94 protein-coding genes, 1 tRNA gene and 26 pseudogenes (2 of these 121 cut by a window edge) are annotated in these 115,343 nt (G+C 72.0%); 47 read left to right on the top strand and 74 right to left on the bottom strand.

The features are described 5' to 3' along the window. The 3 genes from ACQ95T_RS00900 to ACQ95T_RS00890 form a co-directional block, all read left to right on the top strand. A protein-coding gene (locus ACQ95T_RS00900; RefSeq protein ID WP_425942934.1) for a glycosyltransferase family 4 protein crosses the window boundary here: on the top strand, positions 1-471 show its end. 759 nt of this gene lie to the left of the window's left edge; the window shows 471 of its 1,230 coding nt (coding positions 760-1,230); its start codon lies off the left edge, out of view; the stop codon is at positions 469-471. A gap of 530 nt (positions 472-1,001) precedes the next feature. After that, the gene (locus ACQ95T_RS00895) at positions 1,002-1,217 is read left to right on the top strand and encodes a hypothetical protein (protein ID WP_431473394.1); all 216 of its coding nucleotides are present in this window, start codon (positions 1,002-1,004) and stop codon (positions 1,215-1,217) included. Positions 1,218-1,424: 207 nt separating this feature from the next. Continuing rightward, positions 1,425-2,648 (top strand): glycosyltransferase family 4 protein, encoded by a 1,224-nt coding sequence (locus tag ACQ95T_RS00890; protein WP_425942932.1) that lies wholly within the window; start codon positions 1,425-1,427, stop codon positions 2,646-2,648. Here ACQ95T_RS00890 and ACQ95T_RS00885 read toward each other — a convergent pair. The 4 genes and pseudogenes from ACQ95T_RS00885 to ACQ95T_RS00870 form a co-directional block, all read right to left on the bottom strand. Beyond that, the gene (locus ACQ95T_RS00885) at positions 2,555-3,067 is read right to left on the bottom strand and encodes an acyltransferase family protein (protein ID WP_431473393.1); all 513 of its coding nucleotides are present in this window, start codon (positions 3,065-3,067) and stop codon (positions 2,555-2,557) included. The genes ACQ95T_RS00890 and ACQ95T_RS00885 overlap by 94 nt on opposite strands. Before the next feature lie 82 nt (positions 3,068-3,149). Next, positions 3,150-3,566: pseudogene (locus ACQ95T_RS00880) on the bottom strand (acyltransferase family protein); the annotation flags it as partial. A gap of 2,003 nt (positions 3,567-5,569) precedes the next feature. After that, positions 5,570-6,175 carry an oligosaccharide flippase family protein gene (locus ACQ95T_RS00875; protein ID WP_431473877.1) on the bottom strand — a complete coding sequence of 202 codons (606 nt, stop codon included), beginning with the start codon at positions 6,173-6,175 and terminating at the stop codon, positions 5,570-5,572. A gap of 414 nt (positions 6,176-6,589) precedes the next feature. Beyond that, the gene (locus ACQ95T_RS00870; RefSeq protein WP_431473392.1) at positions 6,590-6,940 is read right to left on the bottom strand and encodes a glycosyltransferase family 2 protein; all 351 of its coding nucleotides are present in this window, start codon (positions 6,938-6,940) and stop codon (positions 6,590-6,592) included. Positions 6,941-8,124: 1,184 nt separating this feature from the next. Here ACQ95T_RS00870 and ACQ95T_RS00865 point away from each other — a divergent pair. Further along, positions 8,125-8,565, top strand: coding sequence for a hypothetical protein (locus tag ACQ95T_RS00865; RefSeq protein WP_425942929.1), 441 nt, complete (start codon positions 8,125-8,127; stop codon positions 8,563-8,565). A 101-nt stretch (positions 8,566-8,666) separates the two neighbouring features. Here the strand turns inward: ACQ95T_RS00865 and ACQ95T_RS00860 are convergent, their stop codons facing one another. From ACQ95T_RS00860 to ACQ95T_RS00835, 6 genes and pseudogenes are all read right to left on the bottom strand, one after another. Beyond that, positions 8,667-9,704 carry a glycosyltransferase gene (locus tag ACQ95T_RS00860; protein ID WP_425942928.1) on the bottom strand — a complete coding sequence of 346 codons (1,038 nt, stop codon included), beginning with the start codon at positions 9,702-9,704 and terminating at the stop codon, positions 8,667-8,669. Next, positions 9,701-10,834, bottom strand: a complete 1,134-nt coding sequence (locus ACQ95T_RS00855; RefSeq protein WP_425942927.1) for a glycosyltransferase — start codon at positions 10,832-10,834, stop codon at positions 9,701-9,703. Before ACQ95T_RS00855 ends, ACQ95T_RS00860 begins: the two co-directional genes overlap by 4 nt. Continuing rightward, positions 10,831-11,754 carry a glycosyltransferase family 4 protein gene (locus ACQ95T_RS00850; protein WP_425943112.1) on the bottom strand — a complete coding sequence of 308 codons (924 nt, stop codon included), beginning with the start codon at positions 11,752-11,754 and terminating at the stop codon, positions 10,831-10,833. Before ACQ95T_RS00850 ends, ACQ95T_RS00855 begins: the two co-directional genes overlap by 4 nt. Positions 11,755-11,834: 80 nt before the next feature. Next, positions 11,835-13,052: an O-antigen ligase family protein gene (locus ACQ95T_RS00845; RefSeq protein WP_431473391.1), complete on the bottom strand. Its 1,218-nt coding sequence runs from the start codon at positions 13,050-13,052 to the stop codon at positions 11,835-11,837. Positions 13,053-13,155: 103 nt separating this feature from the next. After that, the gene (locus tag ACQ95T_RS00840) at positions 13,156-15,162 is read right to left on the bottom strand and encodes a glycosyltransferase (RefSeq protein ID WP_425942925.1); all 2,007 of its coding nucleotides are present in this window, start codon (positions 15,160-15,162) and stop codon (positions 13,156-13,158) included. Positions 15,163-15,298: 136 nt separating this feature from the next. Then, positions 15,299-16,933: pseudogene (locus ACQ95T_RS00835) on the bottom strand (IS1634 family transposase). A gap of 197 nt (positions 16,934-17,130) precedes the next feature. Here ACQ95T_RS00835 and ACQ95T_RS00830 point away from each other — a divergent pair. Further along, a complete protein-coding gene (locus tag ACQ95T_RS00830; protein WP_425942923.1) occupies positions 17,131-17,847 on the top strand; it encodes a hypothetical protein in 717 nt (238 codons plus the stop codon). Positions 17,848-17,879: 32 nt separating this feature from the next. Here ACQ95T_RS00830 and ACQ95T_RS00825 read toward each other — a convergent pair whose 3' ends face one another. Together ACQ95T_RS00825 and ACQ95T_RS00820 are read right to left on the bottom strand one after the other, a co-directional pair. After that, positions 17,880-18,026 carry a hypothetical protein gene (locus ACQ95T_RS00825; protein WP_431473390.1) on the bottom strand — a complete coding sequence of 49 codons (147 nt, stop codon included), beginning with the start codon at positions 18,024-18,026 and terminating at the stop codon, positions 17,880-17,882. A gap of 47 nt (positions 18,027-18,073) precedes the next feature. Then, entirely contained in the window at positions 18,074-18,343 is a 270-nt protein-coding gene (locus ACQ95T_RS00820) for a glycosyltransferase (protein WP_431473389.1), read from the bottom strand. Between the two features lie 271 nt (positions 18,344-18,614). Here ACQ95T_RS00820 and ACQ95T_RS00815 point away from each other — a divergent pair, with 271 nt between their 5' ends. Both ACQ95T_RS00815 and ACQ95T_RS00810 read left to right on the top strand, forming a co-directional pair. Further along, complete coding sequence (locus ACQ95T_RS00815; RefSeq protein WP_431473388.1) at positions 18,615-18,962, top strand: hypothetical protein; 348 nt, start codon at positions 18,615-18,617, stop codon at positions 18,960-18,962. Positions 18,963-19,216: 254 nt separating this feature from the next. Then, entirely contained in the window at positions 19,217-20,743 is a 1,527-nt protein-coding gene (locus tag ACQ95T_RS00810) for a polysaccharide biosynthesis tyrosine autokinase (protein WP_425942919.1), read from the top strand. Here the strand turns inward: ACQ95T_RS00810 and ACQ95T_RS00805 are convergent. Both ACQ95T_RS00805 and ACQ95T_RS00800 read right to left on the bottom strand, forming a co-directional pair. Further along, positions 20,740-20,997, bottom strand: a complete 258-nt coding sequence (locus tag ACQ95T_RS00805; RefSeq protein ID WP_425942918.1) for a hypothetical protein — start codon at positions 20,995-20,997, stop codon at positions 20,740-20,742. The genes ACQ95T_RS00810 and ACQ95T_RS00805 overlap by 4 nt on opposite strands. 41 nt (positions 20,998-21,038) lie before the next feature. Beyond that, positions 21,039-21,902, bottom strand: coding sequence for a nucleotidyltransferase family protein (locus ACQ95T_RS00800; protein WP_425942917.1), 864 nt, complete (start codon positions 21,900-21,902; stop codon positions 21,039-21,041). A gap of 75 nt (positions 21,903-21,977) precedes the next feature. Here ACQ95T_RS00800 and ACQ95T_RS00795 point away from each other — a divergent pair, with 75 nt between their 5' ends. Together ACQ95T_RS00795 and ACQ95T_RS00790 are read left to right on the top strand one after the other, a co-directional pair. Beyond that, positions 21,978-22,889 carry a flavin monoamine oxidase family protein gene (locus ACQ95T_RS00795; protein ID WP_431473387.1) on the top strand — a complete coding sequence of 304 codons (912 nt, stop codon included), beginning with the start codon at positions 21,978-21,980 and terminating at the stop codon, positions 22,887-22,889. 217 nt (positions 22,890-23,106) lie between these two features. Further along, entirely contained in the window at positions 23,107-23,241 is a 135-nt protein-coding gene (locus ACQ95T_RS00790) for a hypothetical protein (protein WP_431473386.1), read from the top strand. Positions 23,242-23,247: 6 nt separating this feature from the next. Here the strand turns inward: ACQ95T_RS00790 and ACQ95T_RS00785 are convergent. Continuing rightward, positions 23,248-24,454 (bottom strand): annotated as a pseudogene (locus ACQ95T_RS00785) (dicarboxylate/amino acid:cation symporter). 90 nt (positions 24,455-24,544) lie between these two features. Here ACQ95T_RS00785 and ACQ95T_RS00780 point away from each other — a divergent pair. The 7 genes and pseudogenes from ACQ95T_RS00780 (at position 24,545) to ACQ95T_RS00750 (ending at position 29,699) form a co-directional block, all read left to right on the top strand. Further along, complete coding sequence (locus tag ACQ95T_RS00780; RefSeq protein WP_425942914.1) at positions 24,545-24,922, top strand: phosphomannose isomerase type II C-terminal cupin domain; 378 nt, start codon at positions 24,545-24,547, stop codon at positions 24,920-24,922. Between the two features lie 187 nt (positions 24,923-25,109). Then, positions 25,110-25,958 (top strand): lactate/malate family dehydrogenase, encoded by an 849-nt coding sequence (locus tag ACQ95T_RS00775; RefSeq protein WP_431473385.1) that lies wholly within the window; start codon positions 25,110-25,112, stop codon positions 25,956-25,958. A 198-nt stretch (positions 25,959-26,156) separates the two neighbouring features. After that, a pseudogene (locus tag ACQ95T_RS00770) lies at positions 26,157-26,516 on the top strand (ABC transporter substrate-binding protein); the annotation flags it as partial. An 88-nt stretch (positions 26,517-26,604) separates the two neighbouring features. Next, positions 26,605-27,348 (top strand): extracellular solute-binding protein, encoded by a 744-nt coding sequence (locus tag ACQ95T_RS00765; protein ID WP_431473384.1) that lies wholly within the window; start codon positions 26,605-26,607, stop codon positions 27,346-27,348. Then, positions 27,345-28,280, top strand: a complete 936-nt coding sequence (locus ACQ95T_RS00760; RefSeq protein WP_425942911.1) for a carbohydrate ABC transporter permease — start codon at positions 27,345-27,347, stop codon at positions 28,278-28,280. Before ACQ95T_RS00765 ends, ACQ95T_RS00760 begins: the two co-directional genes overlap by 4 nt. Then, positions 28,280-29,179, top strand: coding sequence for a carbohydrate ABC transporter permease (locus ACQ95T_RS00755; protein ID WP_425942910.1), 900 nt, complete (start codon positions 28,280-28,282; stop codon positions 29,177-29,179). Before ACQ95T_RS00760 ends, ACQ95T_RS00755 begins: the two co-directional genes overlap by 1 nt. Positions 29,180-29,231: 52 nt before the next feature. Continuing rightward, positions 29,232-29,699 (top strand): hypothetical protein, encoded by a 468-nt coding sequence (locus ACQ95T_RS00750; RefSeq protein WP_431473383.1) that lies wholly within the window; start codon positions 29,232-29,234, stop codon positions 29,697-29,699. On the opposite strand, the gene ACQ95T_RS00745 is transcribed toward ACQ95T_RS00750, so the two are convergent. From ACQ95T_RS00745 to ACQ95T_RS00640, 22 genes and pseudogenes are all read right to left on the bottom strand, one after another. Next, positions 29,689-29,982 (bottom strand): hypothetical protein, encoded by a 294-nt coding sequence (locus tag ACQ95T_RS00745; protein WP_431473382.1) that lies wholly within the window; start codon positions 29,980-29,982, stop codon positions 29,689-29,691. The two genes, ACQ95T_RS00750 and ACQ95T_RS00745, sit on opposite strands and share 11 nt — an antisense overlap. Continuing rightward, on the bottom strand, positions 29,958-31,151 hold the full coding sequence (locus tag ACQ95T_RS00740) for a sodium/glutamate symporter (protein ID WP_431473381.1): 1,194 nt from the start codon (positions 31,149-31,151) through the stop codon (positions 29,958-29,960). The genes ACQ95T_RS00745 and ACQ95T_RS00740 overlap by 25 nt, the downstream gene beginning before the upstream one ends. A gap of 145 nt (positions 31,152-31,296) precedes the next feature. Continuing rightward, positions 31,297-31,794: a hypothetical protein gene (locus ACQ95T_RS00735; RefSeq protein WP_425942907.1), complete on the bottom strand. Its 498-nt coding sequence runs from the start codon at positions 31,792-31,794 to the stop codon at positions 31,297-31,299. Continuing rightward, positions 31,791-33,301 (bottom strand): annotated as a pseudogene (locus ACQ95T_RS00730) (long-chain-fatty-acid--CoA ligase). Before ACQ95T_RS00730 ends, ACQ95T_RS00735 begins: the two are co-directional and overlap by 4 nt. A 46-nt stretch (positions 33,302-33,347) precedes the next feature. Next, positions 33,348-33,707, bottom strand: a complete 360-nt coding sequence (locus tag ACQ95T_RS00725) for a hypothetical protein (protein ID WP_425942905.1) — start codon at positions 33,705-33,707, stop codon at positions 33,348-33,350. Positions 33,708-33,756: 49 nt separating this feature from the next. Continuing rightward, a complete protein-coding gene (locus ACQ95T_RS00720; protein ID WP_431473876.1) occupies positions 33,757-34,572 on the bottom strand; it encodes a maleylpyruvate isomerase N-terminal domain-containing protein in 816 nt (271 codons plus the stop codon). Between the two features lie 26 nt (positions 34,573-34,598). Beyond that, a complete protein-coding gene (locus ACQ95T_RS00715) occupies positions 34,599-35,537 on the bottom strand; it encodes a carbamate kinase (RefSeq protein WP_425942903.1) in 939 nt (312 codons plus the stop codon). A gap of 298 nt (positions 35,538-35,835) precedes the next feature. Further along, positions 35,836-36,414: pseudogene (locus ACQ95T_RS00710) on the bottom strand (SDR family oxidoreductase); the annotation flags it as partial. Next, the gene (locus ACQ95T_RS00705) at positions 36,338-40,645 is read right to left on the bottom strand and encodes a hydantoinase B/oxoprolinase family protein (protein WP_431473380.1); all 4,308 of its coding nucleotides are present in this window, start codon (positions 40,643-40,645) and stop codon (positions 36,338-36,340) included. The pseudogene ACQ95T_RS00710 and the gene ACQ95T_RS00705, both read right to left, overlap by 77 nt. A gap of 157 nt (positions 40,646-40,802) precedes the next feature. Next, complete coding sequence (locus ACQ95T_RS00700) at positions 40,803-41,852, bottom strand: proline racemase family protein (protein ID WP_425942899.1); 1,050 nt, start codon at positions 41,850-41,852, stop codon at positions 40,803-40,805. Then, positions 41,842-42,942, bottom strand: a complete 1,101-nt coding sequence (locus tag ACQ95T_RS00695) for an alcohol dehydrogenase family protein (RefSeq protein WP_425942898.1) — start codon at positions 42,940-42,942, stop codon at positions 41,842-41,844. Before ACQ95T_RS00695 ends, ACQ95T_RS00700 begins: the two co-directional genes overlap by 11 nt. 154 nt (positions 42,943-43,096) lie before the next feature. Beyond that, positions 43,097-43,822, bottom strand: a complete 726-nt coding sequence (locus ACQ95T_RS00690) for an SRPBCC family protein (RefSeq protein WP_431473379.1) — start codon at positions 43,820-43,822, stop codon at positions 43,097-43,099. An 18-nt stretch (positions 43,823-43,840) separates the two neighbouring features. Beyond that, entirely contained in the window at positions 43,841-43,966 is a 126-nt protein-coding gene (locus tag ACQ95T_RS00685; RefSeq protein ID WP_431473378.1) for a hypothetical protein, read from the bottom strand. 101 nt (positions 43,967-44,067) lie between these two features. Continuing rightward, positions 44,068-45,825 (bottom strand): annotated as a pseudogene (gene cutA / locus ACQ95T_RS00680) (aerobic carbon-monoxide dehydrogenase large subunit); the annotation flags it as partial. 321 nt (positions 45,826-46,146) lie between these two features. Further along, positions 46,147-46,293 (bottom strand): annotated as a pseudogene (locus ACQ95T_RS00675) (hypothetical protein); the annotation flags it as partial. Further along, entirely contained in the window at positions 46,290-46,541 is a 252-nt protein-coding gene (locus ACQ95T_RS00670; protein WP_431473875.1) for a 2Fe-2S iron-sulfur cluster-binding protein, read from the bottom strand. The pseudogene ACQ95T_RS00675 and the gene ACQ95T_RS00670, both read right to left, overlap by 4 nt. Next, positions 46,439-46,726: a hypothetical protein gene (locus ACQ95T_RS00665; RefSeq protein WP_431473377.1), complete on the bottom strand. Its 288-nt coding sequence runs from the start codon at positions 46,724-46,726 to the stop codon at positions 46,439-46,441. Before ACQ95T_RS00665 ends, ACQ95T_RS00670 begins: the two co-directional genes overlap by 103 nt. A gap of 294 nt (positions 46,727-47,020) precedes the next feature. Continuing rightward, positions 47,021-47,554: a hypothetical protein gene (locus ACQ95T_RS00660; protein WP_431473376.1), complete on the bottom strand. Its 534-nt coding sequence runs from the start codon at positions 47,552-47,554 to the stop codon at positions 47,021-47,023. Positions 47,555-47,627: 73 nt separating this feature from the next. Continuing rightward, positions 47,628-47,714 (bottom strand): annotated as a pseudogene (locus ACQ95T_RS00655) (FAD binding domain-containing protein); the annotation flags it as partial. Further along, positions 47,699-47,995 carry an FAD binding domain-containing protein gene (locus ACQ95T_RS00650; RefSeq protein ID WP_431473375.1) on the bottom strand — a complete coding sequence of 99 codons (297 nt, stop codon included), beginning with the start codon at positions 47,993-47,995 and terminating at the stop codon, positions 47,699-47,701. The gene ACQ95T_RS00650 and the pseudogene ACQ95T_RS00655, both read right to left, overlap by 16 nt. A gap of 204 nt (positions 47,996-48,199) precedes the next feature. Then, positions 48,200-49,750, bottom strand: coding sequence for a uracil-xanthine permease family protein (locus ACQ95T_RS00645; protein WP_425942893.1), 1,551 nt, complete (start codon positions 49,748-49,750; stop codon positions 48,200-48,202). 295 nt (positions 49,751-50,045) lie between these two features. Beyond that, positions 50,046-51,656: a PucR family transcriptional regulator gene (locus tag ACQ95T_RS00640; RefSeq protein WP_425942892.1), complete on the bottom strand. Its 1,611-nt coding sequence runs from the start codon at positions 51,654-51,656 to the stop codon at positions 50,046-50,048. Between the two features lie 110 nt (positions 51,657-51,766). Between ACQ95T_RS00640 and ACQ95T_RS00635 the strand changes: the two genes are divergently transcribed. The 8 genes and pseudogenes from ACQ95T_RS00635 (at position 51,767) to ACQ95T_RS00600 (ending at position 58,739) form a co-directional block, all read left to right on the top strand. Next, positions 51,767-52,261, top strand: a complete 495-nt coding sequence (locus tag ACQ95T_RS00635) for a hypothetical protein (protein WP_431473374.1) — start codon at positions 51,767-51,769, stop codon at positions 52,259-52,261. After that, positions 52,207-52,710 (top strand): DUF2877 domain-containing protein, encoded by a 504-nt coding sequence (locus ACQ95T_RS00630; RefSeq protein ID WP_431473874.1) that lies wholly within the window; start codon positions 52,207-52,209, stop codon positions 52,708-52,710. Before ACQ95T_RS00635 ends, ACQ95T_RS00630 begins: the two co-directional genes overlap by 55 nt. Continuing rightward, on the top strand, positions 52,707-54,263 hold the full coding sequence (locus tag ACQ95T_RS00625) for an FdrA family protein (protein ID WP_431473373.1): 1,557 nt from the start codon (positions 52,707-52,709) through the stop codon (positions 54,261-54,263). Before ACQ95T_RS00630 ends, ACQ95T_RS00625 begins: the two co-directional genes overlap by 4 nt. A gap of 337 nt (positions 54,264-54,600) precedes the next feature. Beyond that, positions 54,601-55,689, top strand: a complete 1,089-nt coding sequence (locus ACQ95T_RS00620) for a DUF1116 domain-containing protein (RefSeq protein ID WP_431473372.1) — start codon at positions 54,601-54,603, stop codon at positions 55,687-55,689. A 249-nt stretch (positions 55,690-55,938) separates the two neighbouring features. Next, a pseudogene (locus ACQ95T_RS00615) lies at positions 55,939-56,025 on the top strand (hypothetical protein); the annotation flags it as partial. A gap of 83 nt (positions 56,026-56,108) precedes the next feature. Continuing rightward, positions 56,109-56,588 carry a solute carrier family 23 protein gene (locus ACQ95T_RS00610; RefSeq protein WP_431473371.1) on the top strand — a complete coding sequence of 160 codons (480 nt, stop codon included), beginning with the start codon at positions 56,109-56,111 and terminating at the stop codon, positions 56,586-56,588. Between the two features lie 5 nt (positions 56,589-56,593). Next, positions 56,594-57,313, top strand: a complete 720-nt coding sequence (locus tag ACQ95T_RS00605) for a uracil-xanthine permease family protein (protein WP_431473370.1) — start codon at positions 56,594-56,596, stop codon at positions 57,311-57,313. Continuing rightward, positions 57,310-58,739: pseudogene (locus ACQ95T_RS00600) on the top strand (amidase). Before ACQ95T_RS00605 ends, ACQ95T_RS00600 begins: the two are co-directional and overlap by 4 nt. A gap of 420 nt (positions 58,740-59,159) precedes the next feature. On the opposite strand, the gene ACQ95T_RS00595 reads toward ACQ95T_RS00600, so the two are convergent. Then, positions 59,160-59,525, bottom strand: coding sequence for a ring-opening amidohydrolase (locus ACQ95T_RS00595; RefSeq protein ID WP_431473873.1), 366 nt, complete (start codon positions 59,523-59,525; stop codon positions 59,160-59,162). A gap of 121 nt (positions 59,526-59,646) precedes the next feature. Continuing rightward, positions 59,647-60,297, bottom strand: a pseudogene (locus ACQ95T_RS00590) (ring-opening amidohydrolase); the annotation flags it as partial. Positions 60,298-60,552: 255 nt separating this feature from the next. Here ACQ95T_RS00590 and ACQ95T_RS00585 point away from each other — a divergent pair. Genes ACQ95T_RS00585 through ACQ95T_RS00575 form a run of 3 tightly spaced genes read left to right on the top strand, consistent with a single transcriptional unit; the run spans position 60,553 to position 63,345 of the window. Then, entirely contained in the window at positions 60,553-61,860 is a 1,308-nt protein-coding gene (locus ACQ95T_RS00585) for a CaiB/BaiF CoA transferase family protein (protein WP_425942885.1), read from the top strand. A 1-nt stretch (position 61,861) separates the two neighbouring features. Further along, positions 61,862-62,716 (top strand): carboxyl transferase domain-containing protein, encoded by an 855-nt coding sequence (locus ACQ95T_RS00580; RefSeq protein ID WP_431473369.1) that lies wholly within the window; start codon positions 61,862-61,864, stop codon positions 62,714-62,716. After that, positions 62,608-63,345 (top strand): carboxyl transferase domain-containing protein, encoded by a 738-nt coding sequence (locus tag ACQ95T_RS00575; RefSeq protein ID WP_431473368.1) that lies wholly within the window; start codon positions 62,608-62,610, stop codon positions 63,343-63,345. Before ACQ95T_RS00580 ends, ACQ95T_RS00575 begins: the two co-directional genes overlap by 109 nt. A gap of 257 nt (positions 63,346-63,602) precedes the next feature. Here the strand turns inward: ACQ95T_RS00575 and ACQ95T_RS00570 are convergent, their stop codons facing one another. The 16 genes and pseudogenes from ACQ95T_RS00570 to ACQ95T_RS00495 form a co-directional block, all read right to left on the bottom strand. After that, entirely contained in the window at positions 63,603-65,402 is a 1,800-nt protein-coding gene (locus ACQ95T_RS00570) for a cell wall-binding repeat-containing protein (protein ID WP_431473367.1), read from the bottom strand. A 92-nt stretch (positions 65,403-65,494) separates the two neighbouring features. Further along, a pseudogene (locus ACQ95T_RS00565) lies at positions 65,495-67,055 on the bottom strand (ATP-dependent DNA ligase). 93 nt (positions 67,056-67,148) lie between these two features. Continuing rightward, positions 67,149-67,532: a hypothetical protein gene (locus ACQ95T_RS00560; RefSeq protein WP_431473931.1), complete on the bottom strand. Its 384-nt coding sequence runs from the start codon at positions 67,530-67,532 to the stop codon at positions 67,149-67,151. Positions 67,533-67,534: 2 nt separating this feature from the next. Continuing rightward, the gene (locus ACQ95T_RS00555; RefSeq protein WP_431473366.1) at positions 67,535-68,536 is read right to left on the bottom strand and encodes a polysaccharide deacetylase family protein; all 1,002 of its coding nucleotides are present in this window, start codon (positions 68,534-68,536) and stop codon (positions 67,535-67,537) included. Between the two features lie 151 nt (positions 68,537-68,687). Then, positions 68,688-68,945: pseudogene (locus ACQ95T_RS00550) on the bottom strand (cell wall-binding repeat-containing protein); the annotation flags it as partial. A gap of 448 nt (positions 68,946-69,393) precedes the next feature. Further along, entirely contained in the window at positions 69,394-69,615 is a 222-nt protein-coding gene (locus tag ACQ95T_RS00545; protein ID WP_431473930.1) for an alpha/beta fold hydrolase, read from the bottom strand. A gap of 221 nt (positions 69,616-69,836) precedes the next feature. Further along, positions 69,837-70,199 (bottom strand): annotated as a pseudogene (locus ACQ95T_RS00540) (alpha/beta fold hydrolase); the annotation flags it as partial. Between the two features lie 132 nt (positions 70,200-70,331). Next, positions 70,332-70,931: a hypothetical protein gene (locus tag ACQ95T_RS00535; protein ID WP_431473365.1), complete on the bottom strand. Its 600-nt coding sequence runs from the start codon at positions 70,929-70,931 to the stop codon at positions 70,332-70,334. A gap of 259 nt (positions 70,932-71,190) precedes the next feature. Further along, a pseudogene (locus tag ACQ95T_RS00530) lies at positions 71,191-71,271 on the bottom strand (type IV toxin-antitoxin system AbiEi family antitoxin domain-containing protein); the annotation flags it as partial. A gap of 5 nt (positions 71,272-71,276) precedes the next feature. Next, on the bottom strand, positions 71,277-72,017 hold the full coding sequence (locus tag ACQ95T_RS00525) for an ArsA family ATPase (protein ID WP_431473364.1): 741 nt from the start codon (positions 72,015-72,017) through the stop codon (positions 71,277-71,279). Continuing rightward, positions 72,014-72,514 carry an ArsA family ATPase gene (locus ACQ95T_RS00520; protein ID WP_431473872.1) on the bottom strand — a complete coding sequence of 167 codons (501 nt, stop codon included), beginning with the start codon at positions 72,512-72,514 and terminating at the stop codon, positions 72,014-72,016. Before ACQ95T_RS00520 ends, ACQ95T_RS00525 begins: the two co-directional genes overlap by 4 nt. A gap of 168 nt (positions 72,515-72,682) precedes the next feature. Further along, positions 72,683-72,961: a cory-CC-star protein gene (locus tag ACQ95T_RS00515; protein WP_425942878.1), complete on the bottom strand. Its 279-nt coding sequence runs from the start codon at positions 72,959-72,961 to the stop codon at positions 72,683-72,685. A gap of 23 nt (positions 72,962-72,984) precedes the next feature. Continuing rightward, a pseudogene (locus ACQ95T_RS00510) lies at positions 72,985-74,720 on the bottom strand (carbon starvation CstA family protein). A gap of 258 nt (positions 74,721-74,978) precedes the next feature. After that, complete coding sequence (locus ACQ95T_RS00505; RefSeq protein WP_431473871.1) at positions 74,979-77,036, bottom strand: cell wall-binding repeat-containing protein; 2,058 nt, start codon at positions 77,034-77,036, stop codon at positions 74,979-74,981. 229 nt (positions 77,037-77,265) lie between these two features. After that, a pseudogene (locus tag ACQ95T_RS00500) lies at positions 77,266-77,559 on the bottom strand (PA domain-containing protein); the annotation flags it as partial. Beyond that, positions 77,463-78,188: pseudogene (locus ACQ95T_RS00495) on the bottom strand (S8 family serine peptidase); the annotation flags it as partial. The pseudogenes ACQ95T_RS00500 and ACQ95T_RS00495, both read right to left, overlap by 97 nt. A gap of 702 nt (positions 78,189-78,890) precedes the next feature. Here ACQ95T_RS00495 and ACQ95T_RS00490 point away from each other — a divergent pair. Both ACQ95T_RS00490 and ACQ95T_RS00485 read left to right on the top strand, forming a co-directional pair. After that, positions 78,891-80,631: pseudogene (locus tag ACQ95T_RS00490) on the top strand (ABC transporter ATP-binding protein). 107 nt (positions 80,632-80,738) lie between these two features. Then, a pseudogene (locus tag ACQ95T_RS00485) lies at positions 80,739-82,663 on the top strand (ABC transporter ATP-binding protein). Positions 82,664-82,708: 45 nt separating this feature from the next. Here the strand turns inward: ACQ95T_RS00485 and ACQ95T_RS00480 are convergent. From ACQ95T_RS00480 to ACQ95T_RS00465, 4 genes are all read right to left on the bottom strand, one after another. Continuing rightward, complete coding sequence (locus ACQ95T_RS00480) at positions 82,709-83,461, bottom strand: class I SAM-dependent methyltransferase (protein ID WP_425942874.1); 753 nt, start codon at positions 83,459-83,461, stop codon at positions 82,709-82,711. A 219-nt stretch (positions 83,462-83,680) separates the two neighbouring features. After that, positions 83,681-84,892 carry an ABC transporter permease gene (locus tag ACQ95T_RS00475; RefSeq protein WP_431473363.1) on the bottom strand — a complete coding sequence of 404 codons (1,212 nt, stop codon included), beginning with the start codon at positions 84,890-84,892 and terminating at the stop codon, positions 83,681-83,683. Continuing rightward, entirely contained in the window at positions 84,889-86,010 is a 1,122-nt protein-coding gene (locus ACQ95T_RS00470; protein ID WP_431473870.1) for an ABC transporter permease, read from the bottom strand. Before ACQ95T_RS00470 ends, ACQ95T_RS00475 begins: the two co-directional genes overlap by 4 nt. Before the next feature lie 111 nt (positions 86,011-86,121). Continuing rightward, positions 86,122-87,201, bottom strand: a complete 1,080-nt coding sequence (locus ACQ95T_RS00465; protein ID WP_425942871.1) for an ABC transporter ATP-binding protein — start codon at positions 87,199-87,201, stop codon at positions 86,122-86,124. 397 nt (positions 87,202-87,598) lie between these two features. Between ACQ95T_RS00465 and ACQ95T_RS00460 the strand changes: the two genes are divergently transcribed. From ACQ95T_RS00460 to ACQ95T_RS00450, 3 genes are all read left to right on the top strand, one after another. Further along, entirely contained in the window at positions 87,599-88,348 is a 750-nt protein-coding gene (locus tag ACQ95T_RS00460) for a class I SAM-dependent methyltransferase (protein ID WP_431473869.1), read from the top strand. A 118-nt stretch (positions 88,349-88,466) separates the two neighbouring features. Further along, positions 88,467-90,221: an FAD-dependent oxidoreductase gene (locus tag ACQ95T_RS00455; protein WP_431473362.1), complete on the top strand. Its 1,755-nt coding sequence runs from the start codon at positions 88,467-88,469 to the stop codon at positions 90,219-90,221. Positions 90,222-90,326: 105 nt separating this feature from the next. Further along, a complete protein-coding gene (locus ACQ95T_RS00450; protein WP_431473361.1) occupies positions 90,327-91,565 on the top strand; it encodes a cytochrome P450 in 1,239 nt (412 codons plus the stop codon). Here ACQ95T_RS00450 and ACQ95T_RS00445 read toward each other — a convergent pair. The 9 genes and pseudogenes from ACQ95T_RS00445 to ACQ95T_RS00405 all read right to left on the bottom strand — a co-directional run bounded on the left by ACQ95T_RS00445 (position 91,501) and on the right by ACQ95T_RS00405 (position 98,128). Next, positions 91,501-92,655, bottom strand: coding sequence for a polyprenyl synthetase family protein (locus tag ACQ95T_RS00445; RefSeq protein WP_431473360.1), 1,155 nt, complete (start codon positions 92,653-92,655; stop codon positions 91,501-91,503). The genes ACQ95T_RS00450 and ACQ95T_RS00445 overlap by 65 nt on opposite strands. A gap of 32 nt (positions 92,656-92,687) precedes the next feature. Next, positions 92,688-93,152: pseudogene (gene idi / locus ACQ95T_RS00440) on the bottom strand (isopentenyl-diphosphate Delta-isomerase); the annotation flags it as partial. Between the two features lie 121 nt (positions 93,153-93,273). Continuing rightward, positions 93,274-94,707: a nucleotide disphospho-sugar-binding domain-containing protein gene (locus ACQ95T_RS00435; protein WP_425942866.1), complete on the bottom strand. Its 1,434-nt coding sequence runs from the start codon at positions 94,705-94,707 to the stop codon at positions 93,274-93,276. A 42-nt stretch (positions 94,708-94,749) separates the two neighbouring features. Further along, positions 94,750-95,547: a glycosyltransferase gene (locus ACQ95T_RS00430; RefSeq protein WP_431473359.1), complete on the bottom strand. Its 798-nt coding sequence runs from the start codon at positions 95,545-95,547 to the stop codon at positions 94,750-94,752. After that, entirely contained in the window at positions 95,544-96,017 is a 474-nt protein-coding gene (locus ACQ95T_RS00425) for a hypothetical protein (protein ID WP_431473358.1), read from the bottom strand. Before ACQ95T_RS00425 ends, ACQ95T_RS00430 begins: the two co-directional genes overlap by 4 nt. An 88-nt stretch (positions 96,018-96,105) precedes the next feature. After that, positions 96,106-96,480: a hypothetical protein gene (locus tag ACQ95T_RS00420; RefSeq protein WP_425942864.1), complete on the bottom strand. Its 375-nt coding sequence runs from the start codon at positions 96,478-96,480 to the stop codon at positions 96,106-96,108. A 47-nt stretch (positions 96,481-96,527) separates the two neighbouring features. Next, complete coding sequence (locus ACQ95T_RS00415; RefSeq protein WP_431473357.1) at positions 96,528-97,187, bottom strand: cobalamin B12-binding domain-containing protein; 660 nt, start codon at positions 97,185-97,187, stop codon at positions 96,528-96,530. A 503-nt stretch (positions 97,188-97,690) separates the two neighbouring features. Next, on the bottom strand, positions 97,691-97,984 hold the full coding sequence (locus ACQ95T_RS00410; protein ID WP_431473356.1) for a hypothetical protein: 294 nt from the start codon (positions 97,982-97,984) through the stop codon (positions 97,691-97,693). 3 nt (positions 97,985-97,987) lie between these two features. Next, on the bottom strand, positions 97,988-98,128 hold the full coding sequence (locus ACQ95T_RS00405; protein WP_431473355.1) for a hypothetical protein: 141 nt from the start codon (positions 98,126-98,128) through the stop codon (positions 97,988-97,990). Between the two features lie 449 nt (positions 98,129-98,577). Here ACQ95T_RS00405 and ACQ95T_RS00400 point away from each other — a divergent pair, with 449 nt between their 5' ends. Further along, positions 98,578-98,736, top strand: a complete 159-nt coding sequence (locus ACQ95T_RS00400) for a hypothetical protein (protein WP_431473354.1) — start codon at positions 98,578-98,580, stop codon at positions 98,734-98,736. 77 nt (positions 98,737-98,813) lie between these two features. On the opposite strand, the gene ACQ95T_RS00395 is transcribed toward ACQ95T_RS00400, so the two are convergent. The 3 genes from ACQ95T_RS00395 to mgrA form a co-directional block, all read right to left on the bottom strand. Next, positions 98,814-99,170, bottom strand: coding sequence for a DsrE family protein (locus tag ACQ95T_RS00395; protein ID WP_425942861.1), 357 nt, complete (start codon positions 99,168-99,170; stop codon positions 98,814-98,816). Positions 99,171-99,358: 188 nt separating this feature from the next. Then, complete coding sequence (locus ACQ95T_RS00390) at positions 99,359-100,708, bottom strand: alpha/beta fold hydrolase (protein WP_431473353.1); 1,350 nt, start codon at positions 100,706-100,708, stop codon at positions 99,359-99,361. Between the two features lie 39 nt (positions 100,709-100,747). Further along, a complete protein-coding gene (gene mgrA / locus ACQ95T_RS00385) occupies positions 100,748-101,779 on the bottom strand; it encodes an L-glyceraldehyde 3-phosphate reductase (RefSeq protein WP_425942859.1) in 1,032 nt (343 codons plus the stop codon). A gap of 115 nt (positions 101,780-101,894) precedes the next feature. On the opposite strand from mgrA, the pseudogene ACQ95T_RS00380 reads away from it, so the two are divergent. Together ACQ95T_RS00380 and ACQ95T_RS00375 are read left to right on the top strand one after the other, a co-directional pair. Further along, positions 101,895-102,383, top strand: a pseudogene (locus tag ACQ95T_RS00380) (NAD(P)/FAD-dependent oxidoreductase); the annotation flags it as partial. Positions 102,384-102,573: 190 nt separating this feature from the next. Further along, positions 102,574-102,798: an FAD-dependent oxidoreductase gene (locus ACQ95T_RS00375; protein WP_431473868.1), complete on the top strand. Its 225-nt coding sequence runs from the start codon at positions 102,574-102,576 to the stop codon at positions 102,796-102,798. Between the two features lie 274 nt (positions 102,799-103,072). Here ACQ95T_RS00375 and ACQ95T_RS00370 read toward each other — a convergent pair. Continuing rightward, positions 103,073-104,375, bottom strand: a pseudogene (locus tag ACQ95T_RS00370) (MFS transporter); the annotation flags it as partial. Between the two features lie 250 nt (positions 104,376-104,625). Here ACQ95T_RS00370 and ACQ95T_RS00365 point away from each other — a divergent pair. The 3 genes and pseudogenes from ACQ95T_RS00365 (at position 104,626) to ACQ95T_RS00355 (ending at position 105,338) form a co-directional block, all read left to right on the top strand. Further along, the gene (locus tag ACQ95T_RS00365) at positions 104,626-104,850 is read left to right on the top strand and encodes an ArsR/SmtB family transcription factor (RefSeq protein ID WP_431473352.1); all 225 of its coding nucleotides are present in this window, start codon (positions 104,626-104,628) and stop codon (positions 104,848-104,850) included. Between the two features lies 1 nt (position 104,851). After that, a pseudogene (locus ACQ95T_RS00360) lies at positions 104,852-105,016 on the top strand (SRPBCC family protein); the annotation flags it as partial. Positions 105,017-105,089: 73 nt separating this feature from the next. Continuing rightward, the gene (locus tag ACQ95T_RS00355) at positions 105,090-105,338 is read left to right on the top strand and encodes an SRPBCC family protein (RefSeq protein WP_431473867.1); all 249 of its coding nucleotides are present in this window, start codon (positions 105,090-105,092) and stop codon (positions 105,336-105,338) included. 125 nt (positions 105,339-105,463) lie between these two features. Here ACQ95T_RS00355 and ACQ95T_RS00350 read toward each other — a convergent pair. Then, positions 105,464-105,550, bottom strand: a tRNA-Leu gene (locus ACQ95T_RS00350). A gap of 173 nt (positions 105,551-105,723) precedes the next feature. On the opposite strand from ACQ95T_RS00350, the gene ACQ95T_RS00345 reads away from it, so the two are divergent. The 9 genes and pseudogenes from ACQ95T_RS00345 to ACQ95T_RS00305 all read left to right on the top strand — a co-directional run bounded on the left by ACQ95T_RS00345 (position 105,724) and on the right by ACQ95T_RS00305 (position 114,971). Continuing rightward, entirely contained in the window at positions 105,724-106,701 is a 978-nt protein-coding gene (locus ACQ95T_RS00345; protein WP_431473351.1) for a hypothetical protein, read from the top strand. A gap of 218 nt (positions 106,702-106,919) precedes the next feature. Next, positions 106,920-107,951 carry an FhaA domain-containing protein gene (locus ACQ95T_RS00340; RefSeq protein ID WP_425943460.1) on the top strand — a complete coding sequence of 344 codons (1,032 nt, stop codon included), beginning with the start codon at positions 106,920-106,922 and terminating at the stop codon, positions 107,949-107,951. After that, positions 107,952-108,425: an FHA domain-containing protein FhaB/FipA gene (locus ACQ95T_RS00335; RefSeq protein ID WP_431473350.1), complete on the top strand. Its 474-nt coding sequence runs from the start codon at positions 107,952-107,954 to the stop codon at positions 108,423-108,425. It abuts the gene before it with no gap. Between the two features lie 13 nt (positions 108,426-108,438). Next, positions 108,439-109,683 (top strand): PP2C family protein-serine/threonine phosphatase, encoded by a 1,245-nt coding sequence (locus ACQ95T_RS00330; RefSeq protein WP_431473349.1) that lies wholly within the window; start codon positions 108,439-108,441, stop codon positions 109,681-109,683. Beyond that, positions 109,656-109,916, top strand: coding sequence for a hypothetical protein (locus ACQ95T_RS00325; RefSeq protein ID WP_431473348.1), 261 nt, complete (start codon positions 109,656-109,658; stop codon positions 109,914-109,916). The genes ACQ95T_RS00330 and ACQ95T_RS00325 overlap by 28 nt, the downstream gene beginning before the upstream one ends. Continuing rightward, a pseudogene (locus tag ACQ95T_RS00320) lies at positions 109,907-111,298 on the top strand (FtsW/RodA/SpoVE family cell cycle protein). Before ACQ95T_RS00325 ends, ACQ95T_RS00320 begins: the two are co-directional and overlap by 10 nt. Beyond that, positions 111,295-112,752 (top strand): peptidoglycan D,D-transpeptidase FtsI family protein, encoded by a 1,458-nt coding sequence (locus ACQ95T_RS00315; RefSeq protein ID WP_431473347.1) that lies wholly within the window; start codon positions 111,295-111,297, stop codon positions 112,750-112,752. The pseudogene ACQ95T_RS00320 and the gene ACQ95T_RS00315 overlap by 4 nt, the downstream one beginning before the upstream one ends. 315 nt (positions 112,753-113,067) lie before the next feature. Continuing rightward, on the top strand, positions 113,068-114,699 hold the full coding sequence (locus tag ACQ95T_RS00310; protein WP_431473346.1) for a protein kinase domain-containing protein: 1,632 nt from the start codon (positions 113,068-113,070) through the stop codon (positions 114,697-114,699). Next, positions 114,672-114,971, top strand: coding sequence for a hypothetical protein (locus ACQ95T_RS00305; protein ID WP_431473345.1), 300 nt, complete (start codon positions 114,672-114,674; stop codon positions 114,969-114,971). The genes ACQ95T_RS00310 and ACQ95T_RS00305 overlap by 28 nt, the downstream gene beginning before the upstream one ends. 20 nt (positions 114,972-114,991) lie before the next feature. Here ACQ95T_RS00305 and ACQ95T_RS00300 read toward each other — a convergent pair whose 3' ends face one another. Beyond that, positions 114,992-115,343 carry the 3' end of a DUF881 domain-containing protein gene (locus ACQ95T_RS00300; RefSeq protein WP_431473344.1) on the bottom strand. 371 nt of this gene lie beyond the right edge of the window, so only the last 352 of its 723 coding nucleotides appear in the window; its start codon lies off the right edge, out of view; it ends in the stop codon at positions 114,992-114,994.

Here is a 115,343-nt window from a genome sequence, read left to right as displayed (position 1 = left end):
GAGTCGCTCTTCATCTCGCACCGCGTCCACTTCCTCGGTCGTCGGACGGCCTCAGAAGTGCAGGGCCTTATGGCCAGAGCCGACGCGGTCGTCGTCCCGAGCCGGGTCGAGCCCTTCGGGATCGTCGTCCTGGAGGCCTGGGCGGCTGGCACGCCTGTGCTCGCCACATGCCGTGGCGGACCGGCCGGGTTCGTGACGGACGGGGGGGACGGACTGCTGATCGATCCCGAGGATGTGACAGCCACGGCGCATCGGATCGATCAGGTCCTGGCTGACCCTGCCCTGGCGGAGCGCCTCCGAACTGAGGGACTCTCGACCGTCTCCGCATATACGTGGGAGCGGGTGACCGATCTCTATTGCTGGGTCTACCGCACAGTCCTGCACCCCAACGGGGCCAGCCCGTCATCTGATCCTTTGACCGTCAACGCGCCGTTCGGGACGAACGCGGGAGATCCGGAGGATAGCGCTTGAAGCGCGGGCCGAAAGCGGAGGGAAGACGATCGAGCACGGTCCAGCCAAACTGCCAAAGCGCCCTGATGCGCATATCGTCCCATCGAGAACCCCCCGTCCGGGCCAGCACCCCTGGGGGGCTGGGGGCTGGTGTTGTGTCGTAGTGGACATCTGCTGCTGTTGCACGGAACAGACCGGCAGCGCGCTGGTAACTCTCCATACGAAACTCGAAGGTGTAAGGATGCGGCGCGTGACGGACAACTGCCGCCGGCGCGAAGGTGCGGAACTGCGCACCAATCAGTCGCTGTCGCTCGACGAGGAAGACGTGATCGCTAAACCCCCAGTTGTAGATGTATCGACCTCTCCGCTCAGCGGCCTCCCGCTCCAGTACGGGCTCCCATTCAGTGCGTGCCGGTCGGTGCAGTGACACGTGGAACACCCTCGGATCGGCCTGCATCAGGTCGATGGCAGGCTCGATCCAGTTCTGCGGGTCGACGAGACGTGACTCTGCGTCCCACCCCAGCAACCATCGTGTGGACAGAACGTGCGGCATGACCAACCCGAAGTCGACGAGATATGGCCGCTTCCCCAACTGGCGCCGCCCAATCCCCGCTGTCGCGAGGGCGCTGTCGATGTGGTCCCGCGACGAACGCGAAGGACGTGATCTCCCCGCGTCGCACGAGGTTCTCCGCACGTTCCGCGGCGTCCCCCCGGGAGTCGACGTTGTTGATGAGCACGACAACCTCATCCATCTGATGCCGCTGTGAGGAGACGATGCCAGCGACGTAGCCGGGCGAGAGCACGTCCCGGTAGGTACGTTCGTACACGTTGGTGACAAACCCCACAGACACCGCTCACCCTCCGTCCGACGCTCGTGGCTGCAAAACTACACTCGACACCTGGCTGTCATTGCCCCTACCACCAGGAGCGCCGCCGTCGTGTGTACGTCCGAGCAGACTCAGCCCCATCTGCGGGTGCTGCTGATCTCTCCCGTGGCCGCCCTGGATCCTCCGTCCGGCGACGTGACGTATACCGAGCAGCTGGTGCGCACCCCCCCGCCCGGCGTGGCGTACACCACCTACGACGAGGCCATCGCACAGGGAGACCTGACGGAACTAGGGACGCGGGAGTCGTTGAGGGCGGCATCTGGCCCCGACCTCGTCCTGCAGGCCGGCGTCGCGCTGGCTCGCAAACTTGAGCGTCTCGTGCGCAGGTCGGGTCTGGCATACCGAGAACCGATCCGCATCTTTCGTGTCAATCCGCAGCGATTCGATCTCGTTCACGTGCACGTCTTCCACCACCGGTTCCTGGGCGCACACCCACCTGTCGTGGCGAGCGCAGGCGGACCGCTGAGGTGGGTCTACGCCGACGCGTGGGGGTGGGGGCGAACTCGCGTGGCCATGGCGGAAGGAATTGACCACGCCCTGGGCTGGCTATGGGGTGCGACGATGTGCGCGGCTCGGCTCGGTCGCGCAGACCTCTTCATCAGCCCCAGCGAGTACCTGCGGACCTGGCTGCAGGAGCGGGGTTGGCCGAGCGCTCGCATCGCCGTCCAACCCAACTACCTCTCCCTGGGACGGGCCAGTGAGGCACGGGATGAGGCGCCACGCACGATCGGTTTCGTCGCTCGGGACTTCGCGGCGAAGGGCGGAATGATCGTGCTCGAGGCCTTTGCGGCCCTTCGGCAGCGCCATCCCACGCTCCGTCTGATCATTGTGGGCTCCCCGGCCCGGCTCTCCGAATCCGAGCAGCACCGGACCGGCATCCGCTGGTTCTCGCAGGTGGCCCGCTCACAACTGTTAGAAGAGATCCTGCCGTCTATCGACCTGCTGGCCTATCCCTCGGGCTTTGACACCGGTGTGCCCTACAGCGCGATGGAGGCAATCTCGCAGGGCATACCTGCGGTGGTGTCCGACTACCGCTCCCTACCAGACCTCGTTGGAGACGGTGCCGGCCTCGTGAGCCGGCCAGACGCAGCATCCGTCTCGACTGCGATCGAGAAGTTGCTCGCCCCCGCGACCTACGCCACCGCCTCGGCAGCTGCGGCACAGCGATTCCATCAGAAGTTCTCGGCCGTCACACAGGCACCGCGATTGCGCAAGCTCTACGAGGCCGCTCTGGTCGGGGTTTCGGCCTCGGCGATCCCACCCCGGAAGCGGCCTTTCATGCGCAGGAAGGGGACCTCGACCCATCGATAGGAGCCCCATGCCACAAGGATGGTCAGCCCTAGGGCAACGATGAGATCGACGACCAGGGGCGCATCCACCCCGAGTCGCTCGAAGGTCCCAGGGACCAGCGGCGAGAGGATGATCGGAAAGTGGTAGAGGTACAGCCCATAGGCTCGCTTGCCCACCCATGTGAAGACGGGCAGGCTGAGCGCCCGCGCGCCCATGGAGTCGGGCGTACCGACGAAGCCGAGGATGACGACCACCGACAGGAGCGCAGGTAGCCCCAGTGGCCCGCGTGAGAGCGCCGTTGGCAGATGGATGGGGGCTAGCACGACGACGGCGAGCAGCAGGAGGCCCCAAGACCCGAGCGCGCCCCATCTGTCGCCCTTGACGAGCGTGCGCCGCCAGTGCAGCAGGACGCCGACGACGCTGCCGATCATCATCGTCAACCCCCGCCAGTACATACATACCGGACAGGGTGCCCGGCAGAAGTCCCGGGATCACCATCAGGGCCAAGGCCACCAACCCCGCAATGGCAACCCAGCGCCACCAGCCGCCACGCAGGAGACCCAGCAGCACGACCGGCCAATAGAGGTAGTAGTGCTCCTCCAACGACAAGGTCCAGGTGTGGGAGAGAAGGCCTGAGTCCACGCCGAGCGCGATCGTCACGTGCGACATGTAGACGAGTGCGGAGGCAACTCCTGGCAGCGCCTCCCTGAGCTCCCCGTCCAACCACGCCAGGAGGAGGACGCCCATGGCTGCCATGATTAAGGCTGGGTCGAGCCGAAGGATCCGACGCATGTAGAAGTGCCGGAGCGAGACACGCCCCGTCGTGGCTCGCTCCCGCAGAAGCAGCGAGGTGATCAGGAAGCCGCTGAGGACGAAGAAGATGTCTACGCCCGCGAAGCCGTTCGGGGAGACCGTCGGAAGCGCGTGAAAGATGAGCACCGCAACGACCGCCAGCCCTCGGAGACCATCGAGGGCGGCCCAGTGCGGAGCCACCTGAGACTGAGACACCCCACCACCGTCACTCGCAGTCGTCGCGCCCGTCACTCCGGAAGGTTACCCTGTGCGCACAACGCCTAGAGCCAAGCGCGACACGGCAGGGAGGTCCGATGAACGAGTTGGTCGATTTCGTTGTCAACGTCTACGAGCGCACATACCGGAAAGTGCTTGCGCCAGGGTGGTTTAAGACAACGCAAGCCCCCCTACGTTTCCCCTTCGCACGAACCGTCGTTCTTATCAACAACACCGATGACCCGAACGACGCTCGACGAAGATCTGAAGCTTTGCTGAGCTCGGGTGAGATCGACGAGGCCCACTTCGTCTCAGATCAGATAGATGCCTCGCTGCAAACACTTGGGCTACGCCAGAAACACCTGGGCGCCGTTCCCCATTTCTCTGATTGCGCCTTCGTCGCCCTGACCGTTTCGGGCAGCCCCTGGTTACTGTATTGGGACGCCGATCTGGTTCAAGTTGCCGGGGGCAACTGGATCACGCCCGCGCTCCACTTGCTGCAGCACGACCCCGCTGTGGCGGTAGCCAGTCCTGCTTGGCACCCTGAGCTCCCTCAACAAGAGGCCACCAGAGTGACGTCCGATTTCGCGATCGGATACGGCTTCAGTGACTTGGCCTTTCTTTGCCATCGCGAGACATTCATTGGACAGAATTGGACCAAGCCCAGCGTCCCCGCCTCCTACCGGTATCCGCTCGCGCCCGTGACCCCAGTCTTTGAACAACGCGTCGACTCGTGGATGAGGCGTAACAGGCAGATGCGGGCAACATATCTACATGCTCGTGTCGAGCACCGGGCTAGCGAGGGGGACAACTACCCCCAGAGCTGGCCCCTCACGGTCAGGACCAAGAGTCGCATCCAGCGCCGGCTTCTTCAGGCCACATGCCGGCTAGCGCCATCGGATCCCCGCTTTAATCCTCACCCGCGGTCCTCGACGACCCTTACCTAGATCGCTGAGGACCGGCCTCGCGTAGGTCCTGAGCGTGCGAGACCAAGCGAAGCGACATGGCAAGAGGCCGTCCCAGACGGCTGCCCCCTTGCCTCGAGATGACTTGAGCATCACCGGACGTCAGGCCGCTGCGGAACACCCATAGACTTGCCACGAACAACGCGGACGCGATAGCCCCCACCCCGGCCGCAAGTCCCAAGACGCCCAGTAGTGACTCCACGTTCCATGCCATCATGAGGGTACGCGCTAGCGCGTACCCCGCGATCCCCGCAACGGATGAAAGAAGAACCGGCGTCGCGGCCAGGATTAACTGGACAAAGCCAACCCCGAAACTCATTCGCTCGAAAATCACGAAGAACACAAGACGCCCCACTGTGATGGCCAATTTTGCCCAAACCGCACCCCAGGCGCCGAACGACGGGATCAGGAGTATGCCGATGGCCACCCCGAAAAGTAGTGTGGACGCATTCATTGCCAGCAAACTCTTGCCCCGCAATCGCGCAGAGGTGAAGGCCTCCATTGGAGCAGTCAGCAAATTTATTCCGGCCACTACCGCTAGCGCAAGAACCAAGGCGCGGGCGCCCGCATAAGCCTCACCGTAGATGGCCGGGACGAGAAGAGCTAACACGGGCGCCCCCCCGGCGAGAACAAGTCCCCCAATGGTGCTCGTCGTACGCAGTGTGCGACCAAAAGCCGGACCGACGGCAACCGGCTCCACTTCCCGCAAGCCAGACACGGCTGGGATCAAGGGGTTCAAGAGTGCCTGCGCGGGTGCGAAGAGATGTCCCGCCAAGCCGAACGCCAGTGCGTATAGGCCAAGCTGAGTAGAGTCGGACAGGATCTCCAGCAGAACGGTTTCGGATCGAGAGGCTGCAAGGGCAGCGATTATCCCCGACGCTGAGGCGGGTAGTGCAAACGACCAGAATCGACGGGGCAGGGCAAAGGGCCACCGCGGTGAGATCGCCGCCTTCCGGTAGTCCCTACTTATCAGCCATAAAGCAACAAAAAGGCGAGCACACCCCCGACGACGGTACGTGCCGCCCATACCCTCTCTGCGCTAGGGGCAACAACCAGGACCAGAATAGCGGAAAGTTGCATGAGCAGGGCCGTCAACATCGCCAAGCGCGCCCCCGCAGCAGTTCTATTCTCTAGCGTCAAACCAGCGGGACCCCCAGCTGAAAACGCGGGAAGCCAAACACCGAAAAACAGGGCTACCACCATAAGGGTCAGCGGCAGGTCGACAAACAGGATTACCGTGGCGGTCAAGAACGGTGCGACTATCATTAGACGGAAACCCTGGTTTCTCGCCAGAAGATCCTGCACTTCTCGGCGTCGTCCCGCTGCGTGCGCCTTGGCACCGAATTGGGTTAGCGCGGACCCAACCCCCGAGGAAACAATACTTGATGCGATAGCTATGACGGCAGTCAAGAGAGCCAATCGCCCGTAATCAGCGACACCGAGGACCCGCGCCAGAGCGACGTTAACTGCGAATGCCAAAGGAAGGGAGACAAGGGTATGCAGCAGAGTCCAAGCCGCCCCCGACACCGCCCGTTGCTGGAGGTCTCGTGGGCTCAGAGGGCTTGCTGCGGTCATCATCGAGGGAAGACTATACCCACACTCGGGCGAGTCGACTCGATTCTAGGGTTCCGCGTTGGTCTGGCCTACGGGTGCTGCACACCCCGCGCTTAAGCTAGTACTATTCACATATCGGTCACCCAGAGGGTCTATGGATCTTTGTCGTCCGATTGAGAAGCCAGTAGATGGGATGGTATCGCCGATAGTTTCTTTCAATCTGGCTGTGATTTTCCAAGTACCGACGGTGGTCTTCGGCAGCCAGGCCCATGAAACGTTCCTCTGAGTTCACCGTCTCGGACATTTTCGTTGTGATTCTACCGCCATGCAGGTGAAGATTGAGGCGCCAGTCTTGGCGATAGAACAACCAGTCGTCCCCTCCCCAGATTAACAAGTCGTCTGGAACGTGAACATACGATGCCTTACGCATGGCCATCACACGCCGTACCCAGTCGTGCGCACGCGCGCAGGGGTGAACCAGAGCATGCCCGTGCGGCCGCTATTCAAAGCCTTTTCTGCGGGCCCGACGATACCGACGAATGGCAACGTTAGGACGTGGTGAGCCCACTCGAGCATACCTTCGGAGAAATCGATATCGTCATTACTAAGCAGGAGAAGATCGTGGTGGGCTGACTCAACGCCGAGATTCCAGGCCGGGTTCACATAGATGTTGTCGTCTTGCTGCAGCACTCGCACCTTGGGCGACTGGAACACCAGGCTTTGTGGCGCATTATTGATAATGATCACGTCTCCAACGAGATTGCTCCCGCAGTACTTCTCGACCAACGGCCTAAGTTGCGGAGACCGCTGTAACGTGGGGATGACGACGGAGAACTTTCGATTACTCGACCCGGAACCCGGGTTGTGAAGTTGAAACACAGCCAAACCTCCTTGCAGGCATGTTCTTTCGAGCCGGGGAGGAGTCCTTAGGTTCTCTGTACGGCACAACTCCCGCCCAGCACACCCTAGCTAGTCCCTTCAGGCACTGCGTACCGCTTCAGCGGGTGTCGAAAGCTGAAGTTCCCGGGCGTGGTGGCGTGGGATCTACCCGCCTATCACCCCCAGCGGCCCGGATCCAAACTGCCGATAGCGACGTGCATCCACGCGAACACGGCGGCGGCGCCACGTTGTGCTGCGGACATCACGCAGGCCCTGCCGCCCCTTCGTTGCAAGGGCTCGGCTGACGCTTCAGTGAAGCCCGTGACCGACGCCTTGGGGTACGTCTACCCCGCATGCTCGCTCCGTTCGACCGCCACTGGCGTCCTCGGCACGACTTGCGTGGGATAGTTGGTGTCAGCTCAACTCCGTCTCGCTTCTGCGGCCGCCACTCGCTACCAGCGATGTCGGATCCGCCGCACTGTAACCTGTGACGGGTGAAGCCGTCGCTGCGCTCGCTCCTGCGCGGGCTCGTCAGTAGGCTCGGCGCTGCCTGCCCCCGCCTTGGTTTTCGCCAGACACGCCGGGCGGGGGCCAGCTTGATGGTCCTAGCCAGTCCCCCCGCTTTTGTCGAGGCCTACTACAGGTATTGCCAGCGCGGAATTCTAGACGCCTTGTCGCAGCACCAAACGAGTCTCGGGGGCGGAAGGCCATGGCTTGTGTTACTGGAGCATCTAAGCGCGCCACCCAGACAAGCACCGGTCGTGTTGCTACAGCTGGAGCACACTTTAGTGTTGCCGGGAGGGAGAGACGCAGAAGGAGCCGTGGAAGGCAGTGTGGACGCCCCTGGCGGGCATGAAAAGTATCTAGCGCGCCTCGTTGGAGGCGACGCTTCCTACGCGCGCGCCAGTAGCGTCATTGATTACTCTGCACCCAATATCCAGAATATCTTGAGGTCCTCTCTCGCAGCGTCCTATGCAGGTCGCGCGCATTACGTTGCTCCACTTCTCACCACTGCTCGCGGCGCATTGGGCAAGCGGTCGCACGTAGTGGTAGCTACGATGCACGGGAGTCCTGATAGCGGCCGGCGAGGGATGGTCAAGGAGCAGTTGCGGGCCATGGGCATTGACGTGATAAACATTAGCAACGTCTGGGCAGACTATGAAGAGCATTTTGATCAGATCGCCGTTCTCTTAAATGTGCACCAGACACCTCATCACCATTCTCTCGAAGAACTACGGGTATTGCCAGCCATCTTGCGTGAGGTTGTCGTTGTGTCGGAGGAGTTCCCTCTGCAGCATGAGCTCGTGTATGGAGATGTCGTACTGACAAGTGCCCTCGGAGAATTGGCCGCGACAGTAAGGAGGACCGTTCAATCCTACGAGGACGTTTGGGACGCACTCTACGGCGACGACCGCGCTCGGCGGATCGAGGATGAACTCGTCCGCGCGAACTCCCGAGCTTTCTCGGCGATCGCCAAGGACCTGCAAGGCCAGGCCACGAGGGCGGCGACGGCCAGGCCGCCGTTCCAATAAACGACGGATGTGAGACGTAGGAGGCTCTGCATGCTTTCGTTCTTGGGTGTTCCTAATTGGGCGGATTGCATTGTCGCCACCACCGACCGGCCCATTTCAGGTTATTGGCTCAATGCCTGGAGGACCTCATCCGTCCTTTTCAACATCACCTCGTCAGCGTAAGCACGCGCACGATTCAGCGACCACGTACTGACTTCGGAATAGTCCGCCAGTGCAGTTCTTACGCATTCTGCCAAGTCCAGAGGATCGCCAGGTCTGTAAAGAAGTCTGTAGGATGACGCCAGAATCTCTTTCGGCCCGCCTAGGTTTGTAGCGACGACCGGTAACCCAGCAGCTAAGCCCTGTATAACGACCTGACCAAACGGCTCGGGAAGGATGGAGCTATGTATCAAAATATCGTGATTATTCAGCAGGTCTGTCACGTCAGGCACATGTCCAAGCAGACTCACGCCCGGGCTATTCTTGGCCAAGGTCTGTAGATGGCGCAGATACCGACGCTCCCCAAAGAGAGCGCCGCCGGCTATAGTGAGCAAGGCGTCGATCCCCATCCCGTGAAGTTCGCCGAGTGCATGAATAGCTACGTCAGGAGCTTTCCAAGGAGCGATCCGCCCCAAATACAATAGGCGAATTGGTGCTTCGGGAGGCGTGCGTGGACGAGGTGGGTCATGCACAGTTATTCCGGACATGCTGTGTACCACGGTGATCGCGTTCTCGTTCACTCCTAACGCTTGCCGAATCGAAGCGGAGGTATAGTGTGAATTGGCTAGGTAGTGAGTGATCTTCTGCCGCGTTACATGTTTTGTGAGCGTGCGGGCTAACTCCGACATCGCACCGTCCGCAAGGCCATCTCGCACCCAGTACACTAGCCGAGTCCCGCGCGGGAGCACGGTTGCGCAGAGGAATGCCGCACGCATGGAGTTGGCGACAACCAGCTTCTCACCCCGGATGGCTCTGGCCAGACCGCGGAGACCGCTGACCTCCACCACGTCGGCACTGAGCCCTGCCCAGACACCCTGACCCTCCAGCGTCACCAGCCGCACCGGAAGGGTCGTCGCCTCCAGGTATCGCCGCAGGGCGAGCTCGCCGCCGCCCGGCTTGTTCGTGTGGGAGACGAAGGTGACGTGCTGCTGCCCGTTCACGGGTGCCCCGCCCGCACTCGCGCTATGACGTCCGCCATCTCCACGACCCTCTGTGACCAGGTCGGTATGTCCTGGGGGATCTCGGGCGACCAGGGTGCCGGTCGCACCATGGCCGCAGCGACGGCCTCCGGAAAGTTGTCGGTTTCGACGGTGGTGACGAGAGGGTCGGTGCTGTCCTCGAACCCTGGCACCCGCGTGGACACCACCGGGCGTCGCGCCGCCCGGTACTCGTACGCCTTGATGGGGTCGAGGGACGCGGTGAAGTCGGTCAGGACGTGCGGCACGATGAGGACGTCGGCGTGCTGCAGGTATGCCGGCACCGTGCTGCTGGGGCGATGGCCGAGGACGCGCACACCGGCGGCCTGCAGGCGCGCGAGGTCGTCACGCGGAAGAGGGGCAGGGCCGACGAGCACCACAGTGCCATCGACGGCCCGACCCAGGTGGAGAGCTGTCCTGACGAGCAGGCCTACATCGACGCGGTCACGGTGTGCCGTGCCGAGATAGAGCGCGACAGGCCCCTCACCCACGTCTGCCGGTCGAGGCTGCCGTGATCGGTAGGGCTCGACGTCGACGGCGTTGGGGATCAGCACCACGTCCCGATGCTGGGACTTCGTCCGCACCAAACCCTCGGAGCAGACCACGACCTCTCGGCAGTCGGCGAAGAGTGAGGTCTCCTGCCGCCGGAGACGGGCCAACTCGGGCTCGGGGCGGTCCGCGACCAGCCAGTCGTCGGTGATGTCGTAGAGGGCGGGCCAACCGGACGCCGCCAGCACCTCCCAGCCACCGGGGTCGTTCACCCAGAGCACGGGGTCCCTCAGGTCGAGGCGCTGCGCGGTCCGCACCACGGTGCGGGCACGCCGGCGGTCCCCCGCAGGATCGACCCGGCGAGGGAGCGTCTTCTGAGGTCGGAGTGCCCACAGCCTGCCCTCGGCGCCCTCGAGATCGACGCTGCGCATCCCCGTGGACGTGGGTCGTCTCCGGCTCCGCAGATCATGCAGGACGTCGACCGGGGGCTCGACGAAGAGGGCACGCCGGACCTGTCCCTCCCGGAGCAGCCCGGCCACAAGGTGCTGGTTCCTGCGCCACACCTCGTCCCAGGGCTCCAGGGAGATCACAACCAGGTCGGTCATCCCAGTACCTCCTGATAGACCGCCTCCGTGCCCTCCGCCTGGGCGCGGGGCGTGAAGGTCGTCCGCTGCACCGTCTGGAGCTGCTCCCCATACCGTGCCCGCAGGTCAGCGTCCTCGCACAGCCGAGCCAGCATCGCCCCCGCCTCGGCGACCGCACCCGGCCGGAAGAGTTGAGCGTCAGTTGCTCGTCCGACGGTCTCTGGGTGGGCGCCGGCGTCACTGGCCAGGACGGGCAGACCCTGGGCCATGGCTTCGAGCACGCTGAGGCCCAGGCCCTCGATGTCGCAGGGCGCGATGAGCACAGCCGACGAGCGCATGAGCTGGGCGACGTCATCACGAAAGCCGAGGAAGGTGGTGCGCTCCGCAATCCCCAGGTCGGCTGCCGCTCGTTGCAGTCCGGTCAACTCGGGTCCCTGCCCCACCACCTCGAGGCACCAACCTTCCGGAGCACCGGCTGCAAAAGCCCGCAAGGCGATGTCCGTCCGCTTCTCCGGCTGTAGCCGCTGCACGACAAGAACCACGGGGCGACGATCTCCGTCTTGTGTGGCCACAGCCTCGACCCCGGGGTAGACCACAGTGGAGGCACCGTCGATCGCTCCTGCGACATAGCAGCTGATAGAGATCTGGGCGTCCACCCGCTGACCCAGCAGCGAGCGGACCAGCCGACCCTTCATGCCAGAGCCCCGCGGCGCGGCGAAATGTCTGGTGGCAACCACGGGCGTCCCGCGGAGGGCGCGGGTCGGCAGCGCCGCGGTCTCGGCAGCAGTCATGTGTGCGTGGACGAGGTCCACGGGGGAGGCCAGCACGGAGCGAAGCGCGGTCGCCGGCAAGCTTCCGGCCGTATTGCGCCGAACACCTCGATGCAGGCGCAACCGCATGGCCGCTGGGTCTCCGCCCAACACCTCGACAGTGTGACCCATTCGCGCTTGCTGATTGGCGAGGACGGCGACGTGACGCTCGACCCCGGCGAAGGCTGAGGTCAGCACAAGGTGACGGACTTTCACCGTGTGACCAGTGGCTCTCTAGTGCGCTCGGGCATAGGCTCCCTGGCTTTGTGAGCGGCGAGACCCAGCAGCACACCGATGAGCAAGAAGGGCGCAGAGACGGAGATGGACACCCAGAAGAGGTCCAGCTGCGCCTGTGCCAGCCGCGAGAGTCCGAGGGCCAGGGCCAACGTGCCAAACGCGGGGTCGGCTCTATACAGGACAGTGATTGCACCGACCCAGAGCACCAGGAAGCCAAACAGACCGAGACCGACCAGACCGGCTGAGGCCAGCACCTCAAGAAAGGCGTTAGGTGGCTGGAAGAACCCAGGAGCGTCCGCCTGAGTCCAGTAACGCAGCCCATGCCCGAACCATGGTGCCTCGAGCCAGATGCGGACGGACTCGGCATACCACTCCAGTCGCTGGAACCAAGAGTTGTGCTCGTTCCCCGAGGCGATCTGGTCTCGTGCCATGGTGAGCACCAGATAAAGGATCGGCGCCACCACGATGAGGGCGACGACGCCACGGCGCCGTTCAGAGTGCCGACGAAAAGACACCACGAGTAGTCCGACGGCCAATCCGACGAGTGCCTGACGAGACTGCGTGACGGCCAGCGCGGTGACCACGACGACCAGAGCGGGCACGGCCCAGCGCTTCGTCCACCCCAGCCAGGTCGGGCGGGCGTAGAGGATCAGCGCGGCGATCCCCATCAGGTTGCCCATGAAGTTCTTGTGCATGCTCCAAGGCCAGCTTGGATACACCTCGCTGAAGTTGCCTTGCGCGTATCGCAGCAGCCCTTCGGCGATGGTCGGAAGGGCGAGGGCCACGCACGCCAGAAGGAAGAGCGATACTCCCAGACGAGCCTGCCCCGTCGCTCCCACAGCCCACCCGACGACTAGCGCGCCAGAGACGAGCAGCCACGCGTGGAACCACTCCACGCCATTGGCGACGAAGGGGTTGGCGATCACTGTGAAGAGAGTGGCGGCCTGGTAGATCGCGTTGAGCCAGAGGAGCTTGCGCAGCTCAGGACTGAAGGGACGAGGCGCGAAGAAGACCGCAGGCCAGAAGGCGAGTGCCAAAATCCAGTCGGCGATGGTCATGTCCACAGGTCCCGCACCGAAGCGGAGAACGACCACGATGAGGGGCATGGCCAGAAGGGGCAGCAGAACGGGCTGGGTGAGCGCCACGACTGCGACGAGCAGGAGCACCACTCCGCCGACGACGAGGAGGGGCATGTCCGGAATGGCGTACCCCACCAGGACAGCGAGCGCGGTCGCTGCGCTGCACCGGCGAGCAGCACCAGTGCTGGCCCCCGGAACCGATCCCAACGTTCCGGGGTCATGCCGCCACTTCCACAGCGTCGGTGTTTCGAGGTCGCAAGAAACGGGCGGACTCGGCAGTGCGCGGGCCGCGGATCAGCAACTCTGCCCGCCATCGGGCGCGCTGTCCACGAACTCCTCGCAGCACCACCGAACGGGCCACCGCCCCGATCAACTGACCCACCCTCGCGTAGTGCCAGCCTGCGGCACCGAAGTGCTTTCGGAAGTACCGCTCCTGCCCGGCGTGGAAGTGAACTTCCCGACGTTGCAGGTCAGTCGAGGTGGCAGCGCCGACATGCACCGCGGTCACCTCGGGCACGAGTCGGTGGTGCCAGCCCATGAGGGAGGCGCGCTTGGCCCAGTCGGTCTCTTCGGCGTAGAGGAAGAAGTCGTCGTCGAATCCGCCGACCTGCTCCAGTGCCTCGGCCCGAAGCAGCAGCACTGACCCGATGACGTAGTCCTCGTGCCGGTCGTTGAGTCGGCCCAGGCCCTTGGCCTCGATCCAGGACCGCACCGGGGTGGGGAAGGGCCAGGCAACGCGGGCCGGTCGCCCGTCAGCGTCGACCTGGGAAGGCGCGACGCTGGCAATATCCGGGTCCGCGCGCAGGGCTCGGTGGAGCTGGCGAACGCCGTCGGCGTCGACGATCGCGTCGGGGTTGAGCAGGAGCACGTCGGCGCCGGGTGTCTGGCGGTGGGCAAGGGCGTGGTTCACTCCTGCGGCGAAGCCGCCGTTCCACCCTGGGGCGAGGTAGCGCACGCCCAGCTCGGCCGACAGTTCGCGGATCTCTGGCAGGGAGGAGTTGTCGACGACGGTGACCGTCAGGTCACGGACGGGCTCCAGCGCGGAGCGCAGCAGCGCGGGCGAGCCGTAGGCGACCACGACAACCTCAGGCTCGGTCGTGTCCGCGACCTCGCTGCGGGCCGAGTGCGTCATCCGGTGGTAGACCTCGTCGTAGCACTGGGCCACCTGCTCCCATGAGCACTCCTGGGCCAGCTCCAGACCCGCCTGACGCAAGCGCTGCCACAGTCCGGGCTCACGGGCTGCGCGCAGCAGCGCCTCTCCCAGTGCGACCGAATCACCCTCGGGCACCAGCAGTCCGGCCTCCCCGACGACATCCGGCAACGCCCCGCTGTCGCTCGCCACGACCGGCACCCCGGCGGCCATCGCCTCGACGACGACCCGGCCGAACTGCTCGACCCACCCCGGCGTGGTCAGCGACGGCACCGCCAGCACATCCATCTCCTGCAGCAACCGAGGGAGCTCCTCCTGGGTCGCGGTGCCGGCGAAGCGCACCCGCTCACGCAGCCCGGGCTCGTCGGCGAACTGCCGCAGCTCATGCTCCTGCGGACCGGCGCCCACCACGGTCAGCTCCAGCCCGGGGTGGGCGGCCACGGCATCGAGAAGCACGTCGACCCCCTTGTGGGAGGCGAGACGCCCGACATACCCGACCTGCACCGGAGCGTCTGCAGCCGGGGGCTGCCGGTCGGCCGGGGAGAACCGCTCGGCGTCGACCCCCAGGGGGACGATGTCGGGCACGCCGGGGAAGCCCTTGCGTCGGCAGATCTCCCCCGCCTCGGTGTTGCAGACGATAACGGCGCGCGCGTGCCGCAGCGCCCAACGCTCCCACCAGCGGAAGGGGACGGGGTAGCGCTTGTCGATGTTCTGCGCGGAGTAGAGTGCGTAGGGAGCGGGATTGCGGCGCAGGGCACGCAGGACCAGCGCTTCGAGGGTCGCGACCGCGAAGGGCTCCTCGTGCAGATCGATCACGTCCCAGCGCCGACCCAGCGCCCGCCACAGCGGCCGCGGGTCGTAGGCGAAGAGGGCGGGGTGGGTGCCGACGGTCGCCACCGGCTTGACCGAACCGCCGGGCTCGGACGGGTCGGGAGTGAGGGTGGCGACCGAGCCGCCCTCGTTCCAGCGCGCGGCGGACAGCAGCGTGACGTCGTGCCCCTGTCGGCGAAGCTCCCCCTCGCGAGCCCGCCACGCGGTCACGACCCCGCTGTGGAAGACCCGCAGGACGCGCATACCGACCAGCCTACTTCGCGGATTGAGTCCGCATAGCGCTCGGTCACAAGTCGCGGCAGTCGTTTGGTGGGGCCTAGGCGTCCGGGGCGGAGTAATCTCTGGTTGACGAACGTAAGGCCTGAGTTTGGTCATTTCGTTAGTGCGTGAGCCGGCCGTGGTGGATGGCTTCGAGGATGGCCTGCTTGTCGGCGGGGATCTGGGGCGGGAAGGTCTGGCTGGTGGCGTTGATCGCGACGGTGGCCGAGCGCAGCGGGCGTAGCTGGCGGACGACGTTGCGGATGGCCAGGCCGGTGCGGTTCTGGATCTCGCGGGAGATGGCCAGTGCGGTGAAGACGATGGTCAGGTGAGCCTCGATCGCGTCACGCTTCCGGGCGAACAGCGGCCGGGCCTTGAGGTCGGTCTTGGACATGCGGAAAGAGGCCGACGACCTGCCACAGGTCGTGGTAGGAGGAGATGACCTCGCCAGCAGGCATCACGGTCGCGGGGATGTTGGTGACGTAACCCTTGAGCCCGACCAGCCGGCGGGCCCTGGCCAGGGAGGCCTCGTCGAGCACGGTGTCCCCGCCGTTCTTCTTCACGAACCGGGGCGTGCGGGCGGCCTTCTCCCCGGCGACGACGGCCTTGGCCCGGTTCTCCTGCAGGGTGAGGGTCTTGTGGTCACGCGCAGCGCGCTTGGCCGAGTAGGCCCACACCGCCCGCCACGAGCCGGGGTGCTCGGTCCGGTCCCAGGTCGGTTCGGCGCGGACCAGGACGTCGTTGTCGCTGTTGCGGCCGGTCCGTGGGGTGGTCGTGTCGATGACCTGCCCGTCGGTGAACGCCTCCCCGTGCCAGCGGAAGTGGGAGGCCAGGTCGATCGGGGCCTTGGTCACCCGGGAGCCGACGATGAACCGCAGGTTGGCCTCGTCCAGCTGGCGCAGGTTGTCGCCGAGAGCATCCCGGCGTCGGCCACGACGACCATGTCGGCCACCTCGTGCCGGGCCTGGAAGGCCTTGATGATCGGCACGATCGTGGAGGTCTCGGCCTTGTTGCCCTCGAAGCAGCCGATCTCCAACGGGAACCCGTTGCGGTCGACCAGCAGCCCGACGACGATCTGGGGGTCGACGCGGCGTTCCTTGGAGTAGCCGACCTTGCGCAGGTCGTCCTCCTTCTCGGCCTCGAAGTACAAGGTGGTGACGTCGTACATGACCAGCGAGACGTCCCCGCTGGCCACCGCGTGCTCAAAGCAGGCCGTGGCGATCTGGTCCCGGTACCCGCGCTCCTTGGCACGGGCCAGGACCCGGCCCATCGTCTTGTAGCTGGCTGCCTCCTGGCCCAGGTCGGCCAGCACCCGGGCGGCATCCAGCAGCGAGGTCGGCTCCACGACCCGGGCCAGCACCAAGGAGGCGAAGACCTCGTCCTCGAGGGCGTCGAACCCCAGCTGGGCGTACACCGCGGCCAGCGCCTCGAACAGCACCCGGCTGTCCCTGCCGACCACCCGCCCTGGGCTGCTGCGCACCGCCGGCGGCGCTACGGGCACCGGGTCCAGCAAGGACGCCTCCCGTGCTGGTCGGGCCAGCCCCGTGGCCATCGGCTGGGGGTCCACACCGAGCTCCAGGACGCCCTGGCCCGGGTCCTCCAGCAGCTCCCGAGCCCGGGCCAGCAGCACCCCCAGCTCGGCCTCGGTGTGCGCAGAGCCGACGTGCTTGAGGATCCGCTGACGCCCCGCGGCGTACTCGGCGATCTGCACGGCCGTCGCTCCCGACTTCGTCCGCACCCGCCTGATGAACGCCACGACAAGGAGGCTAGACGCACCCCGTCAGTGCGTGAAACCACCCACTCAGCGACCGATCACCGCAGGTCAACGGACCGCCATCTCCAGATCGAGTACTACCTGTCCAAAGTCAGGACAAGTCGCGGCACTCGTCTGGTGGGGCCTAGGCGTCCGGGGCGGAGTAATCTCTGGTTGACGAACGTAAGGAGCACGGGGCAGTGGGTGCAGACACGGTGCGAGCGATTCACCTGGGCAGTCGGCAGAGGGTCCTCCGGTTCCTCCTCACCGCGATCCTCTTGCTCATCGCCTGTGCCCTAGCCGCGGAGGCTACACGCGCACTCTTAAGCACAGACGGGATGGTGCGGCGGGGGAAACTTCTGAGCCTCTTCGACGCTGACGTGGAGGACTCCTTCCCGACATGGTTCCAGGGTATGCAGCTAGCCTTCGCCGGCTTCCTATCATGGGCTTGGCGGAAGTCCGACGCAGCCGGACTCCGCTGGGGTTGGAGTGTCCTAGCAGCTCTCCTCATCGTCATGTCCTTAGACGAACTCATTTCGCTTCACGAGGAGCTTATTGGGCCGCTACAAAACGCCTTCGACATCAATAGCGGGCCACTCTTCTTCGCCTGGGTAATACCGGGGGTCATCGCTGCTGCAATTTTTGCTTTCGCTATGATTCCATTTCTGCGACAGCTTCCGAGGGTAACTGCAGTGCGTCTCATCGTCGCTGGTGCCGTTTTCGTCACAGGCGCGGCTGGCATGGAGCTCGTCGGCGGCCAAGTGGTGACCACCATCGGCACAGGATCGACGTACCGGTTGACTACAATTGCAGAAGAGTCGTTGGAGATGGTCGGAACGTTCCTTGTCATACGAACTCTGCTATTGCACTTTTCATTAAGCAATTCGTCACCGGTTGCACCCAAGGCCGAACTGTGAAGGGCTGAAGCACCCGACCGCACCCTCCGGCGTCAGCGGGCGGACCCCAGCGGCTTGCCGCTGTCGAGCAGGCCGTCCACCTCGGAGCGGATCTTGTCGATGAAGCTCGGCTCGTCGAAGGTCGCGGCGTGCGCCTGGATCACCTCGGCGTCCCAGGTGCACGACACCGCCTTCCCCACCGCCTCGCGGATTGCATCGGCAGTGACCTCCCTGAAGAAAATGCCGCTCAGGCCGTCGTCGACCGTGTCGAGGTAGCCACCCGCCGTAGCGCCACCACCGGCAACCCGCGGGCGTTGGCCTCCAGCGGGGCCCCGAAGTTCTCGTGGCTCGGGGCGAGCGGGCCCTTGGCGTGGGAGTAGATCCAGCGCAGCTCGCCGTCGGGCACGTCGGAGACGATGCGCACGATCGGCGGGGCCGCCGCGAGAAGGCTCTCCCGCTCCGGGCCGTTGCCGACCACCACGAGCCGCTGGTCGGTGCCGCGGAAGGCCTCGATCACGACGTCAACGTGACTCTTCAACTTTGAGCGTGGTGGGGCCCTGGCGTAGGGCTCGCGGCCCTGCGCCAGCATGGGTGTTGTCTAGGCATCTCATGAGCGAGGACCGCGAGCGTGCACGAGCGAGCGTACGTTCGACGTCGGTGCAGGCGTCGATCTTGTTCAACCTGTCCGGCTCCCGAGTCGTCTCGGCCAGCCCTGCCGTCGGCGAGGAGCAGCAGCGACCGGTGGTGATCGAGACCTCGCGTGCGAGGGCGCGTGTCCGTCCTGCGGGATGCTGTCCTCGCGGGTCCAGGCCCGCCCGGTCCAGCACGTCAAGAACGTGTCCTGCGGGGGTGAGCGGCTCGACGTTCTCGTGCGCACGCGCCGCTACGCCTGCACCGAGGCGCTGTGCCCGCGGCGGTCGTTCACCGAGGAGACCGAGCAGCTGCCGGCCCGGGCCCGGGTGACGACGAGGCTGGTCGAGCAGATGATCAGCGCCTGCCGGGTCGAGCCGCGCGCGGTCTCTCGCGTCGCCCACGAGTCGGGCCCGTCGTGGCCAACGAGGTGGCCGACCCCAACAGCAACGAGCCAGCCCTTTCCCCGGGCAGGCGGTGGCTCCCCGCCTGCTCCATGTGCCTGACCGTACCCTGCTGGATGCTGGCAGACCGTGGCGACCGGGACCACGTCCCCGTCCGCCTCCCGGGGGTCGGCTCGGAGGGTGACGACGGCGCCCCCCTCGTCCCACCGACGGGCGGAGAGAAACGGACGTCGTGCCCCAGCCGACGCAACTCGCGCTCCCTGGCTCTCCAGGCTGTCATCACCCCGCTGTGGAAGAGGCGGAGGACGCGCATACGGGTAGGATACGGGTGATTTCGTCGACGGGAGGAGGGCCCCGTGACCGTCCGTGACTTCCTCACCACGCTGCGCCAGCGGTGGAGGTTGGTGCTGGCGACGATGCTGGTGGTGGTCGCGGCCACGGCCCTGGCGACCCTGCAGACCCGTCCGATCTACGAGTCCTCCACCCGCGTCTATCTGCTGGCGAACAACCAGAGCGACTCGGCCAACGTCTACAACATGCCGGCGGCCGAGCTGGCCACCGTCATCCAGGTGGCCACATCCCCGATCGTGCTGGATCCGGTGCGCGAGCAGCTCGGGGTCGCGCCCGGCACGATGCTCAACGTCTCGGCCGAGCGCTCCGGCGACACCCCGTTGCTCGACGTCCGTGTCCGCGCGCACGACGCGCAGGTCGCCGCCGATGCCGCGACCGCCGTGCCGCAGCAGCTCGCGGCGGTCGCGCGCAACTTCTCGCCCATGCTCGCCACCAGCGGACAGTCGGTCAGCGCCGAGACGATCGTCCCGGCGTCGGTGCCGAACCGCCCGATCGAGCCCGACCCGCTGCGCAACCTCGCCCTCGGCGCGCTCGCCGGCCTCCTCCTCGGGGTCGCCTTCGCCGTGGCCCGCCAGGCCCTCGACCAGCGGGTCCGGGAGGTGCGTGACATCGACGCGCTGTCCGAGCGCCCGGTCCTCAGCAGCGTGCCCTACCGCAAGGACGACGACCCCCACGCGCTCTACCTCGACATCGACCCGTTCGGGCCGCAGGCCGAGGCCGTCCGTCGCCTGCGGACCAACATGATGTTCGTCGACGTCACGACGGGCAAGCACTCCTTCGTCGTCAGCTCGACGCTGCCCGGGGAGGGCAAGACGACGACGGCGATCAACCTGGCCCTGGCGATGTCCGACGCCGGCACCAGGGTGCTGCTCATCGACGCAGACCTGCGCCACCCCTCGGTCGCGACCAACATGGGCCTGGAGGGGGCCGTGGGCCTGACCACCGTGCTCCTGGGCGACGCCGAGCTGGAGGACGTCGTCCAGCGGTGGGGCGGCACGAACCTGCACGTGCTGGCCTCCGGCGAGACCCCGCCCAACCCCAGCGAGCTGCTCGGGTCGACGAAGATGCAGGACCTTTTCGACCGGCTCAGCGAGGACTACGACTTCATCCTCGTCGACACCCCGCCCGTCCTGCCGGTGACCGACGCGATGGTCATCGAGAAGCTGACCGGCGGCATGCTGCTGGTCGTCGCCTCGGGCGAGACCCGCAAGCGGCACCTCTCCGAGGCGCTGCGCACCCTCGAGACGACCGAGACCCACATCGCCGGGTTCGTGCTGACCAAGTCGCCGCCGCAGCCGAGCGCCTACTACAACTACTACAACGGGGACGACGCCCCCACCCGCCCCGAGGGTGCCCGGAACCGGCGCCGCCGGCCGAGCCGGCGCGACCGGCGGATGCAGGCGTCCCGTCCGCACGCTGAGGCGGCGGCACGGGCCCGGGCCGACCGGGCCCGGCTCACGGAGAGCAGCGAGGGGCTGGAGTTCCGTGCCCGCAGCCGGCGGCGGATCGACGAGCGGGCCGACCAGAGCTAGGCCGGCCGTCCGACGACGGCGCCCAGACGCTGGAGGCCGTCGAGCACCTCGACCAGGACCTCGTCGTCGACCTCCTCCGGGGTGACCTGCAGGGCGTCGGCCGTCCGGTCGCGGAGCTCCGGCAGATCGGTGCTCACCAGCGTCGCCCGGGCGACGACCGCTGCCGCCCCGGTCACGACGTGGATCTCACCGGTGCGCACGGGTGCCAGGTAGAGCGTTCCCCCGTGCTCCCCGTCCTCGGGGCGGTCCACCATCCCCCATCCGTCAGACAGGACCCACCGGGCCCGCCCGGGACTCACCGTGCTCCGCCCGGCCGGGCTCGCCACAGCTCGACGGCGGCACGCCGACCACGGTCGACGAACTCCACCGCGACCTCCCATGCGGTGGGCTCGTGCCCACGGGTGTTGGCCAAATGCTCGGTGTTGACCAGCGGTGCCCGCACGACGAGGCCGACCTTGCCCAGGACCGTGGGCTCGGCCTTGACCCGGGCCCGCCACTCGGCCAACCGGCTCCCGTCCCGCGATACCGCGTGCCACAGGTCGTGCTCTCGGTGGCCCCGGACCCGGTCCAGCTCGTCCAGGGCGGCGGCCCAGCCCACCTCTGCACCCACCTGCGGGACGAGCGCCACGACCTCGCCGCCCAGCCGAGGGTCGTCGACCAGCTCGGCGAGCCTGGGCTGGGTGCGAACCGTGGCCCCGTTGCGGGCCTCGTTGAGCGCGAAGATCAAGGCCTGCCCGGCCTCGTCCGGCACGGGGCACGCGACCGCCGCCAGCTCCCGCCTCTGGCGCCGGGCCCAGAGGACGTCGAACGCGGTCTCGTCCGGCCTGGTGCCGGGGAAGAACCGGTGCACGTCGGCATACCCCAGGTGGTCGTGCCAGTAGGTCTGGGCGTGCCCGAAGGGCGACCCGGTCCGGAAGCGCGAGCGACGACGCCACCCGGCGGCCTCGACCGCCCCGACGAAACGGCCCACCTGACTGGGCCGGACCAGCACGTCCGCGTCGCTGCCACCCGACGCCCGCGAGCGCCACCGCGGCTCGAACGCGATCCCCTTGATGTGCAGCAGGTCGACACCCTCCCGGTCGGCCAGGTGCTGCAGCGCAGCGTGCGCGAACTCGATGCGCACCTCCATCGGCACCTCGGCGGTCGGGACGTCCTGCACGCCCCCATCGTGCCACCCGACCCGGCGCTCGATCTCGACAGGCGAGGACGACGCCGGCCGCATACCCTGGCGAACATGCCCGCCCAGACCGAAGTAGTCGTCGTCGGGGCCGGTCTCGCCGGTCTCACCTGCGCCCTCACCCTCCAGGAGCACGGGGTCTCCGTGCGCGTCCTCGAGGCCTCCGACGGGGTCGGTGGCCGCGTGCGCACCGACGTCGTCGACGGGTTCCGCCTCGACCGGGGCTTCCAGGTGCTCAACCCGGCCTACCCGATGGTCAAGGAGCTGGCCGACCTCAAGGCGCTCGACCTGCAGAAGATGACCGCCGGGGTCGCGATCCGCTCGGCCCGCACGGCCGAGCTGCTCGTCGTCGCCGACCCGCGCCGGGAGCCGCAGCTGCTGGCGCAGACCCTTCGCTCGGGCAAGCTGCACCCCGCCAGCATGGCCTCGCTCGCCCGCTGGGCGGCACCGGCCCTGAGCACCAGCAACCTGCTGGCCACCGCCGAGGACGACGTGCCCCGCCGCCAGTCGATGGACGACGCCGGGTTCATCGGCCCGCTGCGCAAGATCGTCGACGGCTTCCTCGCCGGAGTCCTGCTCGAGGACGACGGCAGCACCTCGACCGTCTTCACCCAGCTGCTCGTCCGCACCTTCGCCCTCGGCACCCCCGGACTGCCGGCGGCAGGCATGCAGGCGCTGCCCGAGCAGCTGGCCGCGAGGCTGACCACCCCGGTGGAGCTGGGCAAGGAGGTCGCCGAGGTCTCGTCCGGCAGGGTCCGCACGGTCGACGGCGAGGAGATCACCGCCGACCTCGTCGTCGTCGCCACCGACCCGACCACCGCGGGCCGTCCGTCACCGACCGGCCCGTCAAGCCCGGCAAGGGCTACACCACCCACTGGTATGCCGTCACCCACGCGCCCACCGACCTCAAGGCCGTCGTCATCGACCAGCGGGAGAACCACGGGCCGGTGGTCGTCACGTCCGTGGTGAGCAACGTGGCCCCTGAGTACGCGCCCGACGGCCGTGCCCTGGTCCAGGCAAGCAGCCTCTGGCGGGCCGGCGAGGACCCTGCCTCGGACGCGGACGTGCTGCGGCACGTTGGCGAGCTCTACGGCGTGGACACCACCGACTGGCAGCTGCTGCGCCGCGACGACATCCCCTACGCCCCCCCCCCGCCGAGCCGGCACCGTTCGAGGAGCGCGCGGCAATGGAGGTGGCCGAGGGCCTCATCGTGGCCGGCGACCACATGGACATGGCCTCGATCGACGGGGCGATGACGAGCGGGAAGCGGGCGGCCGAGGGCTACCTGCACCGACGGGGCCTGCTCGACCAGGCCGGCTGACGGAGGTCAGCCGACCAGCGGCTTCGGCATCTCCTCCGGCGCCGGCTCGTCGACCCGGCCGCCACTGAGCTTGTCGACCACCATCGCGATCGCACCGTCACCGGTGACGTTCGTCGCGGTGCCGAAGCTGTCGATGGCGATGTAGGTCGCGATCATCAGGCCCACCTGCGGCTCGGTGAAGCCCAGCATCGAAGACAGCAACCCCGACGCGGCGAAGATCGCGCCACCCGGCACGCCCGGGGCGGCCACCATCGTGATGCCCAGCATGAGGATGAAGCCGATGAAGATCGGCGCGTTGATCTCGATGCCGGCCAGCACCATGACGGCCAGGGGAGAACGACACGATCTTCAGCGTCGACCCGGCCAAGTGGATGGTCGCGCACAGCGGCACGGTGAACGACGCCACCTGCGGCCGCACCCCGATCTCGATCGCCTGGCGCAGCGTCACCGGGATCGTCGCCGCCGAGGACGAGGTGCCGAGCGCGGTCAGGTAGGCCGGTGACATCGTCTTCAGCGCCTTGAGCGGGTTGCGGCCGGTCAGCGACCCGGCGACGACGAACTGCAGGAGCAGCAGCATGGCCGTCATCGCGAAAACGAGCACGATGACACCCAGGAAGGTCGCGATCACCTCGGCGACCTGCCCGACGACCGTCATGTTGAGGAAGATGCCGAAGATGTAGACCGGCAGCAGCGGGATGATGATCTTGGCGATGACCGTCTCGATGATCGTCCGCAGCTCGTTGAACCCCCGCTGAAGCCCGTCGGTCGGCAGCACCGTCAGGCCCAGGCCCACGACGAACGACAGCACGAGCGCGGTCATCACGCCGAACACCACCGGTGCCATCTCGACGGTGAAGTAAGGGCCGAGCAGCGCCTCCTCCGGGTTGGTCAGCTCGGTGAAGTCCCCTGCCTGCAGCAACTGCGGCAGCAGCGCCCAGCTGATCAGGAAGGCCATCAGCCCGGCGAAAACCGTCGACCCGTAGGCGATCCCGGCGGTCACCCCCAGCCACTTCCCGGCACCGCGCCCCAGCTCACCGATCGCCGGGGTGATCAGCCCCACGATGATCAGCGGGATGATGAACCCCAGGAAGCTGGAGAACAACCCGTTGAAGGTGACGAAGACCCGCACCACCGCCTCCGGCAGGAACAGGCCGAAGACGATCCCCAGCACGATGGCGATCCCGATCCGGGGCAGCAGCCCGAGCTTCCTCATACTGCGATGGTCCCACCGCGCCAGGGGAGAGCAACTATGGGATACCTCACCGGGGCTGGCATCATCTGGGGGCACGAAAGGACAGGGTGGATGCAGGAGGGACCAGTCATGGGGGACCTGACCGAGGACGTCTTCGCGGTGGAGCGGCCGTGGGGGCAGTTCCGCCAGTTCGTCGGCAACGAGACGGTCACGGTGAAGATCATCACGGTCGAGCCGGGCCACCGTCTCTCGTTGCAGCGGCACCGTCGTCGCTCCGAGCTGTGGCACGTGGTCGACGGCCCGGTCGAGGTCTGGGTGGACGGTGACCGTTGGACCGCCGAGACGGGGCAGGACGTGTGGGTCCCCCGCGGGTCGACCCACCGCCTGGGCAACCCCGGCCGCATGCCGGCCCGGGTGCTGGAGGTGGCGTTCGGCGACTTCGACGAGGCCGACATCGAGCGGCTCGAGGACGACTACACCCGGGACTGACTCCCAGAGACGCGAGGACGCCGGGCCGCCTCGCCTACCGGCGGGTCACCTCAGGGGTGCGGAAGACTGGGCGCATGACGGACACCAGCCGCTCCTCGGCCAGCACGCTCGCGGTCATCGGCGCGGGATCGGTCGGGGCGACCATCGCCTACGCGGCGCTCTCGTCCGCGGCACCGCCCGCCACGTCGTGCTGCACGACGTCAACGCCGCCAAGGTCGAGGCCGAGGTCCTGGACCTCAACCACGGGCTGGCGTTCACCCCCATGGGGCAGGTCGAGGGCAGCGACGACGTCGAGGTATGCCGTGGGGCCCGGGTCGTCGTGGTCACCGCCGGCGCCAAGCAGCAGCCCGGTCAGAGCCGGATGGAGCTGGCCGAATCCACCCTCAACCTGACCCGCACGCTCATGCCCCGCCTCGTCGAGGTCGCCCCGGACGCGACCTACGTCATGGTGACAAACCCGGTCGACGTGGTCACCACCGCCGCGCTCAAGGTCACCGGGCTGCCGGCCAACCAGCTCTTCGGCTCCGGCACCGTGCTCGACTCCTCCCGCCTGCGGCACGCGATCGCCACCCGGCTCGGGGTCGCGGTGACGAGCGTGCACGCCAACGTCGTCGGCGAGCACGGGGACACCGAGTTCCCGCTGTGGAGCTCGGCCAGCGTCGGGGGCGTCCCGCTGCTCGAGTGGGACGCCCTGCACGGCGGCCTGGACGAGGCCACCCGCGAGGAGATCGCCGAGGACGTCATGCGCTCGGCCTACCGGATCATCGCCGGCAAGGGCGCCACCAACTACGCCGTCGGCCTGGCCGTCTGCCGGATCGTCGAGTCGGTCCTGCGGGACGAGCACGCCGTCCTGCCGGTCTCGACCTGGCTGGATGACTACCGGGGCATCAGCGACGTGAGCCTCTCCGTCCCCACGATCGTCGACCACCGTGGCGCGGGAGAGCGCCTGCTCGTGCCGATGACCGACGAGGAGATCGCGCTGCTGCGACGCAGCGCGGACTCGATCAGGGCGACGGCCCGGTGCTTCGGGTTCTGACCGTCCCGGTAAGGAGTCGCTTCAGCAGGACACCTCACGACGGCCCGCCCTACGCTGCCCGAGGACCACACGGGCACTCGAAGGAGAGACCATGGCGGGCAGATCGGTGGGGAGGACAGGAGACGGACGTCGGCCGGGGCCATCGCCCTGGCGACGCTCGGGCTGGGCGCCTGCAGCGCGGCCGGCGGGGACGAGCGGGTGGAGCTGGAGTTCTTCCAGTTCAAGCCCGAGGCGGTGCAGGCGTTCGACGACATCATCGAGGCCTTCGAGGCCGAGAACCCCGACGTCCGGGTCACCCAGAACCACGTCCCCGACGCGGACACCGCGCTGCGCACGCTGCTGGTGAAGAACAAGACGCCGGACGTCATCACCCTGAACGGCAGCGGCAACTTCGGCCAGCTCGCCCGGGCCTGCGTCTTCGCCGACCTGTCCGACCTGACGTCGGTGACCGAGACGGTCAACCCCGAGGTGCAGCAGGTCCTCGACGACCTCGGCACCTGCGAGGACCAGGTCAACGGGCTCCCGTTCGCCTCCAACGCCAGCGGGGTCATCTACAACACCGAGGTCTTCGAGGAGCACGGCCTGGAGGTCCCGACCACCTGGCCGGAGTTCCAGCAGGGTGGTCGAGGACCTGCAGGACACCGACGTGGTCCCCCTCTACGCCACCTACGCCGACCGCTGGACCCTGCTGCCGACCTTCAACAACCTCTCCGGGGCCCTCGTGCCGCGCGAGTTCTGGCAGGAGATGCGCGCCGCGGGCGCCGACGCCGGACCGGACGGGCCGGCGTCCTTCACCGAAGGCTACGCCCCCGTCGCGGAGCGGTTCGTGGAGTTCTTCGGCTACGCCCAGGACAACGCCGCGGGCCGGGGCTACGACGACGGCAACCGGGCGATGGCGGAGGGTGAGGCGGCCATGGTCGCCCAGGGGTCGTTCACCCTGCCCGCCATCCGGGCCATCGACGAGGAGGCCCCGGTCGCGATGTTCGTCATGCCGGTCGGCGAGGACGAGTCGGAGAACGTCCTCGTCTCCGGCGTCGACGTGGCGGTCGCGATCGGCAAGGACACGGCATACCCCGAGGAGGCCCGGCGCTTCGTGGAGTTCATGTTCTCCGAGGAGATCGTCAGCTCCTACGCCAGCGAGCAGAGCGCCCTCTCGCCCCTGGTGGACGCCCCCCAGAACGACGACCCGGCCCTGGAGCTGGTGGTGCCGCTCTACGAGGAGGGCCGCCTGGCCGGCTACGCCGACCACCAGATCCCCGCCGCGATGAACCTGGAGGCTCACGTGCAGACCCTGGTGCTGAACAAGGATCCCGACGCCTTCCTGGAGGCGATGGACAACGAGTGGCGCAAGTACGCCCGGCGCACCACCGGGTTCGAGGAGGGGCGATGACCGTCCAGAAGGCGGCCCACGAGCCGCGGGGCACCATGCCCGAACCGACGGAGAGGAAGGCCCGCCAGGGGATCGGCGTGCCCCGCACGATCTGGTGGATGGTCGTGCCGGCGTTCGTCCTGTTCTTCGTCTTCCACACCATCCCGGTGCTGACGGGGATCTTCTACTCCTTCACCGACTACGCCGGCTACGGGGAGTGGGGCTTCGTCGGGCTGGACAACTACGTCAACCTCTTCCGGGACGAGCGGGTGTTCGGCGCCTACCGGTTCACGTTCCTGTTCGCGCTGGTGTCCACGGTCCTGGTCAACGTCATCGCCCTGGTCATCGCCGTGGGGCTGAACGCCCGGATCAAGTTGAAGACGACGTTCCGGGCGATCTTCTTCATGCCCCACGTGCTGGCGATCCTCATCATCGGATACGTCTTCAACTACATGTTCGCCAACTCCCTCCCCTTCATCGCCGACCGGATGGGGATCACGGCGCTGTCGACCTCGATCCTGGCCAACGAGGACCTGGCCTGGGTCGGCGTGGTGATCCTGGCGGTGTGGCAGGCCGCGGCGTTCAACATCATCCTCTACCTCGCCGGGCTGCAGACGATCCCGACCGAGGTCTACGAGGCGTCCGACCTGGACGGGGCCACCCCGACCCAGCAGTTCTTCCGGATCACCTTCCCCCTCATCGGGGCGTTCTTCACCATCAACATGGTGCTGTCGCTGAAGAACTTCCTCCAGGTCTTCGACCACATCATCGCGCTGACCAACGGCGGACCCGGCACGGCGACCGAGTCCATCTCCCTGCTCATCTACCGAGGCGGCCTGCAGGGCGGGGAGTACGCCTACCAGACCGCCAACGCCGTGGTCTACCTCGTCGTCATCGTCGTGCTGTCGCTGCTGCAGTTCCGCTTCCTGCAGCGCAGGGAGGCTGATTTCTGATGAGCACCGAGACCCGGGAGACCCCCGACACCCAGGACACCTCGACGCGTGCCGAGCCGCGGCGGCGACGGACGTCACGACGCGACGGCACCAACTGGCCGGCGACCATCTTCATCGCGATCTGCTCGCTGTCGGTGCTGATCCCGCTCTACTTCACGGTGGTCACGGCGTTCAAGACGCCCGACCAGCTGGGGGGCACCGGTTTCGAGCTGCCCCAGGGACTGGCGTGGGAGAACTTCTCCACGGCCTGGGAGCTGACGAACTTCCCGCGGGCGCTGCGCAACTCGCTCGTGGTGACGGTCGGCTCGGTGGTCCTCACCGTGCTCACCAACTCGATGGTGGCCTACGCGATCGCGCGCTACATGGACCGTTCGCGCACCTTCACCTTCCTGTACTTCTACTTCATCGCCGCGCTGTTCGTGCCGTTCCCGATCATCATGCTGCCGGTCGTCAAGCAGACCGCGCTCCTGGGTCTGGACAACCCGATCGGGCTGATCCTGCTCTACACGGTGTATGCCCTCAGCCTCAACGTGTTCATCTACGTCGCCTACGTCCGCTCGATCCCGATCGAGCTGGAGGAGGCCGCCAAGACGGACGGCGCCAGCACCTGGACGACCTTCTGGCGGATCATCTTCCCGATCCTGGCGCCGATGAACGCCACCGTGGCCATCCTCACGGCCATGTGGGCCTGGAACGACTTCATGCTGCCGCTGGTCATCCTCAGCGAGCCCGAGCACCAGACCCTGCCGCTCGTGCAGTACGTGCTGCAGGGGCAGTTCACGACCAACTACGGCGTGGCCTTCGCCTCCTACCTGATGGCGCTGCTGCCCATGGTGCTCGTCTACATCGTGGCCCAGCGGTGGATCATCTCCGGGGTCATGCGGGGCAGCGCCAAGTAGTGGGGAGCGCCCCTGGGACCCCCCGACGACGGCCGGGTGCCAGGATGGGGTGGTGACCACGCTCCAGCACTTCGAGGCCGCCTACACCGACGTCTACCAGACGGACGTGCTCTTCGAGGCGGTGAACGACCACCCCCCTATCCGGGCGACGCGGGTCACGGTGTACACCGACCACGTCTCCGAGGCGGGCAACGAGCGCACGGTCCGGGTGCGGGTCACGGTCACGGGTGACCGCCTGCAGCCCACCGACGACGGCTGGGCCACCGCCGGGCCCGCCATCCGCGCCTACGGTCTCGCCGAGGAGCCGGTCCGGTACGACGTGTGCCGGGAGGCGGTGCTCGAGGCGCTCCAGCGGCACGGTCTCGAGCCGGGTGACGTGGCGGGCTTCGCCCTCCTGGCCCCCCCTGGGAGGAGCACGAGCGCTCGCTGGACGCCGGCACGGCCGACCTCAGCGGGATGCGCAACGTGCCCGAGAGCTGACCCCCGCCCGTCCGACGGAGCGGCCCCCTTCAGGTGGTGACCGCCGAGGTCCCCTCGCGCGCCTCGGCCCGCTCCGCCTTCGCCTTGGGCGCGTAGTAGATCAGGCCCGCGCCGACGGCGATCGCGAAGATGAGCAGCATCGCGAAGAACAGCGGCCAGATGCCGGTGAGGAAGATGATCGGCACCGCCAGGGCGGTGATCATCCCGCCGCCGAAGAACGGCTCGAAGATGAGCTGCTTGTAGCCGAAGGCCTCGAAGGCCGGGCTCTCGGCGTCCGGGTCGGTGATCCGCATGAGGATCAGGCCGGTGGCCGTGACGCCCATCGACTGGCCGAAGTCGCCGATGCCGCGCTCGAACCAGAAGCGGCCGATGATGCGCGGTGCCAGCCACAGGAAGAGGGCGACGTTGACGCCGACGCCGGCGACGCGACCGCCAGCAGGCTGAACGCCCAGATGTTGGCGCCGATCGCCATGAGCGAGAGCGTGCCGATCGCGGCGATGATGAGGAAGTCCAGCGCCCAGCCCTGGATGCGCAGCATCATCTGGTGGTCGATGAGGTGGTCGACCTTGAGCGCGGCGGCGATCGCCTGGAGGATGACGCCGCCGATGAGGGCGAGGGGGAAGAGCGGGACGTAGGCGAAGATCTCCAGCGGGGTGGAGTCGTTGAGCAGGACCGAGGAGTAGGTCTGCGCCTCGATCCAGCGCAGCGACTCCAGGATGGCCCAGCCGATGAGGATGGCCACGGCGACCAGGGCCATGTGCAGCGACAGCGGCTCGACCGAGGCGGGGCGGGAGGTCATCGTGGCGGCGGGGTAGTACTCGTCCTTGCTGAACAGGCCCTTCTGCTCCTCGACGGACGCCTTGACGTCACCCTTGAGCAGCTCGGTGCGGCCGGTGCGCACGCCCCAGTTGATGAGGGCGATGCCGATGACGATGCCGCCGACGATCCCGACGGTGGCCAGGCCGACGGCCAGGTCGGCGCCCTCGGTGAAGCCGAGGTCCTCCATCACCCCGCGCATGCCGGCGGCGGTGCCGTGGCCGCCCTCGAAGCCGATCTCGATGAGGGCGCCGGTCATCGGGCTGGCGCTGAAGACGGGGACGAGGACGAGGGCGGCGAGCAGGAGGCCCACGACGTACTGGCTCGAGCCGAGCGCGACGCCGAGGGAGAGCTGCGGGCCGACCAGCCGGGCGGCCCGCTTCGGGCTGGGCAGGTCCTGGCCGAGGAACATCGTGGCGAAGACGACGCTGATGAGCAGGCTCGGCAGGGTGCGCCAGACCGCGAGCATCTCCTCGGTGAACACACCCCCCTCGGACATCCCCGGGACCAGCTGGCCGAGCACCTGGGGGCCGAGGATCAGCAGGAGGAAGCCGCCGATGATCGAGCTGGGCAGGAACAGCTTCTGCACCCAGCCGACCTTGACCCTGATGACCTTCCCGATGAGCAGGAAGAGCCCGAGGATGAGGAGCGCGAAACCGATCTGGTTGGGAGACATGCCGATCACCTTTGTCCGGAGGTCTGTCCGGGGAGTCTGACACAGGAGCGGCCTCCACGCCCGTCGGCGGAGAGCGTCGGTCAGGGGGCCTCTCGGTCAGCCGTCGCCGCCCTGACGAGGGTGCGTTCGGCAGGGCACCCGAGGGTCAGCCGTCGCCCACCCCGACGACTAGGGCCTGCTGCGCCGTCCCCTCCCCGCAGCCGTCCGGCAGGCCGTCGAGACGCTCGACCGGGACGCTCACGGCGTCCAGCCGCAGCGGACCGCCCACCTCGACCGTCACCTCCCCCCAGGTGACCGAGGGTCTCTCCCCGGTCCTCAGCTCGCTGCCGTCCGGCAGCACCAGCAGCACCGGCGGCCCCTGGCGGTCGAGGGCGAGGCACCCGCCGGGGCCCGTGATGAGCTGTCCGTCGACCGGGGCTGAACCGTCCTCCAGGACCGTCGCGGTGGTGACCAGCACGATGCCTCCGTCCTCGACCGACCGGACCTGGACCGTCGGCCCCTCCGTGGTCGCACCCGCCCCGTCGGGCACGGTGTCCACGACCGGTGACGGCACGGCCTCCTCGGTCTCCTGGGCGGCGCATCCTGCCGCTCCCAGCCCGGCGACCACCAGGAGGCCCGCGACGAGCGGTCGCCGACCGGTCACCGGGACCGCAGCTCCCGCTTGAGGATCTTCCCGGTCGCACCCTTCGGCAGCTCCTCGATGAGGTGCACCGTCCGCGGGTACTTGTACGGGGCCACCTGCGAGCGCACGTGCTCGACCAGCTCCTCCGCGGTCGCCTGCGCACCCGGGGCGAGCACGACGTACGCGCTGATCTCCTCGCCCAGCTCGGGGTGGGGCACGCCGACGACCGCGGCCTCGGCGACGGCCGGGTGCTCGTAGAGCAGCTCCTCGATCTCGCGCGGGTAGACGTTGAGCCCTCCGCGGTTGTCATGTCCTTCTTGCGGTCGACGATGAAGTAGTAGCCGTCCTCGTCGACGCGGGCCAGGTCGCCGGAGTGGAACCAGCCGTCGGCGTCGACGGCCTCGGCGGTCGCGTCGGGGTTGTTCCAGTACCCCTTCATGATGTTCTCGCCGCGGATGCAGATCTCGCCGATCCCGCCCTCGGGGTCCTCCGCGTCCCCGCCCGCGGCGGCGGCCAGCTTCATCTCCACCCCCCGCACGGGTATGCCGATCGAGCCCGCCTTGCGCTCCCGGTCGGGGTGGTTGAAGGAGGCGACCGGGCTGGTCTCGGACAGGCCGTAGCCCTCGAGGATCGAGCAGCCGAAGGTCTCCTCGAACCGGCGCATCAGCTCGACCGGGAGGCTGGCACCGCCGGAGACGGCCGTGCGCAGGGTGGACAGGTCGGGGACCTGGCCGGCGACACCGGTGGCGTGGGCGAGCATGGCGCCGTACATCGTGGGGACGCCCTCGAAGACGGTGACCCGGTCGCGCTCCATCACCTCCAGGGCCTTGCCCGGCTCGAACCGCGGGATCATCGTCAGCGCGGCGCCGGCCCCGACCGCGGTGTTGAGCGCGCAGGTCATCCCGAAGACGTGGAACAGCGGCAGGCAGCCCATGACCACGTCCTCCGGGCCGAGGTGCAGCAGGGTCTCGGTCGTGGTGGCCTGGTTGGTCTGCAGGTTGTCGTGCGTCAGCTCGGCGCCCTTGGGTCGGCCGGTGGTGCCGGAGGTGTAGAGGATGACGGAGGTGTCGTCGCCGGCACGCTCGACGATCTCCTCGACCGGGTCGGTGGCCTCCTCGCCGTGCACGTAGGAGCTCAGGCCCTGCGGGCCGACCGCCAGCACGGGGACGCCGGCGGCCTCCGCGGCGGCGGTGACCTCCTCGCCCGGCATCGCGACGAGGAGGCTCGCGCCGGAGTCCTGCAGGTAGTACTGGATCTCGCGCCGCTTGAACAGCGGGTTCATCGGCACGACGATCCCGCCGAGGCGCAGCGTGGCGTAGTAGAGGACGGGGAAGGCCGGCACGTTGGGGAGCATGAGCGCGACCCGGTCGCCGACCCCGATGCCCTGGCTGCGCAACCACCCGGCGAGCTGGCGGGCGGAGTGCTCCAGCTCGGTGTAGGTGAGGCGGAGGTCGTCCAGGACGACCGCCGGACGGTCGCCGTGCTGCTCGGCGGTGCGGGTGAGGTTGGCGGCGAGGTTGCTGCTCATGCGCGACTCCTGGGTGCTCGAGGGAGGGCCGGGGCGGGAGGGTGGGTCAGAGACCGCGACGGACGACCGTGGCGGCCACGACACCGGCGGCCACGAGGGTGGTCAGGCAGCCGATGGGCAGCGGCAGGCAGCAGCCGCCGACGGTGACCCGCGTGTTGCCGCGACGCCAGGTGCGGCCGGGGATCGGGCCGAGGCCACCCGGCTCGGAGGTCCAGCCCTCGGGCTGCTGGGCACGGCGCCGCGCCTCGTCCTCGGCCCAGGGGTCGGCGGGCTCGTCGCCGGGCGGCTGGTCGGGGAAGGGCTGGCCGGGGCCGGGGCCTGGCCCGGAGCCGGTTCCGGGGCTGGGAGGCCCGGGGAAGGACCCGTCGGGAACGTCGTCGCTAGGACCGGGGCGCGGATGGGTCATGGCCCCGATCGTGGCACCGTTCAGCCGTCCTGGCAGGTCGAGCGGGTCCTCAGACGCTGCGCAGCCGTGCAACACCGGTTGCGACGGCGACCGTCGTGTCACGACTGCGCGTCGGGACCGGTCTTAGGCCCAGGGCGGCGGGGTCGGGAGGCCGACGTCGGTCGACAACCCGTCCGTGCGGCCGCGCGCCAGCCAGAGCAGCAGCTGCCCCGGGGTCCCCGAGACCTCGGTGCCGCCGCCGGAGAGCTGGAGCGGCGGCATACCGGAGGTGTCGATCCCCTCCCCCGCCGGGGCGACCGGCATGAGGGTGAGCCCCGGCGCCCCGCCGGTCGCGTCCCACCGGGCCACGCCGCGGCGGAGCGTGCGCGCGACGGCAGGCGGGGTCGGCGTCGTCGAAGGTGTAGCCGGCCTGCAGGTCGACGTGGTGGAAGACCACCTCGAGCACCCGCATCGCGACCACCTGGTGGCCCTGGACCGGGGTCCCGGTGCGGGTGCGCACCTGCGCCTCCCCGGCCGGGCCCGTGAGCGTCCCGGCCAGCTCTCGGAACCGGGAGGCCGTCACCTCCACGTCGGCGGCGATCTCCGCCAGGGGCCGGCGCGCACCGGTCTCGATGTCCCGGTCCCGCTGGGCGACCGAGGCGTAGGCCTGCCGTTCGACGCCGTCGCCGGCCCAGCGCACGAGGTTGCCCAGCGCGTCGGCGTTGCGGGCCAGGTGGGTGAGCAGGCGGGCCGCGTCCCAGCCCTCGCAGAGCGTCGGCCGGGCGGCGGCCCCGGCCCCGGCCGCGACCAGGCCGCGGCAGGTGGTCAGCAGCCTCCCGGTCTCGACGTCGAGCAGCGCGAGGTTCTCGGCGGCGCGGTTGGTCATCGCTGGCTCTCGGGGAAGGACGGGTCTCAGTCCGACGGTACGACGATCGTCCCCGTCCTGCCCGCGACCGCCTCGGCGATCGAGGGCAGCGAGGTCACCACCGCGCGCGGCCCGCCACCCTCGACGAACCGGGTCACCGCGTCCACCTTCGGCAGCATCGAGCCGACGCCGAACTCGCCCTCCTCGATGTGGCGGCGCATGGTGACCACGTCGACCTCCCCGATCGGCCGGGCCTGCGGCGTGCCCCACCGCAGCACCGCGTTCTCCACGTCGGTGGCGATGACCAGCAGGTCGGCGTCCACCTGGCGGCTGAGCAGGGTGGCGGTGAGGTCCTTGTCGATGACGGCCTCGATCCCCTCGTAGCCCCCCGCCGGCGACGCCACGACCGGGATCCCTCCGCCCCCGGAGGACACGACGAGGAACCCTCGCGCCACCAGCGCCTCGACCGCCGGGGCGTCGACGATCTCCCGCGGCTCGGGCGAGGGCACGGTCCGGCGCCACCCCTTGTCCCCCTCGTCGCGCCACGACTGGCCCTGCTCCGACATCGCGGCGGCGTGCTCGGCGTCGCGGTAGGGGCCCACCGCCTTCGTCGGCTCCGCGAACGCCGGGTCGTCGGGGTCCACGAGCGTGCGCGAGACGAGGGCGGCCACCGGCCGGGGCGAGCCGGCCGCGGCGAGCTGGCGCTCCAGGGCGTTCATCAGCGTGAAGCCGATCGTCCCCTGCGTCTGCGCTCCGCACCAGTCCAGGCTCACCGGCGTCAGCTGATGGGCGGACAGCTCGTTCTTGAGCAGGATGTTGCCCACCTGCGGGCCGTTGCCGTGCGTGACCACGACCTCGTGCCCGGCGGCGACGAGCGTGGCGATGTGCCCGGCGGCCTCCTCGATGGCGGCGCGCTGGTCGTCCGGCGTGGAGCTGCCGTCCGTGGCGGTCATGGCGTTGCCCCCGAGGGCGACGACGATCCTCATGCGGGTGTCCTTCGGTCGGTCCGGCGACGGTGCCGGAGTGTGTCATCGGGTGTGCCTGCGCAGCAGCTCGGCCCAGGAGATGGGCGGGCGAGCCGAGCCAGCGGCCCAGCGGCCCGGGGTCGGCGGGGAAGCCGCTCTCGTCGTAGGCCCGGAACATCGCTGCCAGCTCCTCCGCCGCGCCCGGGCCGAGCCCGGACCCCGGCCCCGCCCGCCACCGCTCGACGGTCGTCGCGGTGGCGGCGACCGGCCGGCCCAGGACACGGGCGGCGGTCTCGGCCAGGTCGGCGACCGTGAGCTCCTCCGGCCCGGCGAGCACGTGCGTCGACCCCGGCTCAAGACCGCCGGCGAGCGCGCTCGCGGCCACCTCGGCGACGTCGTCCAGGTCGACGAGGCTGAACGGCGCGTCGAGGCGGTACGGCACCTCGATCCGCCCCGCGAGCGCCGCCGGCAGGAGGTTCTGCTGGTAGGCGCACGGCCGCAGCACGACGGCGTCCGGTCGCAGCTCACGGAGCAGGCGCTCGGCCCGTCCCTTGCGCACGTGGTGCGGCATCCGCGCGTCGTCGGGGTCGGCGACGGAGTGGTGGACCACCCGTGCCACGCCCACCTCGGTGGCCACCCGCGCGGCCCGGGCGACCAGGTCCACCTCCGCGGGGTGCACGTTGGGCGCCACGAGGTATGCCGCGTCCGCGCCGGTGAGCGCGTCGACCAGTCCCTCGCCGGTCAGGGGGTCGGCGAGGAACCGGTCGACGCCGGCGGGAAGGTCGTCGGTCCCGCGGTCGCTCCCGGCCGCGGGACCGTCGTCACCGCGGGGCGACGGCGGCCCGTGCCGCGAGACCCCCCGGACGACCAGCCCGCGGCGCAGCGCCGCCAGGGCCACGGCGCGGCCGGTCTTGCCGGTCGCGCCGAGCACCGTGACGGTCGCTGCACCCACGGCCGGCCTCAGAGCCAGTCGACGTCCGCCGAGGTGGCGCCGCCGGCCAGCTGGGCGTAACCCGGGCCGCGGTCGAAGAACGGCTCCTCGCCGCGCCGCGCCCGGACCGCAGCCGCTCCCGCAGCTCCTCGGTGGCCTCCACGTCGACGACGGGCTCCTCCTTGGTGCCGGAGGCGACCACGCCGTAGTCCTCGCGGGCGCCCTCGAAGGAGACCTTGCCCCAGCGCAGGTCGCGCTCGACCTCCTCGACCGGGCGCTCCAGCGGGTCGCCCCAGCCGCCGCCGCCCGTGGTCCGGATCCGGATCACCTGGCCGGCCTTGACGGGCTCCGCGTCGGCGAGGGCGTCCACATACCGCTCGTCGGGGCCGCCGGGGTCGATGCACACCTCGAAGGGGTTGCCCGCCTTGCCGCCCTTGACGCCCCAGCAGGCCAGGATCGAACGGTCGGCGATGGACATGAAGTGCGCGTCCTTGAGCATCCGGATGTGTTTCTCGTAGCCCAGACCACCGCGGTAGCGGCCGGCGCCGCCGGAGTCGACGGCCAGGCCGAGGCGCTCGACGAGGAACGGGAAGCGCGACTCGGTGAACTCCGTCGGCAGGTTGCGCGAGTCCGGCACGACGTGGATGGTGTCCTCGCCGTCGGCGTAGTAGCGCCCGCCGGCGCCGCCGCCGAGCACCTCGCGCATGAGGTAGTCCTTGCCGTCGCGGTCCTTGCCGTAGACGCCGGTGTAGCGGATCGTCTCCTGGTCGGCCGGCATCCGGCCGTCGACCGCCTTGGCCAGCACGCCGGCGAGCACGCCGAGCAGACGCAGGATGACGAACGTCCGGGCGTTGGTCGGCGCCGGGAAGATCGGCGTGAGCAGGGTGCCCTTCTCCGGGAACTTCATCTCGATGAGCGGCACCACGCCCTCGTTGACGTCCAGCTCGCCCATCCGCTCGGGGGTGTCGGCCAGGTTGCGCAGGATCGGGGCCAGCCACTTCTTGAGGAAGTTGCCGTCGGCGTAGTCGCCGCAGTGGTTGATCGGGCCCTTGGCCTGCGGGGCGGTGCCGGTGAAGTCGATGGTGATCTTCGGCCCGCCGCCCGGCTCCGTGCCGGGACCGCCGGTGCTGGTCTTGGTCAGCGTGATCCGCTGGGTGTGCAGCCTGGGCTCGTCGACGCCGTCGTGCTCGGCGTAGTCCTCCCAGACGTACTCCCCGTCGGGGATCTTGGAGAGGATCTCGCGCCGGTAGGTGTCGGTCGTCTTGTCGAGGATCGCCTGGAAGGCGCCCTCCACCGTCTCGCGGCCGTAGCGCTCGAACAGCTCGGTGAGCCGGGCCGCACCCATGAGGCAGGCCGAGCACTCGGCGTCCAGGTCGGCGGCCAGCGACTCGGGCATCCGTGAGTTGCGGGTCATGATCCGCAGCGCGGCCTCGTTGGGCACCCCCTGGTCCCACAGCTTGATCGGGGGGACCATGAGGCCCTCCTCGAAGACGCTGGTCGCGGCCGAGGGCATGGAGCCCGGGGTGGCTCCGCCGATGTCGTCGTGGTGGCCGAACGCCTGGACGAAGCAGACGACCTCGCCCTCGTGGAAGACCGGCACGGTGACGCACAGGTCGGGCAGGTGGCCGATGCCGCCCTCGGACTCGTAGACGTCGTTGTGGAAGAAGACGTCGCCGGGCCTCATCGTCTCCAGCGGGAAGTCGCGGGCGACGGGGTGCACGAGCGCGCTGTAGGAGCGTCCGGTCAGCTTGCGCAGCTGACGGTCGTGGATCCCGGCGCGGAAGTCGTGCGCGTCCCGGATCATCGGGCTGCGCGAGGTGCGGGCGATCGCGGTCTCGACCTCCATCTCGACCGAGGCCAGGGTGCCCTGGACGATCTCGACGACGATGGGGTCGACGGCCGGGGCGGTCCCGGCCGCGCCGGTGGCCGCGGTGGCGGGGGTCGTGGTGGTGGGGGTGCTCATGCCTGCTCCTCCTTGCTCTGCACGGCGGTCACGTAGGCGGTGGCGCTGGCCACCGCCGGCTGCGCGGCCGCGCGGGTGCCGGCGTCGTCGCCGCCGCCCGGCTTGGTGATGACGAGGTTGCCCCAGGCGTCGACCCGGACGACGAAGCCCGGGTGGACGGGGACGGTGGAGCCCGAACTCCTCGATGATGGCCGGCCCCTGGACCTCGTCGCCGTCGCGCAGGTCGGGTCGCCAGTAGACGGGGGTGTCGACGTAGCCGTCGGCCGCCTCGAAGCAGACCGGCCGGGTCGAGGTGCGGGCGCGCTCGGCGTCGGTGCCCTCACCGGTGCCGATCTCCGGGATGGACGGCCGCGTGATCGGGCCGACGCCGGTGACGCGCAGGTTGACCCACTCGACCTCCTGGCGGGCGTCGCCCCGGAAGTCGTAGCCGTACAGCGCCCGGTGGGCGTCGTGGAACGCGGCCGCGACCTGGTCCGCCGTCGCCGCGTCGAGGTCCTCGACCGGCACCGGCACCCGCACCTCGAACGCCTGGCCCACGTAGCGCAGGTCGGCCGTCCGCTGGAACTGGTGGTCCGCGCGCTCGAAGCCCTCGGCGTCCAGGGCGCGGGTCGCGCGGTCGGTAAGCTCTCCGTAGGTCCGGTTCAGCTGGCCCAGGTCGAGGTGGTCGTGCTTGGCGACCATCGTCTGCACGTAGTCGTTCTTGACGTCCACGGTGAGCAGGCCGAACGCCGAGACGTTGCCCGGGTTGAGCGGGACGATGACGCCGGCCAGGTCGAGGATGTCCACGAGCCGGCAGGCCAGCAGCGACCCGGACCCGCCGAAGGTGGCGAGCATGAAGTCGCGCACGTCCAGACCGCGCTTGACCGAGATCTGGCGCAGGGCGTTGGCCTGGTTCCAGGCGCTGATCTCCAGGATCCCGCTGGCCGCGTGCTCGACGTCCAGGCCGAGCGTGCCGGCGATCTCCTCCAGGCCGGTGCGCGCCGCGTCGGCGTCCAGGGGGATCTCACCGCCGAGGAGGTGCGGGGGTATGCGGCCGAGCAGCAGGTGCGCGTCCGTGATCGTGGGTGCACCGTCGGCGCCGCCGTTGCCGTAGCAGAGCGGACCCGGGTCGGCACCGGCCGACTGCGGGCCGACCTTCAACGACCCCTCCGGGGAGATCCAGGCGATGGAGCCACCGCCGGCGCCGACGGTGACGACGTCGATCATCGGGATCTTGGAGGGGTAGGCGCCCACGGACCCCTCGGTGGTGAGGGTCGGCTCGCCGGAGAGCACCACCGAGACGTCGGTGGAGGTGCCGCCACCGTCGCAGGTGAGGACCTTGTCGAAGCCGGCCAGCCCGGAGACCATGGCCGCGCCCAGGGCGCCGGCCGCGGGACCGGAGAGCACGGTCGTGATCGGCTGGTGGACGACCTCCTCGGCCGACAGCACCCCGCCGTTGGACTTCATGATGTAGAAGGGCATCGCCCGGGGAGCTCCGCCCCCCGCGGATTCCCCGGAACCCTCAGCGGGCGCCCCGGTGTAGGCGCGCAGCCGTTCGGAGATGTTAGAGACGTAGGCGCTGACCTTGGGCTTGACGGCGGCGTCGACGAGGGTGGTCATCGAGCGTTCGTACTCGCGGTACTCGCGCAGCACCTCGCTGGAGATGGAGACGACGACGTCGGGGTGCTCCTCGAGCAGGATCTCGCGCATGCGCTCCTCGTGCGAGGAGTTGGCGTAGGCGTGCAGGAAGTTCACGCCGAGGGTGTTGACGCCCTGCTCCTTGAACCACCGGGCGACCGCGCGGGCGCCGTCCTCGTCGAAGGGGCGCACCTCGTTGCCCTCGAAGTCCATCCGGCCGCCGACGGTCTTGACCAGGTCCGCCGGGACGATGCGCTCCGGCTTGACCCAGAAGTAGGAGTTGCCGTAGCCGTCCGGCACCGCCTGACGGGCGATCTCCAGGACGAACTCGTAGCCCTCGGTGGTGATGAAGCCCAGCCGGTCGAGCTTGCCCTCGAGCAGCTGGTTGGTGGCCACGGTGGTGCCGTGGGAGACGGCCGTGACGTCCGCACCGCTCGCCCCGAGCATCTCGAGCACCTTGTCGACGCCGTTGATGAAGCCGTCGGCCGGGTTGCTCGGCGTGGACGGGGTCTTCGTCGAGGTGATCGTGCCGGCGTCCTCGTCGAAGGCGACGACGTCGGTGAACGTCCCTCCGGTGTCGATGCCGATCCTGATCCGGCGGTTCGTCGTGGTGCTCATCCAGCTTCCCTTCGGGTGGAGGTGCCGCTCGGTCGGGTCGGGAGCCCTGCCGGCGCGCGTGCGTCTGGGTCGAAGTCAACCGTCCGGGGGCGGTCTTCTCCCCGGCAACATCTGACGACGAGTCACCGACGGTTCGGCAACAGTTGAGCGGTCTGCCTCAGCGGCCTGCGGTGCCGGTCAGCAGCTCCCAGATGCCCTCGGCCTCGGCGAGGTCGTCGTCGAGGTTCACCACGAGCTCGGTGACACCGAGGGTGAACGCACGGCCGGTGACGGTGGAGGTGGTGGCCTGGCGACCGTGCAGGGCGGAGCGCCCGACGATCTGGCCCTCCATCGTGGAACCGGTGGGCGAGATGCTGGTCACCCGGTCGCCCACGCCCAGCACGCCGTCGTCGGCCAGCAGCGCCAGCTGGGCCGCGGTGCCGGTCCCGGTGGGGCAGCGGCACACCACCCCGGGATGGACGTAGGTGACCGAGGGCATCTGCAGCCCGTGGTCGCCCTCGGTCAGGGGACCGGCCAGGTTCACGAAGGAGAGGGGGCCGGTGTCGCCGTGGTCGGGGTGCACGAGCTGCAGGTCCGGGGAGGCGACGAGGCACAGGGACAGGCCGAAGTCGGCCAGCGCCGGTCGCTCGGGCTCGCTGAGGGCGAAGCCGTGGGCCGCGGCGTCGACGACGGCGTAGAAGCAGCCCGACCAGACCACGTCGTAGGTGACCTGTCCGAACCCGGGCAGGTCGGCGGTGCGACCGCGCTCGAACACCCACGCGGTGTCGCAGGTGACCGTAACCGAGTGCACGTGCCGGCCGTCGTGCTCGACCTCGGCGCGGATGAGCCCCGCGGGCGCCTGCAGGTGCACCACCTGCCGTCCGGGCGGCCCCATCGGCAGGTACCCGCTCTCGAGCAGCGCCGTGGCCACGCAGATCGAGTTGGAGCCCGAGAAGAACGGGTACCCCATCGCCTCCATGATCACGTAGCCGGCCTCGGCCGGCGCCAGGTCGGTGTCCACCACCACGTTGGCGCACATCGCCGGTTCGCCGTAGGGCGGGGAGAGCAGCAGCCGACGCAGGGCGTCGCCGTCGGACTCCAGCCACGCCCGCTTGGCCAGCACGCTGTCGCCCGGGACGTGGGGTATGCCGCCCACGACGACGCGGCTGACGTCACCGCCGTAGTGGGTGTCGATGAGCTGGATGCGGTGGCGGTCCTCAGGCGGCATGGGGCGCCCCGACCTCGTCCCACCGGGCGTCGGGCACGACGACGAGGTTGCCCACGAAGCCCTTGGCCATGAACGCCCGCTGGGCGTCGTGGAACTCGCTCAGCCGGTAGGTGCCGGCGAGCAGCGGGCGGACGGCGCCGGACTCGATGTGGCCCAGGAGGCGCCGGAACGCGGCCCTCGTCCCCTGGGAGGAGCCGTGGAGCTCGAGGTGCTTGAGGTACATGGTGCGCAGGTCGAGCTGGACGACCGGGCCGGCGATGGCACCGGAGGTGGTGTAGCGACCCTCGGGGCGCAGGATGCGGAGCAGGTCGTTGAACAACTCGCCCGCGACGAGGTCGGCAACCACGTCGATGTCGGCACCCCCGGTGGCCTCGGCCACCGCGTCGACGAGGTCGCCCTCGCCGCGCAGCACCACGCCCTCGGCGCCGATGGCGCGCACCGCGTCGGCCTTGCCCGCGCTGGTGACCGCGTAGGGGATGGCGCCCCGGGCCCGGCACAGCTGGATGAGCCCGGAGCCGACGCCGCCGGAGGCGCCGGTGATGAGCACCCGCTCGCCCTCGGCCACGCGGGCCCGGTCGAGCATGTGCTCGCCGGTGAGGTAGGCGCAGCAGAACGTGGCCAGCTCGGCGTCGTCGAGGTCGCGGTGGACCACGTGGGCGTGGTCGGCGGGCACCACCTGGTACTCGGCGTAGCCCCCGTCCCGCCCGTGGCCGATGTAGTCGATGTCGGCGAGGCTGTCGTCCTCGCGGTTGTAGAGGGAGAAGTCGACCATCACCCGCTCGCCGACGCGGGCCCCGTCCACCCCGGCGCCCACGGCCACGACGCGGCCGACGCTGTCGGTGCCCTGGATGCGGGGGAACTCCAGCGTCGAGCGGCCCCGGCGCCAGGTCGACACCGCCGCCGGATCCTCCTCGAGGCCGTAGGCGCCCTGGCGCACCCACACGTCGGTGTTGTTCATCCCGCAGGCGCTGACCTCGAGCAGCACCTCCCCGGGACCTGGCTCGGGCACGGGCACGTCGTCCCGGTGCTCGAGCCGGTCGAGGCCGCCGTGGCCGGTGAGCACCACGGCCTGCATGGTGGCCGGGATCATCCGACCAGTGAACCAGACCAGGCCCCGGCCCGGGGTGAAACCGCAGCGCGTCCGCCGTGGAACCGTCCCGTCGCGCAGTCGATCGTGGCCCCATGAGGGGCACCGGTCGACTGCACCAGATTGTGGCCCGGACCTCGCCGCCCCCGACCCCGGGTCAGCGACGGCGCAGGCGTGCTCCCAGCGCGACGCCGACGAGGGCGATCGCGGCACCGGTCACCATCGGCACGAGCTGGCTGGCGCTCCCGGCCATGCCACCGCCGGCGAGCCCGGCCAGCTGACGACCGGCGGCTGCGCCGGGGCCACGCCCGACCGAGCCACCGCCCGCGTCCGAGCCGCTGCCGGCCACGGCCCCGCCGGCTTCCTGACCGCCGGCCCCCTGACCCTCCGCACCGGCCCCGGCAACGGACCCGCCGTCACCGTCCGCGGCGGCCGACCCACCACGGGCCAGGTCCTTGTCGATGTTGGTGAAGAACTGCGTCGCCAGCCGCTTGGCGACGGAGGACAGCATCCGCTGGCCGACCCCGCCGACCGGGCCGCCGACGGTGGCGTCGGCCGTCCAGTCGAGGTCGGTGCCCCCGTCGGCCGGGCTGAGCCGCACGAGCACGTCGGCGTTCACCGTGCCGGGGCCACCGGCGCCGGACAGGGACAGGGACAGCACGAAGCTCTCCGGCTCGGTCTCCTGGGAGAACACGGCCTGCCCGTCGTACGTCCCCTTGATCGCCGCGACACCGGCGGTCACCGTCATCGCGAACGTCCCCGGCTCGATCTCGCGCAGGCTCTGCGCGCCGGGGAGGCTGCGCTCGAGCACGCCCGCGTCGTGGAAGGCCTCCCACGCGGTGGCCGGGTCGACGGACAGGTGGTTCTTGCCGGTGATCTGCATCGGGTCTCCTCGGGAAGGTCAGGCGTGGGGGGTGGCGGACGCGCCGGTGGGGGTGGCCCCGTCGGCCGCGGTGCTGCCGACGGTGGCGCCGTGGGTGCCGTGCTGACGCCGCAGCTCCCACAGGTCGTGCGGCGAGATGGGCATGCGGGTGATCGGGATGCCCTCGGCGTCCTCGATCGCCGAGGCGATGGCGGCCGAGGTGGGGATCGTGCCCGCCTCGCCGGCGCCCTTGATGCCCAGCGGGTTCAGCGGCGAGGGCGTCTCAGGTGGTCGGTCTCGATGTGCGGCACCTCGGTGGCGAACGGCATGAGGAAGTCCATGAACGAGGCGTTCATCAGCTGCCCGTCCTCGCCGTAGGCCAGCTTCTCGTAGAGGGCCCCGCCGATCCCCTGGGCGACGCCGCCGTGGACCTGGCCCTCGACGATCATCGGGTTGAGCATCGGCCCGCAGTCGTGCACGACGCAGTAGCGCAGGACGGTGATGTCCGCGGTGTCCGGGTCGGTCTCCACGACGGCCGCGTGCATGCCGTTGGCGAAGGTCGTGCGCACGGGCGAGAAGAAGTCGCTCTCCTCCAGGCCGGGGTGCTCCTCGTCGGCGATCGGCGGCTTGCTCTCGTCCGCCTTGCCGCCGAACTGGGTCGCCGCCCGGGCCGTCTCGTCGAAGGCGTACCGCAGGGGGTTGGCCAGCACCGCCACCATGGGCAGCGGGATCTGCGAGGACGGTGCCCCCTTGACCCGCACGATCCCCTCGACGATCTCCAGGTCGTCGGGGTTGGCCTCCAGCGCGTCGGCGGCGATCTTCAGCGCCCGCTCCTTGACCTTGCGCGCGGTGAGCAGCAGCGCGTTGCCGCTCATCACCGCACCGCGCGAGCCCCACGTCCCGACCGAGTAGCTCATCCGCCGGGTGTCCCCCGTCGTGACGTGCACGTCCTCGACCTTGACGCCGAGCTCGTCGGCCACGATCTGGGCGAACACCGTCTGGTGCCCCTGGCCCTGCGTCGTCAGCCCGGTGGCCACGTTGACCCGGCCGTTGGTCTCGATCTCGATGTGGCCGCCCTCGTAGGGGCCGGCGCCCGTCCCCTCGACGTAGCACGCCATACCGATCCCGACCCGGCGCCCCTCCGCCCGCGCCTGCTCGCGGTAGGCCTCGAAGTCGTCCCAGCCCACGAGCGCCTTGAGCTTGTCCAGGCTGGTCGGGAAGTCGCCGGAGTCGTAGATCCCCATCCGGCCGTCCTGTAGCACCATCCCCAGGTCCCAGGGGAACTCCTCGGGCTGGATGAAGTTGACCGAGCGCACCTGCGCGCGGTCCTTGCCCAGGCTGCGCGCGACCGCGTCGATCGTGCGCTCCATGAGGTATGCCGCCTGCGGGCGCCCCGCGCCGCGGTAGGGGGTGACGATGACGGTGTTGGTGTAGAGGGAGGTGTAGGTCACCGAGAAGTTGCGCATCCGGTAGGGCCCCGGGATGTGGGTGGCGGTGTTGAGCGGGACGATGACGCCGTAGGGCAGGAAGGCCCCGTGGTCGTGCCACAGCTCGACCTCCAGGCCGAGGATCTGCCCGTCGTCGTCGAAGCCGACCCGCACGTGCTGCAGCTGCTGACGCTCGTGGGCCGAGGAGATGAAGTGCTCGCGGCGGTCCTCGACCCACTTGATCTGGGCCTGCAGGCGCATGGCCGCGGCGGCCACAGCGACGTCCTCGGGCCAGGGGTGGTTGATCTTCACGCCGAACCCGCCGCCCACGTCCGGGGCGACGACGTCGACGGCCGACAGCGGCAGGCCGAGCTTGGCGGCGAGCGCGGCGCGCAGGCCGGTCGAGGTCTGGGTCGAGGCGTGGACCTTCAGGCGGCCCTCCTCGGCGTCCCAGCGGGCCAGGATGCCCTTGCCCTCCATCGGCATGCAGGCGCTGCGCTCGATGTCCAGGTCCAGCTCGAGCACGTGCGGCGCCGCGGCGATCTGCCCGGGGGCGTCGCCGAGGTGCTGCTCGTAGTAGGCGCCGACGTTGCCCGGCGCCTCCTCGTGGACGAGGTGCTCGGCCGCGCGGGCGGCGGCGACGCCGACGACGGCGGGGGGCGCACGTCGTAGGTCACCCGGACCCGCTGGGCGGCGTCCTCGGCGACGTAGCGGTCGGTGGCCACGATCATCACGATCGGCTGGCCGACGTGGTGGACGGCGTCGCGGGCCAGCGCGTAACCGGTGACCGGCGCCTGGATGCTCGGGTGCGGGATGAGCATCGGCAGCGGCTCGGCGGCCGTGCCGGTCTCCTGCAGGTCCCCAGGTCCACACCGCGACGACGCCGTCGACGTCGAGGGCCCCGGTGACGTCGATGTCGACGATCCCGGCGTGCGCGTGCGGGCTGCGGACGAACGAGGCGGCCAGCGCCCCGTGGCCGAGGTCGTCGAGGTAGCGGCCGTCCCCGCGGACGAGGCGCGGGTCCTCCCGGCGCTGGACGCGCGAGCCCACGCTGCGCGTGCTCATGCCTGCTCCTCCCGGTCGGAGTGCTTCTCGGCCGGGTGGTCGACGGCGCCTCCGCGCTGGTCCTCGCCCGGCCCGTCGCCGGGGCCCCCGTGCTGGTCGTCCGGCCCGTCGCCGCGCCGCAGCTCGGCCGCGCGGCACACCGACTTCACGATGTTCTGGTACCCCGTGCAGCGGCACAGGTTGCCCGAGATCGCCTCTCGCGCCTCCTCGGGCGTGGGGTCGGGGTTCTCGTCGAGGTAGGCGGTGATCGTCGTGAGGAACCCTGGCGTGCAGAAGCCGCACTGCAGGCCGTGTGGCACTCGACGAACGCCTGCTGCACCGGGCCCAGCTCGCCGCCGGGGCCGCCGAGCCCCTCGACCGTGGTGATCTCCGAGCCCTGCGCGGTGACGGCGAACATCAGGCAGGCGCGGGCCGGCTGCCCGTCGAGCAGCACGGTGCAGGCGCCGCAGACCCCGTGCTCGCAGCCAGCCGACGTGCGTGCCGGTGAGGCCCAGGTCGTGCCGCAGCGCGTCGGACAGCAGCCGGCGGCCCGGGACCCGGACGTGGTGCTCGGCGCCGTTGACCCGCAGGTAGACGTCGAGCAGCTCCTCGGGCCTCGCGTTGCCGCCGGCCGGGTCGAAGGCCGCCCGGGGGACCGTGGTGACGACCCGTCCGCGGACCGTGTCGGACCGGTGGCTCTGGCCCTGGCTCTGGCTGGCGGTCGGACCGGGCGTCTGTGCGGGGGTGCTCATGCGCTGACCTCCTGGTCGGGGGCGGCGACGTCCAGGAGCGAGGACAGCAGCCGCTGGGTCTGGACGATCGCGAGATGACGGCGGTAGTCGGCCGAGGCGTGGATGTCGTCGACCGGGTCGACGTGGGCGGCGACGGCCTCGGCGACCGCGTCGGCCAACCCCGGGAGGTCCTCGGCCGAGGCGCCCCCGAGGACGGGGGTGAGGTCGAGCACGCCGGGGACCTCGGTCACCGAGACGTAGCCGGCGCGGGCCGAGCGGATCAGCCCCGGCCCACCAGCACCGGCGGGGCCGCCCGAGGGGCTCCCACCGTCCGCAGGACCTCCCGAGGAGCTGCCACCGTCCCCGTCCTCCCCGTCGACCTGCACGGCCAGCGCCACCCCGGCCAGCGCGTAGTCGCCGTGCCGCCGGGCGAGCTCGGTGAACCCGGTCCGCGTCCCGGCCGGGAACCGCCCGAACCTCGCCTCCACGGCGATCTCGTCGTCGGCCACGCACGACTCCATCGGCCCGACGAAGAACTCGCTGGCCGGCACGACCCGCTCCCCGCCGCCGGCCGCGCAGCAGCACCGACCCGTCGGTCACCGCCAGGATCGCCGGCATCTCCCCAGAGGGGTCGGCGTGCACGATCGAGCCGACGGTCGTGCCCCGGTTTCGGATGGCCGGGTGGGCCACCCAGCTCAGCGCCTGGCGCAGCAGCGGCTGGGCGGTGCGCGCCGCGGAGTGCGACAGCAGGGAGGCGTGCGCCGCACGAGCGCGCCCACGACCACGGCGTCGTCCTCGACCCGCACGTGGTCCAGGCCGGGCACCCGGTTGAGGTCGACCAGGTGCCCCGGGCTGGCCAGGCGCATGTTGAGCACCGGCACGAGCGACTGCCCGCCGGCGAGCACCTTGGCCTCCGGGCCGAGCTCCGCGAGCAGGGCCAGGGCCTCGTCGAGGTCGGCCGGCGCGTGGTACTCGAAGGGTGCCGGTTTCATCGGTCGATCACCTGTTCCGTGTGCGTCGGTGCTGCGGTCGTCGGTGCTGTCTGCGTCGTCGGGTGCGGGGCCGTGGCTGCCGCTGCCGGGGACCGTGGACCCCGGTACGGTCCGGGGAGGCGAGGGTATGCGGTCGCCCGCGCCGCTGCATACCCCCTCCACGGGTGCGGGCCGGGTGCCCGTCGGCACCCGGCCCGTCCGGTGTCAGGGTCGGCGACCGCCGTCGTCCGGGCGGTCGAGCGGGTCGACCTCGGCCGGGCGCTCCTCCACGATGAGGTGACCCTCGGAGGTGCGGCCCAGGACCCGGTGGCCGTAGAGCCCGTAGTCGTCGGCCAGGCCGAGGTTCTCCAGGTTCTGGTTGCCGGGCGGGTCGGCGAAGGTCGCGGTGCCCAGCTGCTCGTCCTTCATCGAGGCCGGCATGAGCACGCGGACCAGGTGGTACGCCACGATCGTGACGATGGTGCCGAAGGCGATGCCCGCGAGGGCGAACGAGTCGCCGACCGCGAGCGAGGTGTCGCCGATGGCGATGATGATGCCCGCCGCGACGGGGACGAGGTTGATCGGCTTGGAGAAGTCGACCCGGTTCTCCACCCAGATCTTGGCGCCGAGCAGGCCGATCATGCCGTAGAGGACCACGGTGATCCCGCCGAGCACACCGCCGGGGACGGCGGAGACCAGGGCGCCGAACTTGGGCGAGAGGCCGAAGAGGATCGCCACCAGCGCCGCGACATAGTAGGCGGCGGTCGAGTAGACGCGGGTGGAGGCCATGACGCCGATGTTCTCGGCGTAGGTCGTGGTCGGCGAGCCACCGACGGACGTGGCCAGCATGGTGCCGATGCCGTCGGCGGCGACCGCGCGGCCCATGACCGGGTCGAGGTCGTGGCCGGTCATCTCGGCGACCGCCTTGACGTGGCCCACGTTCTCGGCGACGAGGGCGACGACGGCCGGGATCATCAGCAGCACGAAGGTCAGCTCGATGTCGGGCAGGTGCCAGCCGACGACACCGGCGGCGTTGTCGGTGGCCGGCGGGAGGCCGAACCACGGGGCGGCGACCACGCCGTCCCAGTTGACCCGGTTGTGCGTGTCGACCTCGCCGGTGCCGGCGTTGAACGCGGTGATCGGGCCGGTGAGGACGTCGGCCAGCCACGAGGCGACGTAGCCGAAGATCAGGCCCAGCAGGACCGAGACGCGGCCCCAGAACCCGGGCAGCACGGTGGCCAGCAGGATCGTCACGGTCATCGTGGCCAGCGCGATCCACTGGTCCTGCGGCCAGTAGATGTCCGCCACGACCGGGGCCAGGTTGAAGCCGATGAGCATGACGACCGCGCCGGTGACGACCGGGGGCAGGATCTTGGTCAGCGTCGCCGCACCCACGAAGTGGATGAAGATGCCCGTGAGGGTCAGCACGAAGCCGGCGACGAGGATCGCGCCGGTCACCTGCTGGGGGGTGCCGCCCTGGGCGACGACGGCGGCCACACCGCCGACGAAGGCGGCCGAGGTGCCCAGGTAGGAGGGCACCTTGCCCTGGACGATGAGCAGGAACGCGATCGTCGCGATACCGCTCATCATGATCGCGAGCTGGGGGTTCAGGCCCATGATCAGGGGGAAGACGAACGTGGCGCCGAACATGGCCACCACGTGCTGGGCCCCCAGACCGATCGTCTTGGGCCAGCTCAACCGCTCGTCCGGGGCGACGACCGCCCCGGGCCTGGGCGTGCTCCCGTCCCCGTGAAGCTTCCAACCGAATGCCGACACTGCCACTCCTTCGTCCGTGAGGCGGGTCACGGGCCACCGGCTCACCGGTGAGCACGCCTCTGTGACGCATGACACTAGGCGGGCGTGAGCCTCCGGAGAATCGGCACACGTTGACGTCTGCCTCGGGTGCTGTCGGGCACAGTCTGCCCGAGGGGTATGCGGCGCCGCCGCCGCCGCGCGGGCGTGCGGCTCAGGAGGGGGACGGGGGCACGCTCGGTGGTGGCCGGCTCGGTGGCGACCGGCTCGGTGGTCGGCTCGGTGGTGGTCGGATCGGGGGTGGTCGGGCTCGTTCGGCTCAGTGGTGGTCGAGCTGACGGGCCTGCAGGGCCAGCATGATGGCGAACCGCAGCCGGGGGTCGGTGATGAACGGGCCGAGCATCCGCTCGAGCTTGCCGATCCGGTAGCGCAGCGAGTTGTAGTGGAAGTGCAGCGCCCGGGCCGTCGAGGCGACGTTGAGGTTGTTGTCGAGGAGCACGGTCAGGGTCGTGCGCAGGTCCTCCGCGTCCTCGGAGAGGTCGTCGGCGAGCGGCCCCAGCGTCTCGGTGACGAAGCTGGCCAGCTCGTCCCGGTCCTCGACCTGGGAGAGCAGCCGGAAGACCCCCAGGGCGTCGAAGTGGGTGATCGCCCGGGCCCCGTGCAGCCGGCGGCCGACCTGGACGGCCTTGCGGGCCTCGGCGTAGGCGCGCGGCAGGTCCTCCAGCGCGGTGATGGTCCGCGAGACGCCCGTGGCGAAGGCGCGGCGGCCGCCCCCGCCCCGCCCGTGCACCTGACCGGCCATGAGCCGGACCCGCTCGGTGACGCCGGCGGGGTCCAGCTGCTCGGGGACGCCCAGGAGCACGACGACCTCCTGGCTGAACCCGGCGACGGCCGCCGTCTCGTCGTCGGCCCCGGCCACCCGTTCCCAGGCCGCCCGGAAGCGCTCCGGCAGCGTCCGCGACACGGGGTCGTCGTCCGGGGCCTCCTCGGCCTCGGCGACGACGACGGCCAGCGGGCGGCGCAGGTCCCAGCCCAGCTCGGCCGCGTGCGCCGCCACCCGTTCGGCGTCGCCGGCCCGGCCGAGGAGGGCGTCGCGCAGGAAGTCGGCGCGGTACTTGCCCTCGACCGCGGCCACCGCCTGCTGCTTGGTGATCGCCAGCGCGGCGGCCGTCGTGGCCTGACCGACCACGTGGTTGTCGTCGGCGGTGAAGGCGTCCTCCCGCAGCAGGACGAGCCGGCCCAGGTCGGTCCGGGCGCCCGTCACCCGGGCCACCAGCCGGTGCACCCCGTCGAAGCGGGCCGACACCCCGGGCACCTCGGTCTCCACCAGGAACCGGCCGGTCGGGTCGAAGCCGGGCAGGTCGGCCCACCGGGCGGGCAGGTCGCCGGCGTGGGCCAGCACCCGGCCGTCCATCGTCGTCACCAGCGCCGTGCGGGCCAGGTGGCGCACCACCCCCTGGCACACCTGGTCGAGGTCGCCGCCCGCGATGACCACGCCCACGAGGTCCTGCAGCACCTGCTCGGCCCGGGCGAGGGTGTCCGCGCGCCGGTTGATGACGATGGTGAGGACCTGGTTGATGACGTCGTCGAAACCGACGTCGCCCGGCAGCGTGAGCACCGGGAAGTCGCGGCGGTCGGCCTCGGCCAGCGCCTCGGCCGGCAGCTCGTCGACGTAGCGGGCCAGCTTGATCGCCAGCCCCGCCAGCCCGTGCTCGTCGAGGTCGGCGATCCAGGCGGCCATGTCCGTCTCGACGTGCGCCCGCAACGGGTACCCGGTCGTGAGCAGCAGCTCGCGCTCCCGGACCCACGGCAGCACGTCCGGGACCTCCATGACGTTGACGCTGCCCACCAGCCGGTCCAGCCCCTCCGCGCCGGCGAGCACCGTCGTGCCCTGCATGACGGGCAGCGTGAGCACCTCGCGGACGGACATGCCCGAAGGACCCGGGGAGGGCGATACGGGCGAGACTTGACGATCCATGCCCGGATCGTTGTCAGGAATGACCGGCAACGCAAGTGGCACGGCCTGAATATCGTGGCCGGATGCCGACCGTCAGCGCCAGCGCCGCCGTCGCGAGCGCCCCGACGCCGACCGCCGGCCCGGGCGTCCGCCCCGGTGCCACGGTGCCTGAGAGCCGGCCGGGGCAGGCCCTCCGCCCGGCCGCGGCGTCGACCCTGGCCCCCGGATGGCTGCACGGCCGGCCCGTCCCCGCGCGGGTCGTCGCGGTCTTCGACGTGGCCGTCTACCTGCACCGCGACGAGGACGTCCTCCCCCTGCTCGCCCCCGGGGCGCTCGCCCTGCCCGGCGGTCTGCGGGTCGCCGACCGCACCGACCTGGACGCCCTCCGGCTGACCGTCGGCGACAGGTCACGGTGGGCGGCGGCCGGGTGCTGGCCCGCGACACCGGGCTGGTCGTCCGACGGACCTGGCGCCCCCAGCGGGTCCCGTCCCCCACGCTCTCCCCCGCCGCCCGGGCGACCGCCCTGTCCGCGCTGGCCGGTCGCACCGCGATCGAGGACGACCTCGGCCCCCTGCTGACGACCCTCGCGCAGGACGTCGCCCAGGACCTGGGACGCCCCGCCCACGACCTCGTCGGCCTCGGACCCGGCCTGACCCCCGCCGGTGACGACGTCCTCTGCGGCCTGCTGCTCGGCCTGCGCGCCACCGGCGCCGAGCACGAGCGCGCCACCCTCGAGCGGGCGCTCGCCCCCCTGCTGGGCCGCACGACCGCGCTGTCGGCCACCCTCCTTCGCCACGCCGCCGCCGGGTACGCCGTCCCGCCCGTCGTCGCGCTGCTCCGCGCCTGGCACGCCGGGGCCGACGAGCACCGGCAGGCGGCCCTCGCCGCCGAGGTGGCCGCCGTCGGCCACACCTCCGGCGCCGCCCTCCTGCTGGGCCTGGCCACGGTCCTGGCCACACCGCACACCCCCCTTGATGCAGCACCGGCCGTCGACCCGACGGCCGTCCCCACGAGAGGAACGTCGTGACTGACTCGGTCGAGATCCGTCGTGGTGCCTACCACGACTCCGTGACCCTCATGCAGGTGTCCCAGCGGGTGCGGACGGCACCCGGTGTGCAGGACGCGCTCATCGGCATGGGTACCGAGCTCAACCTCGGGCTCATGCGCGACGTCGGGTTCGACGTCCCCGCCGAGGCCGGCCCGAACGACCTGGTCGTCGCACTGCGCGGGGACGACGAGGACTCGGTCGCCGCCGGCCGGGCGATGCTGACGACCGTGCTGCAGGAGCTGCACGACCGCTCGCGCGCCCAGGGTTCGGCCACCGAGGTCGCCCCGAGGACCATCGGCTCGGCGGCCCGGCGCAGCTCCGCCGGGATCGCGCTGGTCAGCACGCCCGGGCAGTACGCCGCGCTCGACGCCCTGGACGCGGTGAACGCCGGGCTGTCGGTGATGCTCTTCAGCGACAACGTGCCGCTCGAGGAGGAGATCGCGCTGAAGGACGCGGCCGCCGACCGGGACGTGCTCGTCATGGGGCCTGACTGCGGGACGGCCGTGGTCAACGGGGCCGCAATGGGGTTCGCCAACGTCGTCCGGCCGGGGCGGATCGGCATGGTCGCCGCCTCCGGGACCGGTGCCCAGCAGGTGATGTCGCTCCTCGACCTGGCCGGCGAGGGGATCAGCCACTGCCTCGGCCTGGGCGGGCGCGACCTGTCCGCCGCGGTCGGGGGCCGCTCAGCGAAGCAGGCGCTCCGGGCGCTGTCGGCCGACGAGGCCACCGAGCACGTCGTCATCGTCTCCAAGCCGGCCGCCGAGGAGGTCGTCGGCGAGCTCGAGACGTTGGCCGCCGAGCTGGGGATCTCCGTCACCTGGGCGACGCTCGGGCGTGGCCGCCCCGACCTCACCGCGGCGACCGAGCAGACCCTGCGCGACGCGGGCGCGACGGTGCCGGACCCGTGGCCCTCCTGGGGGACCAAGGGGTATGCCGCCGCGCCCGGCGGCGGGTCCGCCGACCCCGGCGGTGCGCCGGCGAGCGGCGACGAGCCGGCCCAGAGCACCGGCGGCCACCTTCGTGGGCTCTTCTGCGGGGGCACCCTGGCCGACGAGGCCATGATCATCGCCGAGGACGCGCTCGGACCGATCGCCTCCAACATCCCGCTCGAGGGCGCCCCGCACGTCTCCGGGCACGACACGCTCACCGGTCACGCGGTCGTCGACTTCGGCGAGGACGAGATGACCCAGGGGCGGGCCCACCCGATGATCGACCCGTCGCTGCGGCTGGAGAGCATCCGGACCCAGGGCGCCGACCCCACCTGCGGGGTGCTGCTCCTCGACCTCGTGCTCGGCCACGGTGCCCACCCTGACCCGGCGGGCGACCTGGCCGCCGCGATCGCCGAGGCACGGGCCTCGCCCGAGGCCGACGGCCGGCAGCTGCCCGTCGTCGTCTCGCTCGTCGGCACCGAGTCCGACCCGCAGGGGCTGCAGCGCTGCGCCGAGGCGCTCGCCGCCGCCGGCGCCCAGGTCCTCACGTCCAACGCCGCCGCCACCCGCGCGGCGCTCGCCCACCTCGGAGGTACCCGATGACCACCCAGCACGACGCCCCGCTCCGCGGTCTGCTGCAGTCCGAGCCGTCCGTCGTCAGCGCCGGGGCCGAGCTGTTCGCCACCGCGCTGCGCGACCAGGTCGTCCCCGTGAGCGAGGTCGAGTGGCGGCCCCCGATGGAGGGCACCGCCGAGGCGCTGACCACCGTCCTGGCCGACCCGCGGCTGACCGAGGCCAACGCCCGGGCCCTGGAGCGGATCACCTCCGCCGAGGCCGAGCTGGTGCGGGTGGCCCCGGCCAGCGAGGTGCTCGGCCTGCAGCGGGGCGAGTTCCTGCACAGCGGTCCGCCGCTGACCTGGGAGCGCGCGCGCCCGGCCCGATGCGCGGCGCCCTCATCGGCGCGATGCTCTTCGAGGGCCTGGCGAGCACGCCGGAGGAGGCCGAGGAGAAGCTGGCCGGGCCCGACATCACCCTCGCGCCGTGCCACAGCCGTGGCGCGGTGGGCCCGATGGCCGGGGTCGTCTCCCCCTCGATGTGGGTCTTCGAGCTGCGGGACCCGGTGCACGGAAACGTGTCCCACTGCTCGCTCAACGAGGGCCTCGGCAAGGTGCTGCGCTACGGCGCCTACTCCGAGGAGGTCGTCACCCGCCTGGAGTGGATGCGCGACGTGCTCGGGCCGGTGCTGGCCGAGGCGGTCGAGCGGCACGGGCCGGTCGACATCAAGGCCTACCTCTCGCAGATGCTGCAGATGGGCGACGAGGGCCACAACCGCAACCGCAGCGCGACGCTGATGTTCCTGCGCGACCTGCTGCCGCACATCGTGGCCCAGGTGGGCGGACGCGACCAGGCGGACATCGCCGAGGTGTGCCGCTTCGTCGGCGCCAACGACCACTTCGCGCTGAACCTCGTCATGCCGGCCTGCAAGCTGGCGATGGCCGCCGCGAAGGACGTCCCCGGCTCCTCGGTCGTGGTGACGATGGCGCGCAACGGCACCGACTTCGGCATCCAGCTGGCCGGCACCGGCGACGAGTGGTTCACCGCGCCGGCCGACACGCCGCAGGGGTTGTTCCTGGGGTCGTTCGGCCCGGAGGACGCCAACCCCGACATCGGCGACTCGGCGATCACCGAGACCGCCGGGATGGGCGGCTTCGTCATGGCGGCCGCCCCGGCCATCGTGCGGCTCGTGGGCGGCGACGTCGACTTCGCGCTGACGACCACCCGGACGATGTACGAGATCACCCTCGGCGAGCACCCCTCCCTGCAGGTCCCCATCCTGGAGTTCCGCGGCGCCCCGATCGGCATCGACGCCGTCGCCGTCGCCCGCACCGGCGTCCTGCCGCAGATCAACACCGGCATGGCCGGCAAGGTCCCCGGCACCGGCCAGGTCGGCGCCGGCCTGGTCAACCCGCCCGCCGACGTGTTCGTCCAGGCGCTGACCGCCCTGGCCGCGCGGGTACCCTCCGCCTGAGCCCGGACCCGCGCGCCGGAGGTACCCGCCCCCGGCGCGCGGCCGCATACCCCCTGCTCCGCACCCCACCGACCGACGCAGGCTCACCGCACCCGCGACCCGCACCCTCCGCACACCCCACCCCGTCCCGCGCGACGACGCCGTCCCGAGAGGCCCTCCGTGTCCACGACCGCCCCCTCCCCCGTCCGCTACGGGCTCGACGACCGGCCGCCGCTGAGGCGCGCCGTGCCGCTGGGCCTGCAGCACGTCATGGTCATGATGGCCAGCAACGTGACCATCCCGGTCATCCTGGCCACCGCCATCGGCGCCAGCCCCGAGGACACCGCCTTCCTCGTCCAGGTCGCGCTGCTCGTGGCCGGCATCTCCACGCTCGTGCAGACGATGGGCATCGGCCCCGTCGGCGCGCGCGCCTGCCGATCGTGCAGGGCACCAGCTTCGGCTTCCTCGTCGTCTCCATCCCGCTGGCCCAGCAGTACGGCCTCGCGGCGGTCTTCGGCGGCGCGCTGTTCGCCGGGGTCGTGCAGGTCCTCTTCGGCGCCGTGTTCAGCCGGATCCGCCGGTTCTTCCCGCCGATCGTGGCCGGCATCGTCGTGCTCGTCATCGGCATCGGCCTCATCCCCACCGGGATCACCCTGTTCGCCGGCGGCGCCGGTGCCGAGGACCTGGGGTCACTGCGCAACTTCGGCGTGGCCACCTTCGTGCTCGTGGCGATCCTGCTGCTCTACCGGTTCGGGCGCGGGTTCGTCGGCGCCGCCGCGGTGCTCATCGGCATCGTCGCGGGGTATGCCGTCGCCTCCGCCCTCGGGATGGTCGACTGGGGGCGGGTGGGCTCGGCGGCGTGGTTCTCCGTGCCGCAGCCGCTGCAGTTCGGGCTGGAGTTCCCCGCCGCGGCGCGCTGATCGCCATGGGTGCGATGGCCGTGGCCACCTCGATCGAGACCGTGGGCGACATCTCGGCGCTGACCAAGGCCGGCGACCAGCGGCAGCCGACGACGCAGGAGATGCGCGGCGGCCTCATGGGCGACGGTGTCGGGACGGCACTCGCGGCGCTGTTCAGCGCCCTGCCGAACACCTCGTTCTCGCAGAACGTCGGGCTCGTCGCCTTCACCGGCGTGATGAGCCGCTTCGTCGTGACGGTCGGGGCGGTCTTCCTCGTGCTGTCCGGGTTCGTGCCCAAGCTGGCGATGATCATCGCGGTCATCCCGGCCTCGGTCATCGGCGGCGCGGCGGTGGTGATGTTCGGGATGATCATCTCCGCGGGCATCAGCCTGCTGACCACCCGGCCGCTGACCCAGAACGACCTCATCATCATCGCCGTCTCGGTGGTCGTCGGGCAGGGCTTCGCCTGGCGGCCGGAGATCGCGGCCAACCTGCCGGAGAACGTGGCGGCACTGATGACCTCGGGCATCGTGCCGGCCGCGGCGATCGCGATCGTGCTGTACTCGATGAAGCCGAAGGAGGAGCGGCTGCTCGACGTGGACATGCCGCTGGCCGGGCAGTTCGCCGAGGACCAGGAGAGTTGGGACGGACGCGGGCCGGGTGAGGGTCCGGGCGCCGGGACGAGCGGGGCTGCGACCGAGCGTCCGGCACCGCCCCGCACCACCACCGAGGAGGACGACCGATGACCGGCACCGCCCTGCACGAGCTCGGGCTCGTCGAGCTGCGCGACCTGCTGCACTCCCGCGAGGTCGGCACCCGCGAGGTCGTCGAGGAGCACCTGGCCCGGATCGAGGCGGTGAACCCGGTCGTCAACGCGGTCGTCACCATCGAGGCCGAGCGGGCCCTGGCGGCCGCCGACGAGGCCGACCGCACCGCAGCCGGCGGGGGCGCGCTCGCGCCGCTGCACGGCATACCGATGACGCACAAGGACACCCTGGCCACCCGCGGGATCAGGACCACATGGGCTCGCCCGTGCTGGCCGACCAGGTGCCGGAGCACACCGACCTCATCGTCCAGCGGCTGTGGGACGCCGGGGTGATCGCGACCGGGAAGAACAACGTGCCCGAGTTCGCCGCCGGGTCGCACACCTTCAACCCGCTGTTCGGGGCGACCGGGAACCCGTACGACACCGAGCGGTCCGTCGGCGGGTCCTCCGGCGGGGCGGCGGCGGCGCTGGCCACCCGGATCCAGGCGCTGGCCGACGGGTCCGACATGGGTGGGTCGCTGCGCAACCCCGCCGCCTGGTGCAACGTGGTGGGGCTGCGGCCCAGCCCCGGGGTCGTGCCGATGGTGCCGGCGCCGAACCCGGACGCCACGCTGAGCCGCAACGGGCTGATGGCCCGGTCGGTCGACGACCTGGCGCTGGGGATGTCCGTGGTCGCCGGTCCGCACCCGGGCAGCTCGCTGGCCAGCCGGGTGCCGGGGAGCGCGTTCGCGGCGCTGCTCGACGACGAGGGGCCGGCCGACCTGTCGGGCGTGCGGGTGGGTGTGAGCCTCGACCTGGGCGTGGGCGTGCCGGTGGCCCCCGAGGTCCGGCGCGCCGTGCTCGAGCAGGCCGAGGTGCTGGCCTCGCTGGGCGCGACCGTGGAGGAGTCGGCGCCGCGGTTGGTCGACGCCGACGAGGTGTTCGACGTGACCCGGGCCTTCGACATGGCCACCGGGCTGCGGCGGATCGTGCGCGAGCACCTGGACGACGGGATGGTCAAGGAGGACGTCGTCTGGAACGTCCGGCGCGGCCTGGAGCTGGGCGCGGAGCAGCTGATGTCCGCCGCCGAGGCCCGGGGCCGGCTGGACGCCGCAGTGCGCGAGTGGTTCGACGGCTGGGACCTGCTGCTCACCCCCACGGTGCAGGTCATGCCGTTCCCGACCGAGAAGAAGTGGCCCCGCGAGATCGACGGGGTGACGCTGGAGACCTATGTCGAGTGGATGCGCTCGTGCTCGGTGATCTCGGCCACCCGGTGCCCGGCGGTGTCGGTGCCCGGCGGGTTCGTCGAGGGCCTGCCGGTGGGGCTGCAGCTCGTGGGGGCGCCGTGGTCGGACGACCGGCTGCTGCGGCTGACGAGGGTGTACGAGCGGGCGACGAGGTTCGTGGAGCAGGCGCCGCAGGTGTGAGCGGGGCCGCCCGGACATTGCGTTGCCCGGCACTCTTAGCCGGTTCTTCACCGGCGCGACGGCGTTTTCACTGGTCGCGACCCGGGCACCTGTCAAGAACCGGCTGAGAGTGGGTCGTCGGCCAGGCGCCGAGCCCCCGTCCCGCGAGGTGTCGTCCGGTTTGCCCGCCTGTGGCAGAGCGTGACCTGCGGAAACGTGATCGGCCCTCGAGCAAACTGGACGAGACCCCTGCTCGGACCGGACGACACCCCCCGCCACGTGACCGTGACCGGCGGGCAGGCCCTCCCCCCGGACCGGACACGGCAGCGCCCCCGCACCGGACGGTGCGGGGGCGCTGCTGCGGCCGGCTCAGCCCCGGGCCTCGGTTGGGGCTCGGTCGGGCGGCCGCCCGCGAGCTTGGTCGGGCGACACCCCGGGACCTCAGTCGGCCGGCGGCACGTAGCCCGTCGGCTCCTCACCCAGGTCGACGATCGCGGCCACGGGGCCGCCACCCTCGGGGCCCTGGTGGGCGGCCGACACCGACACGAACACGGCCGGGTCGCCGGTCACGGCCGCGGTCACGCCGCCGACGGCCGCCTTGATCTGGCGGTGCCAGTGCACGTCGGAGTCGTCGAGCATGGCGTTGCGGCGGCCCAGGACCTTGCCGTCGCCGCTGGTCTCGCACTTGAGGAAGACGTTGACGAGCCGGCCCTGGATGTCGTCGCGGTGCGGGCGGTCGGGCAGCTCGAGCCCGGCGTCCTTGATCGCGTTCCAGATGCCGTCCTGGTCGAGCGCGTGCTCCATCACCGAGTGGCCGATGCGGTAGCGGCCGCCGACCCCCCGGGCGTTGCCGACCACGACCACCCTGGGCCCGGTCCAGCTCGACGCCGGAGGAGCACGAGGCGACCGCGGAGTACTTGCTGCGGGCCTTCATGATGTCCGCGTCGGACAGGTCGGTGACCTCACCGAGCGCCTTGGCGATCCCGAGCCCGGTGGTCCCGTTCGAGACGTCCATCGAGGTCAGCGTGTCGTCGGTGAACACGTCCTCGCCCCGGCTGTGCGCGTCGCGGATCGTGTCGATCGTCAGCAGCGGCGTCTTGGTCTGCACGTAGTGCACGTCGGCGGTGTCGGTGATGCCGGCCTTCTCCATCGCGACCTTCACCGCGTCGGCGACCTTGTCGACCATGCCCATGTGGCCGATCTCCTCGGGCAGGATCGGCTCGCTCATCGCCATGCCGACGGTCAGCCGCGGCTCGTCGGTGGCCTCGACGGTGGAGGGGTCGACGGTGGAGAAGATCGTCGCGTGCGGGCTGATGACGCCGTCGGTGCCACCGGACCAGACGATCGGGATCTGCTTGACCTTCTCCTGGTCGACGCCACGGGCCATCAGCGCCTCGCGGAAGGCCCGGTCGGCGATGATGCGGGTGTAGTCGTTCACCCCGCCGTTGCCCTCGGTCTTGCCGATGATGGCCAGGACCCGGTCGGCCTCCAGCACGCCGTCGTCGAGCAGCCGGGTGAACTCGGTGGCGTCGCTCACGGAGTGGATCGGGACCTTGCGTACCTCGATGGGGTCGGGCATGACCTCACACCTTCCTCGTTGACGGGTCGGACGGGTGCCGGACCGACCGCGGACGCGACCGTCGCGCACATGGACGACGGACCGCGGGGTATGCAGCACCGCTGCACCCCAGGCTAGGGCGGCACGGCCGGGGGCCCGTGGGCAAGACTTGCCAGAAATGCGGCGGGAACCCGATGACACCTTGCGCGCGCGGTCCCGTCGGCCCACCTGCTTGGGTGGGACCAGACCCGTGACCGCCCGCGCGAAGGAGCGTCGATGACCGACCGGACCCAGGACGACGCCGACCCGTCCACCACGGACGGCCCGCCGTCCCCCCACGACGACGCACGGCCCACCGCCGACCACGCCAGCACGACCGGCGACGCCGGCCCCACCGCATACCCCGGGAGCAGGGGCGGACCGCTCGCCGGCACGGTCGTGGTCGACCTGACCCGCGCCCTGGCGGGGCCGCACGCGGGGATGATGATGGCCGACCTCGGCGCGCGCGTCATCAAGGTCGAGACGCCCGGGACCGGCGACGACACGCGCTCGTGGGGGCCGCCGTTCGTGCCGGGGTCGGACGGGGCGGACGTGGCGACGTACTTCCTGTCGTGCAACCGCAACAAGGAGTCGCTCGCCCTCGACCTGAAGTCCGACGACGGCCGGGCGGTGCTCACCGAGCTGGTCCGCCGGGCGGACGTGCTGATGGAGAACTTCCGTCCCGGCACGCTCGACCGGCTCGGGTTCGCCCCCGACCACCTGGCCGAGCTCAACCCGCGCCTGGTGGTGCTGTCGATCTCCGGGTTCGGGCACGACGGGCCCGAGGGCGGGCGCGCCGGGTATGACCAGATCGCCCAGGGCGAGGCTGGGCTGATGTCGCTGACCGGTTCCGGACCGGACGACCCCCAGCGCGTGGGCGTGCCGATCGGGGACCTGCTCTCGGGGATGTACGGCGCCTACGGCGTGCTGGCCGCGCTGCTGGAGCGGGAGCGCACCGGGCGCGGGCAGGTCGTGCGGACCTCGCTGCTGGCCTCGATCGTGGGGGTGCACGCCTTCCAGGGCACCCGGTGGACCGTCGCCGGCGAGGTGCCGCGGGCTCAGGGCAACCACCACCCCTCGATCGCGCCGTACGGACTCTTCCACTGCGCCGACGGGGCCGTGCAGGTGGCCTGCGGCAACGAGAGCCTGTGGCGGCGGCTGTGCGCGGAGTTCGGGCTGGATCCCGACGCCGAGGGGATGCGGACCAACGGCGAACGGGTGGCTCACCGCCAGCGGGTGATCCAGGTGCTGGAGGAGGCGTTCGCGTCGATCCCCGGCGACGACCTGCTCGCCCGGCTGGCCGAGGCCGGGGTCCCCGCGGGGCGGGTGCGCGACCTGCAGGAGGTCTACGAGTGGGACCAGACCCGCTCCCAGGGCCTGCTCGTCGACGTCGATCACCCCACCCTGGGGCCGGTCCGGCTGCCCGGCCCGCCGCTGCGCTTCTTCGCGGCCGACGGCACCGAGACCACCCCAACCCAGCACGCCAGCCCGCCGCTGCTCGACGAGCACGGTCCTGCCGTCCGCGCCTGGCTGCAGGAGGGCTGACGTGGCCCGGCTCAGCGCCCGCGACGTGCTCCACGCCGTCCTGGACGAGGGCACCTTCGTGTCGTGGGACACCGAGCCGGTGCAGCCGGACCTCGGTCAGGAGTATGCCGCGCAGCTGGCCCGGGCGCGGGAGCGCAGCGGGGTGGACGAGGCCGTGCTCACCGGCGAGGGCCTGCTGGACGGCCGGCGGGTGGCGGTCGCGGCGGGAGAGTTCTCCTTCCTGGCCGGGTCGATCGGCTCGGCCGCCAGCGAGCGCATCACCCGGGCGTTCGAGCGGGCGACCGCCGAGGGGCTGCCGATGCTGGCCTCGCCCTCGTCGGGGGGCACCCGGATGCAGGAGGGCACGCCGGCGTTCGTGCAGATGGTCAAGATCGGCCAGGCCGTCGCCGCCCACCGTCGGGCGGGGCTGCCCTACCTGGTGTACCTGCGCGACCCCACGACCGGCGGGGTGCTCGCCTCGTGGGGCTCGCTGGGCCACCTGTCCATCGCCGAGCCGGGGGCGCTCATCGGCTTCCTGGGGCCCCGCGTCCGGGAGATCATCCACGGCGAGCCCTTCCCCGAGGGCGTCCAGGTGGCCGAGAACCTCGCCCACCGCGGCGTCATCGACGGCGTCGTGCCCCTCCCGGGGCTGCGACGGGTGGCGATGGACGCCCTGCGGGTGCTGACCGGGGAGCAGGAGCCGGTCGGCGAGCACGGCACCGAGCCCGACCTGGACGAGCTGGCCGCCCCCGGCCGGCGTGGACGTCCGTGCAGGCGACCCGACGGCCGGACCGCCCGGGGCTGCGCGAGCTGCTGCGGCACGAGGCCGAGGTGTTCATCCCGCTGCGGGGGACGAACTCCGGCGAGTCGGACCTGACCGTCATCATGGGCCTGGCCCGCTTCCCCGGCTTCTCGTGCGTGCTGGTCGGGCAGGACCGTCAGACCCAGCGCTCGGCCCACCTCGGACCGGGTGCGCTGCGGGTCGCCCAGCGCGGTTTCGCCCTGGCCGAGGAGCTGGGCCTGCCGCTGCTCACCGTGGTCGACACCCCCGGGGCCGACCTGTCCGTCGAGGCCGAGCACGGCGGGATGGCCGGGGAGATCGCCCGCTGCCTGGCGGCCCTGGCGACCGTCGAGGTCCCGGTCGTCTCCGTCGTCCTCGGCGAGGGGACCGGCGGCGGGGCGCTGGCGCTCATGCCGGCCGACCGGACGGTGTGTGCCGAGCACGGCTGGGTCGCCCCGCTCCCGCCCGAGGGGGCCAGCGCGATCGTCCACCGCACGGGGGACCGCGCGCCCGAGATGGCCCAGCTGCACCGCATACGCTCCGTGGACCTGCGCGCCACCGGGGTGGTCGACGAGATCGTCCCCGAGCACCCCGACGCGGCCGAGGAGCCGGCCGAGTTCTGCCGGCGGGTGGTCGGGGTGACCGCGGCCCACCTACGCGAGCTGCTGGTCGTGCCGCAGGAGGAGCGGCTGCGGGCGCGGCACGAGCGCTACCGGTCGGTCTGAGGGCCGGGCGCGTCGGGCGGCGCGACCGTCTGCAACCCGTCCGTCGACCAGGCCGCGGTCCACGGGCCACGACCGCGAGCGCGACCGCGGGCCACGACCGCGACGCGCGACCGCGAGCGCATCGTGATCTGCAGCGATTGGTCACGACCCGACCAGCACCGATGTACCTCGCTGTCGTGACCCACCGGTCGTCCTGACGACCGGTGGGTCACGACAGCCGTGCACGGTGGTCGAGCTCGAGGCTCGGGCAGCCGGCGCTACTCGTCCGTCAGCGCGGGAGCGAGGCCGGGGATGCCCGCCTCGTCGACCACCGGGCCGAGCTCGCGGCCGTCGTCCAGGACGATCACGTCGGTCGGCGAGGCCGGGACGGAGGAGGTCCGGACGTTGGTGCGGTTGTAGACGACGTCTCCGGGGTCCATGCCGGGGACGAGCTCGGGGACGGTGACCAGCGTGTACCCGCGGGCGTGCAGGTCGGCGATGATCCCGGGCACGGCGGCGACGGAGTTGGCGTGCAGGTCGTGCTGCAGCACGATCGAGCCGGGGCGGACGGCGTCGACGACCCGCTGGCGCACGGTCGCGGCCGACCAGCCCTCCCAGTCGCGCGGGTCGACGTCCCACATGATGAGCGGGAAACCCAGCGCGCGGGTGTTGGCGTCGAAGGAGCCGTAGGGCGGACGCATGATCGTCGTGTCGGGGACACCGGCCTGGTTGATCTCGTCGTCGGTGACGTCGACCTCCCACTTCTGCTGGGCCCAGGTCAGCAGCGTCAGCTGCTGGTGGTCCCACGTGTGGTTGGCCACCACGTGGCCCTCGACGTGGGTGCGCCGCGTGGTCGCCGGCCGGGCGTCGACCATCTGGCCGACGACGAAGAAGGTGGCCGGCACGCGGTTGGTCCTGAGCGTGTTGAGCAGCGTCGGGGTCGGAGCCGCCGGGCCGTCGTCGAAGGTCAGGGCGACGCACGCGGTCACCGCGCAGTCGACCGCTCCACGGCCGGCGAGCGAGGCTCCGACCAGCGTGGAGTCGCACAGTGCCACCGTGCCCCCCAGCGCGACGACGCGGTCGGGCACCCGCTGGCGCAGCTCGGCCGCGGGCGCGGACCGCACCCGGTCGCACGGGCCGGAGGTGATGAGGACGGGTCCGTCGGTGAGCATGCCGGCGGAGAGGGCGTCGACGAAGTTCTCCCCGTCCCCCCGGGCCAGGTAGACCCGCGACGTCCGGGCCGGGAAGGCCCGGTCGGCGACGAGGCGGGCGGTCGCGTACCGGTCGCTCCCGCCGACCCGTGCGGTCGCGCGCCCCTGCGCCGCCGAGATCAGCGCGGCGTCGGTCACCGACAGCGTCCCGCCCAGCGCCACGACCCGGTCGGGGTCCAGCGAGGTGATCGCCGCGAGGGTGGCCGACGGCACGGTCCGACCGTCGCGGGAGACGAGCAGCACCGGACCGTCGCGCAGCGTCCCGGCCACCACGGCGTCCGGCGTGATCGAGCCGTTCGCCACGTACACGGTCGTGGGCCCCGCCGGGAAGGCCTCGTGGGCGATCGTCGCCGCCGTCTCGAAGCGGTCGACGCCTTCCAGCCGCGCGGTCGGGCGACCACCGGCCGCCTGGGCCAGCTGTGCGTCGCAGACGGCAGCCTGCCCGCCGAGGGCGACGACCCGGTCGGGGGTCACGCGGGCGATCTCGGCCAGAACCACGGAGGGGATCGACGCACAGGACCCCTTGATGAGCAGCACGGGCCCGTCCGAGAGGGTCCCGGCGGTCAGGGCGTCGGCGAAGACGTCACCGCGGGCGAGGTAGACCGAGCGCACCCTGGAGGGGTCGGCGAACACGTACCGCGAGATGGCCACCGCAGAGGCGTAGCGGTCGGTCCCGGCCAGCCGCGACGTGGTCGGTCCCACGGTCGTGGCCTGCAGGGTCGCGTCCGCGGCCGCGTCGAGGGCCGCCTCGGGCTCCTGGCCCGTGCTTGCGCTCGCACCCTGCGCCCCCTGCGCCGGGACGTGCTGCACCGTGCCGCCCGCTGGCATCATCCCCGCCACGGCCAGCACCCACGTCAGGAGGATCACCCCTGGGAGCGTCCGGCGTCCCATGCACCGACGCTACGCCTGATCGGCCGCCGGCACCAGAGGGTATGCCGCATCCGCCGCCCGCGGACCCGTCACCGCAGGTCGTCGAGCGTGTCCGCCTCGGCCGGCCCCTTGTCGTCGCGGTAGCGCAGCACCCGGGCGAACCGCAGGGCGATCCCGCCCCGGGGGGTAGCGCCGCGAGGTCTGCACCGCGTCGTAGGCGATCTCGACGACCTGCTCGGGGCGCACGTGCACGACATACCCCTCGCGGTGGGTCTCCAGCCCGAGGAAGCGCTCGGTCTGCCACTCCAGCAGGGCGTCGGTCATGCCCTTGAACGTCTTGCCGACCATGACCAGCTCGTCGGTGCCGGGGCGGCGGGCGGCGAGGTGGATGTTGGAGAGCTTGCCGCTGCGACGGCCGCTGCCCCACTCGACGCCGACGACGACCAGGTCGGCCGTGCGGCGGGGCTTGACCTTGACCCAGCCGGCGCCGCGACGGCCGGCCGCGTAGGGCGCGTCGGGATCCTTGACGACCACGCCCTCGTGGCCGGCGGCGAGGACCTCCTCGAAGAACGCGGTCGCCTCGGCCTCGGTGGCGGTCACCAGGCGGGGGACCACGAGCTCCGGCGCCAGCGAGTCCAGGGCCTCCCAGCGCACGTGCGCGGGCTCGTCGACCACCAGGTCGCGGCCGTCGAGGTGGAGCAGGTCGAAGAGGAAGGTGGTCACCGGAGTCCGGCCCGCCAGCGCCTGCGGGTCGGCGCTGCTGGCGGTGCGCGCGCCGGTGACCTGGAACGGGTGCGGCCGGCCGTCGGCGTCGAGGGCGACGACCTCGCCGTCGAGGACCGCACGGTCGGCGGGCAGGCGCAGGACGGCGTCGACCACCTCGGGGAGGCGGTCGGTGATCTCGTCGAGGGAGCGGGTGAAGAGCCGTACCGGGACCTCGGCGTCCCGGTCCAGGTGGGCCTGCAGGCGGATGCCGTCCAGCTTGGTGTCGACGGCCACGGGGGTTCCCGGGTCGCGCCGGTGGGTGAGGGCGGTGGCGACGTCGGGCTCGGAGCCGGCGAGCATCGGACGCAGCGGGCGGCCGACCTCCAGCCGGATCTCGGCGAGCGCGGCCTCGCCGTGGAGGAGGGCGGCGGCGGCCACCGGGCCGGTGAAGCCGGCCAGCATGACCGCCCGGCGGACGAGGGCCTCGGGCACACCGGCCGCGGTGGCGACGGCGGGCAGCAGCACACCGTCGGAGGCGCCCTGGCGCAGCTCCCCGGTGATGAGGCCGACCAGCCAACGCTGCTCGTCGGCGGTCGCCCGGCCGAACAGCTCGCCCACCGCTGCCGCGCGGGCGCCGGCCGACCCAGGGCCGGCCAGGGCGGCCATGGCGGTGAGCAGGTCGTCGACCTCGAGGATCTGCAGGGACGGTTCGTCGGCCGGGTCGGGCAGGTCGCGCAGCCCCCGGTAGCCGACCCCGACGGTGCGCTGCGGCAGGGTGCCGGCCAGGTGGTCGGCGGTGGTGCGCACGAGCCGCTCCAGCTCGGTGGCGGGCAGGTCGGCGGCGGCGGCCTCCCGCAGCGCCTCCGCCAGGGCGTCGACCTTGGCCAGGCGGGACCGGGTCGCCGCGACGGTGGTGGAGGTCTCGATGACCCGGGCGAGCTGCATACCCCGGAGTCTGCCGCAGCCCGGGCCGGCCCGCGCGGGGCACGGTCAGGGGCCCAGCCCGAGAACCTCCTCACGGGTGAGGGTGGGGTCGCCTCAGGGGTCGAGCCCGAGGACCTCCTCGCGGGTGAGGGTGGGCGCCAGGCCGGGGACGCCGTACTCGTCGACGAGCGGCGGCAGGACCCGGCCGTCGTCCAGCTCCACCGGGTCGAGCATCGACACCGCGGTGCCGGGGCCGTGGACGGTGGTGCGGTTGTAGACGAGGTCGCCGGGGTCCAGGCCGGGGATCAGCTGGGGCACGGTGACCAGGGTGTAGCCCATGGCGTGCAGGTCGTCCACGATGCCCGGCATGGCCGCCACCGTGTTGGCCACGGTGTCGTGCTGAATGACGATCGACCCCGGGCGGACGTTGTCGCGGATGAAGGTGCGGATCTGCTGGGTCGAGGGGCCGTTCCAGTCCTTGGGGTTGGTGTCGACCATGATCACGGCCTTGCCGAGCCGGCGGGTGTTGGCGTCGAAGGCGAGGAACGGCGGGGGCGCATCGTGCGGGTGGTGGGGACGCCGATCGCCCGGAGGGCTGCGTCCGTCCGGTCCACCTGGGCCTGCTGACCGGACAGCGTGAGGTCGGGCAGGCGCGGGTGGTCGTAGGTGTGGTTGCCGACCTCGTGGCCCTCCACCCAGGTACGGCGGGTGATGGCCCCGTCGCTGGCGACCTTGCGTCCCACGACGAAGAAGGTCGCCGGCACCCGCTTCTGGGCGAAGGTGTCCAGGACGGTCGACGTGCCGCTCGCGGGCCCGTCGTCGAAGGTCAGCGCGACGCACGCGGTGCGCGCGCAGTCCACCTGACCGCGGGCGGCGGTCGACGATCCGACCAGCGTGGAGTCGCACAGCGCCAGCGGTCCTCCCAGCGCGACGACGCGCGAGGGCGTGCGCTGGGCCAGCTCTGCCGCGGGCCCGAAGCGCAGGCGGTCGCACGGCCCGGAGGTGAGCAGGACCGGGCCGTCGGCGAGCATGCCGGCGGAGAGGGCGTCGACGAAGTTCTCCCCGTCGCCGCGGGCCAGGTAGACGCGAGAGGTCCGGGACGGGAAGGCCCGGTCTGCCACGAGGCGGGCGGTGGCGTATCGGTCGGATCCACCGAGCCTGCTGGTCGGGCGACCGGCGGCCGCGGTGGTCAGGGTGCTGTCGGAGACGGCCAGGGTGCCGCCCAGGGCGACGACCCGGGAGGGGTTCAGCCGGGCGAGGGCTGCGGCGGTGGCCGAGGGCACGCTGCGGCCGTCGCGCGAGGTGAGCAGGACGGGGCCGTCGGTGAGGGTGCCGGCCACGACGGCGTCGGGGGTGATCGAGCCGTTCGCCAGGTAGACGGTGGCCGGCCGGGACGGGAAGGCCGCCCGGGCGATCGTGCCGGCGGTCTCGAAGCGGTCGGCCCCACCGAGCCGGGCCGTCGGCCGGCCGGCCGCCGCCTGGGCCAGCTGCTCCTCGCACACCGACACCTCCCCGCCGAGGGCGACGACCCGGTCCGGGTCGAGCCGGGCGATCGATCTCGTCCAGGACGACGGCGGGGACGGACCGGCAGGCGTTGGTGATGAGCAGGACCGGGCCGTCGCCGAGAGAACCGGCGGTGAGGGCGTCGGCGAAGACGTCGCCGCGGGCGAGGTAGACCGAGCGGACGCTGGAGGGATCGGCGAAGCGGTACCGCGAGATGTTCACCGCCACCGCGTAGCGGTTGGCTCCGCCGATCCGGGACCACGCCACACCGGCCGCAGCCGTCTCGACGGTGGGTTCGGCGGAGGGCCCTTCACCGGCAGCGCTCGCCGGCGGAAGGACCCCCGGCACGACCAGCCCCAGCACCACCAGCAGCGCAGCCAGCAGGACACCCACCCGCGATCCCCTCATGCGGTCAACCTACTCCCGACCGCCGACACGGGGTAGGCCCAAGGCGCCCGACCTCACGGGCGAGATGCATGACCAAACCCAGACCTGCTCCATACCCTCTCTTTGCCTGTCGCGGCGTAGCGTCGAGTCACGACCTGACGCGGAGGCAGGTGGTGCTTCATCCCTTCACCCCAGCCACTCCCCGCGCATGGTCCGCACGGACGTCGCCGGGGCGCTGCACTCACCCAGGCAGCAGCCCCGTCGAGTCGGGGGACGGACGTCCGTGCGCGAGGGCGCGCCCCTTCGTCACGGGCGGGGCGCGCCCTCCTGGGGTGAACCGTCTCGCGCCTCCGACCGCATCTCCGCGCCGGCTCGCTGGACCACATCCACCCGCCGGCTCGCTGGCCCACGGCTCCGCACTGGCGGGCGTCGTGGCCGGCGGGAGTCGTGACTGGCGGCTGCCGACGTTTCAGTCCTTCCCGGCCGCCACCGAGTGCGTCTCGAGGAACTCCTCCAGGATCGTGGCCAGACGGACGGGTGTCTCGTACATCGGGTAGTGCCCGGCGTTGCACATGACCACCACCGTCGAGCTGGGGTGGGTCTTGCCCCAGGTGGCCCGCACACCCTCCTCGGTGACCGCGACGTCGTGCTCACCGACGACGGCCAGCGCGGGGACCCGGTCGACCGGCACGTCGGCGGCGTGGTCGGTGTCGGCCCATGCGGTGAAGTACCCGGCGAAGGCCTCCTCGTCGCTGCGCGCGCGGCTGTGCCTGACGATCTGGTCGATCCAGCGTGCGGAGAGGCGCTTGCCGGTCGTGAGGTCGACGATCGTCTCGCGCGCGCGGTGTCGTCGCCGGCCGCGCTCTCGAACAGCTGCCGCCCCTCCTCGTCGAACGGGGTGCCCGACGCAGGGACGGGCGCGATGCCGACGACCGCCTCGACCCGGTCCGGCGCCAGGGCCAGGACCCGCTGCACGGCCGAGCCGCCCATCGAGTGCCCGACCAGGGAGAAGGTCCTGACGCCGAGGTCGTCGGCCAGCTCGAGGACGTCGGCGGCGATCTGGTCGATCGTGTACGGCCCGCCTGATCCGCGGCGTTCGCCGTACCCGCGGTAGTCCATGAACTCGTACCGGAAGCTCTCGGTGTCCAGGGCCCCCAGGAAGCCCTGGCCCCAGCCCGTGGACGAACCGAACCAGCCGGGAAGGCAGATGACGGTGCGCGGGCCGCGGCCCACTTCGTGTGCGGTGTCGACCGAGGTGTCTTCGTTGACGATCATGCTCCGAAACTACGCCCGATCGTTTTCGGGTCGGCACCTGGGTGGGGTATGCCGTGGGGCACCGGACGGCCCAGATCCTGACGCAGTCGATCGTTGCCCCGCCCACGGCCCTGATCGACTGCGGTGGTCGGCCTACGACGCTGCCAGGGCGAGGGCGGCGCACTCCATCGAGCAGGGGGTGATCGTGCCGGTCCAGCCCCGGACGGCCAGCGTCCGGGCAACGTCGACGGCCAGTTCGCACGGCTTCTGGTCCAGCTCCAGGTAGCTGATACGCAACGTCACCTCACCACGGGCCGCGGCCTGACGGTCCCGGCGACGGTCGCCGTGGAACTGCTCACCGGCGTGCCACAGCAGGCCGTCGATCTCGACGTTGACGCCGTGCCTCCTGTTCTTCAGGTCCGTCCTGGTGCAGCCGTCGTCCTCGCTGACCTGACGTTCGAAGACCGGAAGACCGTGGGGCTGCTGGACGCGGGTGGCGTACCAGACCTCCGGAAGGCTCTCCGCGCCGTCACCGATCTCACCGAACGCCAGGCGCAGCTCGCGGGACCACCGGTGGCCGCGGCGGGCGGCGAGCTCGTCCAGGAGGGCCGACTGGGTCAGCGACCGCTGCTGGCATGCACGTTCCGCCAGGGCGACCGCGTCGTCGAGCGAGCTGTCCGGTCTTTCGGCGAGGTCGATGACCGTCTGAGCAAGGCTGGTCGTGGGAAACCCTTCGACGGACCGGGTCTCCAACCGTCGTCGCTGCACCACCGTGACACCCGTGAGCCCCCGGCAGCGGGTGCCGTTCGGAACAGCGATGGTGAGGCCCCGAGGTTCGATCTTGTCGAGGCGCCAGACGAACGACGCCGACTGCATCGCGAGGGCGGCGCCGCTCCCGCAGCGCAGCAACCCCCCACGCCTTCGCGTGCCAGGTCACGGTGCCGGTGTTGGTCAGGTAGACGCCCGGGTGGATCGCCTGCCAGGCGCCACGGTGCAGTCGCCAGCGGACCTGCTTGGCCGACATGCCGGCCGCGAGCGCCTGTCGACGGCTGACGACTCCGTGCTGACGACGGGCGAGGGCTGGAAGGTCCACCCGTCCTATGGTGGCCGCATCGAAGATCGCCGGTTGTGACTTGTCCACAGGCCGCTGGCCGCCCCGGCGGTGGTCAGCTCGTCGGCGACCCCGCCCCGACCGTCCGGGGAGCCTGGATCCACGCAGCCGATCGTGGCCCCCTCCAGGGCACCGATCGACTGCAGCCCAAGGCTCCTCACACCCGGCAGCCCCCGACCGTCCGGCCCCGCCCGTTCACGCAGTCGATCATGGCCCCCTCCAGGGCACCGATCGACTGCACGGGGTCCGACCGACCGACAGCCGACCGACGACCCACACCTCAGCCCGTAGGCGCGCCAACAGCGGGCCAGCTCTGACAACCCCTCCTCACCCAGCACCTCGCCGGGCAGCAGCGGCACCTCGACGACCGGCAGGTCGGGCAGCTCGTCCGTCAGCTGCGCCAGGTAGCCGTCCTCCACCGCCCGCCGCGCGGCCAGCAGCTCGCCCGCGTCGGCCGGCGACCGCTTGTTGACCACCAGCGCCGCGACGTCCATGTGCGACCGGCTCAGCTGCTCGTGCAGCTCGATCGTCTCCAGCACGGGCAGCCGCTCGGCCGCCAGGACGATGACGAACCCGCTGCGCGCGGGGTCCTGCAGCAGCTCCCGCAGGGTCCGGAAACGGTCCTGCCGCCGGTCCAGCACCCGCCGGATCTCCGCGTCCCGCCGCGACCGCCGGTCCCCTCCGCGGTCGCCCGGCTGCTCGCCGTAGCGAGGGACGACCCCGATCACGTCCGCCGCCGCCTGCTCGCCGCGGTCGGCCTCCAGACCGCGCAGCGCCGCACCGAACTTCGCCGACCGTCCTGCCGCCGCAGCAGCCCCTCGGTCCAGGCCTGCATCAGCTCGGGCAGCGCGATCAGCCGCGTCGTGTGGCCGCTGGGCGCCGTGTCCACGACGACCAGCTCGTCACGGTCCCGCTCCTCCAGCACCTCGGCGAGCCGCTCGAGCACCGCCGCCTCGTGGGTGCCGGGCGCGTCCCGGGCAAGGTCCAGGTGCTTGTCGACCTCGCCCTGGAGGTGCTCGGGCATGAGCCGCCGCATGGTCTCGCGCACGGCCGACAGGTGGGCGTCGGTGGTCCGCCCGGGGTCGATCTCCAGGCCGCGCAGGAGCGGCGCCAGCTCCACCGGGTCATCACCCACCGGTCGCCGCCACAGGTGGCCCAGGTTGTGCGCCGGGTCGGTGGACACCACGAGCGTGGGCCGTCCGCCCTGGGCGCTGTCGAGGGCCAGCGCCGAGGCGACGGCCGTCTTGCCGACGCCTCCCTTGCCCCCGACGAAGAGGACGTCGCGCCGCGTGTGTCAGGTCGGTCAGCAGGGAGCTCATGGGTCCTTCGGCGACGAGGGTCAGGATGGGGACGGAGGGCGACGTGCCTTGGGCGGCCGGTGCGGGTGCCGCGGTCAGCAGCAGGAGAAGTGGTCCAGCGGCGAGCGGTCCATCCCCATCCGCCGGTGCCAGTCGTGGAACTGCTCGTAGACCACCGGCAGCAGCTCGACCGTGTAGTAGCTCGCCGGGTTGGGCACTCCCAGCGCCTCGGCCATGACGATGACCATGAACAGGTCGTCCTCGTCCTGGCGGGCGCGGGCGAACGTGCGCCGGTAAGGCCCGCTGTAGAACTCGCGCAGCCCCGCGGCCACCTCGGCGAGGCGACCACGGGGCTGCGGCGACGTGTTCGGCATACCTCAGGGTATGCCGCACGCGCTCAGTCGTGCGGCGGGTGGTCGCCGACGTGCTCGACCGGCTGCTCGCGCCCTGACAGGGCGGCGAGCTCGGCGTCGTCGTCGCCGTCGTAGTCCTTGGCGCCCTTCATGGCGACCGCGGCCTCGACCATGACCCACACGGCCGCGACGAGGATGACGAGGTCCAGGATCAGCAGCAGCCAGTTCTGGGTGTTCCAGAAGGTACCGAGCTGGATGAACAGCGCGTAGATCGTCATGACGCCCACGAACGCCAGCGGGATCAGCGCCGGGAGCGGGGTGCGGCCGCGACGCATCAGCATGATCGCGATGATCGACAGGGTCAGCGCGGCCATCAGCTGGTTGGTCGTGCCGAACAGCGGCCAGATGAGCATGCCGCCCGAGCCGTCCGCACCGGCGCCGAAGGTCAGCGCCAGGGCGACACCGACCGCGACGACCGTGGCGACGCCCTTGCCCAGGCTCACCCCGGCGATGTCGCCGATCTCCTGGACCACGAAGCGCTGCAGGCGCACGCCGGTGTCCATCGTGGTGGCCGCGAAGAGGATCGCGGTGGTCGCCAGGATGGTGGCCGACAGGGACTGGGGCAGACCCAGGCCGCTCTCCACGATCGCCCCGCCGCCGGAGACGAACGCCCCGACGCTGCCGGCACCGAAGGCGTTGTAGACCTCTTCCCAGGCGGCCAGGGAGGCGAAACCGGCGGTCGCGGCGATGATCGAGCCCAGGGCCAGCAGACCCTCGCCGACGGCGCCGAAGTAGCCGACGAACCGGGCGTCGCTCTCCTTGTCCAGCTGCTTGGAGCTGGTGCCGGAAGAGACCATGCCGTGGAAGCCGGAGATGGCGCCGCAGGCGATGGTGACGAACAGCAGCGGAACGATGCTCGGCGTGCCCTCGGGGACGTTGCTGTTGACGGCCGGGGCCACGATCTCGGGCCGGGCCAGCAGGACCGAGCCGTAGAGGATGCCCAGCGCGATGAACAGCTGCAGGCCGTTGATGTAGTCGCGCGGCTGGAGCAGCACCCAGACCGGCAGCATCGAGGCGATACCGGCGTAGAGGAACAGCAGGATGATCCAGACCGAGTTGGCCGGCAGGCCGAAGGCCGTCTCGGGGGCAGGGCCAGCGGCACCTGGTCGCCGATCCAGATGAGGGTGTAGAGCGCGACGACTCCGACGACCGACACCAGCGGCAGGCTCCACCTGAGCCGGTAGATCGCCTGGCCGACGGCGAGCGCCACGAGGAGCGCGCCCCAGGTCGGGATCACCGCGGTCGGGGTGGCCACCAGCAGGTTGGCGATGACGACCGAGAAGGCCGCGTTGACCATGAGCAGCAGCAGGAAGATGACGACGAGGAAGAGGTTGCGGCCGCGGGCGCCGATGTAGCGGCCCGAGAGGGCACCGATCGACTGGCCACGGTTGCGGATCGAGGCCCACAGCGCCCCGAGGTCGTGCATGCCGGCGAAGAAGACCGTGCCGATCGTCACCCAGAGGAAGGCGGGCAGCCAGCCCCAGATGACGGCGATGGCCGGACCGACGATGGGCGCGGCACCGGCGACGGAGGTGAAGTGGTGGCCCCACAGCACGTACTTGTTCGTGGGGACGTAGTCGACACCGTCCTCCAGCTGGTGGGCCGGGGTCGGGATGGAGTCGTCGAGGGCGTAGATCCTGGTCGCGAGGAACTTCGAGTAGAGGAAGTACCCCGCCAGGATCATCGCCACACCGATGAGGGCGAGAACCAGGGAGTTCATGAGCGGCACCTTCGTGAGGGCGTGAGCGGACGTCTCGCACCGTAGCCCGGCCTTACCACCGTTCCGGGACAGGGGTTCCCGATCGGTGGAAATCGTTATGCAGTTGTGACATGTGTGGCAGATGAGGTGTATGCGGTCGCGCAACCGGGTGGGCAGGTCCGGGAGGGCGGGTGTGTCGGGGCGCCGCCGCACGGCATACCACGGGACGGCGGCGCCCCCCGCACCCGGGTGGGTGCGGGGGGCGCCTGCTGGACGTCCTCAGTCCTGCGGGGTCGGGGACCTCACGGGTAGACGACGCCGTCGAGCTGGTCCTCGACGGCCTTGTCGACGGCGGCATAGCCACCGGCGATGGTGATCTGCTGGACGCAGGTCCACGATCGCACCGAGCACGGCCGAGGGGACGGTCTCCTTCTTCACCAGCAGCACGGGGCTGTTGTGCTGGGCCGCCACCGGCCCGGCCGCCAGGGCGTCCGGGAAGTTGAGCCCGGTCGCCACGAGGGCGTGGGCCACGGGGGCGTCGAAGAAGCGCTTGGCCACACCGGCCGAGACCTCGTAGCGGTTGGCCCCGCCGATGCGCTCGACCTGGTCGGCGTAGCCGTCCAACGTGGTGAGCACGTCGTCGGACACCGCCGCGGGTCCACCGACGAGCACGACCCGCTGCGGCTGCAGCCGGTCCAGCTCGGCGGCCACGACGGCAGGCACGCCGTCGGACTTGACCAGCATCAGCGGCGCGTCCTGGACGCCCGCGGCCGCCGAGGCGGACAGGGCGTCGGGGAAGTTCTCGCCGCTGGCGATGAACACCGTGCCCGCGGCGTCGTACTCGCCGGAGACCGCGGCCGAGGTGGCGTAGCGGTTGGGACCGGCGAGCCGCTCCACGGTGCCCGCGTAGCCGCGCAGCTCGGTCGCCACGAGGTCGGACACCGCCGCGTCACCACCGAGGACGACGATCCGCTGCGGCTTCAGCTGCTGCAGGGCCATCCGGGTGGAGGCGGGGATCGAGCCGGGCTTGACCAGCACGACCGGGGAGTCGTTCGCGGCGGCCAGGGCGCCACCGGACAGCGCGTCCGGGTGGGACAGGCCGTTGGCGACGTAGACCGTCTCCACGCCGGCGTCGAAGTTCTCGACGGCCAGCTCGGAGGCGACCATGTAGCGGTCGTTGCCCAGGGCGCGCGTCACCGACAGGGTGTCGGTGGTCGAGCCACCCTCCCAGGCCACGGTGAAGTACGGGCTGGTCCAGGTCTCGACGCCCGGGGTGCGGTCGTCGTTCCAGGCGCTGGCCTTGGTGACGCGGACCTCGAGGACGTAGTCCCCGGAGTCCACGCGCTGGCGTGCGCCGTCGGCGTCCACGTACCTGCTGCCGTCCCAGGTCCACGCCGAGATGCCGTTGCGGCTGCCGGTGCGGGCCAGGTAGTCGACCTCGGTGACGACGCCGACCGACGTGCCCTTGGAGCCGTCGACGTTGGCGCGGTAGACCTCCCACTCCATGTGGCGGGCCTGGTGCTCGAAGTGCAGCGCCACGGTCGGCACGTCGTTCCCGGCCATCTCGTAGACGTTGCCCTCCTTCACCAGGTTGTAGGTGCCGTCCTCGTCGACGCAGTCGACCCCGAGGAACTTCCCGCACTGGCCGACCTCGAGGAGGGCGGGCAGCTCCTGGACGACGGTGATGTTGCCCTCCGCGTCCTTGGTGATCATGTCGGCCAGGACCTCGACGTCCTGCAGGTCGTAGGCCGACCCGCCGTAGGCGACCGAGTGATCGATGCCGTCCGGGTCCTCCAGGGCGATGTAGCCACCGAAGGTGATGCCGTCCTTGGGCGAGGTGATCGTCACCGACAGGGTGGCTGTCCCGCCGGCAGGCACGGTGACGGACGCCGGGACGTCGACGGTGGCGCCGCCGAGCCAGAATCCGAAGTCGTTGGCCGTACCGATGGTTGCGAGCGCCTCGGTGTGCGAGACCGCGAAGGACCGGGAGGTGTCACCCTCGTTGGTCAGCGTGATCTCGTGCGTCGTGCTGACGCCGGGGAGCTGCTGGCCGAGCTGGATCAGACCCGGGGAGGCGACGACCTCGGCCTGGATGGCCTCGTCGACCTGGATCATGCCCGAGCCCTGCTTGTGCACGGCCTCGGGTCCGTACCCGGCGGCCTGGTTCCATTCCAGGACGTCGGAGGTGTTCTGCAGACGCAGCAGCAGTTCCTCGTTGTCCAGACCCGGACGGGCCTCCAGCATGAGCGCGGCGGCCCCGGCGGCGTGCGGAGCGGCCATCGAGGTGCCCGACAGGGTGGCGTAGGGCTGGATCTCCAGCGGGTAGGTCGAGTAGATCGACCCGCCCGGCGCGGAGATGTCCGGCTTGAAGGTCAGGTCGGCGTGGTGCCGTAGGAGCGTAGGAGCTGAAGGTGCTCATCAGCCCCCCGGTCGGGTTGGTCGCCTCGACCTGCTCGTCGGACCACGTGATGGACGTGGTGCCGTCACCGGCCGCCGCGTCGTCGTAGAGGGCGATGCCGTCGGCGCGGGTGATGGCCACGACCGGGATGGTCACGGCAGGGGTCCCCGCGACGGTGGGGCTGAAGGCACCCGCCACGTTGTTGTAGATGATGACACCCGAGGCGCCGGCGTCCATGGCGTTGACGGCCTTGATGTGGAAGGCGCAGGTGCCACGCTGGATGAGGGCGACGTTTCCCTCGACGGCCGCTGCCACGTCTGCCGGCAGCGCGGTGCACGCCTGGGCCTCGACGGAACCGGGCGCGCCCACGGGGACGACGACCTCGGTGCCCGACGTGGGGGCCGGCGGCGCGCCGGTGGCTTCGCCGTAGGGGACCGGCTCGCCCGCGGCGTCCAGGAACATGTTGGCGCGGTAGGCCACGTTGTCCACACCGACCCGACACCGATGGTGTCGTGCCCGACACCAGGAGCACCGGCGGAGTGCAGGCCGCTGTCACCGCTGTTGCCGATGGAGGCGGTGACGATGACGCCCTCACGGGCCAGGGCGTCGGTCGCCTGGGCGGTGGGGTACTCCTGCCAGGCCGAGAAGGCGGAGCCGATGGAAAGGTTGACCACGTCCATGCCGTCGGAGAGCGTCTTCTCCATCGCGCGGAGCATGATGTCGGCGTCCGTGGAGCCCTCGCAGCCGAACACGCGGTAGGCACCGAAGGTCACCTCGGGAGCGACGCCGTCCACCTCACCGGCCGCACCGACGATGCCGGCGACGTGGGTGCCGTGCCCCTGGCAGTCGTCCGGGTTGGGGTCCGGGAGCGGCTGAGGGCTGTAGGCGTCCGAGCCGGGGTCGGCGTTGTAGGCGTCGCCGACGAAGTCGTAGCCGAACCGCACGCGGGGGGAGGGGAACGGCGTGGTGCCCGGCGAACCGTTGCCACCCAGGTCGGGGTGGTCGATGTCGATGCCGGTGTCGATGACACCCACCCGGATGCCCTTGCCCGTGTAGCCGAGCTCGCTCTGCGCGACGTCCGCGCCGGTCATCGACAGGGCGGTGAACATCTCGGGGTCGATCGTCGTGGCCTCGGGCTCCTCGGGGGCGTCCAGGACCGCGATCGGGAAGATCGCCTCCACGACCTGGGAGGAGGCCAGCTCCGTCAGCCTGTCCTCCGAGGCGTTGACGGACACGCCGTTCCAGAGGCTGTCGAACTCGGCGCGGACCTCGACGTCCACCCCGGCCTGCTCCGCGTCGGCGAGGAACTGGCTGCGCTCGGCCTGGATCGCCTGGAGGGACCCGCCCTCGCTGGTGGGTGCTGAGGCGAACTGGACGAAGAAGGCGTGCGGCGCCATCTCGACACCGCTGATCGTGTTGCCCTGGATCTTGCTCTCAGGCGCCGGGGAACCCGGTGCCAGGTACTCGGACGCTCCGGCGGACAGCGGCGCGAGGAGCGCCCCCGTCATCGTCAGCGCGGCGACACCTGCGAGAGCACGGCGAGGGCTGCTGCCCCGTGGTGCTTGATTCACGCGTCTATCTCCCTTGATGCACGGTGCACGCCGGTCGACGCACACAAGCCCCGAGCCTGCCAAAGGGTCACCGTTCCCAGGACGATCACAGGGTTACGACTGGGTAACAATCGGTGGCCGCAGGTCACGGCGCGGCAAAGTGACGCAGCGTCGCGCTGGCCACCACCCCCTCAGGGGTGAGGACGCAAGGGTCTGACAGGCGCAGGGTGCACAATCGACCTCGTGCTCGTCCGGGTCCTTCGCCGCCGTCTGCGGCCCTACCTCGGACTGGTCGTGGGGGTCCTGCTGCTGCAGCTGGTGGCCACCCTGGCCAGTCTGTGGCTGCCCGCGCTCAACGCCGACATCATCGACAACGGCGTGGCCCGGGGGGACACGGCATACATCTGGCGGGTCGGGGCCGTCATGCTCGCGGTGAGCGCGGTGCAGGTGGTGGCCCAGATCGGCGCCGTGTGGTGCGCGGCCCGGACGGCGATGGGGGTCGGGCGCGACCTGCGGGTGGCGGTCTTCGACACGGTGCTGGGGTTCTCCTCGCGGGAGCTGGGGCAGTTCGGCGCACCGACGCTCATCACCCGCAGCACCAACGACGTCCAGCAGGTGCAGATGCTGACGTTCATGTCGCTGGTCATGCTCGTGGCCGCGCCGATCACCGGCGTCGGCGGCGTCGTCATGGCGATCCGTCAGGACGTGGGGCTGTCCTGGCTCATCGGGGTGGCCGTGCTCGTGCTGCTGGCGGGCATGGCCCTGGTCATCAGCCGCATGGTGCCGCTCTTCCGCGCCCAGCAGAAGCAGCTGGACGCGGTGAACCGGGTCATGCGCGAGCAGATCGGCGGCATCCGCGTGGTGCGCGCGTTCACCCGCGAGGAGGACGAGAAGGCCCGGTTCCGGACGACCAACACCGAGCTGACCCGGATCGGGCTGCGCGTGGGCGACCTCATGGCGCTGATGTTCCCCTTCGTCATGCTCGTGATGAACCTCTCCAGCGTCGGCGTGGTGTGGTTCGGCGCGCAGCGGGTGGAGTCGGGGGCGATGCAGGTGGGGTCGCTGATCGCCTACATCAGCTACCTCATCCAGATCCTCATGTCGATCATGATGGCCACGATGGTGGCCACGATGATCCCGCGGGCGTCGGTCGCCGCCGAGCGGATCGACGAGGTGCTGGGCACCACGACCAGCGTGGTGCGCCCCGAGCACCCGGCGAGCCCCACGGCGCGGCACGGCACGGTCGAGGTGGACGCGGTCTCGTTCACCTACCCGGGGGCGGAGACCCCCGTGCTGCAGGACGTCTCCTTTACGGCCCGGCCGGGCACCACCACCGCCATCGTGGGCGGCACCGGTGCGGGCAAGACCACCCTGCTGCGGCTGATCCCCCGGCTGGCCGACGTCACCGGCGGCGGTGTCCGGGTGGATTCCACGGACGTGCGCGCGACATGGCGCCACAGGACAGGACCTCTGGTCGCGGGTCGGTCTCGTGCCCCAGCGGCCCTACCTGTTCTCCGGGACCGTCTCGACCAACCTGCGCTTCGGCAACCCCGACGCCACCGACGAGGAGATCTGGGAGGCGCTGCGGGTGGCCCAGGCGGCCGACTTCGTCTCCTCCTGGGCCGACACGCTCGACCACCCGGTCGCCCAGGGCGGCACCAACGTCTCCGGCGGGCAGCGGCAGCGGCTGTGCATCGCCCGGGCCCTGGTCGCCCGCCCCGACATCTACCTCTTCGACGACAGCTTCTCCGCGCTGGACCTGTCCACCGACGCGCGGCTGCGGGCGGCCCTGCGGCCGATGACGCGGCAGGCCACGGTGGTCGTCGTCGCCCAGCGCATCTCCACCGTGGTCGACGCCGACCAGATCGTGGTCCTGGACGCAGGCCGGGTCGTCGGGACCGGCACGCACGACGAGCTGCTGGCGACCTGCCCGACCTACCGGGAGATCGCCCGCTCCCAGGAGCTGGCGGGGGTGACGTCGTGAACGATGGCCGGCGCCCCGGGGACGGCGCCACCACCGACGACGGTGCGGACGAGCCGGTCGTCCGTCCCGAGGTCCGGCGCGGCCCGCGACCCGGCGGCCCGCACGGCATGGGGGCTCCGGTCGAGAAGCCGTCCGACTTCCGGGGGTCGGCGAAGCGGCTGGCCCATCGGCTGACGCCCTACCGGACCCTCATCGCCCTCTCGGTCGTGCTGACCGTCGTCGGCGTCGTCCTCGGCACCCTCGGCCCGCGGGTGCTCGGACGGGCGACCGACCTGGTCTTCGGCGGCTGGATCGGGTCGCAGCTGCCGGCCGGGGCGTCGGTGGAGGACGTGGCCGCCGGACTGCGGGCCGACGGGCAGGAGACCTACGCCGACCTGGTGGAGGGCACCCCCCACCTCGTGCCCGGGCAGGGGATCGACTTCGACGCGCTCGCGCTGGTGATCGCCCAGGTGATCGGCCTCTACCTCGCGGCCGCGCTGCTCACCTGGATCGCGGTGCGCCTGGTCAACCGGATCTCGATGTGGACGGTGCGCGACCTGCGGGCCGAGTCGGAGGACCAGCTGCACCGCCTGCCGCTGGCCTACTTCGACCGGCAGCCGCGCGGGGAGATCCTCTCCCGGGTCACCAACGACCTCGACAACCTCCAGCAGACCCTGCAGCAGACGTTCGGCCAGCTGCTCAGCGCAGCCGTCACGGTGGTGGCGATCCTGGGCATGATGCTGTGGATCTCCCCGGTGCTCACGCTCATCGCGATCGCCACGATCCCGGTCTCGGTCCTGGTGACGGTCCTCGTGGCGAAGCGCTCCCAGAAGCTGTTCAAGGCCCAGTGGAAGCACACCGGGACGCTCAACGGGCAGATCGAGGAGGCCTTCACCGGTCACGAGCTGGTGAGGGTCTTCGGCCGGCGCGAGCAGGTCACCGACCGGATGCGGGCCACCAACGAGGAGCTCTACGACGTCACCTGCGGGCCCAGTTCATCAGCGGGATCATCATGCCCGCGATGTTCTTCGTGGGGAACCTCGGCTACGTGCTCGTCGCGGTGGTCGGGGGCCTGCGGGTCGCGACCGGAACCCTCTCGCTCGGCAGCGTGCAGGCCTTCATCCAGTACTCCCGCCAGTTCACCCAGCCGGTCACCCAGGTGGCCTCGATGGCCAACCTGCTGCAGTCCGGCGTCGCGTCGGCCGAGCGGGTCTTCGAGCTCCTCGACGCACCGACCGAGACCCCGGACCCCGTCGACGCCGCCCCGGTGAGCGCGCCGCGCGGGCGCATCGTCTTCGAGGACGTCGACTTCTCCTACGGCGAGGAGCCCCTCATCGAGGACCTCTCGCTCGTCGCGGAGCCGGGCCAGACGGTGGCGATCGTCGGACCGACGGGGGCGGGCAAGACGACGCTGGTCAACCTGGTCCTGCGGTTCTACGAGCTGGCCGGGGGCCGGATCACCCTCGACGGCCGGGACATCACGACGATGACGCGCAAGGACCTGCGCGCCAGGATCGGGATGGTGCTGCAGGACGCCTGGGTCTTCGAGGGGACGATCCGGGCCAACATCGCCTACGGCCGGCCCGGTGCGACGGACGAGGAGGTGCAGGCGGCGGCGGAGGCGGCCTACGTCGACCGGTTCGTCCAGCACCTGCCGGACGGCTACGACACGGTGCTCGACGACGAGGGGTCCTCGATCAGCGTCGGGGAGAAGCAGCTGATCACCATCGCCCGGGCCTTCGTCTCACAGCCCTCGCTGCTCATCCTCGACGAGGCCACCAGCTCGGTCGACACCCGTACCGAGCTGCTCGTCCAGGAGGCGATGGCCCGGTTGCGGACCGACCGGACCAGCTTCGTCATCGCCCACCGCCTCTCCACGATCCGCGACGCCGACCTGATCCTGGTCATGGAGCACGGACGGATCGTCGAGCAGGGCACGCACGGCGAGCTGCTCGCGGCGGACGGGGCCTACGCACGGCTGCACGCCGCCCAGTTCAGCGGCGCGGCGGTGGACGTCGACGAGCTGGACGCGGCGCGGGTTCCCGCGTCGTAGGTCAGCAGGCCCGACGGGCGAGCACCCCCGTACCCGCGTCGTAGGTCAGCAGGCCCGACGGGCGAGCACCCCGTAGAACTGACCGAGCCGGCGGAACGGCTCCCGGCGCGAGAGGGCGATCTCGAGCCGCTCCCACGCGGCGTAGAAGTCCGGGTCCGCCTTGGGCCCGTTGTCGAGCAGGAGGTCGCCCACGGTGCGCCCGCCGAACACGTCCACGACCTCCATCCCGGCGCCGGCCATCCAGCGCTCCAACCGGGGCAGGTCGATCTTGGCGACCTCCGTCCCGAACGTCAGCGTCGGCGCCCTCGTGGCCTCCAGCTCGGTCAGCGCCGCCTCCGGACCCTGCCGCAGGAAGGCGGTCAGCACCCGGTGGTCGGGGTTGGGCAGCACCACCGAGAGCAGTCCGTCCGGCCGCAGCACCTGCACGAGCCGGCGCAGGTCAGCGGCGGGGTCCGGACGGTACTGCAGGACGTAGTGGCACAGCACGGCGTCGACCGCCGGACGGCCGGCCAGGTCGTCCAACCCACCGACCTTGGTGCGCAGGCCGCGTTCGCGGGCCAGGCGGAGCATGCCCTCGGCCGGGTCCAGCACGGTCACCCGGTGCCCGAGCTGCTGGAGGGGGGCCGCGTCCAGCCCGTCCGCCCCGCCCACGTCGAGCACGTCCAGCCGGGGCGCACCCGCCCCCACGTCGCCGAGGTGGGCGGCCAGGACGTCGCGCACCACGGCATACCGGATGCGGTTCCAGGGTTCGGCGGTGTAGGCCCGCCAGTCCTCCAGGTGCTCGTCGAAGGAGCTCACGAGGTCATCGTGACAGGGGTGCGGGCACCGGGGCCTCCTCAGCCACGCAGCTACGAGCGCCAGGCCGCCGCCCGCAAGGTCAGTGGCAGGACGTGGATCTCCGCCGGTCGGTCCGTGCGCAGTCGATCGATGGCCCTGATCATGGCCCCGATCGACTGCACTGGCCCGGGTCCTGCTGTCCGGCGCACGTCCGGCGGCCCGTCGGGGTCCGGCGGCCCGTCACATCACCCGCCCCAGGCTCCTGCGCAGCGCCCATGTCCCCAGCGCCAGGACCACGGCCGCCATCCCGGCCAGGACGCCGATCTGCGGCAGCACGTCCACCAGGCCGCCGCCGCGCCGCTGCACCTCCGCGATCGCCTCGTAGCCCCAGGCGTGCGGGGTCAGGTAGGCGAACCGGCGCATGGTGTCCGGGAAGAACTCCAGGGGCACCATCGACCCGCCCACGGCGGCGAGGATCAGGCCCGCCCCGACCGCGACCCCGCTGGCGACGCCCTCGCTGTCCATCAGCACGCCGATGAGCATCGCGACCCCGGCGGCCACCAGGCCGAACACCGCGACGACGACCGACACCACGACGATGTTGCCCCAGTCCACCCCGAAGAGCAGCGAGCTGGCCGCCATGATGATGTAGATGCCCTGGAACGCCGCGACGACGAAGCGGCCCAGCGCCTGCCCGGCCACCACCTGCCGGGCGTTCACCGGCGCGGCCATCACCCGTCGCAGCGCCCCGCTCCGGCGGGCCTGGATGGTCGCGCTGGCGGCCGTGAGGGTGTTGAGGAAGACGAAGAGGAGCAGCTGCCCGCCGGCGCCGATGTCGAAGCGGCCCATCGAGGCGAACTCCTGCATCACCGGGTCGGCGGAGCGGACGTCCACCGTCACGGGGTCCCGCTGCGCCTCCGCCCGCTCCAGCGCAGCCACGACCTCGGCGGTGGAGGACGCGTCGGCGGAGGAGGCGTCGGCGGAGCTCCCGTCGGAGGCCGCCCCGTCCACCGCCTCCGTCAGCAGCTGTCGACGGCCCAGCTCGACGAACGCCGCGTCGACCGCGCCCCTGACCAGCTGGTCCAACCCCGGAGGCGCCGCCTCACCCGGAGCGACCATCTCGAGCTCCGCGGGCGCGGCCGAGCGTACGACCACGTCCGCGACGTCGAGGGCCCCCTCGGTCACCGCGTCGCCCAGCTCCTCCTCGTCGGGGTATGCCGTCGCCTCCAGCCCGGCGGCGTCCAGCTGGTCGACGATGACGGCGGCGAGGGTGGCCACCTCCGACCCCTCGGCCCCGTCCACGACCCCCACCGAGCTGGCCGCCTGCGAGGTGGCCTGCAGGCCCAGGACGACGACGAGGATCATCGGCAGCACGAAGACGAAGAACAGGTTGAACCGGTCGGCCAGGAACCTCTTCAGCTCGTGGACGGCGATCGCGACGACGGCGTTCACAGCGGGTCCTTCCGGCCCGGGACGACCCGGGCGAGCAGCAGCAGCACGACGGTGAAGCCGAGCAGGGTCAGGAGCACGGGTCCCAGGTCGGCGACGCCGCCACCTCCGGCGGTCACGCTCAGCCCCCGGCCGAGCGCGGCGACCGGGTTGAGCGCCAGCACCTGGCCGAGCAGCCCCTCGTCCGGGACGCGGAAGAAGGTTCCGCCCACCACGCCGAGCGAGATGGCCACGACCGAGAGCATGAGGCTGGCCTGCTCGGCGGTGCCGGCCAGCTTGAGGATGAGCGCCATGACCGACGTCGCCGCGGTCACCACGGCCACGACCACGACCATCACCGCCGGCCAGGAGCCGAAGGACACACCCTCCAGGAACAGCGACCCCGCCACGAGGAGCACGGTCGTCGAGGCGGTACCGAGCAGGACCGCCACGACCGCCTTGGCCAGCGGCACGAGCCACGGCCGGATCGGGGTCGAGCGCACCCGCGCCAGCGTCCCCCACTCCCGTTCGGTGAGCATCGTCAGCACGGCGAAGCCGACGGTGAAGAAGAGGAACATGCCGGCCTGCCCCGCCACGATCCCGGCCGACAGCGACAGCTGCCCCCCGGCGACCCCCCGCACGGTCCAGGCGGCGCCCCCGGCGGCCCCGTCGGCCGTGGTCCCCTCCGGGTCCGTCGCCGAGCCGGCGGGCGCCGTTCCGCCTCCGGACAGCGCGGCCACGAGCGTCTCCAGCTGCTGCCCGTAGAGCCCCAGCTCCGCCCCGGCGGCGATCGTCGTGGCGTCGCGCTCCATCGCCTCGACGGTGCTGCTGACCACCCCCACGACCACCTGGCCGGCCAGGCCGGCGTCCTCGCCCACCTCGACGTCGACGGAGGCGCCGGTCCCGTCGTCGAGCGCGGCGGCATACCCCTCCGGCACGGTGATCCCGACCTGGGCCTCGCCGGACGTGACGGCGGCGGTGACCTCGTCGGCGGGGACCTCGAGCACGGTGACGTCGATGCCCGCCTCGGACAGGCTGGCGAGCGTCCGGGGGACGGCGGTGGCCGCCTCGTCCCCGTCGGGCACCGACACCGCCGCGGTCACCGGGTCCAGCTGCGGGTCGTCCACCCCGGCGAACGCCAGGCTGAAGACCGCCGACAGTGCCAGCGGGATGACGACGGCGAAGAGGATGACCGACCGGTCGCGCAGGTGCTGGCGCAGGTCGTGGCCACGAGGACGAGGAGGGCGCGCACGTCAGTCCCTCAGCGCCCGGCCGGTGAGGTGCAGGAAGACCGACTCCAGGTCGGGGCGGGTGATCTGGACGTCGTGCAAGCTCATGCCCGCACCGCTCGCCGCGGTGACGATCCCGGCGATCGCGGTCGGCGCCCCCCGGACGGTCAGGCGCAGCCCGTGGGGGTCGTGGACCACCCGCTGCACGGCGGGTATGCGGTCCACCGCGGCCTCGGCGGCGGCCAGGTCGCCCCCGCCCGCGAGGACGACGACGTCGGCGTCGCCCACCAGCTCGACGAGCTCGTCCCGGGTGCCCTGGGCCTGCACGCGCCCGCCGTCCATGATGGCGATCCGGTCGCAGAGGCGCTCGGCCTCCTCCATGTAGTGCGTCGTGTAGAGCACCGCCATCCCGGCGTCGGTCAGCGTGGCGACCGACTCCAGGATCGCGTTGCGGGACTGGGGGTCCACGCCGACGGTCGGCTCGTCGAGGATGAGCAGGGTCGGTTCGTGCAGCAGGCCGATGCCGATGTTGAGCCGGCGCTTCATGCCGCCGGAGAAGGTCTTGCTCGGCTTGGTGGACCGGTCCTCCAGGCCGACCAGCTCGAGCACCTCCTCGACGCGGGTCTTCAGGCGGGCGCCGCGCAGCCCCTGGAGCCGGCCGAAGAAGCGCAGGTTGTCGCGGGCGGACAGCTCGGGGTAGATCGCCAGCTCCTGGGGGACGAGGCCCAGGTGGCCCTTGGCGCGGATCGGGTCGTCGGCCATGTCCGTCCCGGCGACGTGGACGCTGCCGGCGTCGGGGCGCAGCAGCCCGGCGATCATGAGGATGGTCGTCGTCTTGCCGGCGCCGTTGGGGCCGAGCAGCCCGAACGTCTCACCCGGCGCCACCTGCAGGGAGACGCCGTCGACGGCCCGCAGGTCGCCGTAGGCCCGGACGAGGCCGTCCACCTGCAGGACAAGAGAGGTGGCCGGAGGCTGCGCCGTGCCGCCCACGACCGGGGCGGGTGCAGGACCCGCGGCGGTCGGGCGACGGTCCGCCGCGGTCGGGCGACGGTCCGCGGCGGTCGGGCGACGTTCCGCGGCGGTCCCGGACGAGGAGGTGGTCATGACGATCACGCTATGCCCCGGGGGCGCCCGTCCGGCAGTGACAGACGTCCCGTCCTGGGTGTGCGACCCGTCACGGTGCGAAGGACCAACCGATGTACCGCGCCGTCGTGTCACGCCGGTCGCCAGGACGACCGGCGTGACACGACAGCGGTGCACGGTGGTCCGTGGCGTGGGGGCGGGCAGCCGCGGGTGGCTGCCCGGCCGCGACTAGGCTGCCCGGGCGGCGCCGGGCGTGCACCCGACCGCACGGGTGGCTGCCCGGGCGGCGCGGGGCGTGCACCGGGCCGCGACTAGGCTGACGGCGTGGACCGCTACCCCTTCCTGATCGTGCCGCGCCGGTGAAGGCCGCGGCGATGGAGCTCGCCGAGCAGTTCGACCGGGCCGCGACCGCTACGACCTGCTGACCAGGCTGAACCCGGGCTACCACCGCGCGCTGCGCGACGCGGCGACCGGGCTGGTCGCCCGGCTGCGGGGGACGGTCCGTGCCGCCGCCGGAGCCCGGGGGGCCGAGGACGAGGGTGGCCCGGCGGCGACGCCCGTCGACGGGCCGGCCGCTCCTGCGCTCACCCTCTGGGACCTGGGCTGCGGCTCGGGCCTGTCCACCGAGGCGCTCCTGCAGGCCACCGGCCCGGGCGTGCGGATCGTCGGGCTGGACGCCTCGGAGGGCATGCTCGCCCAGGCCCGCGGCAAAGACTGGCCGCCGGGCGTCTCCTTCGTGCACGCCGTGGCCCAGGACCTGCCCGAGGTGGCCGACCGGGAGCTGGCCGGGCCCGCGGACGGGGCGTTCGCGGCATACCTGATGCGCAACGTGCCCGAGCACCAGCGCGACGCCGTGGTCCGTGCGATCGGCGACCAGGTGCGTCCGGGCGGATGGGTGGCGCTGCAGGACTACCACGTCAAGGGCGACCGGGTCGCGAGCGCCGTGTGGACGCTCGTGTGCTGGGGCGTGGTCATGCCGCTGGCGGTCGCGGTGAGGGGCAACCCGACGATCTACCGCTACCTGTGGCGCAGCGTCCTGGACAACGACAGCACCGCCGAGCTGACCGGCCGGCTCACGCGCGCCGGGTTCACCGACGTGTCCTGGTCCACCGCCGGCGGCTGGCAGCGCGGCATCCTGCACACCGTCCTCGCGCGCCGGCCCGGCTAGGCCGTCCGGACAGACCCGCGCCGCGGTCACGCCGCGACCGCGCCGCGAGCACCCTCCCGGCCCACCCCGTCCACGCCTCCCCGGCCCACCCCGACCACCCGCAGCACCTGGAGCCGCCATGAACGACCGAACCCCTCCCGGCCGCGACCCGCACGCCGTCCTGCACCCGGGCCCCGACGGCGCCCCCCGCCTGACGGACGAGCGGCACGTGGTCGTCGTCGGCGGCGGCATCGCCGGGATCGCGGCGGCCGTCGTGCTCGCCGAGCGCGGCGCGCGCGTCACCCTCGTCGAGGCCTGCGAGCAGCTGGGCGGGCGGGTGCGCGCCTGGCCGACGCAGGACGGGCGGACGATGAGCCGCGGCTTCCACGCCTTCTTCCGGCAGTACTACACGCTCCGCGCCCTCCTGCGCCGCGTCGACCCCGAGCTGGACCACCTCGTGCCGGTGCCGGACTACCCGCTGCGCCGCGGCGACGGGCTGACCGACAGCTTCGCGAAGCTGCCCGCGACCCCGCCGGCCAACCTGGTCACCTTCGTCCTGCGCAGCCCCACGTTCCCGGTGTCCGCGCTGCCGTCGGTGCACATCCCGAGCGCGCTGGAGCTGGTCAACGTCTCCTACCCGGAGAGCCACGAGCGCTACGACGGCGAGTCCGCGCAGGACTTCCTCGACCGGCTGCGCTTCCCCGACGGCGCGCGGCACCTGGCCCTGGAGGTCTTCGCCCGCTCCTTCTTCGCCCGCCCACCCGAGCGAGTTCGGCGCCGGGGAGCTGGTCGGGATGTTCCACACCTACTTCACCGGCTCCTCCGAGGGCCTGCTCTTCGACGTGCCGGACGACGACTACGACACCGCCCTGTGGGCGCCGCTGGGGCGCTACCTGTCCGGGCTCGGGGTGCAGATCCGCACCGGCGAGCGGCGGGCGAGCAGGTCGCACCGCCCTCGGGGTATGCCGCGCAGCCGGCCGGTCCGGACGGCACCGCCGACGGCGGTGACGACGGCGGGGACGACGGCGGGGCCTGGACGGTGCGCACCGACGCCGGCGAGCTGACCGCCGACGCCGTCGTCCTGGCCACCGACCCCCGGGCGACCCGGGCCCTGGTGGCCGACCTGCCGGTGTCGCAGGACCGCACCCTGGGCCGGGCCCAGCGCTCGTGGCACGAGCGGCTGGCGGCCGGGCGCAACGCCCCACCGTTCGTCGTCCTTCGGCTGTGGTGCGACGGGCTCGTCGCGCCGTCGCGGGAGGCGTTCCTGGGTACGAGCGGCTACGACCTGCTCGACAACGTCACCGTCCTGGAGCGCTTCGAGCAGGGCGCGGCCGACTGGTCCGCCGAGCACGGCGGGTCGGTCGTGGAGCTGCACGGGTATGCCGTGGACCCGCACCGCGACCCCGACGTCGCCGGCGGGGGCCGGGGCGGGCTGGACGAGGAGCGCGTCCGGGCCCGGCTGCTCGCCTCCCTGCACCAGGTCTACCCCGAGACGGCCGAGCTGGAGAGCGTCCACGAGGAGCTCGTCGTCGAGGACGACTGCGGCCTGGTGGGGACCGGCCCCTGGCGGCAGCGGCCCACGGTCGACACGCCGTACCCCGGTCTGGCCCTGGCCGGGGACGGCCTGCGGGTGGACTGGCCGATCGCCCTCATGGAGCGGGCGGCGGTGACCGGCGTGCTGGCCGCCAACCACCTGCTGCAGGGCTGGGGCGTGCGCGGCGAGGACGTGTGGACCGTGCCGCTGGAGGGGATCCTGCGACGGCGGCCGCACCTGCCCGCTGCGGTACGTGACGGGGCGGCCACCGTGCCCGGCCTGCTCCGCGACGGCGCCACCCGGGTGCCGGCGGCGCTGCGCCGGGGCGCGGCCCGGGTGCCCGGGCTCCGGGGCCGATGAGCCCCGCCCGCCGCAGGGCCGTCAAGCCCGGCGAGGCGAGCACGCGCGCGGGTCGAGCGGGAGGGCCACGTCTGGCGGATCCGCTCGCTGGAGGCTGCCCGGCAGGTGCTACGGGCGCGCGGGGCGACGACCCAGGCCGGGTTCACCGCCGAGGCGATCCCGCAGGGCTACCTCGACCACCACCCGATCCTCGTCTCCGACGGGCCCCAGCACGACGACCAGCGGCGCAAGGTCGCCCGGTTCTTCGCCCCCAAGGTCGTCGGCGACCGCTACACCGACCTCATGGAGGAGTGCGCCGAACGTCTGCTCGACGGCGCCGAGGCGGACGGTGGCTGCGTCCTCGACGAGCTCGCGCTGCTCTACACGGTCGAGGTGACCGCCGAGGTCGTCGGGCTCACGGAGTCGTCCGTGCCGCGGATGGCCCGGCGCCTGGAGTCGTTCTTCAACCAGCCGCCGTTCGACATCACCCGCGACGACCTGGGCCGCACGCCCCGGCAGTGGGCCCGTGCGGCGGTCAACGGCCTCGTCCCGGTCGCCCGCTTCTACCTCGCCGACGTCCGCCCGGCCCTGCGCGAGCGCCGACGGCAGCGCCGGCCCGACGTCATCAGCCACCTGCTCGACGAGGGCTACTCGACCACCGGCGTCCTCGTGGAGTGCGTCACCTACGGCACGGCCGGGATGGTCACCACCCGCGAGTTCATCGTCATGGCCGCCTGGCACCTGCTGCGGCACGACGCGCTGCGCGAGCGCTACCTCGTCGCCGGCCAGGAGGAGCGGTTCGCGATCCTGCACGAGATCATCCGGCTCGAGCCGGTCGTGGGCCACATCTACCGCCGGGTGCACCAGCCGGTGGAGATCACCGACGGCGGGGAGTCGTGGACGATCGGCGAGGGCGACCTGGTCGACGTCTGCGTCCGCCCGGCCAACGCCGACCCGGACGTCGTCGGCGCGGACCCGCTCGACCTGTGCCCGGGGCGGCCGCTGCCGTCGGGGGTCAACGACTACGTCCTCTCCTTCGGCGACGGGGCGCACAAGTGCCCCGGCCAGCCGCTGGCGATCCTCGAGTCGGACGTGCTCCTGCGGCGGCTGCTGGCCCGGGCGCCCCGGATCGTGGACGAGCCCGAGCTGGGCTGGGACCACCTCATCGAGGGCTACTGGCTGCGGGGTATGCGGCTCGCGCTCGGCAGCGGGGTCGGTGGCTCCGGGGAGGGGGGCCGCCTCCCCGGCAGCGGTGGCGGCCTCCTCGGCAGGGCCCGGCGGCTCCGGTCCGGCCTGCCCCTCAGACGTCGCGCCAGGCGATCGCCCGGGCGGTGGCTCGCAGCCCGTCGACGCCGTCGGGCGTGAGCGGGGCGTCGGTCAGCACGTCCTCGGCCACGGCCAGCTCCTCGGCGATCCGGTCCTCCAGCTCCTGCCGGATCCCCGCCTCCACCAGGGCCTCCTGCATGAGCGGGACGTCCTCGGGGCGGGCCGCCGGGGTGCCCACCCGCTCCATGGCGGCGGCCGCACCGCCGGTGAGGCGCTCGGCGCCGAGCACCCAGATCAGCGTGGTCTTGCCCTCCCGCAGGTCGTCCCCGGAGGGCTTGCCCGTGACCTGGTGGTCGCCCCAGACGCCGAGCACGTCGTCGCGCCAGGCGAACGCGCGGCCCAGGTGCCAGCCGAAGGTCGCCAGCGCGGCCCGCTGCCCGGGGTCCGCCCCGGCGGCCAGCGCCCCCAGCTGCAACGGACGCTCGATCGTGTAGGAGCCGGACTTCAGCGCGGCCACCGACTCGGCGTGCGCCAGGTCGGTGCGCCGGGCCGCGGCCCCGGTGAGGTCGGCCCGCTGGCCGACGATGAGCTCGAGGTTGAGCTCGTACCAGTAGTCGCGCATCTCGCTCGGCAGCGGGTGCACCATCCGGTCGGCCTCGCAGTGGGCCAGGTCGCCGAGCAGCACGGCGATGTTCTCCCCGAACCGGTCGGCCTCGCCGTGGCCGCCGCCGCGCCGGAAGGCCTCGCTGGCGACCACGTGGGCCGAGGCGCGGCCGCGGCGCTCGGCCGACTGGTCCATGACGTCGTCGTGCACCAGCGCGAACAGGTGCAGGGTCTCCAGCGCGGCGGCCGCGCGCACCACGTGGTCGTGGCACCGGCTGCCGAGGGCCCCGCCGGAGGCCACGAAGCCCCAGTGGCACATCTGCGGACGGATCCGCTTGCCCCCGCCGGCGAGCAGGGCGTGCAGCCAGGTGGGCAGGTCGCCGACCTGGCTCCCGATGAGGTCCGGCGGGCCCGCGGGGGCCAGCCTGCTCCATACCTGCTCCACCCAGGTGCTCTCCTCGCGCAGGAGCTCGTCGACCCGGTCGAGGGTGGCCGAGGCGCCCGGCCGAGCGACCGGGCCGCGACCGGACGGACGGGCAGGCGCGGCCGCTCGCCGTCGAGCTGGGGCACCTGCAGCGCGGCCCACGGGCTGTAGACCTGCGGCGTGGCGCGCACGGCGGCGACCAGGTCGGGCCAGGCCACCCAGGCGTGCTCGCAGACCTCGGCCGGGTCGGGCGCCAGCTCGCCGGCGACGCGGCCGACGAGGACCGGGCACAGCTCGTGCTCGACGATCCCGCTGGCGTCGACGGCGCGGTAGCGGAAGTCCGGCAGCACCAGCTGCAGGTCCTCGACCTGCAGGCCGAGCTCCTCGCCGAGGCGTCGCCGGACGGCGTCGGCCAGCGCCTCGCCCGGGCGGGGATGCCCGCAGCAGGCGTTGGTCCACCCCCCCGGCCAGGTGAGCTTGTCGAGGGCGCGGCGGGTGATCAGCACGCGGCCCTCGTCGTCGAAGAGGTAGAGCGAGAAGGCACGGTGCAGCGGCGTGTCGGTCCCGTGCACCTCCGTGCGGGAGGCGGTGGTGCCGGTCTCCGTGCCGTCCTCGTCGACCAGCACGACCTGGTCGTGGTCGCGGTCAGTCGTCGTCATGCTCACCCGAGAAGCATCCTCGTCGTCGCCGTGTCCGGGCGGGCGCCCGGAATCCGACTGTATCCGCTCGTCCAACCTTCCCCGGGGCGACCTCCCGGCGGGTGTGTCCGCGAGCCCGCGGTCAGCCCCCGGCGCGGAGGAGTCGCAGCACCAGCTCGGCACCGTCCCGGCCCGGGTCGCGGGTGGCGAGCGAGGCGGCGACGCGGCGGGCTCCCGCCCGGTATGCCGCACCCTCCACCCGCGCGAGGGCGCGGGCGACGGAGGAGGGCCGGGGACGGGCGGCGCCCAGGTGCACGCCGGCGCCGGCCCACTCCACGCGCCGGCCGATGTCGGCCTTCTCCTCGGTGCTGCCGACCTGCAGGACCGGGACGCCGTGGGCCAGGGCGAGCAGGACCCCGGTCCAGCCGCCGTTGGTGACGAAGACGCCGGCGGAGGGCAGCACCTCGGAGTACGGCACGAACTGCTCGACGGCCACCGGGGCCGGGGCGCGGGAGGGCGCCGCGTGGGCGCGGGAGGGCGCCGCGTGGGCGCGGGAGGGCGCCGCGTGGGCGCGGGAGGGCACCGCGTGGGGACCGCGGGAGGACGCCGCGTGGGCGCGGGAGGGCACCGCGTGGGGAGCGCGGGAGGGCCGCCGTCCCTCGCCCGGGTCGGCGGCGACCACCCCCGGCCCGCCGAGCAGGACCGGGTCGCCCGCGCCGGTGGTCAGCAGGCCGGCCCTGCCGGTGGCCTGCAGCGCCCGGAGGGTCGGGGCCAGCACCTCCGCGGGATCGCCGCGAAGGGTCCCCTGGGTGGCCAGCACCAGGTCGCCGGCGTGGTCGGTCACGACCGCGTCCCACCAGGAGGGACGGACCCAGCCCGCGGGCTGCGGCGGGCGCAGCGCCCCGACGAAGTGGACGTGGTCGGGCAGCTCGGCGCGGGGGTACTCCAGCTCCGGGGCCCCGCAGTGCAGGTGCAGGAGCGGGGACAGGCACGCCTCGAGCACCGGGACGTCGCGGGGCGCCAGCCCGAGGGAGGTGCGGAGCGCGGCATACCTCTGCTGGGCCCGGCCCATGACGAGGCGACGGCTGGCGGCCTGCACGACCGTGTTGCGCCAGACCCAGGGGCGGGGCGTGCGGTAGGGCAGGCCGGCGCCGAACGGCGGGGTGAGCTCGTCGGGGAAGTGGAGGGGGCCGTCGCCGAAGCTGACCCACGGCAGGCCGAGGCGCTCGGCGGCCAGCGCCCCGGCGTACCCGAGGGAGTCGGTGAGGACGACGTCGGGACGCAGGTCCTCGACGAGGCGTTCGACGGCCCGCACGCGGAGGGCCGCGTCGGCGACCAGCCAGGCGTAGCGGGCCGAGACGTCACGGACCCGGCCGCCCGGAGGGACGAACGGGGGGACCGGCCCGGTGTCGTGGACGAGGTCGTGGGAGGTGACGGCGCGGGAGGCGACCCAGGGGGTGGCGACCCCGTGGTGCACCTCGGCCCCGCGGGCGGCCAGGCCCTCGACGAAGGGCACGGCGTTGAGCGTGTGCGCGTAGATCGGGCTGCTCAGCGCCAGCACTCTCGTCCCGCTCACCCCTCCATTGTCGGGGGTCGGGCCTCCCGGGTGGTGCTGCGGTCACCCCGCGGGTGCACCCGCCGCCATCTCGCGGACGATCTGCGCCGTCGCGCCGAGGCCGTCCTCGGACGCCATGAGCTGGGCGGCGGCGCGGGCCCGACGGCCGTAGGCAGGGTCGGCGAGCGCCTGCTCCAGCCGGTCGGCCACGGTCCGGGCGGTCGCGAGCACCGGCCGTAGAGGCGCCGGCCCGACGCCCGCCCGGTGGACCTGCCGGGCGAAGTGGGCCTGGTCCCCCAGGTGCGGGACCACGACCTGCGGCAGCCCGGCGGCCGTGGCGGCGTGGGTCGTCCCGGCGCCGCCGTGGTGGGCGACCGCCACGACGCGGGGCAGCAGCGCGCGGTGGTCGACCTCGCCGACGACAAACACGGTGCCCCTTGCTCCCGTGCGCGCCCCGGGTATCTGCATGACCACGGGACGACCGGTCCGCCGCGCCACCTCCGCGAGCCGGTCGACGAGCTGGTCGGGGCGGTCCGCGGGCATGCTGCCCAGCGCCAGCAGGACGGACCCCGGATGCCGTTCGAGGTGGTCGGCGAGCTCCGGCGGCAGGGGGTCCACCGGCGCGGGGTCGGCCCACCACCCCACCTGGTGGACCCCCGGCGAGGGCGAGGCGTCCAGGGCCGCACTGGTCGCCAGCAGGGGGAGGTATGCCGTGGGGGCGGCGGTCGGGGGGGCACCCGGAGTGGGCCGGGTGGCACCCGGACCGAGCCGCGGGGTGGCACGCCCGGCGGACCACGGGGTGGCTCCCGGCAGCCGGCGGGCGACCTCGCGGGCCAGGGCGGCGGACAGCCCGGTCGTCATCCACCACAGCAGCCGCTGACGCGGGACCCGACGGCCCGGGGCCGGGGCAGCAGCTCGGTGAACGGGTGGGACCAGGCCGAGGTCCCGGTCGGGTGGGGCGTCAGGGGGGCCATGAGCGCCAGCCGCGCGGGGACGCCGCGGGCCTGCAGCAGGGGGACGAGCCGGGCCGTGGGCAGGCCGGAGACGACGACGGCGTCCCCGAGGAGGAGCGGGGCGAGCCCCTCGGCCAGCGCCTTCGCGTGCCGGGTCAGGGCGCGGCGCATCTGCAGGTACATGAGACCGGGGTTGAGGTGGGCGACCCGTCGGACAGTCGGCGAGGGCGACCACATGGTCCGCTCGGCCACCGGTCCGACGACGGCGGGGGTCACCCCGGCCCGGGCCATGCGGTCGGCGCCGTCCTCGAGCACGGCCGCCGTGACGGCATACCCCTGGGTGCGGAGCACCTCCCCCAGCCGGGCGAACGGCTCCACGTCGCCCCGGGTCCCGAGCGCGAGGAGCAGAACGCGATCGGCTCCTCTAGGGCTTTCTAGTTCTATGACGAGAGTCCGTGATATCTCGTCAGAGGCCGGACTCGGTGCCCAGGACGTCCTGGTCGGCCGGGATGGCGTCGGGGTCGTCGCCGCCCACGCTCGGACCCTGGGCCGCCGGGTCGTCCGCCCCGCCGAGGACCCCACCGGGCTCGGGCGCCCCGTAGGCCGTGCCCAGCTCGGGCTCCTCCTGGGCGATCCGCTGGTCGATGGTCTCCTCGGCCGGGTCGTCCGGGAACTCGGAGTGGATCGGCTGGCTGGTCGGCGGGCTCCACGGCACGTCGTCGGTGGACTCGGGCTGGTCGAGGTCGACCTGGGCCCGCTCCTGCTGCTCCTCGGTCCGGTCGACGGTGCCGAAACCGTCCTCGTCGCGGTCGCGCTCGTGCTCGGGGGTGTGTTCGCTCATAGGGCCACCGTGCCCCCCGACGGCCCCCGGAGCAAACCGGACGGGGGTCAGCCCGTCCCGAGCAGCTCGAGAGGGCCGGACTCCGCCTCGGCGAGCACCTCGGCCAGCCGGTCGGCCGCCAGGACGAGGTCCGGGGGGAGCACCCTGCCGGGCAGGTCGGCACCGGCGAGCTGGGCCGCGCGGCCGCCGAGGGCCAGGACCGCGTCGCCGGCGAGGAGGTCGAGCGCCACCCGGCTGGCGCGCAGCCGGGCCGGGTCGTCGCCGGAGACGACGACCACCTCCGGACGGTGGACCCGCACCGACCGTCGCAGGTCGTGCAGGGGCGTGCTCGCACCGAAGAAGCGGACCCGCCAGCCACGCTCACGGAGCAGCAGCCCGTAGGCCAGCAGGGGCAGGTCGTGCAGCTCGCGCGGAGGGCAGGCCAGCCAGGCCTGCGGCCCGTCGCCGCCGTCCCAGCCGGCCGACATCCGGTCCAGGGCCGAGCGCACCAGCTGGGTGGCCAGGTGCTCCTGGGCCACCGAGACCTCGCCACGCTCCCAGCCCAGACCGATCTCGCGCATCACCGGCACGACCAGGTCCCCGACCAGCGCGTTCCAGCCCCCGCCGTCCGCGCTCGCGGTCCAGGACGGTCGTGGCGGCGGCGTCGTCGAGGTCGACGAGGGCGTCGAAGAGCTCGCGACGTGCGTCGGGGGAGGGCATCCGGGCATCGTCGCACGCCAGGGCGGGGTTCTCGCGCCGGGACGCCAGCGGCATACCCTCTTGACAGGGGGTGTGACCAGGGTCACCCTGACGAGATCACGTCGCGTCAGGGGAGTTCGATGGTCACCACCACGACCGGCTGCGAGGTCGGTCTGCCCGTCGTGTCGCGGCTGCGGAGGTATCCCCAGCCGGCGGCCCGGTTCGCCCTGCGGGCGCTCGGGCTCGCCAGCCTCGGGGCCCGGCACGGCGTCCGGCTGCACCGGGTGCTCTACCCGACGACGGGGGTCGACGGACGGCCGACGCTGGCCTCCGGGCTCGTGGCGACGCCGGAGGGGGTGCGGCCGCACGCCGTGGTGTCCTACCAGCACGCCACCCAGACCCACCGGCTGCACGTGCCGTCGGCGCCGCACCGGCTCGAGGGCGTCATGGCCTCGCTGGCCTTCGCCGGCGCCGGGTACGTGTTCGTGGCGCCCGACTACCTCGGGATGGGCAGCTCGCCCGGACCCCACCCCTACCTGCACGCCCCGACCGAGGGGCGGGCCGTCGCGGACCTGCTCGACGTGCTGCCGCAGGTGCTGACCGAGGTCGGGACCAGGGTGCCCGAGCGGCTGGCCCTGCTGGGCTTCTCCCAGGGCGGCCACGCCTCGCTGGCCGCGCTCGCCGAGCTGGGTCGGCGGGAGGCGCCGTTCGAGGTGGTGGCGGTGGCCTCGGTGGCGGGCGCGCACCGGCTGGCGGAGACCGTCGGGCCGGCGGTGCTGTCCGGACGCTCGCAGCACCACACGACGTACCTGGCGGCGCTGGCCATGTCCTACGCGCGGGTGTACGGGCAGCCGCTGGACGACGTGGTGCGCGAGCGCTGGGCCCGACGCCTGCCGATCCTGCTCGACGGCACCCGCAGCTCGCTGGAGGTGGAGATGGCGCTGCCGCGCGACCCCACCCACCTGCTCACCCGGGAGACGGTCGAGGACTTGTGCGGCGGCGGCCAGGGGTGGTTCGCCCGGCGGCTGGCGGAGAACAGCGTGGGGGACGTGGGGACGTCGGCACCGGTGCGGTTCTACGTCGGCGGCCGCGACGTCGACGCCCCCGCCGAGGACGCCCACCGGGCGGCCGGGCGGCTGCGCGCCCACGGGGCCCGGGCCCAGGTCGTCCACGTCGGGGCGGTCGACCACAAGGGCACCGCCCTGGTCGCGGTCGGCCTCACGCGAGAGTGGTTCGACGAGGTGCTGGGGGGCGGTGCGGCTGTCGCCGGCGGGTCGGTGGCCGGAGCCGGCGGGTCGGTGGCCGGGGCCGCCGGGCCGGTGAACGGGGCCGGCGGGTCGGTGGCCGTCGCCGGCGGGTCGGCGAACGGGGCCGCCGGGCCGGTGGCTGTCGCCGGCGGGTCGTCGGCCGACGGGTGCGGTGGACGGGGTCGGCGGCTCCGGGGCCAGGGAGAAGACCAGGGCGGCGCGGACCTCGCGGCTGCGGTCGGTGCGGTCGGTGCACCTTCCGGCCCACCTGCCGGCGGTGCACCTGCCCGCCCACCTGCCGTTCAACCGGTTCCGGGCCCGCAGCGCCTGACCGGCGGTTCTGCCGCAGTCGATCATGGCCCTGATCGGGGCCACGATCGACTGCGCACGAGGCCCGCCCGGCAGCCGTCAGTAGCTGAACGTCGTCGCCCCGTCCCCGATCCACTCCCACAGCTGGACCGTCCCGCCCTTGACCGCGTTCGGAACGAACGTCTCGGGGTCGAGCTTCTTGGCGTCGACGCAGACGCCGCACACGATCATCCGACCCCCGGCCGCGGCATACCGCCCCATGAGCGTGGTCAGCGGCGGGCAGCCGTCGCAGGCCACCGCGACCGCCACGCCCTCCACGGCCAGCCGGGCGGCCTCCTTGGTGAGGAACATCATCGTCGGACGGCCGGCCTCGGCGGCACCGACGGCGACGAGGAACGCGACCGTGACCCGCTCGGTGTCCTCCAGACCGGTGGTGAGACTGATCGCTGCCTTCATGACGGGTCCTTTCGCCCTGGCGCCGCCACCCTGGCGGACACCTCGACGGTAGGAGCCGGCCGGCAGGTTCCTCATCGGTGCGCACGCGCAACCCACCGGACGGGACGGACCCACCGCCCCACGGGGTCGATGCGCGCACGCACGCACCGCCAGGCCCCGCCGGCGGCAGCCTCACTGCCGAGACTGCCTCACCGTCGGGACAGCAGGCGGGCGACGGCCGCGGTCCGGGCGTTCGGCCCGCCGACGCCGAGCTTGAGGTACACGTTCTGCAGGTGCCGCTCGACGGTGCGCACGCTGAGCACCAGCCGGCCGGCGATCTCGTGGTTGTCGAGCCCCTGCGCCGCCAGGTCCAGGACCTCCCGCTCCCGGGCGGAGAGGCTGTGGAGGACCTCCCGCTTCCGGGCAAGAGATGCTGTGGAGGATCTCCCGCTCCCGGGCAGAGATGCTGTGGAGGACCTCCCGCTCCCGGGCAGAGATGCTGTGGAGGACCTCCCGCTTCCGGGCGGAGCTGCTGTCCGGGTCAGGATCTTCCCGTGCACCCGCGGGGCCGACCGGTCCACCGGCGCCACCGGCGTCGTCGGCGTCGTCGGCGTCAGGGAAAAAACAGCGGCGTGTCGACCGTGTCCGTGTCCGCCGTGGGTGCCGTGGACCTCCTCAGCCGTCCGGGCGACGACGCCCCGGTCCTCGGCCAGGAAGGCGGTGACCTCGCGCAGGAACACCGGCCAGGCCGGCTCGTCCTCGAGCAGGATGTGGTTGCCGGTGTCCAGCGGGAGGAACCGGGCGCCGGGGATGTCGGCGGCCAGGCGTCGGCCGTTCTCGAAGCGGATCATCCGGTCCTCCTGCCCGTGGGTGACCAGCGTCGGCACGCGGATGCAGGGCAGGAGGTCGAGGACGTCGTCGGAGCTGCGCTGCCGTCGCGCCTCCACCGCCGTCCTCGCCGAGGCGGAGGTCTGGTGCAGCCGGTCCAGCCACACCATCTGCTCCTCGCTGGCGCCGGGGATCATCATCTGCGTGAACACCCGTCGGAAGGTGGGGTCGCTGCGGTCCCACCCGGCCGCGATCATGCTCTGGAAGGCCTGCTCGAGCGCCTCGTTGTCCTCCGACCGCGGCAGGAAGCGCGCGGCGAAGGTGTCCGCGCAGACCAGCCGGGTCACCCGCCCCGGGTGCTCCACGACATACCTGATCGCCGCCGGTCCGCCCTGCGCCATCGCCATGAGGGCGAAGCGCCCGAGCCCTGCGTGCTCCACCACGGCCGCGAGGTCGTCGACGCGGCGGTCGAGCCCGAAGTCGGTGACGTCGCGCTCGGACATCCCGAACCCGCGCTCGTCGTACCGGACCACCGTGGCCACCCGGCCCAATTCGGCGAGGTAGTGACGCCACACCGGGCTGCTCCAGTCGAACTCCAGGTGCGAGAGCCAGCAGCTGTTGAGGACGAGCGGCGGACCGGAGCCGTGCACGGCATACGCGATCGTCACCCCGTCCGTGGACCGGGCGAACCTGACCTGCTGCGACGCTGCCCCCGTCGGGTCCGCCGACATCCTCGCAGCGTAGACCTGCGGGGAGGGAACTGAACAGGCTCAACCCACCCGGGCGCCCCGCCACAGGTCGATGCCGGAGTCGACCGCGTGCTGGTCGATGAGGGCGAGCTCCTCCTCGTCGAAGCTGATGCGGTCGAGCGCGCCGACGTTCTGCTCGAGCTGCTCGGGACTGCTGGCGCCGATGAGCACCGAGGACATCCGCTCGTCGCGCATCGTCCAGGCCAGCGCCATCTGCGCCAGCGTCTGACCGCGACGGCCCGCGATCTCGTCCAGCGCCCGCAGGTGCTCCACGGTCTCCTCGGAGATCAGGTCGGTCGACAGGCTCTTGCCCTGGGTTGCCCGGGAACCCTCGGGGATGCCGTGGAGGTACTTGTCGGTGAGCATCCCCTGGGCCAGCGGGGAGAAGGCGATGCAGCCGGCGCCTACCTCGTCGAGGGTGTCGAGCAGGGCGTCCTCCTCGGTCCAGCGGTTGAGCATCGAGTAGGAGGGCTGGTGGATGAGCAGCGGGGTGCCGAGGTCCTCGAGGAGAGCCGCAGCCCGGCGGGTGTCCTCGCTGGAGTAGCTGGAGATCCCGACGTAGAGCGCCTTGCCAGAGCGCACGATGGCGTCGAGGGCTCCCATCGTCTCGTCCAGCGGGGTCTCGGGGTCGGGCCGGTGGTGGTAGAAGATGTCGACGTAGTCCAGGCCCAGCCGGCGCAGCGACTGGTCGAGGCTGGCGACCAGGTACTTGCGCGACCCGCCGACCTGGCCGTAGGGCCCGGGCCACATGTCCCAGCCGGCCTTGGTGGAGATGACCAGCTCGTCGCGCAGCCCCGCGAAGCTGCGCCGCAGGTGCCGGCCCATGTTCTCCTCGCTGGAGCCGTAGGGCGGGCCGTAGTTGTTCGCCAGGTCGAAGTGGGTGATCCCCAGGTCGAAGGCCCGGCGCAGCACCTGCTCCTGCCGCTCGAAGATCACGTCGTCGCCGAAGTTGTGCCACAGGCCCAGGCTGACCGCCGGCAGCTGCAGGCCGGAACGGCCCACCCGGCGGTAGTGCATCGTGTCGTAACGGGTCGGGTCGGGCGTGTACGTCATACCCCCAGTGTCGCGCAGGCGCCGCGGCTGCGTTCACCGGTCCGACGGGCGCGCGGCCCCCGACGCGCCTACAGTCCGGTGGGTCCGCGCGTCCGACCCGAAGGAGCATCCACCCATGGCCGGAACGCTCACGCCGGAGGTCATCGTGGTCGGAGGCGGTCCCGCCGGTCTCCAGGCCACCCTCACCCTGGCCCGTGTCCACCGGCAGGTCGTCCTCCTCGACGACGGCCAGGGACGCAACGCGTCCGCGGGTCACCTGCACAACCTCATCACCCGCGACGGGACGCCTCCGGCGGAGCTGCGCCGGATCGCCCGGGAGGAGCTGGCCGCCTACCCCACGGTCGAGGTCCGCGAGGTGCGGGCCGACCGGGTGCGCGACCTCACCGCGGACGGTGAGCCGGCGTTCGTCGTCGAGCTCGAGGACGGCTCCCACCTGCGGACGGCGCGCGTCGTGCTCGCCACCGGGGTACGCGACGAGCTGCCGCCGATCCCCGGCCTGGCCGAGCTGTGGGGGGACCTGGTCGTGCAGTGCCCGTTCTGCCACGGGCACGAGCTGGCCGGGCGGAGGGTGGGCGTGCTCGGCGCCGGGGCGGCCGCGCACACGGCGCGGATCATGCGGCCCGTCGCCTCCGAGGTGCTCGTGCTGGCCGACGGCGACGAGCTCCCCGAGGACCCCGGGGCGGTGGTCAGGACGGAGGAGGTATGCCGTCTGGAGCGGCTGGGGGACGAGGTCCGGGTGGTCTTCGCGCAGGGGGAGCCGGTCGTGCTCGCCGGGATCTTCGTGGCCAACGTCGGTGCAGGCCACCCCGTTCGCCGAGCAGCTGGGGCTGGCGCTGAACCCCTCCGGCGCGGTGCGGGTCGACGAGCACGGCCGGACGAGCCTGCCCGGGGTCTACGCCGCCGGCGACCTGGCCCACGTGCCCGCCCTGGCGACCCCGGTCCCCTCGATCGCCCAGGCCGTGGCGGCCGGGTCGATGGTGGGCGGCTGCGTGGTGGCCAACCTCGTCGACGGAGGGTGAGTCCCAGACGCAAGGTCGCCCACCTCCGGACCCGGTGCGGACGGCCCCGGGCGCGATGGTCCTGCCGATCGCCCCGGCCCCCGGCCCCGGCCGCGGGGACCCTACCGGTCGTCCTCCACCGCCCGCCCCGTTCCCTCGCCCTCGAGCACCACGTCGAGGTCGGTCTGCGACAGCGCCGCGGCGGCCGAGGCCGAGGCGACGACCTCCCCTGGTCCGGTGGCAGGCCCGGTGTCAGCGCCCGGCGCCGCGGCGGCGTAGGTCCGCCGCCCAGCGTCCGGTAGGCGGGGGAGGCCAGCGCCAGGAGCGCGACGACCATCATCAGCAGGCCCGCGACGAGGAAGACGAGCGCGATGCCCCGGGAGACGGGGGTCCCCACGCCCAGGAGCGGTTCGAGGGCGAGCCGGCCCTCCTGCGACGAGGCCCAGGGGATGATCCAGCGGTCGGCGAGCGGGGCGACCAGGAAGGCGGTGAGCGGCGCGGCAGCCGCCTCGACCGCCATCGCGAAGCCGAAGACCCTCCCCTGCCGCTCGAGCGGCACGACCCGCTGGATGACCGTCTGCTCGGCGGCCTCCACGACCGGGATGAGGCACATGTAGAGGAAGATGCCGAGCGCGTAGAGCCACCACCACTCGCGCACGGTGAAGAGGGCGCCGAGCAGGCCCATGACGGCGACGCAGAGCAGCAGGGTCCGGACGGGGCTCGGGCCCAGACCGAACCGGGCGACGGCCAGGCCACCGACGATGAAGCCGATCGAGCTGACTGACGCCCATCACCACGCCCCAGACCTCCACGGCGAACATCTCCAGCCCGTAGGGGTCCATCAGCGCCATGTAGACACCGCCGGCCAGGTTGTTGAAGGTGGCGAAGAGGATCAGCGCGAGCAGGCCGCTCGACGCGCGGATCACCGCGATCGACCCGGCCAGGTCGATCCGGCCGTGGTCGTCGCCGCCCGCCGAGGCCGGGACGAGCTCCTGCGGCATCCGCAGCAGCGTCAGGTGGAACAGGCCGGCCGCGACGAGGACGAGCGCCAGGGCAAGCGTCCACCCCATCCCCAGCAGACCGATCGAGAGGCCGGAGAGCACGCTGGTGGCCATGAACGTGATCCCCTGGGCGGTGCCCACCAGGCCGTTGGCCCGGTCGCGCCCCTCGTCGGCGACGAGGATCGTCACGCAGGTCGACAGGGCGATGTTGCGCATGTGCTCCACGACCGACCCCACGAGCACCAGCAGGCCGAAGACCCAGAACCACGGCTGCCGCAGGTCGGTCAGGATCGCCGGAGGGGTGTTCGTGTAGACCAGCGCGGCCGTCGCGAACAGGGTGAGGGTGATGGTCGTGGAGAACCGCATCACGGCCAGCTTGCGGTGATGGTCCACGATCGAGCCGAAGACGATGCTGCTCATCGACACCAGCAGCATGTACGCGCCGCCGATGACGCCCGTGGCCAGCACCGACCTCGTCTCCAGGTAGGCCCAGAAGGTCAGGGCGAACCACAGGTAGCTCGTCGTCAGGCCGGCGACCGCGGTGTTGCCCAGCAGGTGCAGGAAGGTGCGGCCGTCGGGGTCGTCGAAGGACCTCATGACCAGGTTCGACCGTGCCCGGGCGCCGAACTCATCGGTCCCCTCCGGCCGCACACGAGGTCATCGGTCCCCCACGGACGTCGAACCCGCGGTCCCCAGCGCCTCCCTTGACAATCTACAACTAAATGGTTGTATGTTGTGTCCATGGACGGATCGAGCGAGGACCGGGCGGACGCCCTGTTCCACGCGCTCGCTCGCCGACCGGACGCGGCGCGACATCCTGCGCCGGGTCCTGGCCGGGGAGCACTCCGTGTCCGCCCTGGCGGCGAGCTACGACATGAGCTTCGCCGCGGTCCAGAAGCACGTCGCCGTGCTGGAGCGCGCCGGCCTGCTCACCAAGCGCCGTCGCGGCCGCGAGCAGCTGGCCAGCGGCGACGTGGAGGCGGTCCGGTCGGTCGCCTCGATGCTCACCGAGCTCGAGGGGATCTGGCGGGGCCGCATCGCCCGCATCGACGCACTGCTCGAGGAGAACTGACATGCCCGTCACCGACGTCACCCAGGACATCGACACCCGCACGCTGACCATCACCGCCGAGTTCGCCGCCCCCGTGGAGCGGGTGTGGCAGGTGTATGCCGACCCGCGCCAGCTCGAGCGGGTCTGGGGCCCGCCGACCCACCCGGCCACCTTCGTCGAGCACGACCTCTCGCCCGGATCCCGGTGCACGTACTTCATGACCGGCCCGGACGGGCAGCGGGTACGGCGGGTGGTGGCAGATCACCGAGGTCGACGCACCCCACCGCCTCGCCTTCGACGACGGTTTCGCCGACGGCGACCTGAACCCCGTGGACACCGCGCCGGTCGCGCGCAGCGTCTTCACGTTCGAGGCGGTCGACGGCGGAACCCGGGCGGTATACACCTCGACGTACGACACGGCCGAGGCCCTGCAGCAGGTCCTCGACATGGGCGTCGTCGAGGGGGCCACCACCGCGATCAACCAGATCGACGGGCTGCTCGCGGCCTGAGCCCCGGCACGGGCTGAGGGCGGAATCCGGCACGGGCTGCGGCGGAGCCCCTGCACCGGACTGCTGGCAGCCTGGACCCTCGTCACGACGAAGCCCCCGGACCGCAGGGTCCGGGGGCTTCGTGCTGGTGCGCGAGGGGGGAGTTGAACCCCCACGCCCTTTCGGGCACACGGACCTGAACCGTGCGCGTCTGCCTATTCCGCCACTCGCGCGAGTGCCGAGCAAATGTAGCACGCACGCTCACAGCCCCCGAAATCTGCCGGTCGGCACCGATCCACGAGCTCACCCCCAACCCTCCGGTGCCCTGCGGCGTCACAGAGGCATCAGGAGCGCCGCACCACCCCGACCGTCCCGCCCCGCGTGGCTGTCCGACCAGGAGGAAACCATGAACCGTCCCCGCCGCACCCTTCCCGCCGCCGCGGCGCTCGTCCTCGTGCTCGCCGGCTGCGGCGCGGAGCAGGGCACCCCCTCGGAGACGGACCCGACCCCGTCGTCCGCGCCGGCCGGCGCGGACGACGGGGCCGGGAGCAGCACGGACAGCGCGACCGTCACCGGACCGGAGGACGCCGCGGGCACCGACGGCGCAGGCACGGGCACCGACGGCACCGGTGACGACGGCGGCTCGTCCGCTCCGACCTCGACCGAAGGGACCGCGGACGACACGTCGTCCGGCGAGGACCCCTCCACCTCGGGCGGCGGGACGGACCCGGCATACCCCTCCGATCCGAGCGCCTACGCCGACGCGCTCGTCGCGGCCTGGGCGGCCGGCGACACCGACCGGGTCGCCGACCTGGCCGTCGAGGAGGTCGAGCTCGCCACCGGCACGTGGTCGACCGACACCGAGTGGCAGCTCGAGCGCACCGACAACCTGAACCCGTTCGGCGACGTCGGCCAGGGCCGGTGGGCGGTCTACTACAGCCACCGCACCCAGGGCGCGTCCATGACGGTGACCGTCGACGGGGACGACCTCGGCGACGGGGAAGCTGTCGTCGGCGTGGACTACTACCTCATCGCGGGGTCCGCCGACGCGTTCGACCGGCTCGGGAGCCCGGTCAACGACTACGTCGACACCTTCCACCAGGCGATGATCGACCACGACGAGGCCGTCGTGGAGCGGCTCGGGACCCAGCGGGCCACGGACGAGGCGCTCGCCCACGACCCGGCCGTCGCAGGCCGTCTGGTCACCGACCACGGCTTCCTGGCCTTCGAGGACGAGCCGCTGCACATGCTGTTCAGCTTCCCCGACCACCAGGACCCCTCCGATTTCACCCGGATGCTGGACCTGGACGCGCGGACCGCGGCCGAGGGCGGGGACGACGGCGTGCTGCGGCTGAACGTGCTCACCGACTGGCGCTGGAGCTGACCGACGGCCCCCCGCGAGGCCCCGGCCTCCGGCAGCCCGCCACCGGCCCACGCCGGTCCCGGTCCCCTCCGGCCCGGTCCGCCCCCCGGCCTGGTCCGCCCCCGCCCACGGCAGGCCGCCGACCAGCGGGTCCAGCCCGTCCTCAGACCTGGACAGTACGATCGCACGGGCGGCGTCTGCCGCCGCGACCGACCGTACCGACCAGACGAGGAGGGGCCGTGGGAGTCTTCGACCGGCTCGAGCGAGGGCTCGAGCGCGCCGTCAAGCAGCCCTTCGCCCGGGTCTTCAAGGCCGAGGTCCAGCCGGTGGAGATCGCCTCGGCCATGCGCAGCGCGATGGACGACCGGGCCGCGGTGCTGGGTCCCGGACGCACGATGGTCCCCAACGTCTTCACGATCGAGCTGGCCGAGACCGACCACGAGCGGCTCAGCTCCTTCGAGCGCGCCCTCACCGACGAGCTCGTCGCCGCCGCCGAGGACCACGCCGACGCGCAGCGCTACGTCGCGCCCGGCCCGTTCGAGGTGCGCCTCGTGCACGGGGAGGACCTGGAGACGGGCATCTTCCGGGTCCGCCCCGCGGCCAAGGACGGGCGGGCCGGCGCGCGTGGCGGGGACCGGGGACGGGCCTCCGGCCATGACCGGGGGTATGCCGCGGCGTCCGCCGGTGCGGGTGCCGCCGCGGGTACCGCGGGCGGCGGCGACGGGGGGCCCGACCGCGACCTGTACCGCCGGCCGGCCGCCGACGCCCCTCGGGCCGCCGACGAGGGATCGGCCCGACCGCCGGTCGGGCAGCCTCCCGCCGGGGGCCCGGCCGCGGGTGCCCGCGGCGGCTCGGGCAGCGGCCATGACGACGGTGCGCCCGGCGACCACGACGGGAACCAGGGATACGACGAGCGCCGCACCGCCCAGTTCGCCCACGAGCCCGAGCCTGCGCCCAGCCGTCCGGCCCGGCCGCGGCGACCCCGCCCCTCGCTCGAGGTGGAGGGGCACCGCATACCCCTGACCGCCGCGGTGACCACCCTCGGACGGGACCAGACCGCCGACGTCGTCCTCGACGACCCCGGCGTCTCCCGCCGGCACGCGGAGGTGCGGATCACCCACGACGGCCCGCACCTGCAGGTCGTGCTGCGCGACCTCGGCTCGACCAACGGCACCTTCCTCAACGGCGACCAGGTCGGCTCCGAGGAGCTGCGCGACGGCGACCGGATGACCATGGGCCGCTCCACCGTGGTCTTCCGGCTGGAGGGGTGAATGGGTGAGCTGACCCTCAACCTCGTCCGCCTCGGGGTCATCGTGCTGCTCTGGGCGTTCGTGTTCTCCGTCGTGGGCGCCCTCCGCGGCGACCTCTACGGCACCCGCGTGCTCAGCCGCGGGGCCGGCCCGCCGCCCCGCAGGGAGTCCCGCGGCGAGCGTCGCGAGCGCAAGAAGCAGACCCCGACCCACGTGGTCGTCACCGAGGGCCGCCTGCGCGGCACGTCGGTCCCGCTCCACGACGCCGGCCTGCTCGTCGGGCGCAACCCCGAGTGCGCCCTCGTGCTGACCGACGACTACGCCGCCTCGGGCCGCCACCTGCGCATCTACCCCGGGACCGACGCCTGGTACGTCGACGACCTGGGGTCGACGAACGGCACGCTCGTCGACGGCCAGCGGATCACCACCGGGGCCCGGCTGGAGCCCGGCTCGCAGATCCGCATCGGCCAGACCGTCCTCGAGCTGCGGCGCTGAGCCGCCGGTCCGCATGGTCGCCCTCCGCTACGCCGCCCGCACCAACCTCGGGCTCGGCAGCAAGTCCCGCAACGAGGACTCCGCCTACGCCGGGCCCGAGCTGCTCGTGCTGTGCGACGGCATGGGCGGGCACGCCGCCGGGGACGTGGCCTCCTCGCTGGTCGTGGGCGAGCTGGTCCACCTGGACGGGGAGTCGCACGGGGCCGACGACGCGCTGGCCATCCTCGAGCGGGCGCTGGACGAGGCCAACCACCGGCTGGCCGACGTCATGGACGTCTACCCCGACTCCGACGGGATGGGCACCACCTGCATCGCGATGATGCGGGTCGGCGCGAAGTTGGCCGTGGCCAACATCGGGGACTCGCGGGCCTACCTGCTGCGCAGGGGACGCCTGACCCAGATCACCAAGGACCACTCCTTCGTCCAGAAGCTGCTCGACGAGGGCCGGATCACCAAGGACGAGGCGCGCCACCACCCGCAGCGCTCGCTGGTCACCCGGGTCCTCACCGGGCGCGACGAGGACCTCCCCGACCTCTCGCTGCGCGAGCTGCACGTGGGCGACCGCCTGCTGCTGTGCAGCGACGGGCTCTCGGACTACGTGGCCGAGGACACGATCGCCGAGCTGCTCGGGCAGACCGACCGCACGCCGGGGCAGGTGGCCGACCAGCTCGTGCAGGTGGCCCTGCGCGCGGCGACCCGCGACAACGTCACGGTCGTCGTGGCCGACGTCGTCCACGCGGGCGCCGGCACCACCAAGCCGCAGGTCGTGGGCGCGGCCGGCGAGCGCCGCAGCGCCCAGGCCATCAGCGCGCTGACCCCGGCCGAGAAGGCCGCGGTGCTCAGCCGGGAGGCCTCGGGGACGCCCGCGGAGACCCCGCTCCTGGCCGAGGAGGAGCCGGCGGCGCCGTGGCTGCGCTGGCTGCGCCGGGCCCTGGTGGCCACCGCCGCCCTGCTCGTGCTCGGGTTCGTCGGGTGGGGGGCCTGGAGCTGGAGCCAGCAGCAGTACTTCGTCGGCGAGGAGGACGGCCGGGTGACCATCTTCCGCGGCGTCTCCCAGGACCTGGGCCCGGTGGGCCTGAGCCGGGCCGAGGAGCGCACCGACCTGCAGGTCGAGGCCCTGCCGACCTTCTACCAGGAGCAGTGCGCCGCACCCTGTCCGCCGACGACCGGGCCGGCGCCGACACCATCGTCACCGAGCTGCGCGCGCTCGCCCGCGGCGACTGCACCCCCGTGGTCACGCTGCCCGACGGGTCGGTGACGACCGCGGTGCCCGAGGACGCCGTGGCGGTCACCGTGGGCCCCGGCGGGCTGCTCGCCCTCCCCCTCGGCCGACGCCTGGACACCGGCGTGGGCCTCGGGACCGGCATCGCCGCGCCCGACGCGGCCGTCTCGACCGCGGGCGGGGCGGACGGGGCCGGCAGCACCGCCGCGACGACGACCGACGAGGCCCGACCCACCGTGCGGGTCCTGTGGCCGGAGGGATGCCCGTGACCGCCGCCAGCCCCACCCCCTCGACCGTCACCAGCCTGCGGGTGCGCAGCGGGCGGACCGTCGAGCTGCTGCTGACCGTCTTCGCGCTGCTCGTCGTCGGCCTGGCCTACGTCAACGTCCAGCTGGCGACCGTGGGGGAGATCCCGCAGCTGGTGTGGTGGCACCTGGGCACCTACGCCGGGATCGTCCTGGCCCTGCACCTGGTCCTGCGCTGGCGGGCGCGGTATGCCGACCCGCTCCTGCTCCCGCTCGCGACCCTGCTCAACGGGCTGGGGCTGGTGATGATCCACCGGATCGACGTCGGCACCGGCTCGGAGGTGGCCGCGAGGCAGCTGATGTGGACGGGGCTGGCCGTGCTCGCCGCGGCCGGGACCCTCGTGGCCGTGCGCGACCACCGCGTGCTGCGACGGTTCACCTACCTGGCCATGGCCACCGGTTTCGTGCTGCTGCTGCTGCCGATGCTGCCCGTCGTGGGGCAGGAGATCAACGGCTCGCGCCTGTGGGTGCGCCTGGGGCCGCTCAGCCTGCAGCCGGGTGAGCTGGCCAAGATCGCGCTCACCATCTTCTTCGCCGGCTACCTGGTCAGCACCCGGGACGCCCTCTCCCTCGTCGGGCGGCGGTTCCTGGGCCTGCAGCTGCCCCGGGCCGCGACCTGGGGCCGCTCCTGGTCGCCTGGGGGCTGTCGGTGATGATCCTCGTCCTGCAGCGCGACCTGGGCTCGTCCCTGCTGTTCTTCGGCCTGTTCGTCGCGATGCTCTACGTCGCCACCGAGCGGATCAGCTGGATCGTCATCGGGCTGAGCCTGTTCGTCGGCGGGGCGTTCCTGGCCTGGCAGGTCTTCGGGCACGTGCAGGCCCGGGTGACCCTGTGGCTCGACCCGTTCGCCCCCGGGCAGTCCGACCAGGTGGCCAAGGGGTTGATGGGCCTGGGGCACGGGGGGATCTTCGGCACGGGCCTGGGGGAGGGCTATCCCTACATCACCTACTTCGCCAACAGCGACTACATCGTGGCCGCCTTCGGCGAGGAGCTGGGGATGGTCGGGCTGTTCGCCCTGCTGACCCTCTACGCCCTGCTCGCCGAGCGCGGGCTGCGCACCGCCATCGGCGCCCGCGAGGGCTTCGGCAAGCTGCTCGCCGCCGGGCTGTGCGTTCACCCTGGCCCTGCAGGTCTTCGTCGTCGTCGGCGGCATCACCCGGGTCATCCCGCTCACCGGTCTGACCACGCCGTTCCTGTCCGCCGGCGGATCCTCGCTGCTGGCCAACTGGATCATTGTCGCCCTGCTCATGCGGGTCAGCGACCACGCCCGCCGGCCGGTCTCCGAACGCCGCCAGGACCCGACCAAGGACCTGGCCCACCCCCGGGGGGAGGCCCGCACCCGATGAACACCCCGATCCGCCGACTGGCCTACGTCGTGCTGGCCATGTTCACCGCCCTGCTGCTGGCCTCGACCTGGATCCAGTTCGTCCAGGCCGACGACCTGCGCGAGCGGCCCAACAACCGGCGCACCCTCATCGACACCTACAGCCGCGAGCGCGGGGCGATCCTCGTCGACGGCGACGCCGTGGCCCGGTCCGTGGCCACCGACGACGACCTGGAGTGGGAGCGGCGCTACGACCAGGCCACCCGCTACGCCCACGTGACCGGCTACTGGTCCTTCATCTACGGGGCCGGCCTGGGCCTGGAGCGGGCCCGCAACGGCGTGCTCGCCGGCACCGACGACAGCCTCTTCTACCAGCGGCTCGTCGACGTGGTCACCGGCAGGCCGCCGCAGGGCGCCTCCCTGGAGCTGACGATCGACCCGCAGGTGCAGGCCGCCGCGGCCGAGGCGCTCGAGGGCCAGCGTGGTGCCGCGGTCGCGATCGACCCCTCCACCGGGGCGATCCTGGCGATGGTCAGCCGCCCCTCCTTCGACCCCAACGCGCTGTCCAGCCACCAGCTCAACGCGGTCGAGCAGGCCTACGAGGAGCTGTCGCAGGACCCGTCCCAGCCGCTGGTCAACCGCGCCCTCGCCGGCGACCTCTACCCGCCCGGCTCGACGTTCAAGCTCGTCGTGGCCGCCGCCGCGCTCGAGAGCGGGGAGTTCACCCCCGACAGCGAGCTCGAGGGCGGCATCACCTATACCCTGCCGGGCACCACGACCGACCTGCCCAACTTCGGGGGCGCGGCCTGCCATCCCGACGGCACCCCCAGCCTGGCCCGGTCCGTGCAGGTCTCGTGCAACACCTCGTTCGCCTGGCTGGCCGGGGAGCTGGGCGCCGACGCCCTGCGCGAGCAGGCCCAGGAGTTCGGGTTCGGCCAGACCCTGCAGGTTCCGATGACCGCCACCCCCTCGTCCTACCCCGAGGACCCCGACGACGCGCAGACCGCGCTCACCGGGATCGGGCAGCACGAGGTGCGGGTGACGCCGCTGCAGGTGGCGATGATCTCGGCGGGCATCGCCAACGACGGGGTGGTCATGGAGCCCCACCTCGTCGACACCGTCCGCAACCGCGACCTGGAGGTCGCCGAGCAGACCGACCCGCGGGCGCTCTCCCGCGCCGTCTCCGGCGCGACCGCCCAGGAGCTGACCGACATGATGGTCTCCGTCGTCGACGAGGGGTCGGGCCAGCTGGCCGCCGTCCCCGGCGTCCGCGTCGCGGCAAAGACGGGCACGGCCGAGTTCGGCGACAGCGGCGCCGCGCACGCGTGGTTCACCGGCTTCGCCCCCGCCGACGACCCGCAGATCGCGGTCGCCGTGGTCGTGGAGGCGGCGACCGACAACTGGACGGGCGAGACCGGCGGCCAGGTGGCCGCCCCCGTCGCCCGCGCCATGCTCGAGGCAGGAGTGTCCCCATGACCGACCCGACCCAGCCCACGCCCCCGCCCCCGCCCTCCGGGCCGGAGCCGCGGGTGCTCGGCGGTCGCTACGAGATCGGCGACCTCGTCGGCCGCGGCGGGATGGCCGACGTGCACGTGGGGCACGACCTGCGGCTCGGACGCACCGTGGCGATCAAGATCCTGCGCACCGACCTGGCCCGCGACTCCTCCTTCCTCGCCCGGTTCCGGCGGGAGGCCCAGGCCGCCGCCGGCCTGAACCACCCCTCCATCGTCGGCGTCTTCGACTCCGGCGAGGAGACCGTGCACGAGGCCGGCGGCGGCCGCCGCGGTCCACGTGCCCTACATCGTCATGGAGTTCGTGGAGGGCCACACCCTGCGCGAGGTCCTCAACGAGCGTCGGGTGCTCGACCCCGACGAGGCCGCCCGGATCACCGCGGCGGTGCTCGCCGCGCTGGAGTACGCCCACGAGCGCGGCCTGGTCCACCGGGACATCAAGCCGGCCAACGTCATGGTGACCGAGGCGGGCGCCGTCAAGGTGATGGACTTCGGCATCGCCCGCGCCCTGGCCGACACCGCGGCGACGATGACCCAGACCCAGGCGGTCATGGGCACCGCCCGCTACCTCTCGCCCGAGCAGGCGCAGGGTCTGGACGTGGACGGTCGCTCCGACCTGTACTCGGTGGGCTGCCTGCTCTACGAGCTGCTCGCCGGGCGCACCCCGTTCCAGGGGGACCCGGTGGCGCTGGTCTACCAGCACCTCGGGGAGACGCCCAAGGCGCCCTCGACCCACCAGACGAGCCTGCCGCAGGCGCTGGACGCGATCACCCTGCACGCGCTGGAGAAGGACCGCGACGTGCGCTACCGGACCGCCGGCACCTTCCGCGCCGACCTCAACCGGGCCCGCGCGGACGAGCCGGTCTCGGCCGACGCGCAGGCGAGCTACGCCCGGGCCCTGGGCATCGCCGGCGCCGGCGCGGCCGCCGCCGCCCGCGCCCGGAACGGTGGTGCCGACGACACCCGGGAGGTCGGCCCCGCAGGCGAGGAGGACGACACCCGGCGCTGGGGCCCGGGGTCCGCCGGGGCCGCAGCGGGCGGCGCCGCAGCGGCAGCAGCCGCTGCGGGCGGCGGTGCCGGTATGCCGTCCGCGTCCGCCGCGGGCTCCGACGCCACCGACCCGGGCGGTCGGGACCGCGACGGGCGCGCGTCCGCGGCATACCCCGCGGGCGACGACCGTGACGAGCGCACCGACGAGATGCCCGTCCGCGAGCGGCGCCACCGGGGTGCCGCGCTCCTGCTCGGCGTGCTTGCCCTGCTCGCCGTGGCCGGGATGTCGTGGGTCCTGTGGCAGGTGGTGGGCCCGGGGGCGGAGGAGGAACCGGTCATGGTCACGGTGGTGGACACCGTGGGGATGACCGAGCCGGAGGCCCGCACCGAGCTCACCGGGCTGGGGTTCACCGTGCCCGACGCCGAGGAGCGCAACAGCGACGCCCCCGTGGGGGAGGTGGTCGAGCAGGACCCGCCCAGCGGCCAGCTCGAGGAGGGCTCCGAGGTGCTCATCGTCGTCTCCGCGGGGCCCGAGGCGATCGAGATCCCCGACGTGCTCGACATGGAGGAGCAGGCGGCCCGGGACCTGCTCGAGCGCGAGGGCTTCACGAACGTGCGCGACGAGGCCGAGGAGGTGCACGACCCCGACGTCGAGGAGGGGCAGGTCGTCAGCACCGAGCCGCAGCCCGGCGACGAGGTGGAGCCCGACCGCGAGATCGTGCTGACGGTGGCCAGCGGCCAGGTCGAGGTGCCGGACGTCGTCGGCCTGTCCAGCGACGAGGCGGCCGTGGCCCTGAACCGGCAGAACCTGACCTACACCTTCGAGAACCGCCGCACGGCCGACGCGGAGCCGGGGGGACGGTCCTGGAGCAGTCGGTCGAGGAGGGCGAGCTCGTGGACCAGGGCGAGGAGATCGTGCTGATCGTCGCCGCCGAGCCGGTGCTGGTGGAGACGCAGACGGTGGAGCGCACGGTCACCACGGAGCCGACCCCGGTGCCCGAGCCCGACCCGACGGACGAGCCGGAGCCGACCACGCCGACGACCCCGGCCGACCCCGACCCGACGACCGAGCCCCCGCCGGACCCGCCGCCGACCACCGATCCGCCGGAGGAGGAGCCGGAGCCTCCGGTCGAGCCCACCGGTCCTCCGGACGGGGCGGGACCGCCCGGCGGGCCGCCGGGGCAGCGCGACTGAGGGAGGCTGACCGCGGGCGGTCAGTCGTTCCGGCTCTCGATCTCCTCGGCCTCGGCGGGCACCACGACGGGCGTGGCGTGCTGCGGCCGCAGGCTGCCCGCGTAGGCGGGCATCTCCATCCGGCCCAGCTCGGTGGCGGTGTAGCCGAGCCCGATGAGCTCGGCCCAGTCGCGGTAGGTGCTCACCGTGGGGTCGTCCTCCAGGGCGGAGAGCATCGCCGCCGGGTCGCCGATCGCGGTCACGGTGTAGGGCGGGGAGTAGACCCGGCCCTGCAGGTAGAGCGTGTTGCCCACGCACTGCACCGAGCTGGTGGAGATGACCCGCTGGTCCTGGACCATCATGGCCTCGGCACCGCCGGCCCAGAGCGCGTTC

The sequence above is a fragment of the Ornithinimicrobium carbonis genome, from assembly GCF_050703245.1.
In the GTDB taxonomy this organism is placed as follows: Bacteria; Actinomycetota; Actinomycetes; order Actinomycetales; family Dermatophilaceae; genus Ornithinicoccus.
The sequence above is the reverse complement of the archived record's forward strand: the minus strand, read 5'-3'. Positions and strand labels throughout refer to the sequence as shown.

Bases quoted from the DNA above. Each gene is read 5' to 3' on its own strand.
- ACQ95T_RS00795 (WP_431473387.1), top strand. From the start codon at position 21,978: ATGCCCGCCCAGACCGAAGTAGTCGTCGTCGGGGCCGGTCTCGCCGGT.
- ACQ95T_RS00640 (WP_425942892.1), bottom strand. From the start codon at position 51,656: ATGTCCGTCCGCGAGGTGCTCACGCTGCCCGTCATGCAGGGCACGACG.
- ACQ95T_RS00650 (WP_431473375.1), bottom strand. From the start codon at position 47,995: ATGAAACCGGCACCCTTCGAGTACCACGCGCCGGCCGACCTCGACGAG.
- ACQ95T_RS00585 (WP_425942885.1), top strand. From the start codon at position 60,553: ATGACCGACCGGACCCAGGACGACGCCGACCCGTCCACCACGGACGGC.
- ACQ95T_RS00390 (WP_431473353.1), bottom strand. From the start codon at position 100,708: ATGTCGGCGGACCCGACGGGGGCAGCGTCGCAGCAGGTCAGGTTCGCC.
- ACQ95T_RS00780 (WP_425942914.1), top strand. From the start codon at position 24,545: ATGCAGGAGGGACCAGTCATGGGGGACCTGACCGAGGACGTCTTCGCG.
- ACQ95T_RS00755 (WP_425942910.1), top strand. From the start codon at position 28,280: ATGAGCACCGAGACCCGGGAGACCCCCGACACCCAGGACACCTCGACG.
- ACQ95T_RS00740 (WP_431473381.1), bottom strand. From the start codon at position 31,151: ATGTCTCCCAACCAGATCGGTTTCGCGCTCCTCATCCTCGGGCTCTTC.
- ACQ95T_RS00695 (WP_425942898.1), bottom strand. From the start codon at position 42,942: ATGATCCCGGCCACCATGCAGGCCGTGGTGCTCACCGGCCACGGCGGC.
- ACQ95T_RS00855 (WP_425942927.1), bottom strand. From the start codon at position 10,834: ATGACCGACCTGGTTGTGATCTCCCTGGAGCCCTGGGACGAGGTGTGG.
- ACQ95T_RS00635 (WP_431473374.1), top strand. From the start codon at position 51,767: ATGCCGACCGTCAGCGCCAGCGCCGCCGTCGCGAGCGCCCCGACGCCG.
- ACQ95T_RS00465 (WP_425942871.1), bottom strand. From the start codon at position 87,201: ATGACCACCTCCTCGTCCGGGACCGCCGCGGAACGTCGCCCGACCGCC.
- ACQ95T_RS00430 (WP_431473359.1), bottom strand. From the start codon at position 95,547: ATGACGACCGGGCTGTCCGCCGCCCTGGCCCGCGAGGTCGCCCGCCGG.
- ACQ95T_RS00840 (WP_425942925.1), bottom strand. From the start codon at position 15,162: ATGCGCGTCCTGCGGGTCTTCCACAGCGGGGTCGTGACCGCGTGGCGG.
- ACQ95T_RS00415 (WP_431473357.1), bottom strand. From the start codon at position 97,187: ATGCCCGGATGCCCTCCCCCGACGCACGTCGCGAGCTCTTCGACGCCC.
- ACQ95T_RS00410 (WP_431473356.1), bottom strand. From the start codon at position 97,984: ATGGCCAGCGCCGCCAGGTACGTCGTGTGGTGCTGCGAGCGTCCGGAC.
- ACQ95T_RS00705 (WP_431473380.1), bottom strand. From the start codon at position 40,645: ATGAGCACCACGACGAACCGCCGGATCAGGATCGGCATCGACACCGGA.
- ACQ95T_RS00875 (WP_431473877.1), bottom strand. From the start codon at position 6,175: ATGACCGCAGCAAGCCCTCTGAGCCCACGAGACCTCCAGCAACGGGCG.
- ACQ95T_RS00315 (WP_431473347.1), top strand. From the start codon at position 111,295: ATGAACACCCCGATCCGCCGACTGGCCTACGTCGTGCTGGCCATGTTC.
- ACQ95T_RS00845 (WP_431473391.1), bottom strand. From the start codon at position 13,052: ATGCCCCTCCTCGTCGTCGGCGGAGTGGTGCTCCTGCTCGTCGCAGTC.
- ACQ95T_RS00620 (WP_431473372.1), top strand. From the start codon at position 54,601: ATGCGCGGCGCCCTCATCGGCGCGATGCTCTTCGAGGGCCTGGCGAGC.
- ACQ95T_RS00515 (WP_425942878.1), bottom strand. From the start codon at position 72,961: ATGCCGAACACGTCGCCGCAGCCCCGTGGTCGCCTCGCCGAGGTGGCC.
- ACQ95T_RS00720 (WP_431473876.1), bottom strand. From the start codon at position 34,572: ATGACCAACCGCGCCGCCGAGAACCTCGCGCTGCTCGACGTCGAGACC.
- mgrA (WP_425942859.1), bottom strand. From the start codon at position 101,779: ATGACGTACACGCCCGACCCGACCCGTTACGACACGATGCACTACCGC.
- ACQ95T_RS00790 (WP_431473386.1), top strand. From the start codon at position 23,107: ATGGAGGTGGCCGAGGGCCTCATCGTGGCCGGCGACCACATGGACATG.
- ACQ95T_RS00330 (WP_431473349.1), top strand. From the start codon at position 108,439: ATGGTCGCCCTCCGCTACGCCGCCCGCACCAACCTCGGGCTCGGCAGC.
- ACQ95T_RS00690 (WP_431473379.1), bottom strand. From the start codon at position 43,822: ATGCAGATCACCGGCAAGAACCACCTGTCCGTCGACCCGGCCACCGCG.
- ACQ95T_RS00815 (WP_431473388.1), top strand. From the start codon at position 18,615: ATGCTGTCCTCGCGGGTCCAGGCCCGCCCGGTCCAGCACGTCAAGAAC.
- ACQ95T_RS00745 (WP_431473382.1), bottom strand. From the start codon at position 29,982: ATGGGCGTCACGGCCACCGGCCTGATCCTCATGCGGATCACCGACCCG.
- ACQ95T_RS00760 (WP_425942911.1), top strand. From the start codon at position 27,345: ATGACCGTCCAGAAGGCGGCCCACGAGCCGCGGGGCACCATGCCCGAA.
- ACQ95T_RS00395 (WP_425942861.1), bottom strand. From the start codon at position 99,170: ATGAAGGCAGCGATCAGTCTCACCACCGGTCTGGAGGACACCGAGCGG.
- ACQ95T_RS00850 (WP_425943112.1), bottom strand. From the start codon at position 11,754: ATGGGTCACACTGTCGAGGTGTTGGGCGGAGACCCAGCGGCCATGCGG.
- ACQ95T_RS00715 (WP_425942903.1), bottom strand. From the start codon at position 35,537: ATGAGGATCGTCGTCGCCCTCGGGGGCAACGCCATGACCGCCACGGAC.
- ACQ95T_RS00725 (WP_425942905.1), bottom strand. From the start codon at position 33,707: ATGACCCATCCGCGCCCCGGTCCTAGCGACGACGTTCCCGACGGGTCC.
- ACQ95T_RS00420 (WP_425942864.1), bottom strand. From the start codon at position 96,480: ATGAGCGAACACACCCCCGAGCACGAGCGCGACCGCGACGAGGACGGT.
- ACQ95T_RS00865 (WP_425942929.1), top strand. From the start codon at position 8,125: ATGGTCAAGGAGCAGTTGCGGGCCATGGGCATTGACGTGATAAACATT.
- ACQ95T_RS00700 (WP_425942899.1), bottom strand. From the start codon at position 41,852: ATGCCGCCTGAGGACCGCCACCGCATCCAGCTCATCGACACCCACTAC.
- ACQ95T_RS00805 (WP_425942918.1), bottom strand. From the start codon at position 20,997: ATGGTGGACCGCCCCGAGGACGGGGAGCACGGGGGAACGCTCTACCTG.
- ACQ95T_RS00605 (WP_431473370.1), top strand. From the start codon at position 56,594: ATGGGTGCGATGGCCGTGGCCACCTCGATCGAGACCGTGGGCGACATC.
- ACQ95T_RS00560 (WP_431473931.1), bottom strand. From the start codon at position 67,532: ATGGTCGACACCAACCCCAAGGACTGGAACGGCCCCTCGACCCAGCAG.
- ACQ95T_RS00335 (WP_431473350.1), top strand. From the start codon at position 107,952: ATGGGTGAGCTGACCCTCAACCTCGTCCGCCTCGGGGTCATCGTGCTG.
- ACQ95T_RS00685 (WP_431473378.1), bottom strand. From the start codon at position 43,966: ATGCCCATCTCGCCGCACGACCTGTGGGAGCTGCGGCGTCAGCACGGC.
- ACQ95T_RS00345 (WP_431473351.1), top strand. From the start codon at position 105,724: ATGAACCGTCCCCGCCGCACCCTTCCCGCCGCCGCGGCGCTCGTCCTC.
- ACQ95T_RS00895 (WP_431473394.1), top strand. From the start codon at position 1,002: ATGACCAACCCGAAGTCGACGAGATATGGCCGCTTCCCCAACTGGCGC.
- ACQ95T_RS00455 (WP_431473362.1), top strand. From the start codon at position 88,467: ATGAACGACCGAACCCCTCCCGGCCGCGACCCGCACGCCGTCCTGCAC.